84 protein-coding genes and 2 pseudogenes are annotated in these 100,052 nt (G+C 74.0%); 45 read left to right on the top strand and 41 right to left on the bottom strand.

The genetic code is table 11. From position 1 onward, the window contains the following. Window positions 1-333: 333 nt before the first annotated feature. From ACWDRR_RS26720 to ACWDRR_RS26705, 4 genes are read right to left on the bottom strand one after another with little or no spacing between them, the layout of a single operon-like run. Window positions 334-1,794: an ABC transporter ATP-binding protein gene (locus tag ACWDRR_RS26720; RefSeq protein WP_449774771.1), complete on the bottom strand. Its 1,461-nt coding sequence runs from the start codon at window positions 1,792-1,794 to the stop codon at window positions 334-336. Further along, on the bottom strand, window positions 1,791-2,630 hold the full coding sequence (locus ACWDRR_RS26715; RefSeq protein ID WP_449774770.1) for an ABC transporter permease: 840 nt from the start codon (window positions 2,628-2,630) through the stop codon (window positions 1,791-1,793). The genes ACWDRR_RS26720 and ACWDRR_RS26715 overlap by 4 nt, the downstream gene beginning before the upstream one ends. After that, window positions 2,627-3,643: an ABC transporter permease gene (locus tag ACWDRR_RS26710; RefSeq protein ID WP_449774776.1), complete on the bottom strand. Its 1,017-nt coding sequence runs from the start codon at window positions 3,641-3,643 to the stop codon at window positions 2,627-2,629. The genes ACWDRR_RS26715 and ACWDRR_RS26710 overlap by 4 nt, the downstream gene beginning before the upstream one ends. Continuing rightward, window positions 3,628-5,199, bottom strand: a complete 1,572-nt coding sequence (locus ACWDRR_RS26705; RefSeq protein WP_449774769.1) for an ABC transporter substrate-binding protein — start codon at window positions 5,197-5,199, stop codon at window positions 3,628-3,630. The genes ACWDRR_RS26710 and ACWDRR_RS26705 overlap by 16 nt, the downstream gene beginning before the upstream one ends. Before the next feature lie 359 nt (window positions 5,200-5,558). On the opposite strand from ACWDRR_RS26705, the gene ACWDRR_RS26700 reads away from it, so the two are divergent. The 6 genes from ACWDRR_RS26700 (at window position 5,559) to ACWDRR_RS26675 (ending at window position 12,228) form a co-directional block, all read left to right on the top strand. Beyond that, window positions 5,559-6,554: a TauD/TfdA family dioxygenase gene (locus tag ACWDRR_RS26700; protein ID WP_449774768.1), complete on the top strand. Its 996-nt coding sequence runs from the start codon at window positions 5,559-5,561 to the stop codon at window positions 6,552-6,554. Window positions 6,555-6,604: 50 nt separating this feature from the next. Beyond that, complete coding sequence (locus ACWDRR_RS26695) at window positions 6,605-7,612, top strand: ornithine cyclodeaminase family protein (RefSeq protein ID WP_449774767.1); 1,008 nt, start codon at window positions 6,605-6,607, stop codon at window positions 7,610-7,612. Beyond that, window positions 7,603-8,991: a Y4yA family PLP-dependent enzyme gene (locus tag ACWDRR_RS26690; RefSeq protein WP_449774766.1), complete on the top strand. Its 1,389-nt coding sequence runs from the start codon at window positions 7,603-7,605 to the stop codon at window positions 8,989-8,991. Before ACWDRR_RS26695 ends, ACWDRR_RS26690 begins: the two co-directional genes overlap by 10 nt. A gap of 36 nt (window positions 8,992-9,027) precedes the next feature. Continuing rightward, entirely contained in the window at window positions 9,028-10,056 is a 1,029-nt protein-coding gene (locus tag ACWDRR_RS26685; RefSeq protein WP_449774765.1) for a cysteine synthase family protein, read from the top strand. A gap of 23 nt (window positions 10,057-10,079) precedes the next feature. Then, the gene (locus ACWDRR_RS26680) at window positions 10,080-11,510 is read left to right on the top strand and encodes an MATE family efflux transporter (RefSeq protein ID WP_449774775.1); all 1,431 of its coding nucleotides are present in this window, start codon (window positions 10,080-10,082) and stop codon (window positions 11,508-11,510) included. A 313-nt stretch (window positions 11,511-11,823) separates the two neighbouring features. Further along, window positions 11,824-12,228, top strand: a complete 405-nt coding sequence (locus tag ACWDRR_RS26675; protein WP_449774764.1) for a nuclear transport factor 2 family protein — start codon at window positions 11,824-11,826, stop codon at window positions 12,226-12,228. A gap of 115 nt (window positions 12,229-12,343) precedes the next feature. Here ACWDRR_RS26675 and ACWDRR_RS26670 read toward each other — a convergent pair whose 3' ends face one another. Next, window positions 12,344-12,751: a VOC family protein gene (locus tag ACWDRR_RS26670; protein ID WP_449774763.1), complete on the bottom strand. Its 408-nt coding sequence runs from the start codon at window positions 12,749-12,751 to the stop codon at window positions 12,344-12,346. Between the two features lie 253 nt (window positions 12,752-13,004). On the opposite strand from ACWDRR_RS26670, the gene ACWDRR_RS26665 reads away from it, so the two are divergent. Next, complete coding sequence (locus ACWDRR_RS26665) at window positions 13,005-13,619, top strand: dihydrofolate reductase family protein (protein ID WP_449774762.1); 615 nt, start codon at window positions 13,005-13,007, stop codon at window positions 13,617-13,619. 10 nt (window positions 13,620-13,629) lie between these two features. Here the strand turns inward: ACWDRR_RS26665 and ACWDRR_RS26660 are convergent, their stop codons facing one another. Next, complete coding sequence (locus ACWDRR_RS26660) at window positions 13,630-14,040, bottom strand: hypothetical protein (protein ID WP_449774761.1); 411 nt, start codon at window positions 14,038-14,040, stop codon at window positions 13,630-13,632. Between the two features lie 226 nt (window positions 14,041-14,266). Then, on the bottom strand, window positions 14,267-15,139 hold the full coding sequence (locus ACWDRR_RS26655; protein WP_449774760.1) for a hypothetical protein: 873 nt from the start codon (window positions 15,137-15,139) through the stop codon (window positions 14,267-14,269). 261 nt (window positions 15,140-15,400) lie between these two features. Between ACWDRR_RS26655 and ACWDRR_RS26650 the strand changes: the two genes are divergently transcribed. After that, window positions 15,401-16,273 (top strand): hypothetical protein, encoded by an 873-nt coding sequence (locus ACWDRR_RS26650; RefSeq protein ID WP_449774759.1) that lies wholly within the window; start codon window positions 15,401-15,403, stop codon window positions 16,271-16,273. Between the two features lie 39 nt (window positions 16,274-16,312). On the opposite strand, the gene ACWDRR_RS26645 is transcribed toward ACWDRR_RS26650, so the two are convergent. Beyond that, window positions 16,313-16,720 carry a hypothetical protein gene (locus ACWDRR_RS26645; protein ID WP_449774758.1) on the bottom strand — a complete coding sequence of 136 codons (408 nt, stop codon included), beginning with the start codon at window positions 16,718-16,720 and terminating at the stop codon, window positions 16,313-16,315. 237 nt (window positions 16,721-16,957) lie between these two features. On the opposite strand from ACWDRR_RS26645, the gene ACWDRR_RS26640 reads away from it, so the two are divergent. Next, entirely contained in the window at window positions 16,958-17,998 is a 1,041-nt protein-coding gene (locus ACWDRR_RS26640) for an aminoglycoside phosphotransferase family protein (RefSeq protein ID WP_449774757.1), read from the top strand. A gap of 408 nt (window positions 17,999-18,406) precedes the next feature. After that, the gene (locus tag ACWDRR_RS26635) at window positions 18,407-20,347 is read left to right on the top strand and encodes an ATP-binding cassette domain-containing protein (protein ID WP_449774756.1); all 1,941 of its coding nucleotides are present in this window, start codon (window positions 18,407-18,409) and stop codon (window positions 20,345-20,347) included. 234 nt (window positions 20,348-20,581) lie between these two features. Here the strand turns inward: ACWDRR_RS26635 and ACWDRR_RS26630 are convergent, their stop codons facing one another. From ACWDRR_RS26630 to ACWDRR_RS26615, 4 genes are all read right to left on the bottom strand, one after another. Beyond that, window positions 20,582-21,040 (bottom strand): carboxymuconolactone decarboxylase family protein, encoded by a 459-nt coding sequence (locus ACWDRR_RS26630; protein ID WP_449774774.1) that lies wholly within the window; start codon window positions 21,038-21,040, stop codon window positions 20,582-20,584. A 477-nt stretch (window positions 21,041-21,517) separates the two neighbouring features. Then, on the bottom strand, window positions 21,518-22,078 hold the full coding sequence (locus ACWDRR_RS26625) for an RICIN domain-containing protein (RefSeq protein ID WP_449774755.1): 561 nt from the start codon (window positions 22,076-22,078) through the stop codon (window positions 21,518-21,520). A 517-nt stretch (window positions 22,079-22,595) separates the two neighbouring features. Then, complete coding sequence (locus tag ACWDRR_RS26620) at window positions 22,596-23,042, bottom strand: anthrone oxygenase family protein (RefSeq protein ID WP_449774754.1); 447 nt, start codon at window positions 23,040-23,042, stop codon at window positions 22,596-22,598. A gap of 281 nt (window positions 23,043-23,323) precedes the next feature. Beyond that, on the bottom strand, window positions 23,324-24,007 hold the full coding sequence (locus tag ACWDRR_RS26615) for an IclR family transcriptional regulator (RefSeq protein ID WP_449774753.1): 684 nt from the start codon (window positions 24,005-24,007) through the stop codon (window positions 23,324-23,326). An 85-nt stretch (window positions 24,008-24,092) separates the two neighbouring features. On the opposite strand from ACWDRR_RS26615, the gene ACWDRR_RS26610 reads away from it, so the two are divergent. Then, on the top strand, window positions 24,093-24,743 hold the full coding sequence (locus ACWDRR_RS26610; RefSeq protein WP_449774752.1) for a nitroreductase family protein: 651 nt from the start codon (window positions 24,093-24,095) through the stop codon (window positions 24,741-24,743). A gap of 145 nt (window positions 24,744-24,888) precedes the next feature. Here the strand turns inward: ACWDRR_RS26610 and thpR are convergent, their stop codons facing one another. Both thpR and ACWDRR_RS26600 read right to left on the bottom strand, forming a co-directional pair. Continuing rightward, window positions 24,889-25,506 carry an RNA 2',3'-cyclic phosphodiesterase gene (gene thpR / locus ACWDRR_RS26605; RefSeq protein WP_449774751.1) on the bottom strand — a complete coding sequence of 206 codons (618 nt, stop codon included), beginning with the start codon at window positions 25,504-25,506 and terminating at the stop codon, window positions 24,889-24,891. A gap of 290 nt (window positions 25,507-25,796) precedes the next feature. Beyond that, entirely contained in the window at window positions 25,797-26,537 is a 741-nt protein-coding gene (locus tag ACWDRR_RS26600) for a class I SAM-dependent methyltransferase (RefSeq protein ID WP_449774773.1), read from the bottom strand. A gap of 509 nt (window positions 26,538-27,046) precedes the next feature. Here ACWDRR_RS26600 and ACWDRR_RS26595 point away from each other — a divergent pair. Then, window positions 27,047-27,763: a hypothetical protein gene (locus ACWDRR_RS26595; RefSeq protein WP_449774750.1), complete on the top strand. Its 717-nt coding sequence runs from the start codon at window positions 27,047-27,049 to the stop codon at window positions 27,761-27,763. A gap of 197 nt (window positions 27,764-27,960) precedes the next feature. Here ACWDRR_RS26595 and ACWDRR_RS26590 read toward each other — a convergent pair whose 3' ends face one another. Next, on the bottom strand, window positions 27,961-28,554 hold the full coding sequence (locus ACWDRR_RS26590; protein WP_449774749.1) for an isochorismatase family protein: 594 nt from the start codon (window positions 28,552-28,554) through the stop codon (window positions 27,961-27,963). Window positions 28,555-29,127: 573 nt separating this feature from the next. Between ACWDRR_RS26590 and dacB the strand changes: the two genes are divergently transcribed. Beyond that, window positions 29,128-30,693, top strand: coding sequence for a D-alanyl-D-alanine carboxypeptidase/D-alanyl-D-alanine endopeptidase (gene dacB / locus ACWDRR_RS26585; RefSeq protein WP_449774748.1), 1,566 nt, complete (start codon window positions 29,128-29,130; stop codon window positions 30,691-30,693). 141 nt (window positions 30,694-30,834) lie between these two features. Here the strand turns inward: dacB and ACWDRR_RS26580 are convergent, their stop codons facing one another. After that, entirely contained in the window at window positions 30,835-31,980 is a 1,146-nt protein-coding gene (locus ACWDRR_RS26580) for an FAD-dependent oxidoreductase (protein ID WP_449774747.1), read from the bottom strand. Between the two features lie 131 nt (window positions 31,981-32,111). Here ACWDRR_RS26580 and ACWDRR_RS26575 point away from each other — a divergent pair, with 131 nt between their 5' ends. The 4 genes from ACWDRR_RS26575 (at window position 32,112) to ACWDRR_RS26560 (ending at window position 36,107) form a co-directional block, all read left to right on the top strand. Further along, entirely contained in the window at window positions 32,112-32,789 is a 678-nt protein-coding gene (locus ACWDRR_RS26575) for a TetR/AcrR family transcriptional regulator (protein ID WP_449774746.1), read from the top strand. A 192-nt stretch (window positions 32,790-32,981) separates the two neighbouring features. Continuing rightward, window positions 32,982-33,467 carry a VanZ family protein gene (locus ACWDRR_RS26570; protein ID WP_449774745.1) on the top strand — a complete coding sequence of 162 codons (486 nt, stop codon included), beginning with the start codon at window positions 32,982-32,984 and terminating at the stop codon, window positions 33,465-33,467. A 226-nt stretch (window positions 33,468-33,693) separates the two neighbouring features. Then, complete coding sequence (locus ACWDRR_RS26565; RefSeq protein ID WP_449774744.1) at window positions 33,694-34,716, top strand: LLM class flavin-dependent oxidoreductase; 1,023 nt, start codon at window positions 33,694-33,696, stop codon at window positions 34,714-34,716. A 536-nt stretch (window positions 34,717-35,252) separates the two neighbouring features. Then, window positions 35,253-36,107, top strand: coding sequence for a glutathione S-transferase C-terminal domain-containing protein (locus ACWDRR_RS26560; RefSeq protein ID WP_449774743.1), 855 nt, complete (start codon window positions 35,253-35,255; stop codon window positions 36,105-36,107). Window positions 36,108-36,276: 169 nt separating this feature from the next. Here ACWDRR_RS26560 and ACWDRR_RS26555 read toward each other — a convergent pair whose 3' ends face one another. Then, complete coding sequence (locus ACWDRR_RS26555) at window positions 36,277-37,380, bottom strand: carboxylate-amine ligase (RefSeq protein ID WP_449774742.1); 1,104 nt, start codon at window positions 37,378-37,380, stop codon at window positions 36,277-36,279. 278 nt (window positions 37,381-37,658) lie between these two features. On the opposite strand from ACWDRR_RS26555, the gene ACWDRR_RS26550 reads away from it, so the two are divergent. From ACWDRR_RS26550 to ACWDRR_RS26535, 4 genes are all read left to right on the top strand, one after another. After that, on the top strand, window positions 37,659-38,354 hold the full coding sequence (locus ACWDRR_RS26550; protein ID WP_449774741.1) for a hypothetical protein: 696 nt from the start codon (window positions 37,659-37,661) through the stop codon (window positions 38,352-38,354). A gap of 248 nt (window positions 38,355-38,602) precedes the next feature. Further along, on the top strand, window positions 38,603-39,352 hold the full coding sequence (locus tag ACWDRR_RS26545) for an ABC transporter ATP-binding protein (protein ID WP_449774740.1): 750 nt from the start codon (window positions 38,603-38,605) through the stop codon (window positions 39,350-39,352). Next, the gene (locus tag ACWDRR_RS26540) at window positions 39,349-41,043 is read left to right on the top strand and encodes a hypothetical protein (RefSeq protein WP_449774739.1); all 1,695 of its coding nucleotides are present in this window, start codon (window positions 39,349-39,351) and stop codon (window positions 41,041-41,043) included. The genes ACWDRR_RS26545 and ACWDRR_RS26540 overlap by 4 nt, the downstream gene beginning before the upstream one ends. A 208-nt stretch (window positions 41,044-41,251) precedes the next feature. Beyond that, window positions 41,252-41,695 (top strand): nitroreductase family deazaflavin-dependent oxidoreductase, encoded by a 444-nt coding sequence (locus ACWDRR_RS26535; protein WP_449774738.1) that lies wholly within the window; start codon window positions 41,252-41,254, stop codon window positions 41,693-41,695. A 206-nt stretch (window positions 41,696-41,901) separates the two neighbouring features. Here ACWDRR_RS26535 and ACWDRR_RS26530 read toward each other — a convergent pair whose 3' ends face one another. From ACWDRR_RS26530 to ACWDRR_RS26520, 3 genes are all read right to left on the bottom strand, one after another. Continuing rightward, window positions 41,902-42,336 carry a hypothetical protein gene (locus ACWDRR_RS26530; protein WP_449774737.1) on the bottom strand — a complete coding sequence of 145 codons (435 nt, stop codon included), beginning with the start codon at window positions 42,334-42,336 and terminating at the stop codon, window positions 41,902-41,904. Window positions 42,337-42,566: 230 nt separating this feature from the next. Then, the gene (locus tag ACWDRR_RS26525; protein ID WP_449774736.1) at window positions 42,567-43,289 is read right to left on the bottom strand and encodes a dienelactone hydrolase family protein; all 723 of its coding nucleotides are present in this window, start codon (window positions 43,287-43,289) and stop codon (window positions 42,567-42,569) included. A gap of 239 nt (window positions 43,290-43,528) precedes the next feature. Beyond that, window positions 43,529-44,485 (bottom strand): hypothetical protein, encoded by a 957-nt coding sequence (locus tag ACWDRR_RS26520; protein WP_449774735.1) that lies wholly within the window; start codon window positions 44,483-44,485, stop codon window positions 43,529-43,531. 444 nt (window positions 44,486-44,929) lie between these two features. On the opposite strand from ACWDRR_RS26520, the gene ACWDRR_RS26515 reads away from it, so the two are divergent. The 3 genes from ACWDRR_RS26515 (at window position 44,930) to ACWDRR_RS26505 (ending at window position 49,403) form a co-directional block, all read left to right on the top strand. Continuing rightward, entirely contained in the window at window positions 44,930-47,833 is a 2,904-nt protein-coding gene (locus ACWDRR_RS26515; RefSeq protein ID WP_449774734.1) for an AfsR/SARP family transcriptional regulator, read from the top strand. Between the two features lie 21 nt (window positions 47,834-47,854). Further along, complete coding sequence (locus ACWDRR_RS26510; protein ID WP_449774733.1) at window positions 47,855-48,697, top strand: MBL fold metallo-hydrolase; 843 nt, start codon at window positions 47,855-47,857, stop codon at window positions 48,695-48,697. A 97-nt stretch (window positions 48,698-48,794) separates the two neighbouring features. Beyond that, window positions 48,795-49,403, top strand: coding sequence for a hypothetical protein (locus ACWDRR_RS26505; RefSeq protein WP_449774732.1), 609 nt, complete (start codon window positions 48,795-48,797; stop codon window positions 49,401-49,403). Window positions 49,404-49,482: 79 nt separating this feature from the next. Here ACWDRR_RS26505 and ACWDRR_RS26500 read toward each other — a convergent pair whose 3' ends face one another. Continuing rightward, window positions 49,483-50,733: a saccharopine dehydrogenase family protein gene (locus ACWDRR_RS26500; protein ID WP_449774731.1), complete on the bottom strand. Its 1,251-nt coding sequence runs from the start codon at window positions 50,731-50,733 to the stop codon at window positions 49,483-49,485. Window positions 50,734-50,988: 255 nt separating this feature from the next. Between ACWDRR_RS26500 and ACWDRR_RS26495 the strand changes: the two genes are divergently transcribed. From ACWDRR_RS26495 to ACWDRR_RS26485, 3 genes are all read left to right on the top strand, one after another. Next, a complete protein-coding gene (locus ACWDRR_RS26495) occupies window positions 50,989-51,459 on the top strand; it encodes an N-acetyltransferase family protein (protein ID WP_449774730.1) in 471 nt (156 codons plus the stop codon). 130 nt (window positions 51,460-51,589) lie between these two features. Beyond that, complete coding sequence (locus tag ACWDRR_RS26490) at window positions 51,590-54,541, top strand: tetratricopeptide repeat protein (protein ID WP_449774729.1); 2,952 nt, start codon at window positions 51,590-51,592, stop codon at window positions 54,539-54,541. Window positions 54,542-54,795: 254 nt separating this feature from the next. Next, entirely contained in the window at window positions 54,796-56,478 is a 1,683-nt protein-coding gene (locus ACWDRR_RS26485; protein WP_449774728.1) for a hydroxysqualene dehydroxylase, read from the top strand. Window positions 56,479-56,493: 15 nt separating this feature from the next. On the opposite strand, the gene ACWDRR_RS26480 is transcribed toward ACWDRR_RS26485, so the two are convergent. Then, window positions 56,494-57,426 carry a polyprenyl synthetase family protein gene (locus ACWDRR_RS26480; RefSeq protein WP_449774727.1) on the bottom strand — a complete coding sequence of 311 codons (933 nt, stop codon included), beginning with the start codon at window positions 57,424-57,426 and terminating at the stop codon, window positions 56,494-56,496. A 491-nt stretch (window positions 57,427-57,917) separates the two neighbouring features. On the opposite strand from ACWDRR_RS26480, the gene ACWDRR_RS26475 reads away from it, so the two are divergent. Then, the gene (locus ACWDRR_RS26475; protein WP_449774726.1) at window positions 57,918-58,739 is read left to right on the top strand and encodes a lipase family protein; all 822 of its coding nucleotides are present in this window, start codon (window positions 57,918-57,920) and stop codon (window positions 58,737-58,739) included. A gap of 156 nt (window positions 58,740-58,895) precedes the next feature. Here the strand turns inward: ACWDRR_RS26475 and ACWDRR_RS26470 are convergent, their stop codons facing one another. Next, complete coding sequence (locus ACWDRR_RS26470) at window positions 58,896-59,567, bottom strand: HD domain-containing protein (RefSeq protein ID WP_449774725.1); 672 nt, start codon at window positions 59,565-59,567, stop codon at window positions 58,896-58,898. Window positions 59,568-59,835: 268 nt separating this feature from the next. Between ACWDRR_RS26470 and ACWDRR_RS26465 the strand changes: the two are divergent. Continuing rightward, a pseudogene (locus ACWDRR_RS26465) lies at window positions 59,836-59,895 on the top strand (hypothetical protein); the annotation flags it as partial. 208 nt (window positions 59,896-60,103) lie between these two features. Here ACWDRR_RS26465 and ACWDRR_RS26460 read toward each other — a convergent pair. Next, the gene (locus ACWDRR_RS26460; protein ID WP_449774724.1) at window positions 60,104-62,863 is read right to left on the bottom strand and encodes a hypothetical protein; all 2,760 of its coding nucleotides are present in this window, start codon (window positions 62,861-62,863) and stop codon (window positions 60,104-60,106) included. 375 nt (window positions 62,864-63,238) lie between these two features. On the opposite strand from ACWDRR_RS26460, the gene ACWDRR_RS26455 reads away from it, so the two are divergent. After that, window positions 63,239-63,646 (top strand): VOC family protein, encoded by a 408-nt coding sequence (locus ACWDRR_RS26455; protein WP_449774723.1) that lies wholly within the window; start codon window positions 63,239-63,241, stop codon window positions 63,644-63,646. Window positions 63,647-63,707: 61 nt separating this feature from the next. On the opposite strand, the gene ACWDRR_RS26450 is transcribed toward ACWDRR_RS26455, so the two are convergent. After that, window positions 63,708-64,322 carry an AAA family ATPase gene (locus ACWDRR_RS26450; protein WP_449774722.1) on the bottom strand — a complete coding sequence of 205 codons (615 nt, stop codon included), beginning with the start codon at window positions 64,320-64,322 and terminating at the stop codon, window positions 63,708-63,710. A 253-nt stretch (window positions 64,323-64,575) separates the two neighbouring features. On the opposite strand from ACWDRR_RS26450, the gene ACWDRR_RS26445 reads away from it, so the two are divergent. Beyond that, on the top strand, window positions 64,576-65,115 hold the full coding sequence (locus tag ACWDRR_RS26445) for a hypothetical protein (protein ID WP_449774721.1): 540 nt from the start codon (window positions 64,576-64,578) through the stop codon (window positions 65,113-65,115). 197 nt (window positions 65,116-65,312) lie between these two features. On the opposite strand, the gene ACWDRR_RS26440 is transcribed toward ACWDRR_RS26445, so the two are convergent. The 6 genes from ACWDRR_RS26440 to ACWDRR_RS26415 form a co-directional block, all read right to left on the bottom strand. Next, the gene (locus tag ACWDRR_RS26440; RefSeq protein ID WP_449774720.1) at window positions 65,313-65,834 is read right to left on the bottom strand and encodes a peptidylprolyl isomerase; all 522 of its coding nucleotides are present in this window, start codon (window positions 65,832-65,834) and stop codon (window positions 65,313-65,315) included. Window positions 65,835-66,320: 486 nt separating this feature from the next. Then, window positions 66,321-66,560: a hypothetical protein gene (locus ACWDRR_RS26435; protein ID WP_449774719.1), complete on the bottom strand. Its 240-nt coding sequence runs from the start codon at window positions 66,558-66,560 to the stop codon at window positions 66,321-66,323. Next, window positions 66,557-66,991 (bottom strand): hypothetical protein, encoded by a 435-nt coding sequence (locus ACWDRR_RS26430; RefSeq protein ID WP_449774718.1) that lies wholly within the window; start codon window positions 66,989-66,991, stop codon window positions 66,557-66,559. Before ACWDRR_RS26430 ends, ACWDRR_RS26435 begins: the two co-directional genes overlap by 4 nt. A gap of 157 nt (window positions 66,992-67,148) precedes the next feature. Beyond that, window positions 67,149-68,759, bottom strand: coding sequence for a sensor histidine kinase (locus tag ACWDRR_RS26425; protein ID WP_449774717.1), 1,611 nt, complete (start codon window positions 68,757-68,759; stop codon window positions 67,149-67,151). Then, complete coding sequence (locus tag ACWDRR_RS26420; RefSeq protein WP_449774716.1) at window positions 68,756-69,490, bottom strand: response regulator transcription factor; 735 nt, start codon at window positions 69,488-69,490, stop codon at window positions 68,756-68,758. Before ACWDRR_RS26420 ends, ACWDRR_RS26425 begins: the two co-directional genes overlap by 4 nt. 118 nt (window positions 69,491-69,608) lie before the next feature. Continuing rightward, on the bottom strand, window positions 69,609-69,800 hold the full coding sequence (locus ACWDRR_RS26415) for an RIO1 family regulatory kinase/ATPase domain-containing protein (protein ID WP_449774772.1): 192 nt from the start codon (window positions 69,798-69,800) through the stop codon (window positions 69,609-69,611). Window positions 69,801-69,970: 170 nt separating this feature from the next. On the opposite strand from ACWDRR_RS26415, the pseudogene ACWDRR_RS26410 reads away from it, so the two are divergent. The 11 genes and pseudogenes from ACWDRR_RS26410 to ACWDRR_RS26360 all read left to right on the top strand — a co-directional run. Next, window positions 69,971-70,231: pseudogene (locus tag ACWDRR_RS26410) on the top strand (ABC transporter ATP-binding protein); the annotation flags it as partial. A 62-nt stretch (window positions 70,232-70,293) separates the two neighbouring features. Beyond that, window positions 70,294-70,977, top strand: coding sequence for a hypothetical protein (locus ACWDRR_RS26405; protein WP_449774715.1), 684 nt, complete (start codon window positions 70,294-70,296; stop codon window positions 70,975-70,977). Window positions 70,978-71,224: 247 nt separating this feature from the next. Next, window positions 71,225-71,950 carry a hypothetical protein gene (locus ACWDRR_RS26400; RefSeq protein ID WP_449774714.1) on the top strand — a complete coding sequence of 242 codons (726 nt, stop codon included), beginning with the start codon at window positions 71,225-71,227 and terminating at the stop codon, window positions 71,948-71,950. Window positions 71,951-72,876: 926 nt separating this feature from the next. Beyond that, window positions 72,877-73,827, top strand: coding sequence for a SagB/ThcOx family dehydrogenase (locus tag ACWDRR_RS26395; protein ID WP_449774713.1), 951 nt, complete (start codon window positions 72,877-72,879; stop codon window positions 73,825-73,827). A 6-nt stretch (window positions 73,828-73,833) separates the two neighbouring features. Then, window positions 73,834-74,934 (top strand): hypothetical protein, encoded by a 1,101-nt coding sequence (locus ACWDRR_RS26390; protein ID WP_449774712.1) that lies wholly within the window; start codon window positions 73,834-73,836, stop codon window positions 74,932-74,934. Continuing rightward, entirely contained in the window at window positions 74,934-76,298 is a 1,365-nt protein-coding gene (locus ACWDRR_RS26385) for a YcaO-like family protein (protein WP_449774711.1), read from the top strand. The genes ACWDRR_RS26390 and ACWDRR_RS26385 overlap by 1 nt, the downstream gene beginning before the upstream one ends. After that, complete coding sequence (locus ACWDRR_RS26380) at window positions 76,273-76,956, top strand: CPBP family intramembrane glutamic endopeptidase (protein ID WP_449774710.1); 684 nt, start codon at window positions 76,273-76,275, stop codon at window positions 76,954-76,956. Before ACWDRR_RS26385 ends, ACWDRR_RS26380 begins: the two co-directional genes overlap by 26 nt. Next, the gene (locus ACWDRR_RS26375) at window positions 76,953-77,711 is read left to right on the top strand and encodes a CPBP family glutamic-type intramembrane protease (protein WP_449774709.1); all 759 of its coding nucleotides are present in this window, start codon (window positions 76,953-76,955) and stop codon (window positions 77,709-77,711) included. The genes ACWDRR_RS26380 and ACWDRR_RS26375 overlap by 4 nt, the downstream gene beginning before the upstream one ends. Beyond that, window positions 77,708-78,697: an ABC transporter ATP-binding protein gene (locus ACWDRR_RS26370; RefSeq protein ID WP_449774708.1), complete on the top strand. Its 990-nt coding sequence runs from the start codon at window positions 77,708-77,710 to the stop codon at window positions 78,695-78,697. The genes ACWDRR_RS26375 and ACWDRR_RS26370 overlap by 4 nt, the downstream gene beginning before the upstream one ends. 2 nt (window positions 78,698-78,699) lie before the next feature. Then, the gene (locus tag ACWDRR_RS26365) at window positions 78,700-79,449 is read left to right on the top strand and encodes an ABC transporter permease (protein ID WP_449774707.1); all 750 of its coding nucleotides are present in this window, start codon (window positions 78,700-78,702) and stop codon (window positions 79,447-79,449) included. A gap of 5 nt (window positions 79,450-79,454) precedes the next feature. Continuing rightward, window positions 79,455-80,294, top strand: coding sequence for a class I SAM-dependent methyltransferase (locus ACWDRR_RS26360; RefSeq protein WP_449774706.1), 840 nt, complete (start codon window positions 79,455-79,457; stop codon window positions 80,292-80,294). Between the two features lie 109 nt (window positions 80,295-80,403). Here ACWDRR_RS26360 and ACWDRR_RS26355 read toward each other — a convergent pair whose 3' ends face one another. After that, window positions 80,404-81,939, bottom strand: a complete 1,536-nt coding sequence (locus ACWDRR_RS26355; RefSeq protein WP_449774705.1) for a glycoside hydrolase family 30 beta sandwich domain-containing protein — start codon at window positions 81,937-81,939, stop codon at window positions 80,404-80,406. A gap of 1,035 nt (window positions 81,940-82,974) precedes the next feature. On the opposite strand from ACWDRR_RS26355, the gene tatA reads away from it, so the two are divergent. Both tatA and ACWDRR_RS26345 read left to right on the top strand, forming a co-directional pair. Beyond that, the gene (gene tatA / locus ACWDRR_RS26350; RefSeq protein ID WP_449774704.1) at window positions 82,975-83,259 is read left to right on the top strand and encodes a Sec-independent protein translocase subunit TatA; all 285 of its coding nucleotides are present in this window, start codon (window positions 82,975-82,977) and stop codon (window positions 83,257-83,259) included. Between the two features lie 486 nt (window positions 83,260-83,745). Then, on the top strand, window positions 83,746-85,323 hold the full coding sequence (locus ACWDRR_RS26345; protein ID WP_449774703.1) for a hypothetical protein: 1,578 nt from the start codon (window positions 83,746-83,748) through the stop codon (window positions 85,321-85,323). A 54-nt stretch (window positions 85,324-85,377) separates the two neighbouring features. Here the strand turns inward: ACWDRR_RS26345 and ACWDRR_RS26340 are convergent, their stop codons facing one another. The 6 genes from ACWDRR_RS26340 to ACWDRR_RS26315 form a co-directional block, all read right to left on the bottom strand. Next, on the bottom strand, window positions 85,378-88,353 hold the full coding sequence (locus ACWDRR_RS26340) for a helix-turn-helix transcriptional regulator (RefSeq protein WP_449774702.1): 2,976 nt from the start codon (window positions 88,351-88,353) through the stop codon (window positions 85,378-85,380). 183 nt (window positions 88,354-88,536) lie between these two features. After that, complete coding sequence (locus ACWDRR_RS26335) at window positions 88,537-89,544, bottom strand: polysaccharide deacetylase family protein (protein WP_449774701.1); 1,008 nt, start codon at window positions 89,542-89,544, stop codon at window positions 88,537-88,539. A gap of 448 nt (window positions 89,545-89,992) precedes the next feature. Continuing rightward, window positions 89,993-91,123, bottom strand: coding sequence for an RICIN domain-containing protein (locus tag ACWDRR_RS26330; RefSeq protein ID WP_449774700.1), 1,131 nt, complete (start codon window positions 91,121-91,123; stop codon window positions 89,993-89,995). 929 nt (window positions 91,124-92,052) lie between these two features. Then, on the bottom strand, window positions 92,053-92,577 hold the full coding sequence (locus tag ACWDRR_RS26325; RefSeq protein ID WP_449774699.1) for a DUF3291 domain-containing protein: 525 nt from the start codon (window positions 92,575-92,577) through the stop codon (window positions 92,053-92,055). 32 nt (window positions 92,578-92,609) lie between these two features. After that, window positions 92,610-93,299, bottom strand: coding sequence for a helix-turn-helix transcriptional regulator (locus tag ACWDRR_RS26320; RefSeq protein ID WP_449774698.1), 690 nt, complete (start codon window positions 93,297-93,299; stop codon window positions 92,610-92,612). Window positions 93,300-93,446: 147 nt separating this feature from the next. Then, entirely contained in the window at window positions 93,447-94,178 is a 732-nt protein-coding gene (locus tag ACWDRR_RS26315; protein ID WP_449774697.1) for a hypothetical protein, read from the bottom strand. 569 nt (window positions 94,179-94,747) lie between these two features. Here ACWDRR_RS26315 and ACWDRR_RS26310 point away from each other — a divergent pair. Then, window positions 94,748-95,185: a hypothetical protein gene (locus ACWDRR_RS26310; protein ID WP_449774696.1), complete on the top strand. Its 438-nt coding sequence runs from the start codon at window positions 94,748-94,750 to the stop codon at window positions 95,183-95,185. Between the two features lie 349 nt (window positions 95,186-95,534). Here the strand turns inward: ACWDRR_RS26310 and ACWDRR_RS26305 are convergent, their stop codons facing one another. From ACWDRR_RS26305 to ACWDRR_RS26295, 3 genes are all read right to left on the bottom strand, one after another. Further along, on the bottom strand, window positions 95,535-95,894 hold the full coding sequence (locus tag ACWDRR_RS26305; protein WP_449774695.1) for an STAS domain-containing protein: 360 nt from the start codon (window positions 95,892-95,894) through the stop codon (window positions 95,535-95,537). A gap of 374 nt (window positions 95,895-96,268) precedes the next feature. Next, the gene (locus tag ACWDRR_RS26300) at window positions 96,269-97,972 is read right to left on the bottom strand and encodes a protein kinase domain-containing protein (RefSeq protein ID WP_449774694.1); all 1,704 of its coding nucleotides are present in this window, start codon (window positions 97,970-97,972) and stop codon (window positions 96,269-96,271) included. A gap of 810 nt (window positions 97,973-98,782) precedes the next feature. Then, entirely contained in the window at window positions 98,783-99,532 is a 750-nt protein-coding gene (locus ACWDRR_RS26295; protein ID WP_449774693.1) for an RNA polymerase sigma factor, read from the bottom strand. Window positions 99,533-100,052: the final 520 nt, after the last annotated feature.

Here is a 100,052-nt window from a genome sequence, read left to right as displayed (position 1 = left end):
CTGGAGACCTCGCAGGCGGTGTCGGTGGCGTTCACCTTCACGGCGTCGGCGGAGGCCTTGTCGTCCTTCTTCTGCGAGCAACCGGCCAGCGCGGCACCGGACACGGCCAGGACGAGCAGGACGACGGCAGAGTTGCGGCGGGACGGCATTCGGGCTCCAAGCAACGGGAAAGACAGGACCGGCAACCGCCCGGTCAGCCCGTGCGGTTAGCTTAGGCGTACCTTAATGAAATACGACCGGATCGTCTACATTGCCGTAGTCGCCAGGGTCACGCTGCGGACGGACCGACCGTCACGCCGCCTTCGGCGCCCGACCGGAGCCGGTCGGGCCGGCTCACACCCGGGCGACCGGGCGGCCCCGCTCCAGGGTGAGGACGGTGTCGGCATGGTCCGCGACCAGCGGCAGGTCGTGGCTGATCAGGGCGAGGGCGAGCCCGCGTTCCGCCCGCAGGGCGGCGAGCAGGGTCATGATGCCGGCGGCGGTGGCGGCGTCCAGCGCCGAGGTGACCTCGTCGCAGAGCAGGACCTCGGGCTCCGCGGCCAGGGCCCGGGCGATCGAGACGCGCTGGCGCTGGCCGCCGGAGAGCTCGTGCGGGTAGCGGCCGGCGAAGTCCGCGGGCAGGTCGACGGCGGCGAGGAGCTCCGCCACCCTCGCCGCGCACCCTTCGCGCGGGGTGCCGAAGTGCAGTCGCAACGGCCTGGTCAGGGTGGCGCCGACCGTCCGCACGGGGTTGAGCGCGCCGAGCGGGTTCTGCGGGACGAGCTGGATCCGACGGCGCTGGTCGCGGGTGCGGCGGCGGTGGTGGCCGGCGAGCGCTGCGCCGTCCAGGGTCAGGGTGCCGCCGGAGGGCTGGTGCAGCCCGGCCAGGACCCGGACGAAGGTGGTCTTCCCGGATCCGGACGGCCCGATGATCCCGGCGCAGCCGCCCGGGCGCAGGTCCAGGTCGAGCCCGGCGAGCACCGGCCGGCGGTCGCGGCCGGCGCCGACCTCGGCGCTCAGGGCACGGGCGCTCAGACCGGGGGCGGCCCCGTCGCCGCTCCGGGGCGATCCGGCCGGCCGGGGTGCGAGCCCGACGGCCGGCCGGGATGTGAGACCGGCGGTCGGGCGGGGTACCGCGGCGGCGGCCGGACGCAGCTCCAGCGTCCGGTCGGCGCAGCGGCCGACGAACTCCGGATCGTGGCTGGCGAGGGCGACGGCCAGGCCGTGACGGTCCGCCAGGTCGCGCAGCAGGTCGGCGATCTCGTCCCGCAGTGCCGGGTCGAGCCCGGCGGTGGGCTCGTCGAGCAGCAGGATGCGGGGCCGGCGGGCGAGCGCGCGGGCCAGGGCGACCCGGCGCTGCTGACCGCCGGAGAGCGCGGCGGGGCGGCGGCGCTCCACCTGCTCGTCGAGGGGCAGGCGGACCTGGGCGAGCAGGTCGAGCAGCGCCGCGCGCGAGCCGTCCACCGCGGTCTCCCGGATCAGGCGGTCCACCCGCATCCGGGGGTTGAGTCCCGAGCCCGGGTCCTGGCCGAGGTAGGCGAGGTGCTCGCGGCGCAGCCGGCGCAGCTGTTCCGGTGCCAGGGCGAGGACGTCGTGGCCCAGCACGGTGACGGCCCCGGAGGTGACGGCCGCCCGCGGGGGCAGGGCGCCGGCGATCGCGCGCAGCAGGGTGGTCTTGCCGGCCCCGGACGGTCCGGTGATCGCGTCGATCCGGCCGGCTTCCAGGGTGAGCGAGGCGTCCGCGAGCAGGGGGGTGCCGTCGCCGAGGGCGATGGAGAGTCCGGTGGCCTGGGCGGCCGGGGCGGTGGGGCTCACAGGGGGGTCTCCGGGGTGGGCCGGGCGGGTGCGAGGGCTTCGGATGCGAGGTTGACGCTGATGGCGAGCAGGCCGATGGCGAGGCAGGGGGCGCCGACGGCCCAGGGGTTGAGCAGAATGCCGGGCGCGTTCTCGCGGATCATCAGGGCCCAGTCGGCCTCGGGCGGTTGGGGTCCCAGCTGCAGGAAGGCGGCGATCGACACCACGTAGACGCCCTCGACGAAGCGCAGGCCGAACAGGGCGAGCAGGGTGGAGCGGAGGTTGGGGAGGAGTTCACGGGCCATCAGGTACCAGAGGCGTTCGCCTCCCGCGGCGGCGGTCTCGATGTAGCCGGTGGCGGCGAGGGGTGCGGCGGCGGCCGCGACGACCCGGACGGCGTAGGGAATGCCGAGGACGACGGCGGCGGCGCCGACGGCGAGGCGTCCGCCGGAGGGCCAGGCCAGGGCGACGAGCATGATGCCGAGGACGGCCGGCAGCAGGATGGCGAGGTCCGCGGTGCGCTCGACCCAGCGGCCCAGGGCCGGGCGCAGCGCGGCGAGGATGCCGATCGCGGTCGCCGCCGAGGTGACCACGACGGCGATGGCCAGCGCGGTGCCGATCAGGGGGGCGCCGCCGTGCAGCAGCCGGCTGAGGACGTCGCGGCCGAGCAGGTCCCCGCCGAGGGCGGCGGTGTCGTCGGCCGAGCCGTAGGGGGCGGTGACCGGCCGGTCGGTGGACTCGGGTGCGAGGAGCGGGCCGGTGAGCGCGAGGGCGACGAGCAGCAGCGTGGGCAGCACCCGGGCCAGCACGCGGACGCGGGGCCGTCGTGCCCGCGCGGGCGGGGCGGTGGTGGTCATCGGCGCGCCCCCAGGGTGCGGTCGCGGATCAGGTCGGCCAGGAGGAGGAGCCCGCTGATGGCCGCGCCGGTGGCGGCGACGACGCCGGCCACCAGCGGGGTGTCGCGGTCCGCGATGGCACCGGACAGCACCGCCCCGATGCCGGGGTAGTTGAACAGCGTCTCGACGACGACGGCGCCGCCGAGCAGCATGCCGGCGGAGGTGGCGGTGGAGACCGCGATGGCGGGCAGGGCGCCCGGCAGCATGTGGTGGGTGAGGATCCGGCGGCGCGGCAGGCCGTCGAGGATGGCGGCCTGGACGTGCGGGAGGGCGCTCTGGTCGGCGAGGGCGCCGCGGACGATCCGTGTGTTCCAGCCGATCTGCGGGATCGCCAGCGCGAGCAGTGGCAGCACGAGCATGTCCCAGGAGGCGGGTGCGCCGTCGGCGCCGGTGAGGGTGACGGCGGGGAGCCAGCCCGTCCACTGGGAGAACACCAGCAGCAGGGCGACGGAGACGACGAACTCGGGCAGGGCGAAGGCGGCGGTGGCGAGCACGGCGATCGTGCGGTCGACCCGGCCGCCGGGGCGCAGGGTGGCCCAGCTGCCGAGGGCGAGGGCACCGACGATGCTCAGCACGAGGGCGAGCGAGCCGAGCAGCAGGGTGTTCGGGAACGGGCCGGACAGCACGGAGGTGACGGGCTGTCCGTGGGCGGTGGTGCCGAGGTCGCCGGTGGGAAGGCCGGTCATCCAGTCCCGGAACCGTTCGGCCACCGGCCGGTCGAGCCCGAGCGCCGTCCGGCGGGCCGCCATGTCGGCGGCGGTCTCGCCGCGCTCCGAGGTGGTGTTGGCCGCGTCGCCGGGCAGGACCTCGATCGCGGCGAAGACCGCGGCCAGCAGCAGGACGAGCATGCCGAGCCGCCTGACGGCGAGCCAGGCGACCCGGCCCGCACCGGGGAGGATGCGGGCCGGGCCGGACTGTGCCTTCGGTGCGCGGGCACCGTCGGCGGCGCGTGCCGGGATCAACGGGCCAGCCAGGTCTTCTCGAGCTGGACGCGGCCGTAACCGGGGAGCTTGGGCAGGTCGCGGACGGCGGAGCCGGCGAGGTCGATGCCGTCGGCCATCCCCCACAGCAGGTAGCCGGACGAGGCGTACTCGATCTCCTGCAGCTGGTGCAGCGCCTTGGCCCGCTCGGCCTGGTCGGCGGCGCCGATGGCCTTGCGGTAGGCCTCGTCGAACGAGGCCTCCTTCCAGCCGGCCTCGTTCTGGCCCGACTCCGAGACCATGGTCTTGGAGGCGAAGAACACCACGGAGTCGTTGGTGCCCCAGTACGTGGTGTAGAGCGGCGCCTTGAGCCAGGTGGCATCCCAGAAGATCTTCGAGTCCTGCTTGACCACGTTGATCTTCACGCCGGCCTCGCGGGCCTGGGTGGCGAACAGCGTCGCGGACTCCGCGAGCCCGGAGATGTCCTCGGTGGTGATCAGGTCGTAGGTCCTGGCCGTGTCGAAGCCCGCGTCGGCGAGCAGCTGCTTGGCCTTCGCGAGGTCGCGCTTGCGCTGCGGGACGTCCTTGGCGAAGGCCGGGTCGCCGGTGCCGAGGATGTCGTTGCCGACCGTGCCGTAGCCGGACAGGACCTGCTTGACCATCGCGTCGCGGTCCACCGCGAGGCGCAGCGCCTCACGGACCTTCGGGTCGGCGAACGGGCCGTCGGCGGTGCGCATGACGATCGGCATCGCCATGTCGTTGGGGCGGCGCAGGATCTGGATGTCCTTGCGGGTCTCGGCGGTGCGGGCGGCGACGGCGCCGACGTTGGAGGCGACGTCGATCTGGCCGGCGAGCAGGGCGTTGGCCATCGCCTGGGGGCTCTCGAAGATCCGCACCTCGACCGCGTCGAGCAGCACCTTGCCGCCGTACCAGTCGTCGTTGCGCACCAGGCGGGCGTTGCCGTCGCGGAACCAGTCGAGCTTGAAGGGGCCGGTGCCCGGCGCGCCGGCGATCTGGTCGTCCTTGGTGTCCTTCTTGACGACGAAGGTGGTCAGGCGGGTGAGCAGCGGCAGGTCGGCGTTGGCGTAGTCGGAGACCAGGACGACGGTCTTCGCGTCCTCGGCCGTGATGCCCTCGGGCTTGATGCCCGGCAGGCGGGACGCTCCGGCCGGGGTGGCCCGCAGACGCTGGAGGGAGAAGACGACGTCGTCGGCGGTGACCGGGGTGCCGTCGTGGAACTTGGCGCCGTCGGCGATGGTGAAGCGCCAGGTCTTGAGGTCGTCCGAGGGCTTCCAGCTCGCGGCGAGCCTCGGCGCGGTGTTGGTCCTGTCGCCGGGTACCGCCAGCGTGTCGTAGATCAGACTGAGGATCAGGTAGTCGCTCTCGTTGGACTGCGTGCCGTGCGGGTCGCGGGTCACCGAGGACGCCTTGCCGAGCGCGCCGACCTTCAGGGTGCCACCGCTGCGGGGCTGTGCGGACGCGGACCCGGTGGCCGCGGCGTCCTTCGATCCGCCCGAACCGCTGCTGCAAGCCGCGAGCGCGCCGACCGCCCCGATCCCGGCACCGGCCCACAGCAGCTGTCGTCTGGTGATGCCCACGTCGTTCCTCATTCCGGTCGAGCAGAAGTTGCTTAGGGTTACCTATCCTAAGTATGAGGATCTTCGCAACCCCGGCGAGCCAACTTGGCCGAGGTGCATTCCTCCTTGATTCGGCATCAAGTGCCCTTTCCGCCAGGATGGTTGTCACGCAGGGCATCGATCGTGAGCACACGCCGTGGTTGACGACACAAAAGTAGACAGTCGATCGACTAAGGCTTGCCTTACCTTCGAGTCGTTGTTACGTTCCTCGGTGTCCGGCGGCCAGCGCCGCACCGGACCAGACGCCTTCGCGTTTCCTCCCACTTCCGTGCCGGGCCACGCCACTGCCGTGTGCCCGCACTTCCACCTGCCACGCAACGGAAGGTGCCTCCGTGCCCACCGCCGCCGCCCCTGCCCCGGTACGCCAGCTCGACGCCGACCACGTCACCGAGCTCACTGCCGTCGCGGCCGAACTGCTGGACATCCACGGCTCCGCCACCAGCCCCGCGCTGCTCGCCGACCTTCCCCTGGTCCGCTCCCGGTTCAGCCGGGAGCTGCGCCACGCCCTGCGCCCGGTGGACACCGCCGACGGCCTGTTCGTCGTCCGGGGACTGCACGTCGACGACGCCGACCTCGGCCCCACGCCCGGCCACTGGTCCACCGTCGGCGAGGCCGGCGCCCTGTGGGACGTCGTCCTGCTGCTGGTCTCCACCCTGATGGGCACCCCGATCGCCTGGGACGGCCAGCAGGACGGCCGCTTCGTCCACAACATCGTCCCCTCGCCGGGGCACGAGACCGTCCAGACCGGCGCCAGCAGCAGCGTCCTGCTCGCCCCGCACACCGAGGACGCCTTCCACCCCGGCCGGGCCCACCTGCTCCTGCTGTGCTGCATGCGCAACCACGACCACATCGCCACCACCGCGGCCAGTATCCGCCGCGCCGACCTCCCGGACGAGGACGTCGCCGAACTGACCCGCCCGGTCGCCCCGATCCTGCCGGACGACGCCTACGAGGACGCCCAGCAGTTCGGCGGCAGGCCCGCACCGGTACCGACCCTCTTCGCCACCGAGGACGGCCTGACCCTGCGTTACGACCCCGCCTACACCCCGCTCGACGAGGCGGACGAGCCCTGGCGCGCCGCCTACGGCCGCCTGGAGGACGAACTCGCCCGCGTGTCGGTCGCGGTGAGCCTTCGGCCCGGCGACGTCCTGGTGGTCGACAACGACCTGGTCGTCCACGGCCGCGTCCCGTTCCGGGCCCGCTACGACGGCACCGACCGCTGGCTCAAGCGCGCCTCCGTCCGCGTCCCCGGCCGCCGCAGCCGCCCCGAGGCCGAGACCGCCGAGCACGGCTACGGCCAGGCCGCCCTCGAAGCCTGGCCCGCCTGACCAGGACCGGCGCCACCCCCGCCGCACCCACCCCTCGAAGGGACACCCCCATGACCACCCAGGACACCGTCACACCCCACGACGGCACCCTGCGCGTCCTGAGCACCAGCGACCTCGCCGGCATCGACATCACGCTCGCCGACGTCGTCGACACCGTCGAACAGGCCTACCGCACCCTGGCCGCCGGGCAGTCCGACAACCCGCGCAAGCTCACCGTCAAGCCCGCCGACGGGCACTCCGTCTCCTACGCGATGCTCGGCCGGGACGGCGTGCGCAACGTCGTGGCGATCAAGACCTCGTACAAGCACGGCCTGGACAGGGGCCGCGAGGAGCAGCACTACTACACGACACTGAGCATCTACGACGACGTCACCGGCCTGCCGGTGGCGATGATGGACTGCGGGCGGATCGGCTCGCTGCGCACCCCCGCCGTCTCCGCCCTGCTGGCCCGCGAGTGCGCCGCCCCCGACGCCCGCACCGCGCTGGTCATCGGCACCGGCACCCAGGGGCGGCTCGCACTGCCGTTCCTGCTCACCACCCTCCCGAAGCTGGAGCGCCTGCTGCTCTCGGGCAGCCACCCCGAGGGCATAGCCGCCGTCCGCGAGCAGCTCGCCCACCACTTCCCGGGCCGCGAGCCGGAGCTGGTGACCGACCTCCGGCGTGCCGCGAGCGACGCCGACGTCATCGTCGCCACCGCCGGCGGCCACACCGACGCCGCCGTCGAGGCCGGCTGGCTCAAGCCCGGCGCCGTCGCCATCCTGGTCGGCCACGGCCTGGCGCCCTCCACCCTGCACCGGGCCGACCGCGTGATCGCCACCAGCGAGGCGCAGATGCAGGTCACCGGTACCGACATGGCCGACGACGAGGGCAAGCTGCCCGCCGTCGACCTCGAACTGCCCGTCGTCCTGGCCGGGGTCTCCAAGGCCCGTACCGCACCCGACCAGCGGATCTTCGCCTACAACAGCGGACTGGTCGTCACCGACATCGCGCTCGGTCACCGCTTCGCCGAACTCGCCGCCGAGCAGGGCCTGGGCACCGAGGTCGCACTGTGGCGCTGACCCTCCCGGCCCACCCCGACCCCGGCCACGACGCGATCCTGGCCGGCGGCCTGCTCCAGGAGCTGTCGCACGCCTTCGGCGGCCCGTTCCACTTCGTCCTGCCCGAGCGCTTCGACGCCAACCTCGCCGCGTTCCACCGCGCCCTCGACGAATCCGGGGTCGAAGGGAAGGTGTACTTCGCGAAGAAGGCCAACAAGGCCGCCGCCTTCGTCGAACGCTGCGCGCAGGTGGGCGCCGGCGTGGACGTCGCCGGCCACGGTGAACTGCGTGAGGCCCTCGGCCACGGCGTCCGGGGTGAGGACCTGGTCGTCACCGGACCGGCCAAGGCCGGGCAACTCCTGCGGGTCGCCGCCCTCCAGGGGGCGCTGATCGCCGTCGACTCCCTCGACGAACTGGAGCGCGTCCTGCGGCTGGAGACCCCCCGGCCGGTCCGCGTCCTGCTGCGCCGCTTCCCGCCGTCCCAGCCCGGGAGCCGCTTCGGCATGGACGACGACCAGCTGGACCGGGCCATGCTGCGGTGCGCCGCGGCCGGGGACCGGATCAGGATGGAGGGCTTCAGCTTCCACCTGTCCGGTTACGCGGTGCGGCCGCGCGTCGACCTCGCCGGCGACCTGATCGAACTCTGCCTCAAGGCACGGGTGCTGGGGCTCCGGGCCGACCGGATCAGCATCGGCGGCGGCTTCGCCGTCGACTACGCCTCGGCCGAGCACTGGCAGGCCTTCCTGGCCGCGCAGGGCCCGGACGACTACCACGCCCGGAAGTCCTTCACCACCGGGGACTTCTACCCGTACCACTCCCCCGTCGCCGGCGCCGACGCCCTGCGGGCCGTCCTCGCGGCCCGCCCCCACGGTACGGGTGACCCCTTGGCCGCCCGGCTGCGCGACGCCGGCGTGATGCTGCTCGTGGAGCCGGGGCGCGCGCTGCTCGACGGCGCCGGGTCCTCGGTGTTCGGCGTCCAGGGCGTCAAGGACCGCGCCGGGTACGGCATCGTCACCGTCGACGGAACCAGCCTGAGCCTGTCCGAGCAGTGGTTCAACAGCGAGTACCTGCCCGACCCCGTCCTCCTCACCGACGGCCCCGCCACCGATCGCACCGCCGATCGCCCCGACGGCCCCGCCGGCGATCGCACCGGCGACGCGGAGTACCGGGCCTGCGTCGGCGGCGCCAGCTGCCTGGACTCCGACCTGCTCACCTGGCGCAAGATCGCCTTCCCCGCCCGGCCCCGGGTCGGCGACCTCCTCGTCTACCCCAACACCGCCGGCTACCAGATGGACTCCAACGAGTCCCCCTTCCACGACCTCCCGCTGCCGCCCAAGGTCGTCATCCACCACGACAACGGCCGGTCGCGGTGGCGGCTCGACCGTCGCCCGGCCTGCTGACCCGCTTCCACCCTGCTTCCGAGGGAGCTCCCCGCCATGACCGACGCCCTGTTCCGCCCGCCGGTGGTCACCCGGATATCCGACCTGATCGGGTACACGCCGCTGTTCGAGCTCGCCCGCGCCGACAACGGCGCCCGCCTCCTGCTCAAGCTGGAGATGTACAACCCCACCGGCAGCGCCAAGATCCGGATGGCCCGCCAGATGGTCCTCGACGCCGAGGAACGCGGCGAGCTCCGCGAGGGCGGCCACATCATCGAGTCGACCTCCGGCAACACCGGCCTGGGCCTGGCCGTCGTCGCCGCCGAACGCGGCTACCGGTTCACCGCCGTCGTCGACAACCACGCCGCGATCGACAAACTGCGCGGCATGCGGGCCATGGGCACCGAACTCGTCTACGTCGCCGAGGACGGCGGCGAGGAGCTCAACACCGCCGCCCGCGAGGAACTCGCCGAGGACATGGCCCGCGGCGAGGACAACACCTTCTTCACCGAGCAGCACAACAATCCCAGCAACGCCGTCGGCTACTACCCCGTCGGCCGCGAGATCGCCCAGGCCCTCGACAACCGCGTCGACGTGTTCATCGGCGCGGTCGGTACCGGCGGCGGCCTCTGCGGCACCGCCCTGGAACTCAAGAAGTTCGTCCCCGGGGTCACCGTCGTCGGGGTCGAGCCCAAGGGCTCCATCGCCTTCGGACCGCCCGCCCACGACTACTACCAGTCCGGCACCGGCACCCCCGAGGGCGCCACCATCGGTCTGCTCGTCGACTACGACCTCATCGACGAAGGAGTCAAGGTCGGCGACGTCGAGGCGTTCGCCACCGCCCGCGTCGTCGCCCGCCGCACCGGCCTGCTCATCGGCGGCTCCGCGGGCGGCGTCGTCCACGAGGCCCTGACCCGCCTCCGGATGCTCCCCCCGGACGCGGTTATGGTCGCCTTCGTCAACGACGGCGGGGAGAAGTACATGGACACCGTCTTCAACGACGACTGGATGAACGCCCGCAACCTCGTCGACGAGGCCGTCGAGGCCGAAATCGACGAGTCCCTCGTCAAACTCCGCAGGCCCTGACTTTCAGAAACGTGACTCCCACCATGCAGCAGCTGACCACCCTGGCCCGCGACAGCCGTGCGCTCGCCACGCTCGCCGTCCCCCTCGCCCTCACCCAGCTCGCCCAAGTCGCCCTCACCACCACCGACACCATCATGATGGGCGTCCTGGGCACCGAGGCGCTGGCTGCCGGCGGCCTCGCCCTGGTGATCTTCAACCAGCTCCGCACGATGGGCGTCGGCCTGGTCACCTCCGTCGGCAACCAGGTGGCGGCCGCGGCGGCCCGCGCCGAGCTCGTCACCGCGAACTCCGGGACGGACCCCGACGCGACGACGCGGTCCGACGACGAGGTCCGCGGGCTGGTACGGGCGGCCGTCGCCGTCGCGACCCTCGCGGGCATCGCCGGCGCGGTCCTGATGATCCTGATAGGCCGGGCGGCGACCTTCCTCGGCCAGGACGCCGTCGTCGCCGACCGCGCGCAGGGCATGCTCGTCGCGCTCGCCCCCGGCCTGCTGCCCTGCCTCTGGTTCCAGGCGATCCGCCAGTTCACCGTCGGCATGCGTCGCCCGCAGGCGCTCCTGCAGATCACCATCGCCTCCGTCGCCGTCAACGCCGCGCTCAACTGGGCCTTCATCCACGGCACCTGGGGCCTGCCCGAGCTCGGCCTCACCGGCATCGGCGTCGCCACCAGCAGCGTCCACCTGCTCTCCTTCCTGGCCCTGTACGCCAGCGCCCGCCGCGACCCGCAGCTGGCCCCGCTGCTCAGCCTGGACTTCTGGAAGGCGGACGTCCCGACCGTGCGCCGCCTGCTCGGCCTCGGCACCCCCATCGCCGCCACCTACGGCTCCGAAGCAGGGTTCTTCTCCGTCACCGCGCTGATGGCCGGCAGCTTCGGCGCCGCCGCCCTCGCCGCCCACACGGCCGTCAACCAGCTCATCTACATCGTCTTCCAAGTCGCCGTCGGCCTCTCCCACGCCGCCTCCATCAACGTCAGCCGCGAACTGGCGCTCGGTGACTTCGGCGCCGCCCGCCGCATCAAGAACACCGCGCTGGCCTGCGGCGCGGCCGTGATGACCGTGGTCGGCACGCTCTACCTCGCCCTCCCGGACCTCGTCCTGCGCCCCTACTTCGACCCCGACTCGGCCACCGACCAGCAGGGCCTGCAGATCGCCACCGGCCTGCTCGCCGTCGTCGCCGTGCTCCAGTTCTTCGACTGCGCCCAGAACATCGGGGTCGGCCTGCTGCGCGGACTCGACGACACCGGGAGCGGCTTCCGCATCACCCTCGTCGGCTACTGGCTCGTCGGCCTGCCCGCCTCCTGGCTGTTCGCCTACCCGCTCGGCGGCGACACCCGCGGCCTCTGGCTCGGCCTGCTCACCGGCCTCGCCACCACCGCCGTCCTCCTCCTGCGACGCTACGGCCGCACCCTCACCACCCGGTCCACCGCCGCCCCGGCCGCGGTACCGGCAACGTGAACCACGCGCCGGGCGGCCCACGGTGCCGCTCGGCGCGGACGGCCCCTCCCCTCGGCCCCGGAGCGCCGCTCCGTCGAAGGCCCGCGCCCGGCTCCCCCACCCGCTCGGTCAGGCGGGCGTGGAGCCGGGCGCGAGTGCTGTGCCGCAGGTGCAGCCCCGGGGCGCCGGCGCCGGCGCGCCCTGCCGAGCACTTCCCTCTCCGGATTAGCGTGCGCCGCGCACGCTTTTCCGCTACAGTCATAAGCGTGCTCAACGCACGCATCTCCGATCCATCCACGGCGGGACGATCCCGCGCGCAACCGAAGGAATCCCCATGGACCGCACCGTCATCCACACCGACATCCGCGCCGCCCTGACCGACCTGCTCCTCACCCCGGGGCTCGACCTGGCCGAGGCCGCCGACCGGCACTTCGCCCCCGACTACCGCCAGCGCACCGACGACCGCTGGGACGACCGGACGCAGTTCCTCGCCCACATCGCCCACCTGCGCACGGTCGTGGCCGACGGCTCGGTCGAGGTGCACGACGAGCTCTCCTCCGGCGACCGGTACGCCGACCGCCACACGATGCGGATCACCAAGACCGACGGGTCCACGGTCCGCATGGAGGTCTACCTGTTCGCCGAGTTCGCCCCCGACGGCCGCTTCCGCCGGATCGAGGAGACCACCCTCCTGCTCGAAGGCGCCGACGGCGACCGCAACCTCGGCAGCGCCCGCTGAACCCCACGTCCCGAGGCCGCCGCGGTGCGGCACGAGGACGGTGACCGGGCCGGTACGAGCCGGTCGGGCTTGCGCCGCCCGGTGAGGCCCCACGGCCCCACCGGGCGGCGCACGGTCAGCCGTCGCCGCGGCCCGCCCGGCCGCGCTCGCGCAGCGAGATGCGGTTGCCGTCCGGGTCCACCGCCTCGATGGCGATGCCGAACGCGTAGTCCTCCGGCTCCGGCTTGTCGAAGGTCACCCCGCGGTCGCGGAACACCTTGAAGTCCGCCCGCAGGTCGTCCGATTCGAGGATGACCGGGCCGGGGGTGGCACCCGGCACCACCTCGGCCGGCTGCCCCGCGGCGGCGGCGTGCGCCCACAGGATGATCTCCACCGGGCCGCCGGGAACGCCCACGGTGAGGAAGCGCCCCCCGGGGTTCGGGAAGTCGATGCGCTTCTCCAGGCCGAGCTGCTCCGTGTAGAACCGCAGCGCACGGTCCTGGTCGGTGACGTAGAGCGTCACGTACATGATGTTCGTCAGCATGATGCGGTCCTTCGATCGTCGGGCTCTGTCACTTCACCGACGGATGCCGGCGGGAGAATGTGACAGGCGGTCCGAGGAACGGGCACCGGCACCCGGCCCACGTCCCGATCCGATCCGATCCGATCCGATCCGAACGGGTGACGCCACGCCCGCCCGCGCCCGACCGGCGCGTACCCCTGGAATTCGAGTGACCTGGGTCACATACTTCACGCATGAGCGATGAGTTCGGCCAGCGGATCGGGTCCACCTCGACATGACTCGAATCATCGCTGACATCTCGGTCTCCCTCGACGGCTTCGTCACCGGCCCCGGTCCCGGCCCGGACAACGGTCTGGGTACCGGCGGTGAGGCCCTGCACACCTGGGCGTTCTCCGACGACCCCGACGACCGGGGCATCCTGCGCGAGGGGACCACCCGGTCGGGCGCCGTCGTCCTCGGCCGCAGGCTCTTCGACCTGGTCGACGGCCCCGGTGGCTGGGACGACGAGACCGGCTACGGCGCCGGCGAGGTCGGCAAGCCCGCGTTCGTGGTCGTGACGAGCGCGCCGCCGGAGTCGGTGCGGCTCGGCGGCCTCGACTGGACGTTCGTCACCACCGGTCTGCCCGCTGCCGTCAGTGCCGCGCGCGAGCGCGCCGAAGCGGCTTCGACGAGGGGCGGCAAGGACCTCGACGTCGTCCTCATGGGCGGCGGCGCCCTGATCCGCTCGGCGCTCGACGCCGGACTGGTCGACACGCTGTCACTGCACCTGGCACCCGTCGTCCTGGGCGGCGGGACGCCACTGTTCACCGGCGCGGTGCCGCGCACGCTGGTGCAGCGGAACGTCATCGTGACGTCGACCGCGACGCATCTGACCTACGACGTCCTCTGACGACGTCGCCCTACGGGCTGAGGCCGGCCTCCCGGTCCGCGGCGGCGATCTGCTCCCCGAAGCGTCGGTGGACCCAGTGGCGCTCCCCGAGGAGCTCCACCTGGTGCCATCGGCCGGAGACCGGACCGAGCCGGGTGTCACGGGCCATCACGCCCGCCAGGCGCCTCGGGGCGGCGCCACCGGACCGCTTGCTGCCGTCCAGCACGTAGATGGCGTCCGCGGTGACCGCCACGCACCGGTACGTGTTCCAGAACACGGTCAGACCGGTGAGATAGGTGATGACGAAGAACCAGAAGTTCGGCGCGCTCTGGCAGACGAACGCCTGCCGGATCTCGCTGCCGGCGGGCAGGAACGGTGCCGCGCGCCGCACCAGGTCCTGCCGCGGCTCGACGCCGCCTCCGCCGGTCTCCCCAGAGGTCATACCGTCCTACCTTCCCTCCCGCCCGCCGCGGCATTCGCGAGGCCCCCGCCTCGCCCGCCGCGTGTCGCTCGGGGAGCCGCCACGCGGCCCCTGCGGACCACGCGCGCGGGGAGCGGAGGCACGGCTCGGGGGCGGCACCCTCGACCGGGGTCCGCGCGCCCGAGCGGTGCGGGGAAGGCCCGGTCGGTGCCGGGAGTCGGCCCGCCGGCCTGCGGGCCCCCGTCGGTCAGGCCGGGCCGGCCGGCTCCTGACGCACCGGGGCGTCCGCGGTCGTGAGACGGGCGACCCACCCGTCGGGGTCGGTGAGCTCGCGGGCGTCCGGGGCCAGCGTCGGATCGACCCGAAGGCGGAGCAGCAGGTCGGTGACGCCGTGTTCCACCGCCTTGCGCACGCCGTCCTCGCCCCGGTCGTACAGCGCCGGACCCCGGTTCGGGCCCCGGAGCAGGCGCAGGAGGCGGCCGGCCTTCCGTTCCTGGACGTAGTCGGACGCGAGCAGTTCCCTGGTCGTGAATCGTGCGTGGCCCTCCAAGGCGGCGCTCAGGCTCCGGAACTCGTCGGCGGCGGCGCCCGACGCCCGGTGCACCAGGAGTGCGGCCCGCAGGTCCACGCTCAGGGACGGCCCCCACAGGGCGAACTGCGCCTGGTGGACGAGCTGGTGGGCGAGGACCGACCGGAGGGCGTCCCGGCTCACCGCCCCGGCACTCCGGCGGAGCAGCGCCGGAGCCAGCAGGATCGTGCAGCCGCCGTCGGCCCCCGGCACCGCCCGACTGGACGGCAGGCAGCCGTACTTCCGGTTTCCGCCGGAGTACGAGCCGTCGGCGTGGCGGAGGTCCGCCTCCAGCCGCTGCCGGCGCGCCTGGTCCGGGATGGCGTAGAGCAGGTCGCTCGCCAGCAGGGCCTCGTTGACCCGCCGCTCGTGCGCCTCGTGCGCCAGGGCATAGGCGTCCGGGTTGAGCAGCCGGACGTGGAGCCCCGGCCCGAGCCCGAGGCCCGTGCGCCTCGCCACCCGCTCGGCCAGCCCCGCCACCACCGCCCGCACCTCGTCGGCAGCGGCGTCCCAGCTCCGCCCGGCCTCCTGCGCGACGACGATCTCAACCACGCCTCCCCCTTCCGGTCCCCGGGCGCCCTCACTGTCTGCCCACACATCTGCGGCGAGCACTCTAGCGGTGATCTTGTCCTCGGATCGCGCCGGCTGTCCCCGACGTCGGCTCCCCCTGCGCCCGGGCCCGCTCCCGGCGCTTGCCCCGCGCGAATAATCCGGACGCGGGTCCGGGAGCCCCTCTACGATCGTCGGGTTCGCCGGCCGGCATTCCGCCGTCACGAGGCCGGGCGTTGTCGAGACGGAGCCGGGGGTGCGGTCGTGGGGTGGCGATGGCGCAGGACGACCGGCACGGGGTCCGGGACCGCGGACACGCCCGAGGCCGTACCTCCACCGGAGGAGGCGGCCGCGAAGGAGGCGGCGCACCAGTGGCACCATCGGTGGGGGCCCTGGGGCGAGGAGTGGCAGGACTGGCTGCGCCGCTCCCCCACGGGGGTCGACCTGCTCGTGTGGTGGAGGGACGAAGGAGACGACCTGCTCGCCCTCGTCGGGCCGCAGCGCTACCTGGAGCGGCTGGCCGAGCTGCTGTCCCGGGCCTCGCCGCGGGACGTGGCGGCCATGGGGATCGGGTGCAGCCGCCGTATCGACCGGCCGTGCCGTGATCCGAGGACGTGCAGCCAGGACCTGCCCGACGCCCCGACAGGTGCGGCCCGGCACCGTACGGGTCCGGTCCCGGGCGCCTGCAGCGGTTTCAAGGACTGCTGGAGTGCCTACGGGATCGACGTCGAGTTCACCGCCGACGGCCGGCACCGCGCCGTGCACCTCCAGGACCCGTCCGACCACTCCAGGATGGACGTCCAGGTGGACGGTGTCCGGTTGGCGGAGGCACTGACGCTGGACAGCTCCGGGTACTGGGTCGGCCGGCGGTACTACGTGGTGCAGGCCGGGGGCCCGCCGGAGCACCCCGAGCAGGGCCTCACGATGGGGAACCTCTGCTGCAACATCCTGTCGCTGGTCGTCCACGACGCCGCGCTGGCCACCACGCGGATCCTCGTGCCCGAGGCCACGGAGTCGTGGACCGATCCCGAACTGCGCCTGGACGGCGGCACCTTGTACGTCTACCCGAACCCCCAGGCCCGTGAGGCCGGGCGAGCGGACCGCGTGCTCCCCGTCGAACCGTCGCCGTCGCACTGACCCCGACGAACGGCCGCCGCCCGCGGCCGCGCCACTCCGTCAGAGCGACCCCGAGGAGGCCTCGTCCTCCCGCAGCTGCCACTCCCGGACGCTTGGAACGCGGTTCAGCAACCCACTCGCCCGCAGGCCCTCCTCGCGCGAAGTCACCCTCGCCAGCGGGGTGAAGTCCTCGGGAAGCATGTCCAGCAGGCTCGTCACATGCTCTCCCGTGTGCAGCGCGAGCAGCAGCTCGCACCGCAACTGGCGTGGCAGGTCGGGGCGGTGGGACAGGCTGTGCCACAGGGCGGGCCACAGGTAGTGGGTCCCGTCGGGCGCCGCCCGGGCCCGCACCCACGCCGGGTCCAACCGCTGGTTGAGGGCGAGTTCGCCCGCCCGCTCCTCCAGTCCGAGCAGGGTGACCGTGTCGACGGCCTTCACTTCACGGGGCAGCGGCTGGTCCGAGTCCATGGCCACCATGGTGCCCGACAGCGCCTGGGGGAGGAGGAGCGGGCCCCGTCCGTGCCCCTCGGGTGCGAAGTGCCCTTGTCGCCCTCGCCCCCGCCCTCGCCGGCACCGGCACCGGCACCGGCACCCGGCGGCGTCCGGTCCTGCGGGCGCCGTGGAGCCCGCACGGGGCCGGAGCGGTTCCGCCCACCGGTGGGAAATCCTCTTGGCCCGGCCCTCCCTCCGGGGCACACTCGGCCGGTGGACTCACCGCTCCCGGCCCCCGGCCCCATGAACCCCGCCACTGATCGCACCGACGGCCGTGACGCCCCGGCGGCTCGCGGGGCGCGGGGCCCCGTCGAGGTCCCCGAGGCCTTCATCGACTCGTACGGGGCCAACGGCGATCAGGCCCGGACGTGGCTCGCCGGGCTTCCCGGGCTGGCCGCAGACCTGCTGGATCGCTGGGGCCTCCGGCTGGACGGCCCGGCCGCCCACGGCATGGCCTCGCTGGTGCTCCCCGTCCGGCGGGCCGACGGCTCACCGGCGGTGCTGAAGCTCCAGCAGATCCGCGAGGAGACCGCCGGCGCGGCCGCCGGACTGCGCGCCTGGGGCGGGCACGGGGCCGTCCGGCTGCTCGCCGATGACGGGCCGAGCGGCGCCCAGCTCCTCGAACGGCTCGACGCCGGACGGACGTTGTCCGCGCTGGTGCCGGCAGGGTCGGCCGGGCCCGCCGCCGTGGTGGCCGGGGACGACGAGGCGATGGGCGTCCTCGCGGGGTTGGCGGCCCGGCTGTCCGCCGTGCCCGCTCCGGCGGGCGTACGGCGCCTGGGCCACATCGCCGCCGCCATGGTGGACGCGGCACCACGGGCCGGCGCGGCCCTGCGGGATCCCGCCGAGCGGCGGCTGGTCGCCACCTGCGCGGCCGCCGTCGCCGACCTCCTCGACGAACCCGGCGACCGTCTCCTGCACTGGGACTTGCACTACGACAACGTCCTGGCCGGGCGGCGCGAGCCGTGGCTGGCCATCGATCCCGAACCGCTCGCCGGAGATCCCGGATTCGAGCTGCTGCCCGCCCTGGACAGCCGCTGGGACGCGGTCACGGCGACCGGTGACGCCCGAGGCGCCGTCCTTCGCCGCTTCGACCTGCTGACCGAGGCGCTCGGCCTCGACCGTGCCCGGGCGACCGGCTGGACGCTCGGACGCGTCCTGCAGAACGCCCTGTGGGAGGTGGAGGACGGCAGGCCGGCGCTCGATCCGGCGCAGGTCCTCATCGCGCGGACGCTGCTGGGACGGGGGCACTGACCGGGCCGGTGCACTCCCCCGATCGGCCGGCTGCGCGTCCGCCCGCCCGCCCTCACTGACCTGACGAACCCTCCCGGTCGCACCGCCGGTGCCTGCGAACGCCCGGTGAGCGGGCCCCCTCGCGGCCGCCAGCCGCCGCAAGGGGAGAGCGACGGTGTCCACCAACTCGCCGATAGGGACACGGGTTTGCTCACATCGAGTGAGCCTGCCCAGGACACGCCCGGCGGCCGGGCCGGCCACTGCCAGGATCAGCGGCACACCGCGACCCCAGCCCTACCGGACGGCTCACAGCGAGCCCGTCCGCCACCCCCGCACGCCCCGCGCCGGGCCTTCACCCGGTCACCGGGCGCGGCGGGTCCGGGCTGCCCGCATGCGGCACGGATGTGCCCGACTGCCAGAGGAGTACGCATGGTTGAGCAACGACAGCAGGAGCTGGACCCGGCCGGCGAGCCGCCGGACGACGCGGCGGAGGAAGCCCGCTGGTCGTACCGCACGGACCGGATCGTGCAGGCCACCGCGAAGCTCTCGGCCTGGGCGATGATGCGGCGCCTGCCGCAGCTGGTGCGGCGAACCCTCAACCTGGCGTGGCGGGTGGACCGACGGGCGACCGCCGCCCTGCTCGCCGGGCAGCTGGTCTCCGGCGTGCTGGCGGCCGTGGCCCTGTGGGCGACCACCGGTGCGATCGGCGCGATGATCGCACCGGCGGGCGGTCCGGTCGCCGACCGGCTCGGCGCGACCGCGTGGCCGGTGACGGTCCTGGCGCTGGCGGCGGCGGGCCGGGCGCTGCTGGGCACCGCCAGCGTGGCGATCTCCGAACGGCTCTCACCGAGGATCGCGCGCGAGGCGGAACTGGAGCTACTGGCCGTCTCCGTGGCCGCCGAGCTGGAGGCGTACGACCACGTCGGATACGCCGAGCGCTGGGACGCCGCCGACCGGGGGGCCGACTCCTCGCAGGAACTCCTCGGCGTCGCCCAGGAGATCATCGCCTCCGTCGTCACCCTCGCCGCGGCTGCCGGGGTCCTCGCCGCACTGCACCCGGTGCTCGTTCCGTTCCTGGTCCTGGCGTCGATCCCGCAGGGCGTGGTCGCGGCCCGCGCCGCGCGCGTGCGCTACCTGATGGCGATCGAGAGCATGGACGACCGGCGCCTCCTGGCCATGCTGCGGTACTGCCTGTGCCACGACGACAACGCCGACCAGATCCGCTCCGACACCATGGCCGGCTTCCTCACCGCCAAGTACCGCAAGGCCGGAAACCGGCTCGACGCGGCCACCGACCGGGCCGCCCGCCGCGCCGCCCGCATCTCCCTCCTCGGCTCCCTGGCGACCGGCCTCGCCTCCGTCCTGGTGTGGGGCGCCCTGGTGGCACTGCTGGCCACCGGCCACGTCTCGGTGGCCGCCGCCGGGACGGCCGTCTTCGCGCTGCGCACCGCCGGGTCCGGGCTCCAGGGCATCGTCGGCGGCGGCACCCGGCTCTACCGACTCGGTCTGTACCTGCGGGACTTCGACGACTTCGTGGCCGAGGCCGGCGGACACGCGATGCGGCGGGGCGCCGCCGAGCCCGCCGCCCCGCGCCGGGTCGAGGCGCGGAAGGTCTCGTACACCTATCCCGGAGCCGACCGGCCGACCCTGGACGGTCTGGACCTGGAGCTCCGCCAGGGCGAGATCGTCGCCCTGATCGGGGAGAACGGGTCGGGGAAGAGCACCCTGCTGCGGCTGCTCTCCGGCCTGACCCTGCCGAGCTGCGGCGTCGTGACCTGGGACGACGTGCCGACGCAGGAGATGGACCCGCACTCGCTGTGGAAGCGGGTCGCGCTCGTGCCGCAGCAGTTCTCCCGCTGGCCGCTCACCCTGGGCGAGAACATCCACCTCGGCCACCTCGACCGGGCCGGCGGGCAGGAGCTGGTGGAGCGGGCGGCCGCGCTGGCGGGCGCCGACGAGGTCGCGGCCACGCTGCGCTCCCGCTACAACACCCTGCTGGCCCGGGCGTTCTGGGGCGGCGAGTGGCTGTCCGGCGGCCAGTTCCAGCGAGTGGCGGTCGCCCGCGCCTTCCACCGCTCCCTGCGCGCTCCCGGCCTGCTCGTCCTGGACGAACCGACCTCCGACCTCGACCCGCGCGCCGAGCACCGCATCTTCCACAACCTGCGGACCCTGGCGGCCGGCCGCGCCACCATCCTGGTCACCCACAACCTCGACAACGCCGTCCTCGCGGACCGCATCGTCGTCATGCGTGGCGGGCGGATCGCCGAGGACGGGACCTTCGCCGAACTCGCCTCCGGCAACGGCCTGTTCAGGGAGCTCCTCGACCTCAAGCACGACCGCGACCGCAGGCTTCCCGGCCAGCGGAGGTAGCCTCCGCGCCCCCGTCGGCCCCGGTTCCGCGCACCGGGGCCGACGGCACCCGAGCCCCGCCCCAGCGGGACGGCGGGGGCGGCGGGGACGGCGGGGGCGGCGCGTGCACCGCCGCGCCCGTCGTCCGACGGACGGTCACAGCCCGTTCGGGCCCCGTAGGGGTGCCGGACCGGCGCTCGGCCCGGGATCAGGCCGTCCCACTGCCTCGCGGGGCACATCGCCGGCCCGGAGCCGTCAGGTCCACTGGTCGGCGGGGGCGACGCCGGGCACCGGCTTGCCGATCAGGGCGAGCGGGACGAAGAAGTTCACCTGGCCGATCGCGATCGTCAGGGTGGCGAGGGCCTTGGGGTCGTAGTGGCGGACCGCCTCGGCATAGAGGGAGTCGGGGACACGCTCGCCCTGCGGATTCGCGGTCAGGACCGCGTCGACCAGGGCGAGCGCGGCACGCTCGGCGTCGGTGAAGTACGGGGCGGTGTGCCAGGTGGCGACGGCGTCGATGCGCCGGTCGGTTTCGCCGGCCTTGCGCAGCAGGCCGGCGTGCAGGGCGGTCAGGTAGGTGGAACCGACGATCTGCCCGGCGCGCAGCTGGACGAGGCCGATGGTGGTGCGCGGCACGGACCGGTTGCCCGTCGCCCGGTACAGCCAGCCGCCCAGCTCCTTCAGCTCCGGGACCAGTTCGGACGGGTCCGGCATCCGCGACCCGAGCCGCGTGGTGACGGTGTCCTCGTCGGACGGCGCCCCGGCGGCGGTGGCCTCGGCGATGACGGTGGCCTCGGCGATGACGGTGGCCTCGGCGGTCTCGGCGGTCTCGGCGGTCTTCATGGCGGGGGTCCCTTCGGTCGTGTCGTGCCCGTACTCCCTCGACGGATCCGGAGCCGCGGATGTGACAGCCGGCCGCGAAGGAACGTCCCACCGGCGGGCGCAGCACTCGGAACACCCACCTGCGGGACGCTGAGCCGTTCGCCGGAAGATCTTCGGCACCGGCTCATGAGTAACCGTCAAATCGAAGGGTGCGGACCGCAGGATTTCCCGTGACCAGGACAGACTGCCGCCTGCCGCAGCTCCCTCCGGGGCTCTCCCCCGAGCTGCGGCAGGCGCCGAAAAGGACCACGGGAATCGGCGAGCGGCGCGCCCTGTCGGTTACTTGACGAGGGACACATGAAGCGGTCCTCAGAAATCGACCCGGGGCTGGAGCCCGGTCCAGGTCTGGTTGGCGCCGCCGTTGGCGCCCCAGGTGACGACCGGGGCGCCGTCGGTGGGGTCGGAGCCCGGCACGTCGAGGGCGAGCCCGACGTCGCTGAACAGGTAGCCGGTCGAGCCTGCGTTGACGCCGGGTACCGTCCAGCGCTGGTTGACGGGCCGGGTCCACAGGCCGCAGTCCCATTGGATCACCTGGGTGCCCCACACCGTGCTGGCACCGGGAACGTCCAGGCACTTTCCGCTGTGGATGTTGAGCAGGAGGCGGTTGCTGTTCGCGGTCCACTGCTGGTTGGCCCCGCCGGTGCAGGTCCACTGGCGGACGGGGGCGCCGTTGTCGGTGCGCCAGTCCGCGACCTCCAGACACTTGCCGGTCGCCTGGCTGCGCAGTTCGAAGGCGGGGGTGTAGCGGGGGATCTGCTCGGCGTGGGCCGTGCCCGCGGCAGCCACCGGAAGGGCGGTCGCGAGGCCGACGGCGAGGGCCAGCAGGGCGGCGTGGGTGCGGTGTCCTCCGGCGGGGGCGGGATCGGTCACGGCTGTCCTCCTGAGGTGCGGCGGGTGGTGCGCTCGGCCGGGAAGGCGAGGAGTCGGTGCCAGGACTCCCCGGCGGCGTCGAAGCGTTGGACCGCCGCACCCTCGGAACAGTTGCACGGAACCTGAGGAAGACTTCATGAACTCGCCCACACCCGGCGCTGGTTCGACGCGCGCGGGTCCGGCCCGGGTCTGCGGCCTGCGGTCTGCGGTCTGCGGTCTGCGGTCTGCGGTCTGCGGTCTGCGGTCTGCGGGAATCCGATATGCGCGTTCGTCATCCGTGCCGGACGGTTCTCGGCAGCGGGCGTCAGGAGTTGTCCGGCCGTCAACGTTCGGCAGCGGGAATCGTCCTTCTTCCCGATCCCGACGGTCCCGACGGTCTCTGCGGTCTCCGTGGCGACGGCCCGCACGATGTTCTCGTACCCCGACGCAGCGACGGCTTGGGCGATCGACGCCCTGGGCGTCGCGCTCACCGACGCGACGCCCGGCCGACCGCTACCCCGAGTGGGCGGTCGGCGCCTCACACGAGGGCGACGACCAGGAGCACGAACGCGGTGACGATGACGGCCACGCGCAGGTAGTGGAGGCGGTCCCAGCTGCCGAGCTGCTCCCGCCAGTCCGCCGGGGCGTTCTCCGGAGTCCAGTGCGCGGCCCGTGAGTTGATCGGAACGAGCAGGGCCACCGACATCACCACACTGAGGACGAGCAACCCGGCGGCCGTGGCGACCAACCCCGCCCCGCCGTCCCCCCAGGTCACCGCGGACCACGCCACGCCCAACAGCACCGACCCGATGTACCAGAACGGCATCACCCGCCCGAGCAACCGGGCTCCCGCACTGCGGGCAGCGAGGCCGCCGTTGTGCGGCAGCCCGTCGACGATCGGGTTGACGAAGACGGCCACCGCGAACTCCACGCCCACCAACAGGCCGACGACCACGACCGTGACGACGGCGAGTGCGTTCTGCATGTTCCCTCCCAAGGTTCAGACCCAGCAGCACCTAGCGCCGCTAGCTTCTGGTTCAATGCTAGGGATTCGCCGCTTGAATGTCTAGCAGCGCTAGCAATCGCATCGGTGCCGATACAGGAACGCGAGGAACGGCAGCGGATCCGACCGGCAGCGGCCGATCGTCACGACGTCCCGCGAACCCGCAAAACCCCAGGCCGGGAGGCCGTCACGCCGTCACCACGCGTCGACGCGCCGAGCACGGCGACAGCAGCCGGCCGGTGACCGGGAGCGGCTGAAGACCCTCACCACGACGGCGACGGCTCGGGTGGCCGTACCCGCGCGGCCGCCACCCGGACCGCCGCCACCACCCGGTCCAGGGGTACGCCGGTGGGGACGGTCACCCCCAGCGCGGCGACCGTCCCCGCCGGGCCCCGCACCGGAGCGGCCACCGACACCTCGCCCAGCCGGAACTCCTCGGCGCAGACCGCGAGACCCGCCGCCCTGATCCGGGCGAGCTGGCCGGCGAGGACGCCGGGCGACACCACCGTGTGCCGGGTGTGCCGGGGCAGCTCCGCCGGCGGGACGGCGATCAGCACCTTCCCGTACGCCGTCGCGTGCGGTGGTGGCCGCTCCCCGCTCACCAGGCACAGCACCCCGCCGGCCGACGGGGCGGCGAGCACCGCCAGATCCGCGTGACCGCCGGTCCGGGCGCCCAGCGCCCGCAGCGCGGGGAGCGCCGCGTCCAGGAGCCCGCGCGGGCAGGGCGCCGCCGCCCCGAGGACCCGCAGCCGCAGCCCCAGCCGGTACCTGCCGTCCGCTCCCCGCTCCAGACCGCCCCACGCCACCAGCTCCCGCACCAGGCGCAGCGCCGTCGGCGCCGGGAGCCCCGTGCGGGCCGCGATGTCGGTGAGCCGCAACGCCGCCGGCCCGCCGCCCTCGAAGGCGTCCAGCACCGAGAACAGCCGTCCCGCCACGCTCTCGCCCAACTCCCCGCCCCTGTCTCCTCGTCGGGTTCCACTCAGTGGAAGCCCGGCCTTCCCGCCCCCGCCCGGGGCGTACGAGGCTCAACGCATGAACCTCGGTCTCACTTCCGATGCCCTGCTCTCCACCACCCGGGCCGTCCGCCACCGGCTCGACCTCACCCGGCCGGTGCCCCGCGCGCTCCTGGAGGAGTGCGTCGACCTCGCCGTCCAGGCGCCCACCGGCCGCAACCGGCAGCGCTGGCACTTCGTCATCGTCACCGACCCGGCCCGCCGGGCCGTCCTCGCCGACCTGTGGCGGGCGAGCCTGGGCGTCCCGCAGGCCCACCAGCCGCTGCCCGCCCGGGACGTGCGCCGGGCCGAGGTCGCGCCGGGCGTGATGGAGCGGGTGTACACGGGCGTCGAGCACCTGTACCGCCATCTGCACGAGGTGCCCGCCTACGTCATCCCCTGCGTCGAGGGACGCACCGAGGGCCTCTCCGTCACCCACCAGGCCGGCACCTGGGGGTCGATCCTGCCCGCCGCCTGGAGCTTCATGCTGGCCGCCCGGGAGCGCGGCCTGGGCACCGTGTGGACGACCGGGAACCTGCCGCTGGAGCGGGAGTTCGCGCAGGCGCTCGGCATCCCGTACACGGAGGTCATGCAGGCCGCCTTCATCCCGGTCGCGTACACCGTCGGCACCGACTTCCGCCCCGCCCGGCGGATCCCGCGCGAGCAGGTCCTGCACTGGGACCGCTGGTGACCGGACCGGCAGGCGGAAGGCCGCGCGCACCGGGGTGAGGACCGTCGGGCCGCGCTCCGGTCGGGCGCCGCACCGTCCGGCCCGGGTTCCGTCACCGGCGGACGGTCGCACGACGCCCCGCCCACCGCAGGCGCCCGCCTGCGGGCTACGGCTCGGTGCCGGCGCCGTCGCCTCCGGCCCGGACGGCGGCGCCCAATCGCCACGACTCGATGTCGCGGTAGCGGATCGGCCCGGGGCCACGGCCGATGTTGCTGCCGACGAGGTGGAGCCGGTCGGTCCACCACGGCCGGCCCACGAACCCGGTGAGCCCGGCCGCGGCCTGCGGCACGCTCGTGGGATCGTCGCGACGCGACCGCGCCAGGGTCAGGTGGGGGTGCAACGGGCGCTCCCTGAACTCGATCCCGCAGGACCTGATCAGGTCCCGGACGTCGTCGGCGAGCAGGTGCAGCCCTTCGAGGTCCCCGTCGATCCCGCTCCACAGCAGTCGCTGGTCGAAGTGGCCGCCGCCGCGAAGACCCAGCTGCAGCGCGGGGCGCGACGCGGTCGCCCCGGCCAGCGCCGACCGCAGCGGCGGCACCGCCGTGGACGGCAGTTCACCGAGGAACGCCAGGGTGATGTGCCAGTCCTCGATCCGGTTCCACCGCAGCCGCGGGTAGCCGGCGTAGGCGGGCCGCAGGGCCCGGGCCAGTTCCTCCTTGGCGTCGTCGGGCGGAGCCAGCGCCACGAAGACGCGCAGGGTCGAGGGCTCGGGGTGATCGTCCACGAGGGGGCAGGTTAGCCGAGGGCGGGTCCTCTGCGCCTACCGGTACCGCCGGGGCCCGGCCGACCAGCAGCACGGAGCGCTGCCGAAGCGGCGCGGCCGCACCTCCCACCAGCAGAGGGTCCGGCGCGCCCACCGGCTCCCGCCCGGTGGGCAGCGGGAGCGTCGGCGCGCCCGGGCGGGGCCTCGAAGGTGCACCGGACCGTCTCGGCGGGCAGCTCGTGGGCCCTCGCCCCGGGTGTCCTCGGGGTCACGGCCCGGCGCGGATGCGACTGACCGCGACCGGCAGGCGGTCAGTCGCCCGCCCGGCCGGACCCTGCCGCGGCGACCACGAACCAGCGGGCCGGCAGCTCGACCCGGGTGCCGTCCGGGTGGCGCTCGCTCATCGCGAGGTCGCTCTCGCCCTCGTCGAGGATCTCCAGCCCGGCGCCGCGCAGCAGCTCGGGCACCTCCCCCGCGGCGACCTCGGCCGGGCGGAGGTCGTGCTTGCGGACCTGGCGGAGCCTCTCCGGCGGGCCACCGGGCCGTTCGGCGACCTGTTGCAGCACCGTCTTGGCGGCGGCGGTCGGCTCGACCACGAAGCCCCGGCCGCGCCGGCCGAGCAGCAGGGCGACGGCGGCCGCGACCGGCACCCGGTCGACCGGGTCGCTCTGGTGGAGCACCGCCCGCACATAGACATTGGCCTCGCCGAGCCGGCCGGCGAGCCGCTTCACCCCCGCCAGGTCGGTCAGGTCGAGCTGTTCGTACTCGGCCACCGCGTCGCGGTCCGCCCGCCGGGCGTGCGCCACGGCCGAGGCCGACAGGTCGACGCCCACCGCGCGCGGGAACTGCCCCGCCAGATAGCGGGTCTGGGTGCCGTTCCCGCAACCGAGGTCGACGATCGGCAGCGTGCGGTCCACATGGTCCGCGAACAGTGCGGTGTGCGGGGCCGCCGTCAGCGTCGCGTCCGCGTCCCAGAACGGCTCGCCCTGCTCGCCCGTGCTCTCGGCCCAGAAGCCCTCCCACGCGCGCACGTAGCGCTCCGACGCACTCATCAGCAGATCTCTCCCCTGTGCCATGGCAACGATGACAGCCTCCATACCGGCCTTCGCACCGGCGGAAACCGCCCGGCCCGATCCTTCACACCGCGTTCGACCCCACACCCGCGAAACCACCCGATCGGTGCACACCGACCGGCGGGCGGCATCGGCCGGCCGGAGTGCACGCCCTCGCGCCCCGGCCCGGCGAGGCCGTACCCGGGCGGTGAGGGACACGGCGTGCCGGAGGACCGCACCGTGCGAGTGACAGAGGGTCAGGCGCCGGAGTGTGGACGGTGCTCCGGCCCGGGGCCCGCCCGGCGGCCGGCGGCAAGCACCGCCCCCGGCAGCCGCGAGCCACCGTCCGCGCCGGCACCGGCGCGGATACGGTCGGCCCCACACACGACGAGGTGCCCGGCGAAACACCCGCACGCACGGCATAACCACCGGGCCGGCGGACAGACAGGGGCGCAGCACCGGACTTCGAGGCCCACCGCACTCCATGTGCACGAGCGAGGGACAAGGTCATGACGCGTAGCCGCGAGGACGCCCGGCTCCGGCACCCCCGACACGAGCGGCGCGGCGAGGCCAGGCTCCCCGCGGTCCTCGCCACACTGGTCGCGATCCTTCTCTACGTGGCCCTTCCGCAGCAGTTGCTGGTCGCGCCCCGCTACGTGCTGCCGGCGCTCGAGGTGCTGCTGCTGGTCCCGCTGATCGCCGTCAACCCCCTGCGGCTGACCCGCCAGACCCGCGTCTCCCGCGCGCTGTCGCTGACGCTCGTCCTGCTGATCGGAGCCAGCAACCTCGCCTCGCTCGGCATCCTCATCCACGACCTGGTCGCCAAGCACGTGGAGGGCGGCGGCGAGCTGCTGGTCGCCGCCCTCCAGGTCTGGCTCACCAACATCATCGTCTTCGGGCTCGCCTACTGGGAACTCGACCGCGGCGGCCCCGTCAGCCGCACCCAGGCCCCGCGCGCCGAACTCCCGCTCGCGGACTTCCGGTTCTCCCAGGACGAGAACGACGACGCCGTCGAGGAGGTCGCGGACGGCGCCAGCACCTCCTCCGACTGGGTCCCCACCCTGCCGGACTACCTCTACATCTCGGTGACCAACTCCACCGCCTTCAGCCCCACGGACACGATGCCGCTCACCACCCGGGCCAAGCTCCTGATGAGCATCGAGAGCATCGCGGCCCTCCTGACCTCCCTCCTCGTGATCGCCCGCGCGGTCAGCATCCTCCACTGACCCCCGCCCGACCCGGACCGGCGCGGGACCGGACTCCCCAGGCAGTACGGATCTTCCACGACTCCTCCACGACGAACGGCACGTCCGACACGCGGCAGGACGCGCACACCTCGCGCGGGCCAGGGGGCGCGGCCGACCTCCCTCGGGTCCGCGCCGTCCTCGCGTGCCCGGTCGGGTCCGGCCCGGGGCCCGGGAGGCTAGCTCGGCGCCTGTTCCCGGCCGGACGTCTCGATGCCTGCCCGGCGGAAGTCGTCCAGGGTGGAGGCGATGGTCTCGGGCGCGACACCGACCGAGTAGTCCAGCCGCACCCGGGTGCCGAATCCCGCCGCGGCGGCGTCCAGTGCGGTGGCACGCACGCAGTGGTCGGTCGCGATGCCCACGACGTCGACCTCCGTGACGCCTCGGGCACGCAGCCAGTCCGCGAGGGAGGTCCCGTCCGCGTCCGCGCCTTCGAAGCCGCTCTTGGAGGCGCTGTGGGCGCCTTTGAAGAAGACGGCGTCGACCTTGCCGCCGGCGACGGCGGGGGCGAAGTTCGGGTGGAACTCGCCGCCTTCGCCTCCGGCCACGCAGTGGACGGGGAAGCTGTTCCTGAAGTCCGGGTTCTGGGAGAAGTGGCCGCCCGGGTCGATGTGGTGGTCGCGGGTGGCCACGACGTACCGGTAGTCACCGCCCGCGCTCCGCTCCACCAGCCCGGCGATCGCGGTGGCGATCCGGGCGCCTCCCGCGACCGGGACACTGCCTCCTTCGCAGAAGTCGTTCTGCACGTCCACGACGATCAAGCCTCGGCTCATCACGCACGCCTTTCACAACTGTCGGTACTCCGGCGGAAGACCCGTCCCCGCGCGCGATCGGGCCGTGGCACGGGGAAGCCACGTGCGCTGCCCGCGCGTGCTGAGGTCGGCGCCCCGCGAGGCAGCGGGCCGGACGCGGTCCGGGCGAGGCACGCACCACCTCGGCGCACCACGCCCCTGATCATTCCCGGGTGCTCCGGCTGTGGCCGCTCACCGAGCTGGGTCGGCTCCGAGGCCACTCGATCGGCGCACGCGGAGAAGCGCGCGGCCAGGGCTGTCCTCCGACGCCACGGGATCGTCCGACCGGATGACATTCGCCCCCCGCGCCGTCAGCTCGCCGTGGGCAGCCGGACATGCGCCGGTCGGGTGCCTACGCTTCCGCCGTGAGCGCCCCGGCGACCGTGGTCCGGGCTCCGCTGCCCGTGCGACGCAGGCCGCGGTCGCCCCAGGTCTGTTCCGCCGGGCCTCCTCGACCCGGGGTTTCTCCGACCCCAGAAACGGTGGAAACGCATGAGACCGACGATCCGTGGCCGGCTGAGGGCCTGTGCCGCTGCCGGTGCGACGCTCGTGGCCGTGGCGGGAACCGTCGTCACCGGCCCGACAGCGGTGGCCCGGGACGACGACCTCGGGCCCGCCATCGAGGCCATCATGCACAAGCCCGGCTACGAGCACGCGCAGTGGGGCGTGCTGGAGATCGACGTCGCCACCGGGGAGGTGATTCATTCGAGGAACGCGAACCAGTTCTTCATCCCCGGATCCACCACCAAGCTGGTCACCATGTCCTCGGCGTGGCACACCCTGGGTCCCGACCACCGCTTCACCACCCCCGTGATCGCCACCGGCACCCGCGACGGCTCGACCCTGAACGGGAACCTGGCCCTGGTCGCCCAGGGCGACCTGACGATGGGCGGCCGCACCAAGCCCGACGGCTCGGTCGACTACACCAACATCGACCACACGGAGGCCAGCCTCCCCGGCGCCGCCCTCACCCCGGAGAACCCCCTCGCCGGGCTGAACGAGATCGCCCGCCAGATCCACGACGCGGGCATCACCCAGGTCAACGGCGACGTGATCGTGGACGCCCGGCTGTTCGCGCTCCCGGACCTGGACCCGCAACCCACCCCGCTGATCATCAACGACAACCTCATCGACCTGCTCACCACGCCCACCGCGGCCGGACAGCCCGCCCAGCTGACCTGGCGCCCGCAGGTCGCCCCCTACCAGGTGACGTCCACCGTTCAGACGGTGGAGGCCGGCGGCCCGACGAACGTCCAGGTCGCCGCCTCCCCCGACGGCACCCGGATCTCGCTGTCCGGCACGATCGCCGCCGACGCCCAGCCCCTGCTGCGGATCTCCGACATCCAGCACCCCAACGACTTCGGTCGCACCGCGCTGATCGAGGCACTCGCCCGCGTCGGCGTCAGCGTCACGGCCGATCCGACCGGCCCCAACCGCCAGGACGCGCTGCCGGCCTCCTACGAGGGCGACCCGCAGGTCGCCGCGTACGTCTCGCCGCCGTACAGCCAGTACGCCAAGCTGATCCTGAAGGTCAGCCACAACCTCGGCGCGAACCTGGCGCTGTGCAACATGGCCGTCGCGCGCGGCAGCCGCAACTGCTTCGACGCCTTCCGCACCGAGCACGCCTTCCTCACCGATGTCGCCCACGTCGATCCGACCCAGTTCCAACTCGCCGACGGACGCGGCGGCGTGCCGGCGGACCGGGCCACCCCGATCGGCCTCGACCAGCTCCTCGCCTACTGGCTGGGCACCCCCGACGCCGAGGCCTTCCGCCTGTCCCTGCCGATCCTGGGGGTCGACGGCAGCAACGGGATCTCCTGCACCACCGACTGCCCGGCCAAGGGCAAGGTCTTCGCCAAGCCCGGCACCATCCTGGGCTTCGACGAGCTCAACCAGCAGATCGCGGTCGGCGCCCAGGAGGAGGCCGGCTACCTGCAGACGGACGAGGGCTGCCTCCACCTCTTCTACATCGGCGTCACCGGCGCGGCCAGCCCCGACATCGACAGCTTCATCGGCATCTTCGACGACGTCAACCAGATCTCCGCGCTGCTGCAGGAGCAGGCCTCGGCCGCCGAACAGCACCGCGCGACCAGGGCGCCCCTCGACAGCCGTACGCACTGACCGCACCTGACCGGCACACCGCCGGGGCCCGGGTGCCGAGCCCGGCCACGGGCCCGGCGGGCACCCACGCGGCGGGTCCGGCCGGGCATCTCCGGCCGGACCCGCCGTCGGGCGGGCGGATCACGTCACCCGGCGGGCGGATCACGCCGCCGGCCCACCGCCGGTGAAGAACTCGACCAGCCCGTACGGTGCGCGGTCCCCGACGCAGAGGTCCAGGACCGTGTGCGCGGCCGCGGCCGCCGCCGCGCTGCGCGGGAACAGCTCCGCCTCGTACGCGGCGAGGGCCGCCTCGGTGTCGCCGGGGTGCGCGACGATCGCCCGCGCGAGTTCGGCTCCGTCGAACATCGCGAGGTTGGCGCCCTCGCCCGCCGGGGGCGCCAGGTGGGCGGCGTCGCCGAGCAGCGTCACCCCGGGCACCCGGTCCCAGCGGTGCCCGACCGGCAGCGTGTGCAGGACGCGCGCGACGGGGGCGCTCTCGCCGTCGGTGATCAGCGCGGTGAGCCGCGGCGCCCACCCCTCGAACTCCGCGGCCACCGCGGCCCTGGCCGCGGCCGCGTCGGTGAAGTCGATTCCGGCGACCCAGTCGGCCGGGCGGGTCAGCAGGGCGTAGGTGTGCAGCACCCCGCCGGCCTCCCGGTGCGCGGAGATCCCCTGCCCCGGGGCGAGCGCGGACATGGACCCGGCCCCGACCGTCGCGGCCGCCGCCGGGTGCCGCTCGTCGACGTCGTGGAGGTAGGTCTCGACGTAGCACGTGCCGACGTACTGCGGCTCCGCGGCGGAGAGCAGCGGCCGGACCCTGGACCAGGCCCCGTCGGCACCGACGAGCAGCCCGGTGGTCACGGTCGACCCGTCCGTGAACGCGACCTCGTGCCGGCCCCCACCGAGGGACCGGGCCCCGGCGACCTTGCGCCCCCAGGCGATCGCCCCTTCGGGCAGGGAGTCGATCAGGATCCGGCGGAGGTCCCCGCGGAGCACCTCGGGCCGCCGGCCGGTGCCGTCGTCGGGCTCGTCGAGCAGCACCTCGCCGTGCCGGTCGAGCACCCGGGAGGCCTCGCCGCCCTCGTGGATGATCGCGCGGAACTCCTCGGTGAGGCCGGCCGCCGCCAGCGCACGCTGCCCGTCGTGCTCGTGGATGTCGAGCTGGCCGCCCTGCGTCCGGGCCTGCGGCGAGGGGTCGGCCTCGTAGACCTTCACGGGGATGCCGTGGACGTGCAGGACGCGGGCGAGCACCAGCCCGCCGAGCCCGGCGCCGATGATCGTGACGGGAGTGGTGGGTGCGGTGGTCATGGCGGTGCCCTCTCTCCTCGCGGGCGCTGTCCGCCCGGCCGAATCATGGAACGTCGTTCCAGAACCAGCCTGGAACACCGTTCCAGGACTGTCAAGCTGGAACGGCGTTCCAGATGTGTCAGGATGGGGGCATGGCAACCAGGACGCGCCGCACCGAGCGGCGGGAGGAGCCGCTCTCCCGCGAGCGCATCGTCGAGACGGCCGTCGAGCTCCTCGACCGGTCCGGCGAGAGCGGCCTCACCTTCCGCGCCCTGGCGCACCACCTCGCCACCGGCCCCGGCGCGATCTACTGGCACGTCGCGAACAAGGACGAGCTCCTCGGCGCCGCCGCCGACGCCGTCCTCGCCGGCGCCCTCACCACCGCCGCCCCCGGCAGCACGCCGCAGCAGGCCGTCCGCAGCCTCGCCCTGGGCGTCTTCGACGCGATCGACGCCCACCCCTGGGTGGGCGCCCAGCTCGCCCGCCCCTCCTCGCCCTCGCCACTGCTGCGCCTGATGGAGGGCCTCGGCCGCCAGGTCCAGGCCCTCGGCGTCCCCGAGTCCGAGCTGTTCAGCTCGGCGTCCGCCCTGCTGCACTACATCCTCGGGGTGAGCAACCAGAACGCCGCCAACGCCGTCGCGGCCGCCGCCCACCCGCCCACGAGCCGGGCGGCCTTCCTCGCCGCCACCTCCGCCGCCTGGGCGGAGCTCGACCCCGACGAGTACGCGTTCGTCCGCACCGTCGCCGGCCAGATGCGCGAGCACGACGACCGCGAGGAGTTCCTCGCCGGGATCGACCTCATCCTCACCGGTATCACCGCCCGCCTCTGACGGGCCGCCCGGCACGGACCAGGTCCGCGCGCCGGCACCGTCCGCCTCCCGAACCCCGGCACCGCCCGACGCCACCGGTCCGCCCACGCCCGGAGGCCCTGCCGCGGGGGCCCCGACCCGGAGGCCGCCCGAGGGCGCGCCGCCGGCCGGCGCTACGCTGACCCGCGGCGCGACCCGACCGGAAATGGCTCGATGTCCACTCAGCACCACAGCCTCGTCATGGCGGCCCTCGGCCTGCTGCTCGCCCTCGCCGCCGCGGCCCTGCACCGGCCGCTGGCCCGCCGCACCGGGTGGCCGCGCGGCGCCACCGCCGGGCTGCTCGTGAGCGCGGCCCTGCTGCTCGGGTTCACCCTCCCCGACCAGCTCGAACCCGGCAGCGCCCACCGCCTGGCCGCCTGCCTCGCCGACCGCTCCGTCCGCACCCTCCAGGGCGGCGCCGCCCACCACGCGGCCAACGTCCTGCTCTGGCTGCCGCTCGGCCTCTTCGGCACCCTCGCCACCCGGCGCCCGCTGCTGGTCACCGCTCTCGCGTCGGCCGCCTGGGCCGCCGTCGAGCTGGTGCAGACGCTCGACCCGGTGCGCTCCTGCCAGTACCTGGACTGGGGGAACAACACCGCCGGGGTCCTCCTCGGCGCCCTGCTCGGCCGCCAGCTGCTGCGCCGGCGCGAGCGGGCCTGAGCGAGCGGGCCCGCCGGTCGCCGGCCCCCTTTCCCTGCGCGGACGCCCTCCCGTCCTTGACGGGGACGTCACGTGCGTGTTGCCCCGGATTGCGCTTCCGGTGGAGCACTTGAGCGCCGCCGACCGGTGTGTGAGTGTGGGGCCGACGTCCGGTGATCGAAATCCGGGCCGTGAATGTCGAACCGCGCCGCTCGGGCAGGGCCTGCCGCGGAGGACGGAGGAAACGATGCCGTCGCCCTCGCAGCCCCTTCGGAGGCTGGGATTCCTGACCATCGGACTGTTCGACCCGGCCGACCCCGGCCACGGGCACGAGTCGACGCTGCGGATCATCGAACTCGGTGAGCGCCTGGGATTCGACAGCGCCTGGGTGCGCCACCGACACCTGCAGTACGGCATCTCCTCCCCCGTCGCGGTCCTGGCGGCGGCCACCCAGCGCACCAGCCGCATCCAACTGGGCACCGCGGTCATCCCGCTGGGGTGGGAGAACCCGCTGCGGCTGGCCGAGGACCTGGCGACCGTCGACCTCCTGTCCGGCGGCAGGCTCAATCCCGGCGTCAGTGTCGGACGCCCCGGACACTACGACCAGGTGGCCCCCGCGCTGTACCCCGACACCGCCGACGCCGAGGACTTCGGCTACGAGCGGGTACGGCGGCTGCTGGACTTCGTCCGCGGCGAGCGGGCCACCGACTTCAGCGGGACCGAGGGCATCGAGGTGTACTCCGACCGGGTCCAGCCGGTCGCGCCCGGCCTGGCGGAGCGCATGTGGTACGGCGGCGGGAGCCTGCGCTCGGCCCGGTGGGCCGGCGGGCAAGGGCTGAACCTGCTGACCAGCAGCGTGGTGCGGGCCGAGGAGTCGGAGGACTTCGCCGAGGTCCAGCGCTCGCAGATCGCCGCCTTCCGCGCCCACCACCCCGCGGGCGCGCGGGCCCGCGTATCCCAGGGGCTGGTCGTCATCCCCACCGACGGGGCGTCGGCACAGCAGCGCGCCAAGTACCGGGAGTACGTGCGGAGTCGGATCCCGCGCACCACCGCCCCGCAGGGACCGGCGCGGATGCTGTTCGCGCCGGACCTGATCGGCACCTCCGCCGAGATCGCCGAACAGCTGTACGCCCACGCCGCGTTCCGGGAGGTCGACGAGGTCGTCTTCGCGCTGCCGTTCAGCTTCGACCACGAGGACTACGTCCAGATCCTCACCGACATCGCCACCGGTCTCGGCCCCGCGCTCGGCTGGCAGCCCGCCGCGCACTGAGACAACCCCCACCACGTCAGGAGCGCCCTCCACGGCGCTCCTGACGTGGTGTCGGGCCCCGGCCCACGGACCGGCCTTCCGGACCCGGAACCCGCCGGCGCCACCCTTCGATGCCCCGCCGGTCCGCTGCGTCGCGCGTGGGCGGGCCGGCGCACCGGCCCCGCCGGAGCGAGCCGCGCGTCCCATCATGCGGGACCGTCGGTCCTCCGCTGCCGGAACCCTTGACGCGGCACGGATCCGGGATGACACTCCGGAACAGGAATCGTCGAACGTGGGTGGGAGAGCCGTGAGGCACGCGGAGCCGGTCATCGATGGCGTGGCTCACGCTGTCCGGCTGCGCCCGGTGCTGACGTGCCGCCGCCACATCGACCTGCAGCGGGTCTGCAGCAGCCTGGCAGGAGCGCCCGCTCCCCACCGCCCGGCGGCCTCCCCCCGCTGATTCCCCACCGGGCTGTCGCCTGCCCCGCGTTCCCCCTTCTCCCCCACCCACTGCGCCGTGCGCGCGTGCGCGTACCTTTCCGACCCCTGGGAGACCCATGTCCGCCTCGTCCCCGTCCGCCGTGCCCTCCCTCCGTGGCCGGATCGGCCACGACGCCCGCAGCGGCTACTACCCCGTGCCGCACCGCTACCGGCTCCATCTGACGCTCTCGTGTCCGTACTGTCTGCAGATCGCCGTCACCCACAGCCTGCTCGGACTCGACGACACCCTCCCGGTGACCCTGCTGCCGGCGCTACCGGACGACGGCGACGGCGGGTACCGGGCGCTGCGACCGCTGTACGAGGCGAGCGCGCACCAGTACCCCGGGCCCGCCGTGGCACCGGTGCTCAGCGACAGCTGGAGCGGACGGATCGTCAGTACCGACCCCACCGAGATCCTCACCGACCTGGCCCGGCGCTTCCCCGGGCCCGACCTCTACCCGCGCGCCCTCGAAACGGCGATCGACGCCGTCAGGCAGCTGTGCGAGCTGAGCATCAACGCCCCGGCCCAACGCGCGGGCCGGTCCGACTCCACCCCGGACGAGCGCGCGACGGCGTTGCGGAGCCTGCTGGACGGGCTGGCCGCGATCGAACGCCGTCTGGACACCCAGGAGTACCTGCTCGGCGAGGAACTGACCCTCGCGGACGTGGAGCTCTGGGTGACCCTGGTGCGGTTGGACACCGTGCACCGCTGGCACCTGGACGCCGCCGCCGTGCAGCGCATCGCCGAGCACTCCCGGGTGTGGGCCCACGCCCGCCGGCTCGCCGGACATCCCGCCTTCGGCCGCCACCTCGATCTGGACGGCATCGCCCGCCGCCACCACACCCGCTGCCTGGGCCAGGAGGCCGCCGGAGCGGCGATCCAGATCGTGGACTGGGCGCAGCACGCCCAGGGGCGGGTGCACACCGGCTGAGCGCCGGGGGACGCGGCCCGGGCGGACCCCGCCGACGACTCGGCCGACGGACACGACCTCGCCCGGCACGGCACTCGGGTCGGCCACCACCCCTGGCCGGCGCGGCGGCGCGCTCGCGCGCTGCCCGGTCCGGGCGCGGTCCCGGTCGCGGCGACGGGGCCGCCCGGCGTCAGTCGTTCGTGGTGACCGTCGAACCCACCAGGTGCTCGGCCAGGCCGGCCCGGCCCCCGTCGCGGTACCAACGGCGCTGGCGGTCCGCACCGCTCCCGCGGTCCCGGAACCGCTGCCACAGCTCGGCCACCCGGCCGGTGTCGCCTGCGGCCTCCAGCCCGGGGGCGGCGTAGGACCGGAACTCCTCGACCACGGCGGCGGCCGGCCGGGACACGCCGTCCACCGGCGAGACCAGCTCGGCGTGCAGGCCCGCGCGGGCGGCGTGCCAGACCGCGGCGCGCACCAGTTCGTCGGGCGTGTCCGGCCGGGGGCGGCCGGCCCGTTCGTCGAGGACGGCCCGGGCCAGCAGGCCCCTGGTCAACCCGGCGAACAACTCGGCGTCGGCGACGGTCAACTGGACGTCGCACGCCCGCACCTCCACCGTCGGGTACCGGCCGGACAGCCGGGCCTGCCAGTAGACCTGCCCCTCGTCGACGATCGCCCCGGCGGCCAGCAGGGCGGCGGTCCGCCGCCGGTAGTCCGCGATGTCGCGGAAGGCCGGCGGCGGGCCGCTCACCGCCCACCGGTCGAAGTGGACCGTACGCCAGCTCGCGAACCGGGTGTCCCGGCCCCGCCAGTACGGCGAGTTCGCGGACATCGCCACCAGGACGGACAGCCAGGGCCTGGCCCGCACCAGGGCCCCGAGGCGCTCCTCCTCGTCCGCCACCCCGACGTGCACGTGCATGCCGTTCAGCATCAGGTCGTCCACCACGGAGGGCGCCTCGTCACGGGCCCGCCGGTAGCGCTCACGGTCGGTGACCGGCACCGGGTCGTCGAGGGCGAACGGAGCGGCGCCGACCGGGACGATCCGGCACCCGTACTGCGCCGCGGCGGCGGTCAGGCCCGACCGGACGCGGGTCAGGTGGCGGGTGAGTGACGCGAGGTCCTCGCAGACCGGGGTGGCGGTCTCCACCTGCACCTTCAGCAGCTCGGCCTGTGCCTCGCCCGATCGCAGGGCCGGCGCCAGGTCGGCGGCGGCCAGCACTTCGGTGGCGCGCGGCACGGGCGCGCAGTCCCGCGGATCCACCAGGAGGTACTCCTCCTCGACTCCCAAGGTCAACATGGTTCGCGGTTACCCGGAAGCGGTCGACGTACGCGGGCGAGGAGCGTCGAACCGCCCCGACCACCGAAGCCGGCCCGGCGCTCGTGCCCCGCCGGCCCCGACGCGGAGGGCAGGGCCGGCCCCGGCGCGGAGGGCGAGGCCGGCCTCGGCACGGAGGGCGAGGCCGGGGAACCGCCGGGCCGCTGCCGGGGGGCACGGCCGCGGCCGACTTCGGCGTTCCGCCCTCCGCGGGCCCGGTTCTCTGGAACCATCAGCCTTGACTCACAAGGGGGTTGGGGATGGACGCGAAGAGAGTGCCCCGGGTTCGAGGGGCGGCCGGCGCCTCTCTGGTGCTGCTCGCGCTGGGAATCGCCGGCTGCTCCGCGAGCGGCACCGGCGCCGTGGCGGACGCCACGACGACCGCGCCCGCCACGCCGACGACCGCGTCGTCGACGCCCTCGGCCTCCGGAAGCACCGCGCCCTCCCCGAGTCCGACGTGCTTCAACACCACGATGGTCGGCGACACGACCGTCCGCCGCTACCTGGCGAACCTCCCGGGCGTCGACCGGACCCTCACCCCCGGGCTCGTGATGGATCTGGACGGCCTCCGCCTGAAGACGGACACGCACGAGCGGCCCTGCCAGGCCGTTCCCGTGAAGATCAGCCGCTTCTCGGTCCAGGTGTCGCACACCGGCCCGGCCACCGCACGGAGGCCGGTCCTCTCCTACACCGCCCTCGGAACGCTCGGCGTGACGATCGGGCCCGCCGACGGAACGGCCGAGGGCAGTGCGCCACCGGCCACCGCCCCGTGCACCGGTGTGCTGTCCGTGGTGCATCTCGGGGAGCCGGTCCCCGTCGCGAAGCTGCCGGACAAGCTCCTCATCTCCACACCCGACCCAGCCGGCGCGAAGCCATTCAGCCAGAGCGTCACCGTCACGGGCGACTACGTCGTCACCGCCGGACTGACCCTGCCCGGCGACATCGCGTCCTGCTGACGCCGCCCCGGCCGGGGTCGGGCCGGCCCGTGGCCGGTCCGCGTCGGCCCGGCGGCGACGCGCGGCCGGGGTACCCGCGTCCCGGCACACCACCGACGCCCCCGCGCCCCTCCGCCGCCTGCCCTCGACCACCCGCCCGCCGAGCGCGCGACGGTCCCGCCGGTTCCGGGCCGGCGCCACCCTCACCCGGGTGGCCGCCGGCGGATCGGTACTGTGGCCGGACACCCCGTTGAGAGGCGTCCTCCCCCATGGCCAAGAACACCGCCGAACCACGAGCCGCGGCCCGCAGGCCCCTGCTGCAGCTGACCGGCGTCAGCCGCTCGTACGGCGAGCGGGAGGTGCTGCACCCCGTGAGCCTGTCGCTGGCCGCCGGAGAGTGCGTGGCGCTGCTCGGACACAACGGATCGGGCAAGTCGACCCTACTCAGGGTCGCGGCCGGACGCGACGCGCCCAGCAAGGGCACCGTGGTCTTCGACGGCATCCCGATGGACGAGAACGACCCCCGGGTCCGGGCCCGGGTGGCGGTGGTAGGCGACACCGTCGCCTGCTACCCCGACCTCACCGTCCGCGAGCACCTGCTGCTGGTCGCGGTCGCGCACGGGGTCGCCGACGCGCCCGGCTGGGTCTCCCAGGTACTGGCCGACCGGATGCTCGCGGAACGGGCCGACGCGCTGCCCTCGGCCCTCTCCTCCGGACAGATGCAGGCCCTGCTGCTGGCCTGCGCGCTGGTGCGTCCGCGCGATCTGCTGCTGCTGGACGAGCCCGAGCAGCGGCTCGACCCGGACGCCCGGCGACACCTCGCCGACCTTCTCAAGGCCGAACTCGCGGACGGTGTCGGGGTGTTGCTGGTCACCCACCACACCGACCTGGCCCTGGACGTGGCCGACCGGGTGGTGGTGCTGGAGGACGGCAAGATCCTGAAGCAGGGCGCGACCCGCAAGGTGCTCGCGGCGGACTTCGCGGCCCGCACCGCCGCAGGACCGGCGGTCGCCCGGTGACCACCACCCACGCGGAGGCCGACCCCGCCGTCGAGGCCTGGACGGACGACGACGACTGGACCGACGAGACTCTCGCCCTGCTGCGCACCCTGCGCGCGCCCCACCGGCGCAACCGCGCCAAGTCGATCGGCTTCGCCGTCTACTGCGTGGTGCTCATCCTGATCATCTGGGGCGGCGTGCCCAGCCTCGGCCTGTTCCTGCAGGCCTCGATGGGCGCCGACTACACCGGGCACGGCGGCGATCTGCTCGCCGCGATGCCCGCCGGTGTCACCGCGATCGGGCTGCTCACCTTCCTCCTGCTGGCCCGGGACGGCCTGTGGCGCGGCCCGGTGGTACCGCCCCGGGCGGCGACCGACTGGCTGCTGACCCACCCCGTCCGGCCCCGCCCGGTGCTCCGGCCGTGGTTCTGGCTGTCCTGCGCGGTGGCCGCGTTCCCCGGCCTGGTGGCGGCGGTCGGCGGCATGATCGCGCTCGGGCTGACCGTTCGGGTCGGCCTGCCGGCCGCGCTCGGCTGGTGCCTGCTCGGGGGGCTCTGCGTGCCGCTTCTGGCCACCTGCGCCGCGCTGGTGGTGGAGCGCAGCGACCGCGCCGCCCGCTGGGTGCGCCGGCTCACTCCGTATCTGACACTGTTGATCATCGCGCTGGCGGGGCAGGGCGCGCTGGCCGTCGCCGGTCACCCGCTGCACTGGCTGGAACTGGTCGAAACGTGGTCGGGCCCGTGGGGCTGGGCCGCGATCGCCGCGCTGGCGCCGACCCCGGCCGCCGTGGCGGGCGGCTGGGTGGCCGCCGCGCTCCTGCTGGTCTCGACCGGCGCCGCCCTGGTGCTCGCCGACCGATCCGCCGCGACGGTGCCGCTGGCCCGGCTGCGGGAGCGGGCCAGGACGGCCGCCGGGGTGCTGGCCGCGCTCCGGACCGTCGAGCTGCGCAGCGCACGGCTGGCGGTGAACGGCGCCAACGGCAGCGCCCGGCAACGCCGGCTCCGGCTGCCGGCGCCCCGGCGGGCCTGGCTGGTCGTGCCGTGGCGGGACACCCTCGCCCTGCTCCGCTCCCCCGCCCGGCTGGGTCGCGCGGTGGTGCTGGCGGTGCCCGCACTGCTCTGCGCCGTCCTCGCGCACGGTGCCACGGGCGGGCTGTCCTGGCTGACCACCGCCGTCGCGCTGGTCTTCGGCTACCTGGCCGTCGCGCAGCTGCTGGAGCCGGCCCGGATCGAGACGGACGACGTCCGGCGCGCCTCGTGGTCGCCGTACCCCTTCGCCGCCCTGATGCTGCGCCATGCGATCGTTCCGACGCTGACCGGGGTCCTGCTGGGGCTGGCCTGCACCGGGGCGCTGCTGGCGGCGGGCACGGGCCCGGCGGCCTGGCTCGCACCGGCCGCCGCGCCGGCCCTGGTCGCGGCGGGCCTGGTGAACGCCTGCCGCGGGGTGCTGCGCAAGGACCTGATGTTCTCCCCGGCCCAGGGCGCGGGTGGCGGGACGGGCCCGCTGCTGTTCGCCGCCTGGTACGCGGCCGGGCCCGCGGTGGGCGTGGCGGCGCTGACGCCGATGTTCTCCTCCGCCCTGCGCGGCGGGGCGACCGTCGCCGTCGGCAAGGCCGCCCTGATGGCGGTGGTGGTCGCGGTCCTGCTGCTGCGCTGGGCGCGGGCCAGGGCGGTGAAGATGAGCAAGGCCCGCCCCGGGGCGAGCACTCCCTAGACCGGTACCCCGCGCGGTCGTCGGCCCGGACCGGCCGGCGCAGCACCCCCCGGGCACGGCCCGCACGACGCGGGCCGTGCCCGTGCTCGTCCACGGCGGAGCGGCCGGAGCCGCCTGCGCGGATCCACCGGAATGGAGCCGTGCCCAAGGGCGTTGACGGTCGTTGTCGAAACTGTTGACCAGTTCCTCACGAAGGCAGGCGAGCACCGTGACCGACATCGACTGGGACCACCCCAAGGACCCCAAGCCGGGCACCTGGCAGCTGGACCACGTCAAGCAGTACGTGAGCTCGAACGGCACCGAGGGCCAGCACTGGAACGGCACCCAGACCCTCCTGCTGACCACCGTCGGCCGGGTCTCCGGGCAAGCCGTGCGCACCCCCCTCATCTACGGCGAGGACGGCGGCCACTACCTCGTCGTCGCCTCCAAGGGCGGGGCGGACGAGGCGCCCCTGTGGTACCGGAACCTGACGGCCGACCCCCGGGTCCGTGTCCAGGTCGGCCCCAAGATCCTCCAGGCCACCGCCCGTACCGCCACCTCCGAGGAGCGGGCCGCCCTCTGGCCGGTGATGGTCGGCCACTGGCCCGCCTACGAGGAGTACCAGACCAAGACCGACCGCGAGATCCCGATCGTGGTCATCGAGCCCGCCTGACGGACGGACGGCCCGCACCGGGACGGGTTGCGCGGCTACCCCGGACGCCCACGCCGACCGGCTGAGCCGCGACCCGGCACGTCACGGGTCGCCGACGGCGCTGCCCGGCGTGCGGTCCTCGGTCGGCACGACTCGACAACCGGCGTTGGACCGGCGGGGCCTGCGGCGGCTGGTGATCTCGTTCGGGTCGCGGGTCGTCGACCTGCTCACCCGGGTTCGGCCGGCGGGTAGCACTGGTCGTCCTCGCGGCGGGCCACACCGTGGCCCGTGACGCGCCAGGAGGCGCTGTGGCTGGTCAGGGCACGCGTTTCGGGTGCTCGGCGGAGCCGGTCCGCCCAGTCCCGGAGTTCGGGGAGTGCCTGCGCACGCAGGACGCCGCGGGCGTGGGCCCGTTCACCGGCCGGGAGCGGGACGATACCGATCGACAGCCGCGACCACGCGGGGGAGAACGTGCTGTAGCCGTAGTTCGAGGTGGTCAGGCCGTTCCGTGAGACCTGCAGGAGCGTGCCGTCGTGCCAAGGTTGCCCGAAGAAGATGAGGGAGACCTCATCCATCAGCGGTTCGCCGAGCACCGCGCGGAGGTCCGTCGGGGTGAGCGGCCACGACAGGTGGCGCGGCAGTCTGCGGTTACGAGCCGGCATGCACCGGAGCGTGGCACATTCCCTGGCGGCAGCGCATGCGAGTTTCGACACCACGCGATCGACGTCCGTCCCGGACGACGGTTTCGTCGCCGACAGGCGGTCACCTCGCAACGCACATCGGCCGTCCGGGGCGTTCGGTCACACGTCTGCGACCGATCGCCCCGGACGGCGAGTCGGGTGTCTGCCGGCGTCCCGGCCGGCAGCTCCTACCGGCTACTGGCGGCCGGGGATCACGTCAGGTGCCGGCCGAAGAACCGGATCCCGTCCTCCGCCTCCAACCACGGGGTGCCGGTGTGGCCGCCCGGATTGGCGTGCAGGGTCTTCTCCCCGGTACCGAAGGCGTCGAACAGGTCCAGGGCCCGCTGCCGGGGGTTCCCCTCGTCGTCCCACTGCAGCAGGAACAGCAGCGGGACGGTCACGTGCCGGGCCTCCTCGCGCTGGGCACGGGGCACGTAACCACCGGCGAAGAAACCGGCGGCCGCGATGCGCGGCTCGGCCACCGCCAGCCGAATGCCGACGGCGGTCCACCCCGAGTACCCGACCGGGCCGCCGATCTCCGGCAGCGCGAGGAGGGCGTCCAGGGTGGTCCGCCATTCCGGGACCGCATTCTCCACCAGCGGGCCGACGAGGGACTCGAAGATCTCGTCGACCGGCTCGCCGGCCTGCATCGCCCGGCGGAGGTCGGCGCGGACCTGCTCGTCGGCGGCGGAACGCGGCCGCTCACCGCACCCGGGGGCGTCGATGGTGGCCACCGCGTAGCCCTGCGCCGCGCAGTACCGGGCCCGCGCCACCAGCCGGTCTGCCGTCCTGGGCAGGCCGTTGTTGTGGGCCATCAGGATCAGCGGGGCCGGTGCGGCGGATGCAGGCGTCCACAGGGTGCCGGGGATCTCGCCGAGGGTGAATTCGCGCTCGAGGACACCGTCGTCGAGGCGCTGTTCGGTAATGAAGTGCATGGTCGTGCCTTTCGGGAATGCGCTTGAACGGCGCTCCCGGACGACCTACCGCCCGACCGTGACCCCGGAGGGGAGCACCCATGTCGATATCGCGTTCACGGGTACCACCTCCTCGTTCTCTCGCACGGCCTCCGGAAAGGTAGCAGCGGGCACCGTGGTCCGCCAACAGGTTATTCGCGGAAGCTCCTGGGCCCGCCGCGAAGGCGGTCCGGCAGGTGGCCGGCCGGCGCCGGCGCCCGTCACCGCTCCAGCGTCGCGAGCAGCAGGTTGGGGTCGGTCTGCGTGAAGTACGCCGCGCTCGGGACGTAGACGGCGTCCCCGCGGACCGCCACCGAGGTGGGGTTGGAGAGGCCGTCCGCCGCGCCGAGCACGGTGTGGTGGGTCCCGTCCGCGCCGATGAAGGCGGCCTCGCTCGAAGGGTTGAGAGCGGCGATCAGGTTGTCGCCGTGCCCGACGAAGTCGAAGTCGTCCAGGCCGCCGAGGCCGGTCGCGCGGACCTCGGCCGGACCGGCGGTGCCGTCGTCCCGGATCGGGAGGCGCAGCAGGGTGCCGGTGTCGGTGTTGCCGACCCAGACGGCGTGGTGGTGCGCCTTGAGGCCGTTGGCTCCGAAGCCCGTGGTGGGCCTGAGCCGGGCGTCGTCGGACCAGACCGTCGCTTCGCCGCCGTCCAACGGGACCGACCGGACCACGCCGAGCGCCGAGTCGGCCGAGTAGAGCCGGCCCTCCCGCTCGTCGAGGGCGAGACCGTTGGGGAGGCTGTCCGCCGGGAAGGCGGAGATGCGCTCGGGGGTGCCGCCGGGACACAGCCGCCAGATTCCGGTGAGGTCGGCGGTGCCGGTGGCGTAGCCGAAGTACAGGGTGCCGTCGTGGGCGCGGGCGAGGCCGCTGACGACGGCCGCGCCGAGCAGCGGGGTGGCCGGGTTCGCGGGCGCGGGCAGGGTGGCGAGGACGGTGAGGTTCCCGGCAGGGTCGACCCGGCCGATCTGGCGGGCGAAGGAGAAGGTGAGGTCCGCGGAGCCGTCGGGTTCGAGGGCGATGTTCTCCGGCTGGAGGCCCCGGGCCAGGTCGAAGTGGGCAACGATCCGGGGCTCGGAGAGCGGTGGAGCCACCGCGACGGCCGGCGTCGCGGCCGGAAGTGCGAGGGCTGCGGTGGCGGCGGCGAGCAGTCCGACGAGACGGCGGGACGGACGGGGCATGGGCGTTCTCCTCGGCTTCGACAGTGCTGGGGCACGGACCACCCGGTGCCGACGCCAGCAGAACACGCCTGGCGGCCCGTCACCGGCACAGCGCCGCCGCGCCATCGAGACGTCCCCCACTCGGAGCACTCCCGTTCGAAGGGACGCCGCCGGCCGCTCCCCGGTCGCCCGGTCCCCGCGCGGTGGTTCCCGTCCCCCGTCCCCCCGTCCCCCGTGGCCCACCCCGCCCACCGTGGCGGTGGTGACCCCAATTCCCCGGCCGCCGCAGGGATTTCGGCCACGGGCGCGGGAGGATGCGCAGCCCGCCCGGAGGCGACGACGGCCGGCAACGAGGTGACGACCGGACCCGTCGGACGGCGGGTGCCACCCGGATGCTACTCGCCGGTAGGCTGTCGCCGACCCTGCACGGAGACGGCGGTACGGGGACCAGGCGGGACGGGGACGATGGGGATACGACTGCTCGGGCCGGTCGAGCTGCGGCTCGCGGACGGCGGGGCCGCCACGGTGAGCGGTCCGCAGCGGCGGGCGGTGCTCGCCCTGCTCGCGCTGGACCTCGGCCGGACGGTGGCGGTCGAGCGGTTCTTCGAGCTGCTGTGGGGCGACGAGCCGCCGGCCCAGGCGAAGGCGGCATTGCAGGGGCACGTCGCAGCGCTGCGCAAGGTGCTGGCCGACTCGGGGTTCACGCTGGCCACCCGCGCGCCCGGCTACCGGCTCGACGGCGACCCCGGGGCGGTCGACGCGCTCCTCGCCGGGACACTCACCGCACGGGCCGCCGGGACGACCGACGACGCCACCGCCGCCGCGCTGCTCCGGGAGGCGCTCGGGCTGTGGCACGGCGCGGCCCTCGCCGACCTTCCGGCCACCCCGCTGTGCGCCGCCCTGGCCGGCCGGCTCGACGAGGGCCGGACCGAGGCGCTGACCGCATGGGCACAGCGGCAGCTGCGGCTCGGACACGGCCACACGGCCGTCCCGGCGCTGGAGCAGAGCGTCCGCGCGGACGGGCTGCGGGAGCCCACCGTGGCCCTGCTGATGCGCTGTCTGCAGCAGGCAGGGCGCGGGCCCGACGCACTCCGCGTCTACCACCGGGCCCGCGCCCGGCTGGACGAGGAGCTCGGCGTGACGCCGGGGCCCCCGCTGCAGCAGGCCCTCGCCGAGGTGCTGGCGGCCGGCCGGGCCTGCGCCGACGCACCCGCTGCCCCCTCGACCGCGGCCGCGCCCGGCAGCACCGCGGCCGCACCCGGCAGCGCCTTGGGCGCGCCCGGCGCGCCGCCCGTACCGATGTCGGCGACCACCGGCAGCCTGCCCGGGCCGCCCAGGGGTTTCGTCGGCCGAGCGGCGGAGAGCCGCTGGCTGGACCAGCAGTGCGGGCCGGACCGGACCGGTGACGGCCTGGCCGTGGTGGCCGGCCCGGCCGGGGTGGGCAAGACCGCGACGGTGCTGCGCTGGGCGCACCGCGCCGCGGCGGGCTTCCCGGACGGCGTGCTCTTCACGGACCTGCGCGGCTTCGACCCCGCCGGTCCGGGCGACCCGGCCCAGGCCCTGGGACGCTTCCTCCGGGCGCTCGGCCTGCCCGAGCAGGCGGTCCCGGAGGACCGGGCCGAGCGGGCCGCGCTCTTCCGTGACCACACCCGGCGGCGCCGGCTGCTCGTCGTGCTGGACAACGCGCGATGCGTCGCCGACGTGGCCGACCTGCTGCCGTCCGGGCCCGGCTGCGCCACGGTGATCACCAGCCGGAACAGTCTGGAGGACCTGGTGGTCACCGACGGCGCCGCGCTGCTCCGGCTCGCCGCCCTGCCACCCGCCGACGCGTACAGCCTGCTGGAGGACCGCCTCACCACCGAGCGCGTGGCGGCGGAGCCGGAAGCGGCCGAGCGGCTGACCGATCTCTGCGACCGGCTCCCGCTGGCTCTGCGGATCGTGGCCGCCCGGCTCGTCGCGCGCCCGGGCTGGCGGGTCGCCGACCTGGTGGACGAGCTGACCGACGAGGGCACCCGGCTGGCCGCGCTCGGCACCCAGGGCGGAGTGGCCAGCGTCCGGACGGCGCTCTCCCTGACGTACCACCATCTCCCCGACGCCGCACGGAGCCTGCTCGCGCTGCTGACCGTGCACCCGGGGGCCGAGGCCGACCCGTACGCGGCCGCCGCGCTGCTGGACACGGAGGCCGCGGCGGCCCGGCAGGCGCTCGGCCCGCTCACCGCGAACCATCTGCTGTCGGAGCAGACGCCCGGCCGCTTCGGCCGGCACGATCTCGTCCGGCTCTACGGCGCGGAGCTGTTCGACCGGTTCTCCCCGGAGCGGCAGCGGGAGGCCTTCCGGCGCCTGGTCGACTACGAGCTCGTGGCCGCCGGCCTGGCGGTGCAGCGGATGAACCCGTACCACGAGCCGTTCCGGCCGCCGGGGCCCGGGCCGCGCGCCTTGCCCCGGCTCGGCGACGTCCGGTCCACGCTCGCCTGGTGTCACGCCGAGGAGCCGGTGCTCCGCGCGCTGGTGACGGCCGCGACCGATCGCGGCGAGCACGAGCGCGCCTGGCGCCTGGCCCGGTCGGCCTCGATCCTCTACTACGGTGCCGGGCGCGTCGCCGACCGGCTCGACTGCCTGCGGATCGGGCTGCGGGCCGCCCGGCTGGACGGCGGCCGGGAGGGGCTGGCCGCCATGGAGGCGGCGACGGCCTGCGCGCTCGGCTCCAGCGGACGCGTCGCGGAGGCGCTGCCGCTCGCCGGGCGGGCCGTCGGCCGGACCACGCCGGCCGACGGCGAACTGCACATCCACGCCCTCTCCGTCCGCTCCTCGATGGCCGCCCTGTCCGGCGACCCGGCCGAGGCCGACCGGATCGCCCGGGCCGCCCTCGCCCTCATCCGGGCGAGCGGGCTGCGCGAGCACGCCGCCACCGTGCTCAGCAACTCGGCGGCGATCAAGGTGGTGCTGGGCGAGCCGGCGGCCGCACTGGAGCACGCACGCGAGACCCGCGCCCTGCTGTCCGACCGTCCGACGGCCAATGCCCACCTCTGGGCGATGGTCAGTGAGGCGCTGGCCCGCCAGGCGCTGGGCGAACCGGAAGCGGCCGAACGGGTCTGGCGGGAGGCCCTGCACCTGTGCGGTTCGAGCGGGAACGGGCGGCTGCACGCCCTGGCGCGGCGTCACTTCGCCGAGTTCCTGGCGGGGACGGGACGGACCGAGGAGGCCCGCGACCACCTGCGGGCGGCGGGCGACCTGTACACCGCGCACGGGGACGTCCGGCTGGCCGAGGAGCTGGACGGGCAGCTGGCCGGACCGGCGGGCCACCGGGCACCGGACACGGCCGAGGCCGCGCCCGCCGCCCGGGCCCGCGGCACCATGCGGATCGCGTAGCACCAGCTCACCGGAGGCGAGATGACCGTCCATCACCTGAACTGCGCCACCATGTGCCCGTACGGGGGTCGGCTGCTGCTGGGCAGCGGCGGACCGCTGGTCGGACGGCTGACGGCCCACTGCCTGCTGGTGGAGGGCGCGGAGGGGCTGATCCTGGTCGACACCGGCTTCGGGACCGGTGACGTCGCGGACCCCCGCCGGCTCGGGCGGTCGTTCCTGCGGACGGTCCGGCCCCGGCTCGAACCGGCGGCCACCGCGGTGCACCAGGTCCGCGCGCTCGGCCACGACCCGCGCGACGTCCGCCACATCGTCCTGACCCACCTCGACCCCGACCACGCCGGCGGGATCGGCGACTTCCCGCACGCCCGGGTGCACGTCCTCGCCGACGAACTCCGGGCCGTCGAGGCCCTGGCGACCCGCGGCGAACGGGACCGCTACCGCCCGGTCCAGTGGGCCCACGGTCCGCGCTGGGTGGAGCACCGGCCGGACGCGGCCACCGAGAACTGGTACGGCTTCCGCGCGGTCCCGGTACTGCCGCACGCGGCCCCCGACCTCCTGCTGGTCCCGCTGCCGGGGCACACCCGGGGCCACTGCGGCGTCGCCGTCCGGGAGGCGGACCGCTGGCTGCTGCACTGCGGCGACGCCTACTTCTCGCAGACGGACGTCGACCCCGCCTCGCCCCGCCGCCCGCCCGGGCTGACGGCCTTCCAGCGCATGATGGCGGCCGACAACGGCGCCCGCCTGCACAACCGGGAGCGGCTGCGCGACCTGCGCCGTGCGCACCACGACGAGGTGCGGCTGATCTGCGCCCACGATCCGGCCGACTTCGGCCCCCGTCCGGTGCCTCGTCCCGGCCGGGCCTGACCGGCCGGCCGCTCCTGAGTACGGGTACTCAGGACAGCGCGATCCGCGATGGGGCAGGATTCTTACGATCATCCGTCGACAGCACTGGAGCCCACCCGTGAAACGCGGTCCTCTCACGGCCGTCACGGCCATCACGGCCGTCCTGCTGGCCGCGACCGGCTGCGGCACCGTGCACACCACCGGCACCGGCACCGGCCCGAGCGCGGACGCGAGCCCGTCCGCACAGGCGGGGCAGGCCCAGCAGGCTGCCGCGGAGCAGGCCCGGCAGGTGCTCACGGAGCACGACCGGCGCTACCCGGAGGTCGCGAGGGGCTGCGCGACCGCCACCGAGACACCGCGTCCGTCCGCCTCCGTCCCGCTGGACCCGGAGGCCGCCAAGTACGCCGAGAACCACGGCTACAAGCAGACCGCGCGGTTGACCGCCCCCGTTCAGTGCCGCGGTGACGCACACGCCGCCCGGATCCGTGCCGCCCTGACCGCCCGGAAGGCCGGCAACGCGACGGACGTGCAGACCGTCCTGGAGTCCCTCGGCTACCCGAGGGAGTCGATCAGGGTGACCGCGTACGGCGGGTCGGCCGGCTTCACCCTGGAGGTCCCCGGCGCGGGCCCGTGCATCGAGGGCCGCCCCGGCGGCGGGCCGCTCTCGGTGGAGGCGCACGGCTACTACATGGAGGGCGGCTGCACCGAGCCGAAGGGCGGTCACTGAGCCCGGTTCGGGCAGCACGGCGCCCGGGTGAAGCGTCCGGCAGCCCGACGGTGCGGCCACCGGGCACCGTGTCCCGTCGTCAGTGGGCGGATCCGCCGGACAGGTGCCGCCCCCGGCTCGGGGCCGTGGTCGGCGGAGCGTCCAGGACGGTGAAGCGCAGACCCGCGGCGGTCAGGCGGTCGATCAGCACGGTGCCCATCGCCACCGCCGGGGTGACCTGGCCGGCGGTGGCGGGCAGGTCGTCGAAGGCGAGGCTGAGCGCCGACTCGGCGAGCATCTTGGCGGTCTCGGTGTAGCCCGGGTCGCCTCCGGACACCTCGGTGAAGAGCCGCCGCCCGGGGCCGGCCTCGCCGACGAAGCGGACGGTGAACCAGGATTCGGCGCGCCGCTCGACATCGGGCCCGGCGCCGGGCCTGCGCAGGCGGGTCAACGTCCGCCGCAGCAGCGGCAGTTGCGCGGCGAGCGCCAGCAGGGCGAGCCCCGCGCCGCCGGCCAGCAGCACCGGCAGCCGGCGGACCGCCGCGTAGTGGCCGTAGCGGAAGGCCGTGCCGTAGTCGGGCCGCGCCGCGGCCGATCGGGCGACCACCAGAGGATCGATCGTGGGCATCGGCACCGCCCAGGCACGGGCCTCGGCCGACCACCGGACCGGGCCGGCCTTGGCACTGATCGTGCGGTCGGCGGGCCGGGGGTCGGCTGCACGGCGCTCCCGGGCCGCCCGGGTGGCCGCCGCGGGCCGGGACATCACGGTCAGCGCCGACGCGAAGGTGCCACCGGAGAACATCCCGCCCGCCCGGACGAAGCCCCGCACCGAGACCGCGGAACCGTCCGACAGGACACCGAGCTCGCGCATCCGTTCCAGGGTGAACAGCACGCCCAGATCGTGCGGCACGGAGTCGAAGCCGCAGGAGTGCACCAGCCGCGCACCGGTCTCGACCGCCCGGCGGTGGTGCAGCAGGTACATCCGGTCGACGAACTCGGGCTCGCCGGTCAGGTCGACGTAGTCGGTGCCGGCGTCCGCGCAGGCGGCCACCAGGGGCTCCCCGTGGTGGAGGTAGGGGCCGACGGTGGAGGCCACCACCCGGGCCGAGGCCGCCACCTCGCGCAGGGAGGCGGGGCCGGCGGCGTCCGCGGCCAGCAACGGGAGGTCGGCGCAGCCGGGGCTCAGGGTGGCGAGGTGCGTGCGCAGCGCCTCCAGCTTGGCCCGGTTGCGGCCCGCGAGCGCCCAGCGGCAGTGGGCCGGAGCGTGCCGGGCCAGGTACTCGGCGGTCAGCGCGCCGGTGAAGCCGGTGGCACCGAACAGGACGAGGTCGTACGGACGTACGGCATCCATGAAGAATCCCTACCGGCTGGTAATGACGGAGCGCCTCACGCTAGGGACCGGGCGCCCGGGCGTCAACCGCCATCGGGGAGCTGCGGCCGGCGCGCGGCTCCGGCGGACCGGGAGGGCAACGACGGCGACGACGGCAACGGCAATGGCCGGACCGGTGGCGCAATGCCGACGCATCGCGGCGCTTTCGCCCCTGGCCGGGCCCGGTACCGGCTCGGGAGGATCGAGTCACCCCCTTCCCCCGCCCTGGGAGACCCGATGACCGCCCCCACCGCAGCACACGTACGCCCGGCCCGGCCCGAGGACCTGCCGCGGCTCGCCCTGTTGGCGGCCGAGCACGCCGTGTACGAGCGGGCCGCACCGCCGCCCGCCGACCTCGCGGCGCGGCTGGCCGTCCTGCTCTTCGACACCGCCGTGCCCAGGCTGCGCTGCTTCGTCGCCGACCCGGGCGACGGTGAGCCGATCGGCTACGCGTCCTGCGCCCCCGAGCTCTCCACCTGGGACGGGGCGGAGTACCTGCACCTCGACTGCCTGTACCTGCGCGACGGCCACCGCGGCCTGGGACTCGGCGCCCGCCTGGTGGACGCGGTACTGACGGAGGCCCGCCGCCTCGGGCTCGCCCACGTCCAGTGGCAGACCCCGCCCTGGAACACCGACGCCATCCGCTTCTACGACCGGCTCGGCGGCCGGTCCACCGCCAAGACCCGGTACGTCCTGCCGACCGGCTGAGCGAGCCGCCCCCGGTCCGCGGTACTCGGACGGTGCCGCCGCTCACCTCACCGGTCACGCCCCGACCGGTCCACCCGCCGATGCGGCGAAGTCGCCCCGGAGCACTGCCGGTTGGGCCTACAGTGTCGCCGTGGCGGCGGGACGGGGGCAGCGGGTGGACAACGGGTCGGTACACAACACCATCAACGGCGGGTTCATCCTGGGGACGGTGATCCAGGGCCATCACGTGGAGCTGCGGTTGCCGCCGACGGTCACCCCCGTCAACGACGGGCTGCCACCGGCCGGTGCGACCTTCGTCGGGCGCGACACGACGGCGCAGGAGGTCCACCGACGCCTCGCACCCGGGCGCACCGGCGCGGGCGGGGCCATCACCGTGCTGACCGGCCTCGGCGGGATCGGGAAGACCGAGCTCGCCCTGCAGATCGCCCACCGGGCCGTGGCCGAACCCGGCTGGTTCCCCGGCGGGGTGCTCTACCTGGACCTCTCGGTCCACGACGACGAGCACCACCGGTCACCGGAGCAGGCCCTGGACACGCTGCTGCGCCACCTGGCCGTCCCGCTCGAGCACATCCCGGAGGACCAGGAGAGCCGCAGCGCCCTGCTGCGCACGGTCCTCAACGGCTATGCGGAGCACGGCCGTCGCGTCCTCCTCGTCCTGGACAACGCCGCCGCGACCGAACAGGTCCGCCCGCTGCTGCCCTCCGACGGCGGCACTCCGGTGCTGATCACCTCCCGGCAGACCCTCACCTTCCACCTCGGCGAACGCCTGTACGACCTGGAGGTCCTCGACCCGGACGCCGGTGTCGAGTTCATCCGCCGCGTGCTCGACACGGCGCGGCCGGGCGACGAACGGGTGGCCGCGGAGCCCGCCGAGGCCGTCCGGCTCGCCGAGCTGTGCGCCGGGCTGCCGCTCGCGCTGTGGATCGCCACCGCGCTGCTCACCGAGGACCCCGCCCGCCCCCTGGCCAATCTGCGTGAGGCGCTGGAGGACTCCCAGCGCCGGCTGGAGCGGTTGAGCCGGCGCAGCGACAAGGCGGTACGGGCCGCCTTCGAACTCTCCTACCGGGCGCTGCCCCCGCAGCAGGCGCGGCTGTTCCTGTTCCTCTCCCTGGTGCCCGGGCCCGACGTGTCCACCGAGGCCGCCGCCCGATTGCTCGACGAGGACCTGCACGACGTCCAGGACCTCCTGGGCGACCTGGCCCGGGCGCACCTCGTCGGGCACGGCGCCTCCTACGACCGCTGGCGCCAGCACGACCTGGTGCGGCTGTTCGCGCACGAGAAGGGCAACGCGCGGGTCGAGCAGGACAGACCCCTGGAGGCCGTCGCCCGGCTCTTCGAGCACTACCTGCGGACCGCCGAGGCGGCCGACACGCTCCTGGGGCCCGACGGGAGCTCCGGCCGCTTCGCCGACCGCGCGGCGGCCCTGGCCTGGTTGGAGACGGAGCGGGCCAACCTGGTCGGGACGGTGACGGTCGCGCACACCCTGCGACGGCCCGACGTCAGCGTCCGGCTCGCCTTCGTACTCACCCGGTACCTCGGGCTCCGTCGCCACCTGGACGACTGGATCGAGGTCAGCACGACGGCCGTGGCACTGTGCCGGCTGAGCGGCGACGACGACGCCACGGCCGCCGCCCTGAACAACCACGGCGCGGCCCTGTCCACGGCTCGACGCTTCGGCGAGGCGCTCGGCGCGCACCAGGCCGCCATCGACCTCTACCAGGAGGCGGACGACTGGGAGGGGCTGGCCGACGCCGCCGGCAACAGCGCGGGGGTCTGGCACCAGATCGGCCGTTCGGACCTGGCGGCCCGGCTCTACGCGGAGGTCGCCGAGCTGTACCGCAAACTCGGGAACAGCGACGGGCGCAGCGCCGCGCTCACCAACCGCGCCACCGTCCTGTCGCACCTGCGGGAGTTCGACGAGGCTCTCGGCGACCTCGCCGAGGCCGCGGACGGGACTCCGGAGGAGCGCCGTGACGGGGACGCCCATGTGCTCGTCTCCCGCGGCCGGGCGCTGGCCGGCAAGCGCGAGTTCGACGAGGCCGTCGGGCTCTTCCGCCGGGCCGCCGAGATCGGACGTCGGGACGAGGACCACCACGGTGAGGCGGTCGCCCTCACCGACCTCGGGAACACGCTGTTCGAGATGTGGCGGATCGAGGAGGCCACCGAGGCCCACACCAGGGCCGCCGAGCTCGTCCGCACGGTCGGGGACCGCCACCACGAGGCGATCGCCCGCAACAGCCTCGGCCTCTGCCTCCAGCGGGTCGGCCGGCTCGACGACGCCATCGAGGCACACACCGCGGCCGTCGAGGCCTTCGGTGACACCCAGGACCACCAGGGCACCGGCCTGGCCCGGGTCAACCTCGGCATGGCCCTGGCCGCCTCCGACCGTCCCCGCGAGGCGGCCGAGGAGCACCGGCGGGCCACCGAGATCCTCCGCGCGTGCGGCGACCCGTACGGCGAGGGCGTCGCGCAGAACCTCCTGGGCTGCGCCCTGCGCAGGTCGGCGGAGTTCGAGCAGGCGCTGGCGGCGCACGACCGGGCCGTCGCGCTCTTCCGGCAGAGCCGGGACCGCAAGTCCGAGGCGGACGTGCTCAACAACGTCGGTGTGTGCCGCCGTGAGATGGGCCAGCACGAGCAGGCCCTCGCGGCCCACGCCGCTGCCTCGGCCGTCTACCGGGAGGTCGGCGACCGGCACGGGGAGGCCGAGGCGGCGGAGAAGAGCGCGGCGGCGTTGCAGGAGATGGGCAGGTTCGAGGAGGCGGCGCGGTTCGGTGGCCGGGCGGCCGAGATCTTCGAGGAGACCGGCGACCGGTACGGCACCGCCGCGGCCTACGTCAACCTCGGTGTCGCTCTGACGGAACTGGGCCGGTACGACGAGGCCGTGGACGCGTCCGGGAAGGCCGTCCTGCTCTTCCGCGAGCTGGACTGCGCGGCCCAGGAGGACGGGGCGATGAGGAACCTCCTGTACGCCGGGAGCCGGCAGCGGGCGGGCGCGGCGAAGCCGACGGCCGACGACGGCGATGCGCGGCGGACGCGGCCCGGTCGCTGGTGGCGCCGGCCTCGGGGGGACCGGCGCGGTTAGGCCGGTGCCGTTCGGCCGGTTCGGTTCGGCCGGCGCGGTTAGGCCGGTGCTGTTCGGCCGGTTCGGTTCGGCCGGTGCCGTTCGGCCGGTTCGGGTTCGGCCGCGGACCGGTCACGATCACCCGGCCGGTTGCCCCGTGCCGACCCACCCTCCTAGCGTGGGCGGCGGGCCCGCACCGGCGCCACGCCGTCCGGGCACCGGCGGCGGCCTGTGCGGCACGGGTCAACGGCACGAGGGACGGGGCGGGGCGGGCGATGGTGGGCGCGGGTGGGACGGCCGGCAGGGTGGCGGTGCTGGGCGGGGGTGTCGCCGGGTTGACCGCCGCGATGGAGCTGGCCGAGCGGGGCTTCGACGTGACGGTGGTCGAGCCCAAGGGCTGGGGCGGGAAGGCGCGCAGCGCCTCGGTGCCGGGGACGGGGACGGGCGGGCGGCTCGATCTGCCGTCGGAGCACGGCTTCCGGTTCTTCCCCGGTTTCTACCGCAGCCTGCCGGACACCCTGCGGCGGATCCCGGTGGCGGGCTCGCGCTCGGGGGTGGAGGGGAACCTGCGGGAGGCGCCGCAGATGCTGTCGGCCCGTTCGGGCCGGCTGGGCGAGGTCGTGTCCGACGTGTCGTCCACGGCCGGGCCGCGGACCCCGCTGCAGATCCTCCGGGCCTGGGGGATCGCTCCCGACGACCGGGAGCTCGGCCCGGAGCTGCTGTACTTCGCCAACCGCATGATGGTCTACATGACCAGCAGCCGGGAGCGGCGGCTGGGGCAGTGGGAGGCGACGTCCTGGTGGGACTTCACCGCCGCCGAGGGGGCCTCGGAGGAGTACCGGAAGGTGTGCGTGGTCGGTGCGACGCGCACGGTGGTGGCGGCGCGGGCCGAGGTGAGCAGCGCGCACACGGTGGGCGGGTTCCTGGAGGCGTTCGGGTACGGGTTCCTGGGGCGGGGCGACGCCGCGGCGGCGGACCGGGTGTTGAACGCGCCGACCAGCACCGCGTGGATCGACCCGTGGGTGGCCCATCTGCGGCGGCTCGGGGTGCGCCTGGAGCTGGGCTGGCGGGTGGATCGGCTGCGGGTGCGGGGCCGCCGGGTGGAGCGGGCGGAGCTGCTGGGTCCGGGCGGGCGGAGGAGGGACCTGGCGGCGGACTGGTTCGTGTGCGCCGTCCCGGTCGACCGGATCGGCGGCCTGCTGGAGCGGGGCCTGGCCGAGGCGGACCCCGGGCTGACGAGCGTCACGGAGCTGCAGACGGACTGGATGACGGGGATCCAGTTCTATCTGACCGAGCCCGTGCCGATCACCCACGGCCACGTCGTCCACCTGGACTCGCCGTGGGCGCTGACCTCGATCAGCCAGGCGCAGTTCTGGGACGCGGACTTCCGCACCACCTACGGGGACGGTCGGGTGGCGGACTGCCTGTCGGTGGACATCTCCGCGTGGGACACCCCGGGCATCGTGCACGGCAAGCCGGCCCGTGACTGCACCCGGGCCGAGGTCGCGGCCGAGGTGTGGGCCCAGCTGTGCGACGGCCTCAACGGTGCGGCCGGGCAACGGTTGCACGACGGGCTGCTGCACTCCTGGCATCTGGACCCGGCCGTCACCGGCCTGGACGGGACCGGCCGCGCCGCCAACGACGAACCCCTGCTGATCAACACCACCGGCTCCTGGGCGCGGCGCCCCCACGCGGAGACCGCGGCCGAGAACCTGTTCATGGCCGGCGACTTCGTGCGCTGCCCGGTGAACCTGGCCACCATGGAGGGTGCCAACCAGAGCGCCCGGACCGCCGTGGGCGCCCTGCTCAAGGCCGGCGCGCACCCGGCGCCCGCGCCCGAGGTCCACGACCTGTACGAGCCGCCGGAGTTGCGCCGTCTGAAGGAGGTGGACGGGGAGCTGTACCGGCAGGGCCGCCCGCACATCCTGGACACCCCGGCGCCCTGGGCCGTCGGGTAGCGGGCCGGGCGGGTGTCACCGCGCCCGGCCGACCACCAACTCGCACAGGGCCGCCAGATCCTCCAGCGCGGCGGGCTCGCCCGTGCCCCGGCGGGTGAGTTCGGCCAGCCACTCCCGGGCCGCCTCGGCGTGCCGGGCGGCCCGGTCGAGGGTCCACCGCCGGCCCCCGGCCCGCTCCACCAGCTCGGCCAGCTCGGCGCCCTCGGCCACCGGGTCGGGGCCCGGGGGCCGGCGGTAGCGGCGGGCCAGCTCGCGCCCGGCCGGGGTGTCGGAGGCGAGTGCCGCCACCACCGGGACGGACATCTTGCGTCGCAGCAGGTCCCGGTGGACCGGCTTGCCGGTGACGGCCGGGTCGCCCCAGACCGCCAGCAGGTCGTCCACCAGCTGGAAGGCCATGCCCACGTCGTGCCCGAAAGCCGCGAACCCCGTGACGGTCCCGGGGTCCGCCCCCGCGTACAGGGCGCCGAGCCGGCAGGAGCAGCCGAACAGGGCGGCGGTCTTCCCCGAGACCATCTCCAGGCACTCGGCCGGCTCCACCCGCTGCCGCTGCTCGAACAGCACGTCCAGGCCCTCACCGACCGCGAGCTGCACGAGCGTGTCGATCAGCGCGGCCGAGGCCTCCCCGGCGACCGGTTCGGACGCCTCGGCGCCGGCCAGTACCTCGAACGCGACCACCAGCAAGGCGTCGGCCGAGCGCGTGGCCGACGCCGTCCCGAACACCTGCCAGGCAGCGGCGCGGTGACGGCGCACCGTGTCGCCGTCCAGCACGTCGTCGTACAGCAGCGACAGGTTGTGGACCATCTCCATCGCCGCGGCCGCCGGCACGGCCGCCGCGGCCTCTCCCCCGGCCGCTCGCGCCGACAGCAGGGTCAGGGCGGCCCGGACGAACTTGCCGCCGTGAAGACCGGGCCCGGACTCTCCGGACCAGCCCAGCTGGTAGGCCGCCACCTCACTCGCGTCCCCGCCCAGCGCCCCCACCCACGACCGCAACCGCGGTTCACACATCCGGGACGCCCAGGCGAGAGTCGCCTCAGCACGCCCACCCGCGGCAACCCGCCCCACCCCACGCCCCAACCCTCGACCGCACGCCGACAGATCCGCCCGCCCCCTCCGCCCGGGAAGGCGCGACAGGAGTCCCACCCAAGCACACCGGGGCCGGCGTCGTCAGCAGCGGCCTCCGGCCGCCCCGCCCGGGCGGGCACCGGCGGACGGTCGAGATCGACGGGCGCGGACGGTGCGGGCTTCGCGGGCCCGGAGTTCACGGACCCGGATCCCGCCGCGCCGGGCCCGCCGGCCCGTCCTCGGCTCGCGGTCCGTTCGGGTGACACCCCGGCTCTGTCGCGCGGACAGGGCCGAGTGGTTCCGCTACGAACGAGGGGCACGCAGCCCCGTCGCCGGCCAGGCCGGCCGCCGACACCCCACCGGAAGGCAGTCCCGCCGTGGCCGTACCCACCACGTTCGACCAGACCACCACCGACTACAGCCTCACGCACGCCTACTGGATGGCCAGGGCCTCCGACCTCGCCTACAAGAGCGAACCCGAGATCGAGGAGCAGGCCCGCGCCTGGGGCTTCGACACCGTGCGCCACCACGAGACGACGTTCACCCCGCCCTTCCCGCTCCAGGACACCCAGGCCTTCACCATGGCCGGCGAGCACATGATCGTCACCGCCTTCCGCGGCACGGAACCCGCGCAGATCCGCGACTGGCTCACCGACGGCACCACCCCGCCCTGGCCCGGCCCCGCCCGCACCGGCTACGTGCACCACGGATTCGCGGAGGCCCTCGAGTCCGTCTTCCCCGCCGCCCAGAAGACGATCGCCGAACTGCGCACCGACGGGCAGACCCTCTGGTTCACCGGGCACAGCCTCGGCGGCGCCCTGGCCATGCTCGCCGCCGCCCGCCTCTACCTGGAGGACCCGCGCCTGCGGGCCGACGGCGTCGTCACCTTCGGCCAGCCCCGTACCTGCGACCGTCTGCTCGCCGCCGCCTACAACAAGGGCTTCGCCAACCGCATGTACCGGTTCGTCAACAACAACGACATCGTGCCCCAGCTGCCGCCCGAGCCGGCCTTCACCCACGTCGACGCGCTGCGCCGGATCGACGCCGCCAGCCGCATCCAGGAGGGCGCCGGCCTGGTCACCGGCCTGACCCGGCGGGCCGAGGGGCTGACGAACGCCGTGTTCTCCCCCACCGGCGAGGGCATCCGCGACCACTTCATGCGCAACTACCTCGCCGCCCTGGAGAAGAACCTCGCCTGATCAGGCCCAAGTGCCCGACGGGCCCGCCCGCCCCGCCGTCGCCCACGACGGCTGCGACGCCATGCCTGCTTAGACCCGTGAATCAGCGGTTCGGGCCGAGCGCAGCTGAGGGAAGGGATGCCGGACACCATCGCCGTGACCGTACGAGGGGCCGTCTCAGGGCGAGTTCGGAGGATCATCCTCGTAGTCGTGCCAGCCCGAGGATCGTGCGAGCTGTCCCCACGTCGGCCAGGTCCGGCCGGTCGCCTGACGAAGAAGCTCGCCCGGCAGGGTGAAGGGCGGTGCCTTGTGCGGCTTGGCCAGGGCCTGTCCGACGATGCTGTCGTGGAGGACCGCCGCCGTGGACAGGCGGGGCAGCAGCCGGTGGACGCGGTCCGCGTAGCCGTCCGGGAGTTCCGTCGGGCCGCCGCCGAGATCGAAGCCCGCGCCGAGGGCGACCAACGCGATCTCCGGCCGCTTTCGCAGGGCGATCTCACGGTCCGTGTGCAGCGCGATCGCATCCCACACGACGTCCGTGCGGTCCGGCGGCACGCCCCGGTCGGTCAGGAAGCGGACCGCCAAGTCGGCGCCGTCCAGCTCGAACCGCTGGTCACCGTTGCCCTCGGCACTGAGCCCGCTGTCGTGCAGGGCGCATCCCAGGAAGAGCAGTTCGTCGTCGTAGTCGCGGTCCGGTCGCAGACCACGCCGCTCACCGAGAAGGCGCCCGTAGAGGTAGGTACGCAGGCTGTGATGGAAGAGCGCGGCCGGGAGCAGGGCCTGCGCGTAGCGGATCGTGTCCGACGCGAGCGCGGTCGAGGGAAGGGCCAGTTCGCCGTAGCCGTCGTTCACGAGGTGCTTCGCAGCGGCAAGCCGAGGAGCGGCCGGCGGAGGAGCCACTTCCGCGCCCCGGCGGGCTCCGGGCATTCCGTGGTGATCACGTCGTACAGACTAGTGAAGGGCCCGCGCCGGGGCGGACGACCGGCGGAAGTCGCGTGACCGTACCGACGGAACCGGCGACATGACGCCATGACCGGTGCCGCACTGTCGCGCGATCCCGAGGTGCGCGCCGCCGTCGCGAGTGACGGCGGCCGGACGGCGCTCGGCCACCCCGACCTGAATGGACGTCGAGGCGATCCGGGCCGACCCCAAGCCGATCCTCGGCTACAGCGACATCGCACTGCCGCACCTGGTGCTCCACGCGCGCACGGGTCCGGTCGGGTTCCACGCCGACATGGCCGTCCCCGGCTCTCGATGCGCAGGGCACTGCCGAACCGGCAGCCGTCGCCGTCCTCGGAGGGTGCACGTCGACGTCGAGGTGCGTCCGGAGGGCGGCGACGGACCCGGCGGTGGCTCCCCCATGGCGCATCGTGGGGCGTTCTGCCCGGTCAGGTCGTCAGGATCCCGGCCAGGCGGGCCGCTTCCGCCCGGACGCGCGGGGGTGCGGCCGGTGCGGCCAGGGCGTCGAGGGCCGGGACGGTGGTGCGGATGCCCTCGGCGGCCGCGCACTCGGCGGCGAGTACGAGGGCGTCGGCCAGCCCGCGCCTGCCGGGCTCGGCGGCGAGCTCGGTGATCACGGCCGCGAGGACGGCCCACACCGTCCGGCCCGCTCCGCTGCGCGCGGCGTCCGCCAGGACGCCCAGGATCCGGTTCGGCTTGGCCACGGACAGCCGCCAGAGCGCCGCGAGCCATTCACCGAGCACATCCGGCCGGAGCCGGCCGCGTGCGGTCGCCGTCAGCAGGAAGTTCAGCGCGGCGGTGCGGTTCTCCGCCCGGTTGGCGCTCAGCCCGTAGGCGAGCAGGAGGTGGCTCACCGGTCCGAAGTCGCCGGGAGCCGCCACGAGCCGGGCCAGCAGGGGGTTGGCTCCCCGCGGAGCGGCTGCGCCCGCCTGTTCCACCGCGACGGGGAGGCCGTGCGCGGCGACGGCGTCCGGGTGCCAGGGCGCCAGCCAGGTCAGCTGGGCGAGCTCGGCGGGCGGGATCCCCGGCACGCCCATGAACCGGGCGGTCTCGGTGGGGTCGGGGAGGCGGTGGAGGAGGCCGATGATGCCCTCGGGCACCGGCGCGGCTCCGGTGACCGCGAGTGGCGCGATGCGCGGGACGGTGGGGAGGGCCCGGCCCGAGACGCCCTCCCGCTCGGGCAGCTCCAGGGGCTGGATGTGGAACCGGCTGGGTGTGGGCGGTGCCGTGTCGGGAGGCAGGTCGCAGCCGAGCTCGGCGGCAGCGGCGCGGACGGCCGGCAGCGCGTGCGGGGCCACCCGGAGCAGGGCTTGGGCCAGGTCCCCGGGCCAGGGGCGGGCACCGGCGGTCCGGTACGCCGTGAGCCGCTCGACGAGCGCGGCCGGATCGATCTCGCCGTCGCCGCCCGTGGGCGTGGCGAGCAGGAGCGGCACCGGCGCGTCGGTGATCCCGCACGCCGCCTCGTGAACGCGCAGTGACGGGATCATCGCGGGGGTGCCCAGGTGGGCGGGGAGGCCGAGCAGCGTGCTCGTGTGCCGGCCGGACTCGTGCGTTCGTCCGGTCAGGGCGTCGAGCAGGCAGCCGAGTGCTCCTCCGATGCTGCGGAAGTCCCGGAACGAGGCCGGGTTCGCGTGGCGCCGTGCGGCGAGCGGGGCGAGCGCCGTCCGAAGGGCGGCCGCGTCACGGTGGTGCTCGATGACGAGGGCGGCGAACACCGTCTCGAACTCGGCGGGGTCGGGCACCCCGGCGGCCATCACGGCACCCAGCCGCTCGGCGAGATCGAACGGTCCGGCGGGTGCGGCCGGCAGCGCGACAGGCCCTGCGGGTACCGGCGCGGCGGGCGCGTCCTCCGACCGCTCGGCAGCCGGGGTCGGGGCCGCGGTCGGGGTCGGGATGGCCAGCAGGCGGTGGGCGTCGGCCTGGAGGGCGGGGCTGAGGACGGCGGCGGCGGCGCGCACGGCCTCAGCGGTGGCGGGGGCGGTGCGGGGCAGACAGCGGGCGACGAGTCGCAGGGCCTGTTCCTGGATCGCGGGAGCCGGGTGGGCGAAGGCCTCGGCGACGGCGGGCAGCAGGCCGTCGGATCCGGCCGGGTCGCGGCGCAGCGCGGCGTCGACCCAGCTGAGCTGGACGGTGGCGAGGGTCTTCTCCGGGCGGGCCAGCACCCCGGCCGTCAGTTCGGCGAACAGTTCGGCCGGCAGCCGCGCGTCCACGGAGCGCAGCGCCGCCTGGGAGATCCTGGCGGCGCCCGGCGCACCGTCGACGGCCAGTCGGACGTGGTCGTGGGCCCGGGCGAGGACCTCCTCGGCATCGGGGGCCAGTGCCGTGTACAGCCGGAGGAATCCGCGCAGGTTCCCGGGCCGGTCGCCGCGCAACAGGCGGCCGAGGCAGCGGTCGATCAGTTCGGCGCGGTCGAGCAGGCCCTCACCCGCCAGGGTGGTGAGCACCTGGGGCCACTGGTTCTCCGGTCCGCCGTACTCGTGGGCGAACTCCGCTCCGACGTCCGGGACTTCGAAGAGCCGGCGGACGAACTCGGCGATCCGGGGTTGTGGGCGCAGCCAGGAGAGCAGCGCGTGGTGCCGCGGCACCGGCTCGCGCAGACCCTGGTCGGCGAACCACTCACCGATCTCCCGGTGGTGGTGGTGGATCAGTCCGCCCTCGCGCACCCAGCCGATCATGTAGCCGTCGGTGGTGGGGAGTTCGGCGCCGGACCAGACGGCGAGGCCGTGGGTGATGAGCCAGCGGGGGCCGTCGCCCCGTGCGGGCAGCCATTCGGCGAGCCGGGCCGCGAGTTCGCGGTGGAACGCCGCGTCACGGTGTGGTGGGATCAGGGCCAGCAGGAGGGTGTGAGGGTCGGCGTTGGTGGAGCCGCCGCCGGCCCGCGGCCAGGTGATGCGCAGGAGGCGCCGGGCGGTCAGCCAGTCCAGGGCCTCGGCCGGGGTGGCGGCGGAGAGGATCCCGGCGAACTGCAGGGCGCCCAGCTGGTCGTACGCGGCGAGGGACCGGTGGGCGTCGCCCGAGGAGAGCTCGCGCAGCAGCTCGGCGCGGAGCTTGCGCAGCGGGGTGCGCAGGTGGCGCAGCTCGGCGGCGGGCACGGGGCGCAGGCGGTCGATCACCCCTTGCGGGATCCGGGCGGCGATGAGCGCGCGCGCCTCGTCCCAGCTGATCGTCTCGCTCGTACGGTCGGTCATGACGCCCCCACTCGGTCCGGCTGATGATCACGAACCTAGCGCGCACCACCGACAGCCGTGCGGGAGGGCTCCGGGGCCCGGTCGGCGGGCCCGCCGCACCGGCGTCGCCCGGGCCCCGCCTCCGGGCGGTGCAGGGCCGGCCGGTTCGTCATGCGTACGGCGTCCTCCGCCGGGCGGAGGTCGTGAGCCGTTCGGCGAGGGCTTCGACGAGGCCGCGGAGCTCGTCCGGGCGTTCGACTGCGGGAGTTCCGGCAGGGCGGGCACGCGGGCGACGGGCCGGGGCATGCTCCGAAGTCTCCCGAAGATACCGGGCGGGTTCTGCCCGGTATTCGCCGTAGCGTGCGGTCAGAAGCACCGACCGACCAGGAGAACCCCGTGAACTTCGTCTCTGTCCGCGTCATCACGAGCGACGTCGCCCGCCTCGTCACCTTCTACGAGCGCGCCACCGGAGTGGCCGCCGCCTGGTCGAACGAGGACTTCGCCGAGCTCAGGACCACGTCGGCCACCCTCGCGATCGGCAGCACCCGGACCGTCCCGCTGTTCGCGCCGGGCTCCGCCGGCTCCGCCCGCCCGGCCGACAACCACAGCGTCATCCTCGAGTTCCTCGTCGACGACGTCGACAGCGTGTACCGGAACCTGACCGGCTTCGTGGAGGACTTCGTCAACGAGCCCACCACGATGCCCTGGGGCAACCGCGCGCTGCTGTTCCGCGACCCCGACGGCAACCTCGTCAACTTCTTCACCCCCGTCACGCCCGCCGCGATCGAGAAGTTCGCCCGCTGAGGACGCCGCGGCCGCCCGGCAGGCACCGGACAGGCTCACCGGCCGTTCGGCCGACCGGTGGTCAAGCGTGGTGGCCCGGGTCCGCCGCGTCGATGGCGCCGCCGTCGGGGTCGAGGAGGTGGCTGCCCCGCGCGAGGCCCGCCAGGATGCGCTCGGCCGTCGCCTCCGCGGTCAGGTCGCCGGAGTCGAGGACGTTGGCCTCGTAGGCGCCCAGGTCGCTGAACTGGGCGTGCAGGGCCCGGATCGGTTCGGGGTCGGTGAGCGCGTCGCCGGTGCGGCCGGTTGCCCGTTCCAGCGTCGTCTGCCGGTCCGGACGGAGGATGACGTAGCTCAGCGCCACGGCGTGCTCCTTCGCCGCCGCGCGGAAGAGGTCGATGAACCAGGGGCCGACGACGCCGTCGTAGACCACCTGGTAGCCGCCGCCGGCATAGCCGAACGCCGCCGACACCAGTACCCGCAGCACCACCTGGTTCTGGCGGTGGGCCTCGGGCAGGTACGGCGGGATCGCGCCCTGCTTGATGAAGCTCCAGAAGTCGTCACTGTGCAGGTGCACGCTGGGTGTCAGGCGATCGGCGAGGAGCGCCGCCACGGTGCTCTTCCCGGCTCCGGGCGGCCCCGTCAGGATGATCACCTGACCGCGCGCGGGAGCGGTCTGCTCGAAGGTCGGCGGGTTCATACGGCCACCGTGTCACGTTCGACCGGCAGACCGCTCCCGAATTCGGCGCCGGCCCGGATCGGGAAACCGGGGCGGGCTCCGGTGATCACGCGCAGTCACGGCGGGTGGCCGTGGCGCTGCTTCATCGCGCCACGGCCACGCCCCCGCCCCGCCCCGCCCCGGGGCGGACACGACCGAACAACCTCGACCGGGCACAACGCTCATCGAGGGCGGACGCCATGACCGGCTGTCCGGTCGCCGTTCTCGCCGACGAATGCGCAGGCACCGTCAGCCGCCCGACACCGCGCCGCAGCGGTCCGGCGCCGCGCTGCCGGCCGGCTCCCCGCCGACCGCCGCAGTCACCGACCGGGCCGGCGACGCGGCCGCGGTGGCCGCCGCCGAGGAGATCCGGCGGGCCAAGATCTGGCTCGCCGACAACGCGGGCACGTCCGTGCCCTACAGCCAGAAGAAGAACTGGAAGGACGGCTACCGTCAGGACTGCTCCGGCTACGCCTCGATAACCCTCAAGCTCCCCAAGTCCGGCCCGAACACGGTGTCGTTGAGGAACGACGGCTGGACCAAGGCCATCGCGATATCCGAGCTGCGCCAGGGCGACCTCGTCATCAAGGCCAACAGCAACGACCCCGACCACCGGCACGTCGTCAGCTTCGACGGCTGGGTGGACGGCAAGCACAACTCCTACCGCTCCTATGAGCAGGCCGGCAAGGTGGGCACCCGCCACACCACGCACAGCTACGGCCTGAACTCCGGCGACGGCCACCACGCCCACCGCCCGGTCGACCTGGTCGACTGACGCACCTGCGCCCCGCACCCCCCGCGGCGGCCGGTTCCCCCGGCCCCGCGGGGGTGCGGGCGTCCGGCGGAGGGCGCCCGGCACCGGGCAGACCGCTCGACCCCGTCGAGCTGGCCTGGCGGCACGCGGGCACGAACCTCCGCGGCGCGGCCGTCCGGCGGCCCCGGATTCCCGTGGCAGGCCGGATCGGGCGGGCGTCAGCCGCGCTCGATCTCGACCTTGGTGATCACGACATCCTCGACCGGTCGCTCGTCCTCGGTCGGCGCGCCGGCGATGGCGTCGACCACGGCCTTCGACGCGGCATCGGAGACCTGGCCGAAGATCGTGTGCCGGCGGTTCAGGTGAGCCGGGGTGCCGACGGTAACGAAGAACTGCGAACCGTTGGTGCCCGGGCCGGCGTTGGCCATGGCGAGCAGGTAGGGCTTGGTGAAGAAGAGCTCGGGGTGGAACTCGTCCGCGAAGGTGTAGCCCGGGCCGCCGGTACCGGTGGCCGTGGGGTCACCGCCCTGGATCATGAAGCCGGAGATCACGCGGTGGAAGACCGTGCCGTCGTAGTACGGGCCACTGCCGGGCTCCCCGGTCCGCGGATCGGTGTACTCACGGGACCCCTCGGCGAGCTCGACGAAGTTCCGCACCGTTTTCGGCGCATGGAACTGGAAGAGCTCCAGCCGGATCGGGCCCCGGTTGGTGTGCAGGGTCGCGAAAAGCCCCTTGGCCATGAAAACTCCCTCGGTGCGGTGTCGGTTCAGGGCAACTCTGCCACCTCCCCGGCACACTCCGGCCCCGGGGCCCCGCGCCCCGGACGGCGCTCGCGCCCGAGCGGGCCGTCCGACAGCCGCCGGCCCAGCCGGCCCGGGGCCGTCACGATGGCTGCACGGCTGGAGGCCGCGCTCATGCAGCTGATGACCTTCCGCGGCGACCCGCCCGCAGCGCCGTGCTGCTGGACGAGCTGGTCGACGGCCTGCCCCGATGTCCGATCCGTACGCAGTGCCGCTGGTTCCACCAGGAAGGGCCCGCGCTCTGCCGGCGTTGCCCGCAGAGCGTGACGGAACAACACCGGCCTTCGTCGGAGATGCTGCGGATCGTGAACGAGAACGATCCGCCCACGGGCGCCGACACCGGTCCCGCTCCGTCCCAGTGAGCCCACCGCCCGTCGGAGACGACCTCCGACGGGCGGTGGGCCGTGAGCGGTCGGCCGTGCACGGTCAGCCGCTGTCGGCTGCCGTGTCGGTGTCCGCCTGGGCGGCAGCGCTGTCGGCGGCGTCCAGCTTCTGCTGCATGTCCCGGGCGTTGTCGGCCGCGCCGCCGTCCTGCTTACCCTCGGAGGATCCCCCCGAGGAGCCGGCGGCGCTGCCCGAGTGGCCGCCGGAGGGCCCGCAGCCGGTGAGGAGGGCGGCTGCCGCCAGGGCCAGGGCCGCGAGCGCGGTGGCCGGGCGGCGGGTCACTTGCCGGCCCCCTCGTTGTGGGCCGCGCACCAGGTCGCAACGGCCTTGAGGTCGCCCTGGCGGGCCTTCAGGGTGGGGACGAGCGCCTTGCGGACGGTCAGCCGGTTGTTGAGGTAGGTCTCGATCTCAGCGTGGCCGGCAGCCTTGGCTTCCGTGACCCGCTGCTGCAGGCGGGCGACCGAACCGACCACCGTGGCGTCGCCGTTGAGCCGGTTCAGCGCCTTGGTGATCCGCTCCTCGGTCGTGGGCAACCGCTTGCAGATGTTCTTCGCACCGTCATTCTTCGGCGTCGTCGCGGCGGTCGGGGCACCCGACGGCGAGCCGCTGCCCCCGTCGGCGTGAGCCGGCACGGCGGCGAGCAGCGAGCCGGCGAGGGCGAGGGCGCCGAGGGCGGCGGCCCTGCGGCTGACGGACACGCGGTTGGCAGACATGAGGCATCCTCTCTCCGTTGCGGGTCCCGGCACCGGCCGGGCGCACGACGACCGGCCGGTGCCGGGACGGTCGCCAGGAGCGTAGGACGCCTTCTTGTGGATTCCCTGTGGAACGGGCAGCGGGAGTGGGGAACGGGCAACGGGGACGGAAGGCGGCTCAGTGGCCGGCGCCCGAGATCCAGTCGCGGCCGGTCGGCAGCTCGATGGTCGGGGCATCCGGGCGGGGCAACGGCAGCCTGATCTCCATCCGGCAGCCGCCGCCGGGCGGGGTCGTGATCCGGACCGTCCCTCGGTGCAGCGCGACCTGCTGCGCGACCAGGGTGAGCCCGAGGCCCGAGCCGGGGCTGTCCCGCCGACGGTGGAACCGCCGGAACACCGCCTCCCGCTCGGCCGGGCCGATCCCGGGACCGCGGTCGTCCACGGTGAGCACCACGGCCTCACCCTCGGCCGCCAGCCTGAGCGTGACCTGCGCCGGGTCCTGCCCGTTGCGGCCGTGCACAGCGGCATTGCCGAGTAGGTTGGCGAGCATGATCCTCAGTCCGGGCTCCCAGCCGAACACCCGCACCTCCTGCGGGACATCCACCGTGAAGGCCGCCTGCGGATGGCGGCGCGCGGCCTCGCCGACCGCCGCGTCGGCGGCCTCGGCGAGGTCCACCGACTGGAAGGCGTCCACCTGGACCAGGTCGCCCCGGGCCAGAGCGGCCAGTGCGGTGAGCAGGTCGAGCATCCGGGCGTGGTCGTCGCGCAGTTCGGCGACGATCTCCGCGCGGTCGACGGCGGGCAGGTCCGGGTGGGCAGCCAGCACGTCCAGATTGGTGCGCAGGCTCATCAAGGGGGTCCGCAGTTCGTGCGAGGCCGCGGAGGAGAACGCTCGGGCCGTGTCCAGGGCCTCGGCCGTGCGCCGCGCCTGCTCGTCGTAGCGGGCGAGGAGGAGTGCGAGCGCGGCAGAGAGCTCGTCCACCTCGGCTGTCCCTGTCCGCTCCGCCACAAAGCCGTGACCGACCGGAGCGGCGATGCCGCCCGGCCCGTCGGCGCTGTTCGGACCGTCGGTGCTGTTCGGCCCGACGGCGCTGTTCGGCCCGACGGTGCTGTTCGGCCCGACGGTGCTGTTCCGCCCGACGGTGCTGTTCGGCCCGTTCGCCCCGTCGGTATCGGCTGGTGCCGCCGGGTCGAGCGCGGTCGCGCGACGGCTGAGCCGGCGCAGCGGCGCCGTCGCCCGCTCGGCGACCACGAATCCGATCAGCGCGGAGACCGGCGCCGCGATCAGCGCCACCAGCAGTACCCGCCGCCGGACGGCGGCCGCCTGACTGTCCACCTGTCCCGCGGGCGTCACCACCCACAGCGTGCCGGTGGCGCCGCCCGCCCCAGTGGCACCGATCCTGACGGTCAGCACCCGCCAGGCCCTGCCCTGGTCGCGCACGGTGGCCGGACCGCCCGGCCCGGCCGGGAACGCCGCCGCGTCTGCGGGCTGCGGGCCCACCGACAGCAGGACGGAACCGTCCTCGCCGACCACCCGCACACCCGCGTCCAGGGCCGCGTCCAACACCTTCCGCTGCTGGGTCTGCTCGGCCTTCGGGCGGCCCTTGCTGTCGGCGGCCACCAGGGCGCGGACGCTGGGAAGGACAGCGGCCGCCCGGTCGTTGAGCCGGGCGTCCTGCTGGTGCCGCAGGTCCCGGCCGACCAGCGGCAGGAGCAACAGCCCGGCCAGCACCACCAGAAGCGGCACCACGGCGGCCGCCCACAGCGCGATCCGGGTGGAGAGCTTCACAACGACCCCGGGGCATCGCCGCCAGGCACCCGCAGGACGAACCCAACGCCCCGCACGGTGTGGAGCAGCCGGGGCCGCCCGCCGGCCTCGAGCTTGCGCCGCAGATAGCTGACGAAGGTGTCGACGGCGTCGCTGCGGACGTCGAAGTCGTAGCCCCAGACGCGCTCCAGCAGCACCTCCCGGGAGAGCACCAGGCCGGCGTTGCGCGCGAGCTGGGTGAGCAGTTCGAACTCCCGCCGGGTGAGCGGAAGTTCCTCGTCGTCGAGCCGTGCCTGCCGGGTTGCCGGATCGATCACCAGCGGGCCGGCCACCACCCGGCCGTCCGGCTGCGGGGGACGGCGGCGCAGCAGCGCCCGCAGCCGCAGCACCAGCTCCTCCAGCGCGAACGGCTTCACCAGGTAGTCGTCCGCCCCCGCCTGCAGTCCGGCGACCCGGTCGGCCGGCTCGTCCAACGCGGAGAGCATCAGCACGGGGATGTCGTCGCCACGGGCCCGCAGGGTGCGGCAGACCTCGGCGCCGCTGAGGCCGGGCATCGACACGTCGAGCACCAGGACGTCCGGCGCGGCGGCGGGCAGCCCGGCGAGCGCGGCCTCGCCGTCCTCGGCCAGGCTCACCGAGAACCCGCTCAGCCGCAGGCCGCGCTCCAGGGTGCGCCGGATCGCCGCGTCGTCGTCCACCACCAGCACCCGGCCACCGGGGCCGCCCACGGCCCCGGGCTCGCTCCCGTTCATCGCCGCCTCCTCGCATCCGGCTCGCATTCGGGCTGCCGACCCTCTCATACGCGTGCCACGGGCCCCTGCCGGGGGGTGAGCCGGTGCCGTCCGGCCCCGGCCCCCACGGCGCACGGGCTCACCCCAGCCGTGCGTCGAACTCCAGCGCCTCGACCAGCTCACCGACGCGCCGCTCGGACAGCCCCCGGGCAGCGAACCAGGCACCGACGTCGCGCACGTCCCGCTCCAGGAACGAACGCCCGCGCGGGTTGGCGACCATGTCCACGATCTGCGGCACGTCGATGATTACCAACCGCCCGTCGTGGACCAGGGGCCCGCCTCCAGGGAGCTGACGCCGGTGGCGTTGAGCGCGGTGTGGTGTTTCAGTCGACCAGCGCGGTATTCGCCCGCAGCAACATCGACCTCGACGTCAACCGCTGCCCCACCACTACTGCGGACCGTGCACCTCATCGACCACCGGGGCCTGAGCAACAGTTGACCCGTGCGATCCAGCGGGCGTTGGACACCCTCTCCGAGGGACGCACCACGATCACCATCACGCACCGCCTCTCCACGATCGGGGACGCGGACAAGATCATCGTCATGGACCGGGGGAGGATCGTCGAACAAGGTTCGCACCTCGAGCTCATGGCGCTCTCGGGCCGCTACGCCGCGATGGTCGGGTCGAGTCGGTCCGGGCGAGGTCCGGGACGTGGGGCCGGCGCCCCCCCGCACCGTCCACCCGGCGCCCTGACGGACTGACAGCGTGTGGTAGCGTCCATCCCTTCTCCGGTAGGCCGGATGAGGTCCCCCAGCAGGTTCCCGTGACCGACCCTTCCCAGCAGCTCCGGAACGCTCTCGACGAGCTGGACGCCGTCTTCGCGCCGCTCTCCGAGCGGCCCTCCACCGTCGGCGGCTGCACCTACTGCTACACCGACACCGACCTCGAAGCACTCGCCGGGCCCTCGCACCGGGTACCGGAGGAACTGATCCGTTCCGTCGCGACCACCTCGGCCGGCCACTGGGACGACTTCCCCGCCCTCTACCGCCGGATGACACCGCGCATCGTCCGCCTCCTGGCCACCGATCGACTGCACGTCGACCACGGGCTGATCGCCTCCCGGCTGCTCGCCGCGGAGCCGCGGACCTGGACGTCGCCGGAGCGGGAGGCGCTGGAGGCCGTCTGGCACGCCTGGTGGCGGGCGGCCCTGCACGCACACCCGGGCACCGAGCCCGTCACCGGGGTACTGGAGGCGATCTCCGTCAGCACCGGGAGCCTCTCACCGTGGCTGACCGTCTGGGCCGGCACCCGGACCGAGGCGGCGGACCGCCACCTCGCCGACGCGCTCGACGACTGGCTCTTCGAGGGGCGGCTCGCGGGCCTCCGGCTCGGCTTCTACGACGAGCTGCACGCCGCACCGGAACTGCTGAGCTGGCTGCTTTCCCTTGAGGAGGGCCGGATCGGTGCCGCCCAGCTCTTCGAGGTCGAGCGCATCGCTCACAGCTGAGCCGTACGCACCCCCTGGACCCGGCGGGATCCACCCGCCGGCCGCCCTGCTGATCCTGCTCCGGTTCGCTCTCCTCGGCGCCCGGCGCGGCGGGAGGCCGGACACACCTGCCTGAGTGGGCACACGAACGCCGCTCGGGCGGCGGAAGGCGACCCACCGCCGGCGACGCGGCCACCCGCTCCCGTTCCCCTCGGACCGGTCGGAAATCGTCAACGGCGGCGGACCCGCCCGGCATAGGCTGACGATCATGCGTTTCGTTCGAACTCCCTTGCTGCCGCTCGCGGCACTCGTCCTGCTCAGCGGCTGCTCCGGGGCGGCGGACCCGACGCCGGCCACCGGACCGGCCGCCTCGGCCCACGCCGCCGAGGACTCCCCGGTGTCCGACGGGCCGTCGCCGAAGCCCACTCCGGTCGACATCCGGTCCCTCACCTCGGCCGAGCTCCAGCACCAGTGGTGGAGCTGGGCGGGGTCGACCCCGACGGAGCGCAACCCCGTCGTCGACCCCGACGGCCGCCACTGCGGTGAGGGCCAGCACGAGGGCATCTGGCTGCTGGCCGGGACGTTCGGCGGGACCGTCACCCGCACCTGCGCGGTGCCCGTCGGCACCCCGGTCCTCTTCCCGGTCGTCACCATGTACGGCAAGAGCTCCGACTGCCTGACGTTCATGAACGACGCCCGGGGCAGCGCCGTGCTCGACGGGACCGCCCTGTCCGTGGAGGAGTTGGGCTCCACCCAGATACGGGCCGATCCGATGCCCGACAGCCCGATCCGCAGCCACCGGGACTTCAACGACTCCTGGGCCTGTGGCCTGTGGGTACGGCTCGACGAACTCACCCCCGGGCGGCACGAGATCGTCCTGCGCGGCAGCTCCGGCACCTTCTCGACCGGCGTCGACTACCGGCTCACCGCGACCGAGGACCCGACGGCGGTGTCGAGGGCGCAGGCCGACCGCACCGGGCCGCCGAGCGTCTGACGGAGCCGGCACCCGGCACCCGGCACCCGGCACCCGGCACACGACACCGGGCGAGGCAACCCGCTGGAAACGGCCCGGCAACGCCCTTGGCCGAACGTTGCGCATATCGTATACGTCGACGTTACCCACGGCCCCCCACGCCACGAGATGATTGCCGCCAAGGCCTCACTGCCGCGCGGGGCGGGAAGCGACTGAGCACGGAAGCCGATTGCGACGCCCGCCCCGGACTCAAAACCCCCTCCACCCGCCTCACCCGCTTCGACCTGCCCGACGTCGCCCACCGCGGCGGCACCGCCGAAGCCACGCACCTGTCCGCCCTCGCCTCCACCTCCGCCCCCTCCGACGCCGGGTTCGCCCCTGGGCATCACTACCCGGGTTCGTTCCGCTGCCCATGGTCGACAGCCCGTAAACCGGACGCTGAATCACCTACATGGCCGGTCGCCATATTCCGGCAGCCGCAATGGCGGAAGATACCACCCGCCTCTTGACTTTCCGCCTGCATGGCGGGCGGGCCCGGCAATTGCGATCAGTCCGACTCCGGGTGATCTCCGGGAAACCTGATATTTCGCGGAGCTGAACGCCAAAAATCTGTTGTTCCGACCGGTGGCAAAGCCGTTCACCCGTGCTATGCTCCCAGCCATTCAAAGCACAACTCCCCTCCTCTACAACAAGATTGGAGGTGAAGAACCATGTTGAGCTTCTCCGGCCAGGTTGGCAGCACCGCTACCGGCGGTGCATTCGTCCAGGTGGCACCCGGCGCCAGCACCACGTGCGGCGGTGGTAACTGCTGCTGTTCCTCCTGCTGCTCCTGGTAGTTCTGGAAATACCGGGCGGGGCCGTGATTTCGGCCCCGCCCGGCTTCCTTTGACCACCCGTCTCCACGCTGCTCCGGTCGCCACTCTCCCGTCCCCAGAGAAGGGCAGAAGATGTCGCTGAAAGACTCCCAAGAGGCCGTCTCCGAATACCTGAACCAGAACGCGCACCTGTCCTCGGTGGCGGGCTTCGGCCAGCAGCACACCTCGGTGTCCAGCCACAGCGCGACGACCGTGGTGCGCGCGCCCGAAGCCGTGGTGCGCGGCCGCTGGAGCCCCGTCGTCGAGGGCTTCGTCGGCGAGGAACTCCTGCTCAACCACCGGCGCAGCGGCCGCGACCTGGGCATGCAGCTCGGCGTCTCGCGCTACCTCGGCCACGACGCCGTACTCTCCAGTGCCCACTCCGACCTGCGCGAGCGGCTCGACGGAGCGGTCGCGCTGCCGGCGCACCGTCGGCTGAAGAGCGGGCTCACCTCCACGGTGGTCGCCCGCCGCAGCGGCCGGGGCTTCTCCGGCAAGGCCGCCTCGCTCGACGAGCTGGCCACCGTCCTCTGGCACGGCCAGGGCGTCTCCGGCAGTCTGTCGGTGCCCACCGCCCAGGACGCCGACGCGACGATCGCCCTCCGGAACGCCCCGTCCGGCGGCGGCCTCTACCCGATCCGGCTCGCCGTCCTGGTGCAGAACGTCAAGTCACTGGCGCCGGGCGCCTACGAGTACCAGCCGCACAGCCACACCCTCCACCCGCTGCAGCGGACCCCGTCCCGGATCGACCTCACCAAGCAGCTGCTGACCGTCGACATCGATCTCGACAAGGTCGCGTTCGCGCTCGTCTACGTCTACGACATGTACGTCAACAGCCAGAAGTACGGGGACAGCGGACTCGTCTTCGCGCTGATCGAGGTCGGCGGGATCTCCCAGAACATCCATCTCGCCCGCACCGAGCTCGGCCTGATCGCCTGCGACCAGGGCGGCTACGACAAGCACACCCTCGAGAAGACCCTGGGATACGACGGCACGTCACGCCACGTCGTCCACTTCACCCTCGTCGGACACGGAGAGGTCTGAGCACACATGTCCACGGAAACATCGACCGGGTCGGCCGTCGCGCCGCGCCTGGGCCTGGCACCCTCCGTACGCCTCCTCGCCGTCGAGCCGAACGTCGTCCGGCTGCGCTGGGGCATCTGGAACTTCCAGGAGGTGACCATCGACCTGCGGGCCGAGTCACCGGCCGTCCGGACGGCGATGACCGATTTCCTCCAGGCACTGGCCGAGGGGCGGACGGCGCAGGAGCCCTTCTCCGCGAACACCGACCTCTCCCCCGTCGAACGGGCGAACCTGCGGCTGGTGCTGGACGAACTGCGGCAGGCCGGCTTCCTCGCCTTCGACCGGCCCTCGGAACGCGGCACGGACATGGCGCGGGTCCTGCTGGGGAACCTGGACGTCTACGGCACGGCCGAGGGCGGCGAGGCCAGTGTCGCCTTCGCCGCCGACTCGCCGACCGCGGCCGCCTACGTCTCGGGCCAGGCGAGCGTGCTGGGCACCACGATCGAGTTGCTGCCCGCCGAGTTCCTGCAGGAGCTGCAGAGCGCCGATCTCACCTCCGGCATGGGCGGGCTGACGGCTGCCGACACGCTCAAGCGGCTGACCCTGCTCGTCGAGCGGCACGACTCGCTGGTGATGTGCATCAGCCGGGCCTCGATCCTGACGCTGCGCAACCTCAACCGGCTGGCCTGCCATCTGGAGAAGCCGGTGGTCGTGGGTCTCATCGACGGCCCGTTCGCCACCGTGGTGGGCGCCGAGAGCCCGCGGACCGGCTGTCTGGAGTGTTTCGAGCAGCGGTCCCTGGCGCGGCTGGAGGACCACGTCGGCTACCACGCGTTCGTCGGTGCCGGTGGCCCCACCGGAGCCGGCGGGGCCACCGGGATCGAGGCGATGCTCTGCGCGTTCCTGGTCAACGAGGCCGTCCTACTGCGCTCGTTGGGCACCTCGCGCTTCCTCGGCCGCGCGCTGAGCATCTACCTGCCGACCTACGAGATGCAGGCTCAGGACGTGCTGCGGATCGGCACCTGCCCGGCCTGCGGGCACGTCGCGCGCGACATCGTGCAGGAGATCAACTTCAACAGCCGGGTCATCGTCGACCGCCACGTCCGCAACGCCCTCGGAGCGTCCTGATGAACGGCCCCACGACCCGCGGCTACCCGGGCATGACCACCGCGATGGCCCGGTTCGGCAGGATCGGCGGGAACCAGGGCGGGATCCTGCCCGGCATGCTGGTCTCGGTCGCGGCGGTGGAGGGCGAACCCTACCTGCGCTCGGCGACGGCGGCGATGCCCCAGTACCACCGGCTGGCGATGAACGACCCCCACATGCAGATGCAGTACCACCTGGCGGGCTACGGGGTCACCAACGAGGAGGCGGTGACCCGGCTGACCGGCGAGGCGGTCGAGCGGTACGCGGCGATCATGGCGATGCCGCTGTTCCGGGAGCGCGTCGAGTACGCCTCCTACCGCTCGCTCTCCTCCCGGAACCCTTGCATGCCACTGGAGTTGCTCGGCATCTTCGAGGCCGAGCAACAGCGCCGGATCGCCGGCATGATGCACCAGTACTCCCCCGAGCCGCCGACCGAGGACGACGTCATCGCGTGGATCGCCTGCCCGTCGCTGACCCACCCCGGCCGGGACGTCTACGTGCCGGCCCAGCTGGTGTTCCTGGGCTTCCGCAACAGCGAGCAGCACGGCGACAAGATGTTCACGCCCTCCTTCTCCACCGGTACCGCGGCCCACGTCTCGCTCGACAAGGCCCTGCTCGGCGCGCTGGTCGAAGCCGTCCAGATCGACGCCTTCATCCTCAACTGGTACACCGACGCGAAGGCGCCCGTCCTCGACCTGGACGCCGACGGCCGCGAACTGCTCGCGGCCTCGGGACTGCCGGACGACGGGCCGTACGAGGTCCGGGCGACCTACCTGACCCGTCCCGAACTCCCCCTGCCGAACATGGGCATCACCCTCGTGCGGCGCGACCGCAAGCTGCCCCACATCGCCTTCGGCCTGCAGGCCGACCCCGACCCGCGCTACGCGCTGCTGCGCGGCTCGGCCGAGGCGACCACCATCCTCGGCATCGGCATGTTCAGCACCGTCTTCGACCTGCCGAACGTCCACTTCGCCCAGCACAAGTCCGCCTACACCGACCTCGACACCAACGTCCTGTACTTCGCCGGACCGGGCGACGCCGAACAGAAGCTCGCCGTCGTCGAGAGCCGCACCGACGGGCGCCTCGACTTCACCTCGATACCCTCCTACGCGCCGGACGACGGATCGGCGATCCGCCGGCTCCTGTCCGACCTCGCCCAGGTCAGCGAATGGGCGAGCTACCTCGACATCACCCCGCCCGAACTCGCCGACACGCCCTGGAAGGTGGTCCGGGTCCTCATTCCCGAACTGCTCAGCATGTGCCTCCCGGGCTTCCCGGCGAGCCGGCATCCCCGCATGCGCGCTTACGGGGGTGTGACCAATGTGGTCCCACACCCGCTCCCTTGACGTCCTGCTCCTGGTCACGACCGTCGCCCCGGCCGAACTGGTCAGGGTCGCGACGTCCTTCGGCCCCGGCGGGAGCGGCGACCGGGCGCGGATCGCGCGGAGCGCCGGGCTGGGCGTCCCGGCGGCGTACCTGGCCGTCACCGGCCTGGGCGTCGCCCTCGTCCTGTCCACCGGCGGCGCCCCCGCATACCTGGACCTCCGGGCGGCGGGGCCGCTGTGGCTGCTCGCCGCCGCCTGCGCCGGATGCGCGCTGGTGGGCCTGGAGTTCGTGGTCGGCGCCGCCCCGAGGGTGCTGCGCGGGACGCGAGGCCTCCGCCTCGCTGTCCAGCGCGGCCCCGGGGGCGCCGGCCCCGCGTTCCTGGCCTCCATCGTCGTGACCGCCGTCGCCGAGGAAGTCCTGTACCGCGGGCTGTGGATCGGCACGCTCCACGAGCGGCTCCACGCCCCCGCCTGGCTCGCGATCTGCTGCGCCGCGGTCGGCTACGCGCTCGGACACCTCTTCTTCGGGGGCCTGACCGTCGTCCAGAAGCTGCTCTCCGGAGGCGCGTTCGGGGTGCTGCTCACCGCCTCGGGCAGCCTGGCCGTGCCCCTGGCCGCGCACCTCGCCCAGAACCTCACCGTCTACGCCCTGGCGAGGAAGCAGGCGAGCGCCCCATGACCGTCACCACGTACGCGGTCACCTGCGTCCTCGCCGTCGCCGCCTGGCTCGCCCTGTACCGGCTGCCCTTCGCCGACCCCGCGCGCCGACGACGGGCGTCACTGTGGCTGGCGGACCGGACCGGGCTGCGGCCCGATCCGGCCTTCGCCGTGTTCGCGACGGTGCTCTACCTCGGGCTGGCCACCGCCGTCCTGGCGGTGCTCCTGCCCCTCACCCGCCTCTCGCTCGGCCAGGTCGTCGGCCGGCCGTCGACGGCCGCCCTGGTCGCCCTGCCGCTGGCGGTCCTCGGCACGTCCAGCCTCAACATCCTGTGCGTGTCGCTCCTCTACCGGGCCAGCCCCCGCGTCGACGTACCCGGCGAGATCGCACGCATCCGGTGGATCTCCTCGATCCTGACCCTGCCGCGGCGCTACCGGTGGATCGTCCCCGCGATCGCGGCGCTCTTCGAGGAACTGGTCTTCCGGGGAGCCGTCCTGCTGGGCCTCGGCTCGCTGCACAGCGGCTTCCTGTTCGCCGCGGCGTTCAGCACCCTCCTGTTCGCCGCCGGGCAGGTGGTGCTCGTCTCGACTGCGGTCCAGGCGTACGTGATGGCCACGTCGAGCGTCGCCCTCGGCACGGTCGGCAGCCTGCTGATCGCGGCCACCGGCAGCATCCTGCCCGCGCTGCTCCTGCACATGTCCTTCGCCGGCTTCTACACCACCATGAGCGCTGCTGCCAGGCCGCAGGGCGCGAACCCCCGGAGGCTCAGCCTGTGACGACGAAGCGGTCGAACCCGCTCCCCTCCCCCGGCCCCGCCCGGCCGGACGACGAGGTGGCCCGGGTCGAGCACCTGACCATCGCCTACGGATCGCTGGTCGCCGTCCACGACGTGTCCTTCCAGGTGTCCGCCGGCGAGATCCTCGGACTGGTCGGTCCCAACGGCTCGGGCAAGACCTCCACCGTCGAAACGGTCGCCGGCCTGCGCGGGCCCGTGCGCGGCGGCTCCGTCTCCGTCCTCGGCCTCGACCCGCACCGCGACCGCGACCGGGTCGCCCCGCTGGTCGGCATGCAACTCCAGGATTCGCAGTTCCCCAGCCGCACCCGGGTCGGCGAACTGTGCGACCTCTACGAGGCGATCTACCACGCACCCGGCGCGGCGGCGGCCCTGCTGGACACCTTCGGGCTCGCCGACCGCCGGCGCAGCCTCGTCTCCACCCTGTCCGGCGGGATGCGCCAGCGCCTGGCACTGGCCCTGGCGCAGATCGGCGCGGTCCGGCTGGTCGTCCTGGACGAGCTGACGACCGGGCTCGATCCCGAACAGCGCCGCGCGACCTGGAGTTCGGTCCTGGACCTGGCCGCGCGCGGCGTCGCCGTCCTGCTCACCTCGCACCACATGGACGAGGTGGAGGCGCTGTGCGGCCGGGTCGCGGTGCTGCGCGCCGGCGAACTCCTCGCCCTGGACACCCCGGCACGCCTGACCGCGGCCCACGGCGGCCCGGCCACCTTCTCGATCGACCTCGGCGGGGCGGGTCCGGTCCCCCCGCCGCTCGACCGACTCGACCGGCTCGGGCTGGAGCGGCGGCCCGGAGCGGCCGGGCAGCGCCTGGAGCTCACCGGAAGCTTCCCGGACGACTACAACCGCGTCGTCCGGGTGCTGGCCGACGCCGGGCTGCCGGCGTCGATCGTGAGCCACCGCGCGCCCACCTTCGAGGACGCCTACCTCAGGCTCGTCGACACCGCACCCCGCGAAGGGAGCCGCTGAGGATGAAAACGCTGTCACGCGTCGTTCGGTTCGAAAGCCTGCGCATGGCGAGGAACTTCGCCCCGGTGTTCTTCGCGCTCGCCTTCCCCGTCATGATGCTCTGCATGTTCGGCGGCATCTACGGCAACGAGCCGTCGAGCCAGTTCGACGGCCGGGGCACCGTCGACATGTCCGTGCCCGCCTACCTGGTCCTGGTGGTCTCGGTCACCGGGCTGATGAGCTTTCCGCTGGGGCTGGCCGAGTACCGGGACCGCAAGGTCCTCAAACGCTTCCGCGCCACACCCGTCCGCGCCTCCGCCTTCCTGATCGCCCAGGGGCTGGTCAACATCCTGCTCAGCCTGGCGGGCTCCGTGCTGCTGATCGCGGCCGGCTACCTGTTCTTCGACCTCCACCTGCCGGCCACGGCCTCCGCCGCCCTGGCCACGCTCGGCGCGCTGCTCCTGGCCACCGCCGCGATGTACGCCATCGGCGGCGTCGTCGCGGCGCTCGCGCCGTCGGAACGGGCGGCGACGGCGGTCGCGAACCTCGTCTACTTCCCGATGATCTTCCTGTCCGGAGCGACCGTCCCGCTGCAGATCTTTCCCGCGGCGATGAAGACGATCAGCAACGCCCTGCCGGCGACGTACGCCGTGAACCTGCTGCAGCACACCTGGCTGGACAGCGCCACGAACGTCGCCCTGGACACCGGGGTGCTGGCCGGCGTCGTCGTGCTCGGGGCGGTCGCCGCCGTGCGGCTGTTCCGCTGGGAGTAGCCACGGTGACCGACGACAACGTGCTCGCCACCGCCTACCTGACCGCCGTCGCCCGCGCCGGGGCCACCTCAGCGGGCAGGCTGCGGGACCCGTACGCGGCCCGCTTCGCCGACCGGTGCCCGAGCGAGATCCTCGGCGTCATGCGACACGCCGCCGGACCCTCCGCGGTGGTGGCGCGGACGCTCGCCGTCGACCGCCTGCTGTCCGACCTGCTGGCCCGCGAACGGGCCGAGGTGTGCGTCAACCTCGGCGCGGGCTTCGACGCCCGCCCCTACCGGCTGGCCTGGCCGGCCGGAGCCCGGGTGATCGAGGTCGACCACGCTCCCGTCCTCGACGTCAAGGACGCCCTGCTCCCGGCCGCCGAGGCCCTCGTCCCGGTCGAACGGGTCCGTTGCGACCTGACCGATCCCGCCGCCCTGGAACGGCTTCTGGCACCGCGCACCACCGGGCGACGGGTCGTCATCGTGGCCGAGGGCCTGCTCGTGTACCTCCCGCCGGCCCGCGTCACCGCACTCGCCGGCTGCCTGGCGGACCTCGGCGCGTCCGCCCACTGGATCTGCGACGTCGTGTCCGTCGCCTCCGCCCGCAGCCTCACCGACGCGTCACGAGCGGCCGGGACCCGACTGGACATGTTCGGCCTCACGGACACGGGAGTCCTGGAAGCCGGCGGCTGGCAGTGCGAGCACCTCGAACTCCTCCCCACCGCCCGGCTGGCGCCCCGGGCCGACCGCGCCTCCCGGACCGCCACGAGCGCTCTCCTGCCGGACGGCGTCCTGACACTGCGGGCGTCGACGGCCGCCCGGGGCGGCGGCGCAGGGCGGCGTGCCGCAGCGGCGGCCGAGTGAGAGGGCGGCCCGGAGCCGCCCCCTCGATGTTCCCGCGCGCCCGGCGCCGGGGGCCTACGAGCGGTGCGGGCCCACGAGCTGCCGTGCCGCCCTCCGTCACGTTCCGCGGTCAGGGAGTGCGGACCCAGAACTCGACGGACATGGGCGGAACGGTGATGGTGAGGGTCGGACCCGTCTTGGAGCTGATGAACTGGTTGTTGGTCGCCGGACCGAAGCGGCTGCCCTGGAAGGTCGCCGTGGTCTGGGTGTTGACGGTGTAGGTGAAGGACGTGCTGGGGTTGCGGTTGGTGACGACGAGGACGGCCTTGCCCTGAGGGGTTTTCCAGGCCATGATCCGGTGGTCCCGGAGAGGCTTTCCATCGCTGCCCACGGGCTCGTCCACGCCGTAGCGGACGGAGTCCCAGGGCATGTACTGGAGGAACCCGGCGACGGCGTTCCACATTCTCGGATTGAAGTCCCAGTGGCCGACCGGGATGTTCGGGAAATGCGAGAAGTCGGTGTCGCTCGGCGGGCGCCAGAAGCCGAGGCCGTAGCCGGCCGACTCCGAGTTGGTGGTGGGCTTGAGGGCGTGCAGCCAGAACCAGGTGGGCGAGTTCTGGAAGGTCATCCAGTTCATGATCGACTGAGCGGTGTTGACGCAGCGCCAGTCGGTGATGGCCCCGTTCAGGTACTCGAACTCGTTGTTGAAGACGACCTTGCCTGCGAGCTTCGAGGTGAAGTTGTCGGTGATCTGGACGTCGCTGTTGGAACCGATCTTGTGGAACGTCCAGGCATCGACCAGGCTCAGGGCCGTCGCGTCCGCCCGGATCGCCGTGCCGTAGGGACCGGTGCAGCCGTCCTCGCTGTTCGCGTGGATCATCGCGTTCGGATAGGCGGCCCTGATCTTGGGGGCCACGGCCTTGAACGTCTGGAGGTACTGCGAGGTGCTGTAGACGCAGGTGGAGTAGCCGATGTTCTGGGCCGGCTGCCCCTGGTCCGGCTCGTTCTGCAAGCCCCACATCTTGATCGGGACGCCCCGGGAGGAGAGGTAGTTGAGGTCGGTGACCATGGCGTCGCCGAGGGCGCTCAGATCGGCAGGGGCGAAGGAGGCGAGCGATCCGCCGATCAAGGCGTTGTTGCTCTTCCACCCCGGGGCGGGCGACCAGTACTCCGCCGCGACACCTTCGATGCCCGCCTGCTGGATCATGTCGGCCAGCAAGGCGGTCTGCCCCGTGTAGCGGTCGACGAAGTACTTGCCAGTGGGGTCGACGCCCCGGTGGAACAGCCCGAGGGCGAGGCGGCAGTAGCGGAAGCCGTGGTCGGCCCGGCCGGCCTTGAGCAGCTGTGAGTAGAAGCGGCTGCGCTCGCTGGTGGTGAGGTCGTAGGGGACGCCGCTGACCGTGGTGGGCAGGCCGGCGTTGCCGGAGGCGATGGAGTCGGACTGGATCTCGAAGCCCAGGCCCTTGATGGTCTGCTTGGCGGCCTGGTCGAAGCGGATGGTGTAGCTGCCCGCGGTACCGTCAGCGGCCGGGGCCGGGTCGGCGGCGTGGGCCGGGCCGGCGGTGGCGAGGTTGAGCAGCGGTCCGGCGGCGGTGGCGGCGCCGAGGGCGGCGGCGCCGCGCAGCACGGATCTGCGGCTGACGGGGCGGGGGGCGGAGTCGGTCATGGTGGTGCCTCCGTTGGGTGGGGACATGGAGGAGGTTCGGAAACCGGTTGGCGGCGTCGCTCCCGCCAGGAGCGACGCCGGGCCCGGGGGTTCTTTGACGGGGCGGCGACGAGTCGCCCGCGAACTCCGGCAGAGCCGACAAGGATCCGTGCGAGGGCCGGATTCGGCAGCCGGTGGTCCTGGTGGGTTTCGGGTGGGGGGATACCCGCGCAGAGCAGAGGTGGAGCGCCACGCACCGGCTGATGCCGGAGTCGGCTCCGCGCGAGGAGGGGGACGGCTGCCGCGCCTCGGGGTCACGAGGGCAGCATGGCTGCCTTCCGGCGGGGCGCGGCACGACCGGCCGTGACCGGGAGGCTGTGGGATCGGCCGAGGGCCGCTCCCATGATGCCGCTGGAGTGACAGCAAAGTATCCGATATACCAACATTGGGCCAGGGGTGTGACCACCTCATTTCCCGCGGCCCTGCTGTTCGCCACAGACTGCGCGATCGGTCGCGGTGGAGCCAAGGGCAACACCGAGTCGTTACCACGACATCGCGCCGGGCCGGCACGGAGCAGGCCGGCACAGAACACGGGAGTCCGCCGGCCCCACCTCTGAGAGCTTCCGACAAAGTTCCCCACGAAGGCGCCTGCTCGTGCCTCAGGTCTTGACCGTTCGCCGTAGCTGCCCCGTTAATGCCCTCAGGAGCCTGGTCACCAGGAACTGACCCACGGCGCCGTTCCCTCACCACCACGCTCCTGCCGAGGACATCCGCCCCGGGGGGTGTCCCCGCCGAAACGTCCTGAGGAGCACGCTCGCCACCGGCGCGCACACCGGCATCACCGCACCTGGCGACGTCTCGCTCGCCGTCGCCGCCTGAGCGGCTGTGTCGCACCGCTCACGGTCCCCGATGCCGGCACCGTGTCGGGCGTGACCGGCGACGACCCCGCTCCCCTCCGGACGGCGACCGTTCCCCGGCCCTGCCACGCACAACCGGGCACGGACACCACCGCCGCTCCCCTCCCCGCCACCACCGCAGTCAAGGAGACGATGCCGAATGTTCCGCAACGGTCTGGAACCCTGGCACCTGATCATCGTGCTCGCCGTGCTCGTGTTGCTCTTCGGTTCAAAGAAGCTTCCCGAAGCGGCGCGGGGACTCGGCAAGTCCCTCCGCATCCTCAAGGCCGAGACCAAGGCCATGCACGAGGACACCCCGACCGACGACGCCGACCCGGCCCCGGCGATCCTCCCTCCGCCCGCCGAGGCGGAGCCCTCGACGCAAGGCCCGGCGGTACCGACCGCCTCCCGGCCGAGCACCTCCCGGGACCCGTCCGGGAGCTGACACGACCGAACCACGAAGCCCGGGAGACCCCGGGCGTCCGTCTCCATCGGCTGCTGCCCGCCGGGAACACAGGACCCGGATCACGACGCCGCGCACCGCCCGTCGGCGCGGCCTGCCCGTCCCGATCGCCCCGACGGCTTCGTCACCGGTCGCACCGCCAGCCCGGCCAACCACCCTGGCCGGGCTGTCCTGTTCGCCCGCCCTCGGGTCGTCGCCCCGGCCCCGGGTAACCGAAGCCGCCCTTCCGCGCGCCCGGTGGCCTCCGATCCGATAACGATTCGGCAAAACGGCGGGACCCGCTCGGCAATCGCGCCTCCTTACCTGGCGTCGAAGCCGAACCGGTCGGACGGATCGCTCACGTGCACCGGTCGCGGCCGCGTCGCGACGCCGTCCCTGACTTCCCTTGCAAGGGGCAGCCCGTCTCGCACACCGACGGACCCGACACGAAGCGCCGGTCTTCGGCGATCACTGTCACAGAGGACCCCGATGCCGCACGCCGTAGCCTCCCTCCGCGACTCCCAGCTCTGCGAGCTGCTCCCGACGGCATCCGCCCGACGGGCCGCGGCCGAGGAGTTGATGCGCCGACACGGCCGGGCGGCGCTGGCCTACGCACGGGTGCTGTGCCGCAGCGAGGACGACGCGACCGTGCTCGCGATCACGGCGACGAACCGCACGCTCGACGTGTTCGAGTACGGCGCGCAGCCGGGCGCGGCGTGGATCGGGGCGCTGCTCGACCAAGCCCGGCATCTCGGCGCCACGTGGGCCGCGAGCGGGCGGTCCGATGCCCTGTCACCGTTCTTCGCGCGCTGGCTGGAAGCGCAGCGGGGCGCCGGAGAAAGCCACACCTGCGCCGTCGCCGGGGCCGCGCGGAACAGCCTCCTGCTGCGAACGCTCCGGACGCTTCCCGAGGCCACGGCGGCGCAGATCTGGCGTGCCCTGACGGCGCCCCTGGAGGGGACGGCCGCCCAGGAGGCCGACGGGCGGGCACCGGAGGAGGCGGTGCGCAGGGAGTTCGCCGACGCCTACCTCCGCCACTACGCGGCCGGCACGCCCGAGCGGCACTGCCGGCACCTGGCAGCCCGGCTCGGCGACGAGGCGAGCGGCGGCGTGCCCGTCTCGGCCGAGCTGACCACCCATCTGTCGAGGTGCGACCGCTGCTCGTGGGCGATGGCCGATCTGCGGGCCGTACACGACTGGGAGGCCGACACCCTGCGGGGCGCCATGCTGCTCTGGTACCCCCGTACGAACCGCCACCGACCGGCCGCGGAGCCCGACCGGTCCGCGACCGGTGACGGACCCGCCCCGGAGCGCCCACCCGCCCAGGCGGGCCCCGGGAGTCGGGGGAACCGATCGACGGTGACCGCCGGACGCGCACGGCACCGCAGGACGAAGCCGCTCAACACGCCCACCCGAAGGCGCCGTCGGATGGTGGCCGGGGTGGTCAAGGTGGGGACCGTGGCCCTCCTGCTCAGCCTGACGATGTCCAGGTCACCGGCCGGTCGGATCACGGGCGCGCTCCCCGCCACCGCGCCCACCGACGACGCGGTCCCTCCGTCCCGACCGTCGAGCGGGGAGACGACCGGTCAGGCGCCCGGGCCGACACCCACCACCGGTCGGGTCCCGACCAGCGCGCCGGCGACGGATGCCACGCCCGCGCCACGGTCCGCCTCGCCCCCTGTCCCCGCCCCCACTGTCTCCGCCCCGACCGCCGCACGGTCGCCGACCGCCACGCCGGCACCGACCCGCGCACCGGTACCGACCGGCACACCTTCACCGGCGGTGAAACCGCCACCGCCGACGGCGCTCGCGTCGCCCGTTGCCCGGGTGCTGCGGCGGGGCGACTCCGGTGCGGACGTGGCCAGGCTGCAGCAGCTGTTGTCGAAGGCGGGGTGCCTCCGGAGCGGATCGGCCTTCGCCGAGGGCCGCTTCGACGACGCGACGGGCATGTCCCTGATGGTCTTCCAGCTCCAGGCCGGCCTCCGCGGCGCGGAGCTCGACAGCAACGCGTACGGACCGGCCACCAGGGCGCTCCTCGAAAGCACGGCCACCGGGTCGACGTGCTGACCAGTGCCGGCCGTGCAGAACGCCGTGCGCAGCTCCCCGGGTCGTCCTGTGCCCTCAGCCCGCGTCGTGGTCCTGGTCCTGGTCCGGGGCGTGCTCCGGCGCCCGGTCCGGGGCCTTTCGCAGCTGTCGGCGGGTGACGCCGAGCTTCTTGAGGGTGTGGGCGACATGGTGTTCGACGGTGCGGACGGACAGGAAGAGGGCCTGGGCGATCTCGTGGTTGGTGGCGCCGGCCGCGAGCAGGCCGGCGACCTCGCGTTCGCGCGGGGACAGTTCGTTGCCGTGCCGGCGCTGTGCGGGCTTCTCCGCCCGACCGTGCCGAGGGGCCGGGTGCGCCCGGCCGCTGTCGCGCAGGGCCTGGCGGCAGCGTGAGGCGTCGGCGGTGGCACCGAGGCGGGTGAAGACGTCCAGGGCGGTGCGGATGTTCCGGGCCCCCTCGTCGGCGAGCTCCTCGGCACGCCGTGGACCGTCGTCGGCGAGCCCCGCCGCACTCCGGCCGAGCTGCAGGCTTCCGAGCAGTTCGGTGGTGCGTGCGATGCTGTGGACCCGGCCGGTGCGCTCGTACCGGGCCACGGCCCGTTCGGCATGGGCGAGGGCCGCGTCGGGATCCGTCCCGGCGGCGAGCAGCGCCCGGCAGACCAGCACCTCGGCCGCCGCCCCGGGGGCGTCCAGACCGTCGATACCGCGGGCGGCTTCGTCGGTGAGGTGTTCGGCCTCCTCCCGCAGCCCGCAGGCCAGCGCGGCCTGCACCGCCACCGGAACCAGGCCGTTCGCCGACAGCCAGACTCCCTTGGAGCGCCTGGCGGCCAGGCTCGGTCCGAGCCGTTTCCACGCCCGCTCCCGGTCCCCCTCCAGCAGGTCGAGGTTGGCCAGTTGGGCCGCCACCTCGTGCCCCATCTGCCAGGCGGCGCTCTGCGCACCGTCGTCGTCGAGGGCCGTCAGGAGCGCCCGGGCCCTGGCCCACTGCCCGCGGGCCACGTCGAGCATCGCCCGTACCAGCAGCACCCGCTGGCGCAGGTGGCTGCCGTCGGCCGCCTCCAGCAGGACCGCGTCCACCCGCCGCTCCAGGCCGTGCCAGTTCCCCGACCCGAGGTCGAGGTACAACTGCAGTACGGCGCACGAGTGTTCGGGAATCTGGAAGCCGTCCCGGCGGGCCAGTCGATCGGTCTCGTCGCGCAGCACCCGGGCCTGCGCGGTGTAGCCGTGCAGGAGGCGGAACCACGCCACGTAGTGCAGCGCGCGGACGTACTGGAGGCGGACCGCGCGGTCCGGGCTGTCGTGGGGCAGCGCCTCCAGGAGGTGCCGGCCCTGCGGGTCACCGGCGTACACCAGCAGGGTGGTCTTGGCCGCGCGGACGGTCACGAGCGCCAAGGGGTCCCCGGCGGCGGTGACGACCTGTTCGGCCTGCTCGACCAGCGCCCGGTCCTCCGCCACGGGAGCGTCCGGCCGGTAGCCCTGGCCGAGCGTGGCCCTCGCGATCGCGATCGGTACGGGCCGGCCCTCCAGCTCGACGATCGCCCGCTCCAGCTCGGCCGTGTTCCGTTCGGCGGAGATCCCCGCCAGGTTGCGCCCCAGGCTGGTCCTGATCTCACCGCGCACGGCGGCGGGCAGGGCCGGGTCGGCGAGAATGCGGCTGAGCACCGCCGCGCCGGCCACCGGGTCGGACCGGGAGAAGGCGATCATGCCGAAGTGCCGCGCGCAGTGGAGGCCGTCCTCGGACGCCAGGGTGGGCTCGGCGAGGAGTTGCCGGAAGAGGTCTTCGGCGACGCCGTCGTCACCGACGGCCACCGCGTGGTCGGCGGCCGCCAGGGCCTTCGACAGCCACCCGGGCGTGTCACCGAGCCGGCGGGCGTGGTGGGCGATCTGCACCAGGGCGGGCGCCTCCTGCTCGGAGAGCAGCTCGATGGCGCGCAGGTGCAGCCGCCGGCGTCTCGGGCCCTTGATCAGGTCGTAGACCGCCATCCGTGCGAGGTCATGGCGGAACCCGTACCGCCCGGCCTCCCGCTCGACCAGCACGTCCGCGTCCAGGGCCGCGGTCAGCGCACGCTCCGCCGCCGCCTCCTCCAGCCCGGCGAGTGCCCCGAGCACCTCCTCCTCGGCCGGCAGCGTCAGGACCGCCGCCGCCTCCACCACCGCCACCGCCTCCTCGTCCAGGAGCGCGACCCGGCTGTTCACCGTCTCCCGCAGCGCCCTGGGCACCCCCGCCCCCTCCAGGGCCGACACCGGGCTGTCGCCGCCGTGCCGGAGACGCTCGACGAGCATCTGCAGGTCCTCCTCCACCGCCAGGGGCAGGCCGCCGCTGCGCTCGTAGAGCTGCCGCCCCAGCAGCTTCGCGGCGGCCGGGCCGATCACGGAGGTCGCGAGTTCACGCACCTGTTCCTCGTCGAGCGGGGTGAGGGTGATCTCCGCGCCCCCGATCCCGATCGGACGCCCGTAGGGGGTGCCGAGCACGTTCCGGTCGTCGGGCAGGTCCTGGCGGCGGTAGGTGAGCACCAGCCGCAGTTGTCCCGGCGGGTTCCTGGCCAGCAGCAGGAGGAGTTCGCGGGTCGCCGTGTCGGCCCAGTGCACGTCCTCCACTGCCAGCATCACCGGGCCGCAGGTCCCGAGAAGGTCCTGCACGGCCCGCATCAGCTGGTGGTTCGGCTCGCCCGATCCGTCGCCGTCACCCTCGGGCGGCCGGGCGGCGAGTTCCGGGAGGTAGGGCGCCAGCACCGCGGTGGTGGGGCCGAGGGCGGCGTCCGGCCCCAGGCGCGCGGCCGCCTGCCGCAACGCGTCGATGACCGGCCCGAACGGAAGCGGCTCACGCAGCGGATGGCACCAGCCCTCCAGGACGGGGAGGCCCTCGCCCCTCGCCCACCCGGCGGCCTCGCGGAGCAGCCGGGACTTACCCACCCCCGCCTCGCCCTCCACCAGCACCACCGACGGCCCCAGGCGCAGCGCCTCCGTCACCGAGCGCAGCTCCCGGCGGCGGCCGACGAAGGCGAACCCCTCCCGGCGCCCGGAACCGGCTCCGTTCCTCACGGACTCCGCCACGCCCGACCACCACCGTTTTCCGCACCGAGACGAACGGCTGGGACCTTCCTCTGCAAAGAGATCATTTGTCACGTTACCCCCATGGATTTGAACGAACCAGTGCACCGAACGGACCCCGCGCCCTGCCGTGGCCGCGCCGGCCCGGTTGCGGGCAGCAGAGTGCCCGGGCGGCCGGGAAGGTCCTCATGCGGCGGGGAAGTCGACGTCGTACCCCTGGTCCACCAGCCAGGGCAGCAGTTCGCGCAGTGCCGCGACGGTCTCGGTGCGGTCGCCGCCGCCGTCGTGCATCAGCACCACGCCGCCGGGGCGCAGTTCGCGCTGGACGTTCGCGATGATCGCGGCCACGCCGGGCCTGGTCCAGTCCAGGCTGTCGACCGTCCAGGTCAGCGAGCGCATGCCGGCGTCGGCGGCGACCTGTTCGTTGGCGGGGGTGAAGCCGCCGCCGGGGGCGCGGAACCAGGTGACCCGGGTGCCCGGTCCGCCGGCCCGGACGATCATGTCCTTGGCGGGTCCGATCTCCTCGACCTGCTGCTCGTGGGTGAGCGCGGCGAACGGCTGGAGGTGGTGGACGGTGTGGTCGCACAGCCGGTGGCCGGCGGCCAGGATCCGTTTGACCATCGCCGGGTTCGCGGTGGCCTGTGGGCCGATCTCGCAGAACGTCGCCTTGACGTCGTAGTCCGCGAGGACGTCCAGCACGTCCGCGGTGGCCGGGCCGGGGCCGTCGTCGAAGGTGAGCGCGACCGTCCGGCCGCCGTGCGCGGTGGATCGGACCAGCGGGGCCGGCTCGGCCAGGGAGCCGGACGGCGAGGCGGCCGGGGGTACCGCCTTCGCGGAGCCGGAGGCGGACCCTGAGGGGCGGGGGCTCGGTGCGGCCGAGTTGGCGGGCGCCCCGGGCGCGCTCGGCCCCATGTGCAGGCTGAGCATGCCGCCCTGCGCCGTGCCGCAGCCGGTGACCGCGGCGACGAGCAGGGCCGCGCAGGCGGTCCGCAGGCCGCTGCGCCGGGCACCGGCCGCCGAGGGACGCGACGATCGGGCCCGCCGCGACGGGGCCGGCCTCTCGGCACTGCCGTCGGCGCCATCGCCGACCGGGTCGCCCGAACCGGGACAGGCGCCCGAACCGGCGGCGGCCGCCCGGAGGACGACGGGTTCGGCGGCGGCACTCGGCACCGTCCTGCGCGCGAGGTGGGACATGTGCTCCCCCTGGGAGTCGGACCGGGTGGCGGGACGGCCCGCAGAGCCGGGCAACGTCGTCCGGCACCGCGCCGGTCGAGATCGGATGGGTCGGGTGACATCTCCCGGACGGCATGGCGTGCGTACGAAGAGCCGTCGCAGGCAGCGGAGTTCGCCGGAATGCGTCACGTGGGGAAAGAGTCCGCGACCCCCGACCGCCCCCGCCCTGTCGCGGGCCTGTGACACTGTCGCGACAGCCTCGCCACGAGCGCGCCTCGGCCTGCGACCTGGCCCGACCACCGAGGGGATCCGTGTCCGGGGAGGGCCCGGGGCCGCTCGCGGGGCCCGGTCGCACGCGATGCGCGGGCGCTACCGCCACGGTGGCCCGGCCCCACCCTCCGACCTTGCCGAAGCGGCCGGGCCACCGATCCGGGATCCCGGTTCGGCGGCCCGGCCGCTCAGGACGCGCTCAGGGGCAGACCGGTGGCGTCACACCCGTGTGCGCGGCGTAGACCGTGGAGGCGCCGTCGCTGGTGGCGATGGGCACACTGATCGTGTCCTTGGCCGTCCACGGGGACCCGTTGAGGTCGAAGGTCCAGGTACCGGTGACCTTCCGGGAGATCTTCGAGAGGGTGACCCAGCCGTACTGGCCCGGCGGCACGGTGAACCTGGTCTGGTTGCCGACGCTCTCGGACCCCGTCCACACGTGCTTGTAGGAGACCTTGAGCTTGGCGGTCACCTTGGTGATCAGCGATCCGACCGCACCCGTCTCGAAGCCGACCTCCACTTCGCTGCCCACCTCGTTGGAGAACCCGGTCGTCTTCGTCAGGGTGAACGTGTGATCCAGCGGACCGGACGTGTCGTTGTACCAGACCGCCGACTCGCACGAGGTCGGCAGCGGGGCTGCCGGCCCCTCCTCCTGCATGGTCCAGGAGCAGGAGTCCGGCGCCGCCTGGCACTGCCTGGCCGCGTGGTCGACGGCAAGGTCGAGCGGCTTGATCCCGGGAGTGGGCTGCGCCCAGGTACTGAGGAGGAAGCTCCACTTCTGCTTGGCCGGCCCCCAGCAGTTCCCGACCACGACGCCCGATCCGGCACCGAAGCGCTCGTCCCAGGCGTCGAGGCACCGACCGTTCTCGGCATTCCGGATCGTGTAGCCGCCGGCCGTGGGCTGGAAGTACCACTTCTGCCCGGCCCTCGCACGGCAGCTGGAGGCGAAGAGGTACTCCCAGGTGCCGGCGTCGCTGCTCCACGAGCGGTCGGTTCCGAGGCAGGTGCCGAGCGTCTTGTTGACGATCTCGAACGTCCCGTCACTCCGGTCGATGCTCAGCCGCCAACCGCGGTTCTCCCCGGTGGCCTTGGGCTTGAGGACGACCTGATGCGGACCCTCCGCCTTCGGGTCAAGGGCGAGGGCCATGCCGTTCCCGGAGTGGATCCGCAGGCAGTCGACGCTCTCCTCCGCGGTGTGGCAGGGCGTGCCCGGCAGGTCCACGGCCTGCGCGGGTACCGCCGCGAACGGGGCGAGGGCGAGGAGACCCGCCGTCAGGGCGACGACCGCCAGGCGCAGAACGCGGAGTCTCGTGCCGATCCATAAGGTGGTCAAAGCGCTTCCCTTCTCTGTGACTTCAGCGGGGACGTCCGCCGCCGTCGGACGAGACCCCGGTTCTGTTCGCCGTTCTGTTCGCCCCCGACGCGAGGGCGCCGCTCGGTGCGGGGCTTCGGATGACGGCCCGTCCACGTGGTTGGGGGGACCCATGCCGTCAGCAGCACCCCGCCCGGCCCGCCGGACGAACCGATCCCGATCCGGGAACGGCACGCATCCTGAACGTGGGGACGGATCAACTCATGTTCACCGGGCGGCAGAAGCTCGCCGGAGGCCACCTGCTCGCCGAGGTCGACGGAACGCAGCCGACGGCGGGTGGTAACCCGCAAGGTCGGCCGGTTCCCTTCGGGAAGCGAGCTGGTGAGGCACACCATCGCTGGTGACCGACACCCCTTCGGGCCGGCCACGGCCACCGACCCAGCTCTGACCTTCGGGACAGGCTCGACGGCGGCGACAGGGGCGATGCCCTGTGCGATATGTTGGAATTATGTTGCCTTTTGGTGAGTTTGGCAATCAGTCAATGTCCTGACACCCACCGCACGGTGAACGGGAGGTGGCCGATCCGCGGCCGTCGCCACACCGTTGGCGCCGCCGTCCCCACTGGCGCGGGAGCGCGTTCCGGCCGTCGGGTCCGCCACCGGCGACCGCCCGTCGGGGGCCCGCCGTTCCCGGGGCCGCCCTCGGCATCCCGGCGAGGATCCGGCCGCACAGCGGGGCAGGCCGGGCGGCTCCGGCGCCGTGGTTGGGCGGCGGCGCCGTGGTTGCGCCCTCCGGAGCCGTGATGCGGCTTCCGCCCCGGTTCTCCCTCGGTGAACCAGGGCGCATCGCGGTGGCGCCGCCGCCCGGGCCCGATGGGCGGCGGCGCCGTGCGATCCCGGTCCCCGACCCAAGCCACGGAGGACCCCCTCCGTGCGACCCCGGTCCCCGGCCTACGCCACAACCTCCCCGGCCGCCACCGACCGCGGGCCCGGCGCGGCCCGGAGGTGCTGGGCGGCCTCGGCCGCGGTGTAGGAGGAGGCGAAGGTGAACGCGCGCGGGGAGGGCCCGTGCTCCCGGAGGTCCGCCAGCCGCTCCAGGGCCTCGCCGACGGTCGGGAGGTGGCCGGCGGGGATCCACCAGAGCACCAGGTGCGCCTCGACGTGCCGTTGGAACCAATCGCGCCGCTGCCGCACCACCTCCAGGTGCCCGCTGCGGTAGGTGAAGTCCCAGAGGGCTTCCGGGGACTCCCACACCGACATGTTGACGATGACGTCCTCCCCCGCCGGGCGCAGGCCGGTGGCGTCGGCCGCCCCCTCCTCCGCGAGTCGCCACACGAAGCCGGGCGCGTTGTCGGCGGCGGCGTTGACCGGGTCGAGCAGGTCGACGAACGGTGCGATGCGCGGGTCGTCGAGGGGGTGGCGGAGCGTCGCGACGTTGAGTTGGGCGAGGTGAGCGGCATGCGTGGCGGCGGTCATGGCCTCATCCCAGCACGGTCCCGCTTTCTAAGTCAATGGTTGTTGTTTTTAGAAGCCTCGACCACCACGCAGCACTCCCCGGGCCGGGCGTCCATGCGGGCGCGGACCGGGCCGTCCGTGCCGAGCAGCCCCTCCAGCAGTGCGAGGTTCATCCCGCACACGAGCGGCGGGAAGCGTTCGGCAACGGCATGGAAGGGGCAGTTGCGCATGCGGACGACGGGCGCGGCCGACCCGGCCGGGCCCTCGGCACCCTGGGCACCCTCCAGATGCGGCTCGTAGCCGCGGGCGGCCAGCAGCTCCACGGCTTCCGCGAGGCCGCCGCAGGGCGCCGCCGAACCGCGCAGGGCCTCGCCCCGCCGGCGCGCGGCCGCGCAGAGCCCGGCGTCCAGCCCGGCCTGCTCGGCGGCCTCGGCGAGCAACTCGGCGGCGGTGCGGTAGTCCCGGGCGGGCAGCGACACCGACCACTCGGCCGGCGCCCGCGTGTACACCTTGGCGGGGCGGCCCGCCCCCGGCCCCGAGCGGCCCGTCAGGCGGCGGCTCCCGCTCTCCAGCAGCCCGGCCTCGGCCAGCTTGTCCAGATGGTGCGCGGCGAGCGTGCGCGCCACCCCGGCCGCCTCGGCGGCCTCGTTGCGGCCGACCTCACGCCCCTGGGCCACCACGTACTCGTACAGGCGGCGGCGCACCGGATCCTGCAGCACCGCGATCGCGTCGATGTCGTTCACCTGGCCATTCTATGAACAACACAGATGGGAGATAGAAAGCCGGGAGCCGCCCGGCAGGAGGACCCGAGGTCGAGCCCCCGGCCGGACGGTCCCGTCACCCACCGGCACGATCCTTCGGCCACGGTCGCGCTTCGGCCGTTCCGGGCCTCAGCCCACCGGGATGGCCTTGACGCCCGAGAGCAGCGGGACGAGCTGGTACTGCCCGTCCCCGGGGCCGCAGGAGGGCGTGGTGTCGGGGGTGTTGGAGATGTTCGTTCCGGCCTTGAAGCGCCCGTCCCCGCTCGCGGCGACCGTCGTGAAGTGGTCGCGGCGGCCGTTGAAGTAGTACATGCACTGGTGCAGGTTCAGGTACCGGCCGGCGGCCAGGTCCAGGGGCGTGGCGCTCGACAGCAGCGGGATGAAGTCGTACACGCCGCCCCCGCTGCCACATCTCGGTGCGGTGTCACGGGTGTTGGAGACATTGGTGCCGGCGGTGAACTTGAAGTCCGTGGCCGACACCACCGTGGTGAGGTGGGTCTGGTCGTAGTCGCCGAAGTACACGCACTGGTGCAGGTTCAGGTAGCGCCCGGCGGTCAGGTCGTAGCCCTCGGCGGCCGAGTAGACGTTGTTCTCGTAGGTCCCGTCGCCGCGGCCGCAGGAGGGGCTCGCGTCCGCGGTGCCGGAGACGTTCGTGCCGGCGGTGAAGCGCCCGTCCCTGCTCGGGACCACCGTGGTCAGGAGGTCGAAGCTCGCCGGCAGGAAGGCGGAGAAGACACACTGGTGCAGGTTCAGGTACCGGCTTGCCGGGGGCTGCGCAGCGGTGGCGGGAGCCGGGCCGACCAGGGCGGCGGCGGACAGGACGGCGCCGACGAGCGCGGCAGAACGGGGAAGAAGACGCATCGGGAAGTCTCCGTGATCAGGTGCGGCCGCTCCGGGTGAGCGGCCCGCCAGGCAGGAGGCTTCCCCGAGCGCCCGACACTCCCGGCCGCCGCGCGGGACGTTCACCTGAACGACCGGCGGGCCGGCGCAGTCCGTCCCCCCTCCAGCCGAGGAGCTCTCATGCCGGGCACGGCGAGGTGTTCCCGGTCCGCGCCGCTCCGGCGGGGCGTCTCACCCGCCGCCTCCGCGGGTGCGGTGGCGTCGCGGCGGTGAGCGCGAGGCCGCGACGCTGCCGGGTAGGCCGCTTTCGGTGGACCACTCTTGAACACCCGGTGCCGGCGGGTATTCTGCACATCCAGGCCGGTGGCGAAGGCCCCGCTGCGCGCGAGGGCGCACGGGCCGCGAACCGTCGGCCCCGGGAGCACGGCCACGGCGATGTCGTTCGCCCGGTCGGCGTCGGTGCCCGGCGGCCCCACAGCTCGTCTCGGCCCCCGCCCGCCCCCAGCGCCCCGGTCTGTCGGTCATCAAGCCCGCACTGCTCGGCCCGCCCCGGCCCGAGTGCCTCCTCGAACCGTGTGTGGAGCCCGTACATGTGCGCACCTGACACCTCCCCCGTCCTGCGGCCCGCCGCCTATCTGTGCGGTCACCCGCACAGCCCGATGGCGCTGAACGGGCAGCGCGAAGCACTGACGCGCTTCGCCGCCCACCTGGGACTGCCGGCACCGGTGGTCTACCTCGACCATGCCCACCCGTCCTCCTGGGGCCACCGGGCCCGGCCCCAGTTCGAGGCGCTCGTCCGCGCCGTGATGGAGGGCACCCACCGGCTTCTCCTGATACCGGGGCCCTGGGTCTTCTCCGTCGACGAACAGCGTGTCCGGCTGTCGGTCCGAGTCCTCACCGCGGCCGGATGCGCGCGGATCCTGGTGCTGCCCAGGTCGTTCCCGCCCGTGCGGCCGGGCCCTCCGCCGCCACCCGCCGACGGGCCGCCCGGTCGGATACCGCGCCCGAGACGACCGCTGCCGGAATGACGGGGCGGGGCTCGCCGCTCGTTCCGGAGCGGCGCAGGCGACCGGTGCCGGCGGCGGGGCGAGGAGTCCCCGCTCGGGCAGCCCGGGGCGACGGCGTCGGTGCGGCCGGGGCCAACGTGATCTGCCACCCCTTCGATGACGCCCGACTCCCGCCGATCGGAAGGGAGTTGAACGACGGGTCGGCGCTCCCGGCCGCGGCAGTGCGGCGGCGGCCCCGGCCTCCCCCGATGGCCGTCCGGACAACCCCAACCGCCCTGTGCGGCCGCGCGCACCCGGCCGTTCGGACGGCGCGGTTCCGGGCTCGCCGGTCACGTCCACGGACGGGCGACGGACGGTCCGAGGACGCGTCTCAGCGACACGAACCCGCCTCGGGGCGTGCGAACGACGGGACGTCCACTCCGGGCAGGCTCCCGTCCCGGTACAGGGACAGGATCCGCCGGAGTCGGCGATGGACGCCGGACAGCTGGAAGGTCACACCGCACGCGGCGGCGATCCGGCCGGAACGCTCCAACGCCATGAGTCCATGTGAATCACAGAACGTCACGGCGGCGAGATCGACGGTCACACGTCGCACACCGGCGCCCAGACAGGCACCGACCGCACGGTCCACCAGCGGCGCCGAGTCGAGGTCCAACTCGCCGGCCAGTCTGACCAGGACGGTTTCGGTCGAGGCGACCACTCGGACGTACAGCGGCTCTGAGGTGTTCATGGGCTGGGCCCTCCCGACCGGGCTGGGGCAGCGCGCGCCGTCCCGGACAGGGGTTGGCGGACGCACGAGGCCAAAGGCCGCATGCTGCCAGAATGCCCTAATAGACCCATTTGGGGTAGCCCTGGCGGACGTACCAACTGTGGTCACCGCGGGTGCGCAGCCGGACCCCGGGTGTACCCCGTGGTGAATTCGCGCGAGCCGCCGGCCGGGGCGCTCGAAGTCGGCCCGCGCGGTGCCCGAGCGACCGTGCTCGGGCCCGCCCGCGCCGCAACCGCCCAGCCCGCCACCGGCCCGAGGAGCGCACGGCTCCGGCCGGGCCGGTGGCGTGGAGGGCGGTCCCGGTGACCGGCCGCCCGGCGCAGCAGCGGTTCGGATCAGGGCCGCTGGCAGTACTCGGGGTCGCGCCCCGCGCCGCGGGTGCCGTCCCGGGGCAGGCAGACGTAGCGGCTGTCGGCGCTGTCGTGACTGAGGTAGCGGCCGAAGCAGTCGCTCGTGCCGAGCCTGGTGCAGAACGTGGCGACGGCGTTGCCGTCCGGGAAGGAGCCCCCGAGGTAGATCACCCAGTTCCCGGGCTGGAGGGAGCTCCAGTCATCGCTGTTGAGGATCTTCGCATCGGGGACGTACTGCTGGACGGCGAGGAGTTGCCTGTCGCGTCTGTCGTCCGGGACGGTTCGGGGGAAGGCCCCCAGCTGGGCGATCCACAGACCCGCCGCCGAGGACGTGCCGGCGGGCGGAGCGGCGCCGGGAGCCGCGGTGGCCGCCGGGGGTACGGCGGTGGCCGCCGGGGCCACGGCGGCAGGGGCCACGGCGGCGGGGCTCGCGGGCTTGGAGGCCGCCGGCCTGGGTGCCGCCGTCGTGGGGGCCGCGGTCCTGGCGGTCGCCGATGCCATGACGGTGACGGTGGCGGCGGGGGCGGAGGCCGGGGTACCGGGGGCCTCCGTACCGCCGGTGCCGGCGCTGGAGCTCGCGGCACCCGGAGGTGCGACACCGGGGGCCCCCGCGAGGGCGCCCCGCTGGGCCGAGGCGAGCACCAGGCCGCCTACCAGCACGAGTGCCCCCACCGCGCTCGGCACCCCGATGCGCACCAGGCGGGGCGCCCGCTTCTTGCGCGGCTTCGGCGCCGCGGTGGTGACGGCCGCGACGGTGAGCGGCAGGACGACGGGCCCGTCCGCGTCCACGGCGGCCTCCGGAGGAGAGGCGCCGGCCTCGGCGCGGCCGCCCTCGCGGCCCGGGCGGTACGGCTGCCCGTCGCCGATGGCCGCGAGGGCTCTCGCGACCTCCTCGGCGTTCGGGCGGGTGGCGGGGTCCTTGGCCAGCAGCGCGAGGATCAGCGGACCGAGCGGGCCGGCCCGGTGCAGGTCGGGCAGCGGATCCTCCCGGATGGCGACCAGGGTCTCCCAGAGCGAGTCGCGCCGCATCGGGTTGGCCCCCTCGACGCACATGTACAGCAGGACGCCGAGCGACCACAGGTCACTGGCCGGGCCGACCTCCACGGCTTCCGCGCCGATCCGTTCCGGGGCGAGGTAGTCGGGCGAGCCGATGAGGTCGCCGGTGGCCGTGAGATCGAGCGAGCCCTGGAGTGCGGCGATGCCGAAGTCGGTGAGGACGGCGCTGCCGTCCGGCCGGACCAGGACGTTGGCGGGCTTCACGTCACGGTGCAGAACGCCCGCGGCGTGCGCGGCGCGCAGGGCGCCCAGGATGTCGAGGCCGACGGAGGCGGCGTGGGCCGGCGCCAGGATGCCCTCCCGCAGCAGAACGTCGAGCGGGACACTGTCGACGAACTCCATGACCAGCCACGGGTACGGGAGATCGTCCACGATCTCGTGGATCGTCACCGCGTTGGGGTGGTTGAGCCTGGCGAGGGCCTTGGCCTCCCGGATGGCCCGCTCGCGCATGTGGGCGGACCGCGCGGCGTCCTCACGCTGCACCGGCCGCATCTCCTTGAGCGCGATGTCCCGCTCCAGAACGGAGTCGCGAGCCCGCCACACCGTTCCCATCGCCCCGGAGCCCAGCCGCTGTCTCAGCTCGAAACGGCCGGCGACGACCTCGCCGACCGCCCGGCCGGGTTCCCCGATCATGCGTCTTCCTCTCGAGTCAGCGGGTGGGCGGCCGTCGATGACAAGCCGAGGTCGGTACGGGGCGTCAGCCTGCACGGGAGGCAGCAGGGCATGGGGGGTCCTCCTTGAATGGCCGCGGTTGCTCCGGCCCGGGTTCGTCGGGCCGTCAACTCGCCTCTTGCGGGCGAGCGTGACCATGTGGAGAGGGAGTGTCGAACGGTACGCGGACCCCGGCCCGTTATCGAACGGTTACGGCGACATTCGGGCACGGAACAGGCGGACCACCGCCAATAACGGTCGTGCAACGGGACGGGACACCGGGGACCGCCGGCGCTTCCTCCTGGTGTGGACCAGCCCCCACCGGACCCGGGATGCACCCCGTCGACCCTGCCCTCGTCCGGAGCGTGGCGACCGCGGCGACAGGGTGGACAAAAGGGGCCGGGCGGGGCCATAATCGCGGCCCCACCCGGCATTTCGAGAACCACCGAGAACTACCGGGAGCAGTACCGGTCAGAGCCGCGGCACGTCATGCCGGCGCCGGTGCCACCCGGACGAATGCACCGCCGGCAGCGGTACTGCCGGCCTGGCCGGAGAAGCTCGTCACCGTTCTTCACCTCCGATCTTCGCGCAGAGGGGGGAGTCGTTCTTTGAATTTCCGGGAGCACAGTACGACCGTTGTCGGGAGTCCGCGCAGAACCGGGCCGATCGCCATTGTCGAGAATCGACCGCTCCGGTGACCGCCGTGACCATGCGGTGGAGGCACGCCGTGGCGAAACGGTGCTTTCCCCTCCACCACGGCAGGGGCTCTCCTGTCGCACTTCGGATTCCGCCCTACGAGGTTCCGACGCCGTGGTCGGCCCGGCGGAACTCCTCGGCCACCCGCCCGCAGCCGGGGCACTCCCCCAGGTGTCGGGCCAGCTCGCGTCCCCGCCGCCGGTCCGGCCGGAGTGTGGCGCCGGTCAGCAGCGAGGTGAAGTAGTGGCACTCCGGACCGGGGCCCTCGTCCACGCTCGCGCGCAGGTACGCCTCGCGCAGCCCGGCGCGGGCGCGGGCCGCGAGGGAACGCACCCCGCTCGGTGTCATGCTCATCCGCTCGGCGACGGCGGCGGCCGGCTCGCCCTCGACGACGAAGAACCACAGCAGCACCTGCCACCGTTCGGGGAGGGCGCGGTAGGCCCTGGCGACCAGCGCCGTCTCCTCGGCCGCGAGGAGCGCGCCATCGGTCTCCGCCTCGTCGGCCAGGCGCTCGGCCCACGTGGTGAAGTCCTCCGGAAGCTGGATCCGGTCCGTGGTCTCGGCACTCCACCTCATCGCGGTCCGACGGACGCAGGCCATCAGGTACGGCCGCCAGGCGTGCCGCGGGCCGCAGCCGCGGGCGACCGACAGGTACGTGCTGGCGTAGGCCTCGGCGGCGAGGTCCTGCGCGGTCTGGGAGTCGCGGCAGTAGCGGCGGGCGTAGGCGAGCACAGCGCCGTGATGCCGTCTGAACATCTCGGCCATCACCTCCTGGACATGGAGTTCGCCGACCGCGTTCGAAGTGGAAAGCGCCGCCGATATCTCGGCGTCGGTCAGCGCGCTCAAACCTGATTCGCGGGCGCTGGAATGAAGGGTCACGTCGTTCCTCTTCAGCTCTGGCCTTCTCACGACGGGGAGATCGTGGGGCCTGACCGGAATGACGGCCACCCACAGGCCGGGATGGAGAGCTGCCTGTGCGGAGCCGTCGACGGCGGCTTGTCGCGGGCCGTCGGGATGATGCGACAGAGGGAGGGCCACAGCACACCAGTCCCACGGGTTTCAGGGCAACAATCTTCGGAGCGGTCGCGCGCCGGTGATTCCGGATCCGAATGGTGAGGAATCTGTGCACAGAACCGTACGGCGGCGAACCGGCGGTGCCGCACGCGCTCCGGGGGAAGGCCGCCGCGCCCCCGACGCCGTGGCGAAACCTCACGGAATTCGACGGCGCCGGAGCAACGGGAATGTCCATACGGCATTCGCATGGCCGAACGCCTGCGGTGCGCCGAGTCCACCGTGCACGCCACCCGCTCCCGGATCATCCGCGCACTCGGCGCCCGCAGCATCGACCACGCCATCCAGATCCACA

This window comes from Kitasatospora sp. NPDC003701, from assembly GCF_053587085.1.
The sequence above is the reverse complement of the archived record's forward strand: the minus strand, read 5'-3'. Positions and strand labels throughout refer to the sequence as shown.

Excerpts from the sequence above, each read along its gene's own strand:
- ACWDRR_RS26375 (WP_449774709.1), top strand. The coding sequence starts at position 76,953 with ATGACCGTCACCACGTACGCGGTCACCTGCGTCCTCGCCGTCGCCGCC.
- ACWDRR_RS26400 (WP_449774714.1), top strand. The coding sequence starts at position 71,225 with ATGCGTTTCGTTCGAACTCCCTTGCTGCCGCTCGCGGCACTCGTCCTG.
- ACWDRR_RS26520 (WP_449774735.1), bottom strand. The coding sequence starts at position 44,485 with ATGCCCCGTCCGTCCCGCCGTCTCGTCGGACTGCTCGCCGCCGCCACC.
- ACWDRR_RS26600 (WP_449774773.1), bottom strand. The coding sequence starts at position 26,537 with ATGAGTGCGTCGGAGCGCTACGTGCGCGCGTGGGAGGGCTTCTGGGCC.
- ACWDRR_RS26510 (WP_449774733.1), top strand. The coding sequence starts at position 47,855 with ATGACCGTCCATCACCTGAACTGCGCCACCATGTGCCCGTACGGGGGT.
- ACWDRR_RS26315 (WP_449774697.1), bottom strand. The coding sequence starts at position 94,178 with ATGCGTCTTCTTCCCCGTTCTGCCGCGCTCGTCGGCGCCGTCCTGTCC.
- ACWDRR_RS26595 (WP_449774750.1), top strand. The coding sequence starts at position 27,047 with ATGACGCGTAGCCGCGAGGACGCCCGGCTCCGGCACCCCCGACACGAG.
- ACWDRR_RS26660 (WP_449774761.1), bottom strand. The coding sequence starts at position 14,040 with ATGACCTCTGGGGAGACCGGCGGAGGCGGCGTCGAGCCGCGGCAGGAC.
- ACWDRR_RS26430 (WP_449774718.1), bottom strand. The coding sequence starts at position 66,991 with ATGTCTGCCAACCGCGTGTCCGTCAGCCGCAGGGCCGCCGCCCTCGGC.
- ACWDRR_RS26300 (WP_449774694.1), bottom strand. The coding sequence starts at position 97,972 with ATGATCGGGGAACCCGGCCGGGCGGTCGGCGAGGTCGTCGCCGGCCGT.
- ACWDRR_RS26365 (WP_449774707.1), top strand. The coding sequence starts at position 78,700 with ATGAAAACGCTGTCACGCGTCGTTCGGTTCGAAAGCCTGCGCATGGCG.
- ACWDRR_RS26590 (WP_449774749.1), bottom strand. The coding sequence starts at position 28,554 with ATGAGCCGAGGCTTGATCGTCGTGGACGTGCAGAACGACTTCTGCGAA.
- ACWDRR_RS26665 (WP_449774762.1), top strand. The coding sequence starts at position 13,005 with ATGACTCGAATCATCGCTGACATCTCGGTCTCCCTCGACGGCTTCGTC.
- ACWDRR_RS26500 (WP_449774731.1), bottom strand. The coding sequence starts at position 50,733 with ATGGATGCCGTACGTCCGTACGACCTCGTCCTGTTCGGTGCCACCGGC.
- ACWDRR_RS26440 (WP_449774720.1), bottom strand. The coding sequence starts at position 65,834 with ATGGCCAAGGGGCTTTTCGCGACCCTGCACACCAACCGGGGCCCGATC.
- ACWDRR_RS26645 (WP_449774758.1), bottom strand. The coding sequence starts at position 16,720 with ATGGACTCGGACCAGCCGCTGCCCCGTGAAGTGAAGGCCGTCGACACG.
- ACWDRR_RS26565 (WP_449774744.1), top strand. The coding sequence starts at position 33,694 with ATGCCGTCGCCCTCGCAGCCCCTTCGGAGGCTGGGATTCCTGACCATC.
- ACWDRR_RS26390 (WP_449774712.1), top strand. The coding sequence starts at position 73,834 with ATGTCCACGGAAACATCGACCGGGTCGGCCGTCGCGCCGCGCCTGGGC.
- ACWDRR_RS26485 (WP_449774728.1), top strand. The coding sequence starts at position 54,796 with ATGGTGGGCGCGGGTGGGACGGCCGGCAGGGTGGCGGTGCTGGGCGGG.
- ACWDRR_RS26695 (WP_449774767.1), top strand. The coding sequence starts at position 6,605 with ATGACCACCCAGGACACCGTCACACCCCACGACGGCACCCTGCGCGTC.
- ACWDRR_RS26515 (WP_449774734.1), top strand. The coding sequence starts at position 44,930 with ATGGGGATACGACTGCTCGGGCCGGTCGAGCTGCGGCTCGCGGACGGC.
- ACWDRR_RS26680 (WP_449774775.1), top strand. The coding sequence starts at position 10,080 with ATGCAGCAGCTGACCACCCTGGCCCGCGACAGCCGTGCGCTCGCCACG.
- ACWDRR_RS26635 (WP_449774756.1), top strand. The coding sequence starts at position 18,407 with ATGGTTGAGCAACGACAGCAGGAGCTGGACCCGGCCGGCGAGCCGCCG.
- ACWDRR_RS26325 (WP_449774699.1), bottom strand. The coding sequence starts at position 92,577 with ATGACCGCCGCCACGCATGCCGCTCACCTCGCCCAACTCAACGTCGCG.
- ACWDRR_RS26715 (WP_449774770.1), bottom strand. The coding sequence starts at position 2,630 with ATGACCACCACCGCCCCGCCCGCGCGGGCACGACGGCCCCGCGTCCGC.
- ACWDRR_RS26335 (WP_449774701.1), bottom strand. The coding sequence starts at position 89,544 with ATGTCCCACCTCGCGCGCAGGACGGTGCCGAGTGCCGCCGCCGAACCC.
- ACWDRR_RS26460 (WP_449774724.1), bottom strand. The coding sequence starts at position 62,863 with ATGACCGACCGTACGAGCGAGACGATCAGCTGGGACGAGGCGCGCGCG.
- ACWDRR_RS26630 (WP_449774774.1), bottom strand. The coding sequence starts at position 21,040 with ATGCCGGACCCGTCCGAACTGGTCCCGGAGCTGAAGGAGCTGGGCGGC.
- ACWDRR_RS26530 (WP_449774737.1), bottom strand. The coding sequence starts at position 42,336 with ATGCCGGCTCGTAACCGCAGACTGCCGCGCCACCTGTCGTGGCCGCTC.
- ACWDRR_RS26560 (WP_449774743.1), top strand. The coding sequence starts at position 35,253 with ATGTCCGCCTCGTCCCCGTCCGCCGTGCCCTCCCTCCGTGGCCGGATC.
- ACWDRR_RS26525 (WP_449774736.1), bottom strand. The coding sequence starts at position 43,289 with ATGCACTTCATTACCGAACAGCGCCTCGACGACGGTGTCCTCGAGCGC.
- ACWDRR_RS26550 (WP_449774741.1), top strand. The coding sequence starts at position 37,659 with ATGGACGCGAAGAGAGTGCCCCGGGTTCGAGGGGCGGCCGGCGCCTCT.
- ACWDRR_RS26570 (WP_449774745.1), top strand. The coding sequence starts at position 32,982 with ATGTCCACTCAGCACCACAGCCTCGTCATGGCGGCCCTCGGCCTGCTG.
- ACWDRR_RS26685 (WP_449774765.1), top strand. The coding sequence starts at position 9,028 with ATGACCGACGCCCTGTTCCGCCCGCCGGTGGTCACCCGGATATCCGAC.
- ACWDRR_RS26445 (WP_449774721.1), top strand. The coding sequence starts at position 64,576 with ATGCGCAGGCACCGTCAGCCGCCCGACACCGCGCCGCAGCGGTCCGGC.
- ACWDRR_RS26310 (WP_449774696.1), top strand. The coding sequence starts at position 94,748 with ATGTGCGCACCTGACACCTCCCCCGTCCTGCGGCCCGCCGCCTATCTG.
- ACWDRR_RS26545 (WP_449774740.1), top strand. The coding sequence starts at position 38,603 with ATGGCCAAGAACACCGCCGAACCACGAGCCGCGGCCCGCAGGCCCCTG.
- ACWDRR_RS26675 (WP_449774764.1), top strand. The coding sequence starts at position 11,824 with ATGGACCGCACCGTCATCCACACCGACATCCGCGCCGCCCTGACCGAC.
- ACWDRR_RS26620 (WP_449774754.1), bottom strand. The coding sequence starts at position 23,042 with ATGCAGAACGCACTCGCCGTCGTCACGGTCGTGGTCGTCGGCCTGTTG.
- ACWDRR_RS26380 (WP_449774710.1), top strand. The coding sequence starts at position 76,273 with ATGTGGTCCCACACCCGCTCCCTTGACGTCCTGCTCCTGGTCACGACC.
- ACWDRR_RS26495 (WP_449774730.1), top strand. The coding sequence starts at position 50,989 with ATGACCGCCCCCACCGCAGCACACGTACGCCCGGCCCGGCCCGAGGAC.
- ACWDRR_RS26575 (WP_449774746.1), top strand. The coding sequence starts at position 32,112 with ATGGCAACCAGGACGCGCCGCACCGAGCGGCGGGAGGAGCCGCTCTCC.
- ACWDRR_RS26385 (WP_449774711.1), top strand. The coding sequence starts at position 74,934 with ATGAACGGCCCCACGACCCGCGGCTACCCGGGCATGACCACCGCGATG.
- ACWDRR_RS26705 (WP_449774769.1), bottom strand. The coding sequence starts at position 5,199 with ATGAGGAACGACGTGGGCATCACCAGACGACAGCTGCTGTGGGCCGGT.
- tatA (WP_449774704.1), top strand. The coding sequence starts at position 82,975 with ATGTTCCGCAACGGTCTGGAACCCTGGCACCTGATCATCGTGCTCGCC.
- ACWDRR_RS26305 (WP_449774695.1), bottom strand. The coding sequence starts at position 95,894 with ATGAACACCTCAGAGCCGCTGTACGTCCGAGTGGTCGCCTCGACCGAA.
- ACWDRR_RS26670 (WP_449774763.1), bottom strand. The coding sequence starts at position 12,751 with ATGCTGACGAACATCATGTACGTGACGCTCTACGTCACCGACCAGGAC.
- ACWDRR_RS26450 (WP_449774722.1), bottom strand. The coding sequence starts at position 64,322 with ATGAACCCGCCGACCTTCGAGCAGACCGCTCCCGCGCGCGGTCAGGTG.
- ACWDRR_RS26580 (WP_449774747.1), bottom strand. The coding sequence starts at position 31,980 with ATGACCACCGCACCCACCACTCCCGTCACGATCATCGGCGCCGGGCTC.
- ACWDRR_RS26395 (WP_449774713.1), top strand. The coding sequence starts at position 72,877 with ATGTCGCTGAAAGACTCCCAAGAGGCCGTCTCCGAATACCTGAACCAG.
- ACWDRR_RS26555 (WP_449774742.1), bottom strand. The coding sequence starts at position 37,380 with ATGTTGACCTTGGGAGTCGAGGAGGAGTACCTCCTGGTGGATCCGCGG.
- ACWDRR_RS26610 (WP_449774752.1), top strand. The coding sequence starts at position 24,093 with ATGAACCTCGGTCTCACTTCCGATGCCCTGCTCTCCACCACCCGGGCC.
- ACWDRR_RS26345 (WP_449774703.1), top strand. The coding sequence starts at position 83,746 with ATGCCGCACGCCGTAGCCTCCCTCCGCGACTCCCAGCTCTGCGAGCTG.
- ACWDRR_RS26420 (WP_449774716.1), bottom strand. The coding sequence starts at position 69,490 with ATGAACGGGAGCGAGCCCGGGGCCGTGGGCGGCCCCGGTGGCCGGGTG.
- ACWDRR_RS26355 (WP_449774705.1), bottom strand. The coding sequence starts at position 81,939 with ATGACCGACTCCGCCCCCCGCCCCGTCAGCCGCAGATCCGTGCTGCGC.